122 protein-coding genes and 1 tRNA gene (2 of these 123 cut by a window edge) are annotated in these 109264 nt (G+C 71.1%); 58 read left to right on the top strand and 65 right to left on the bottom strand.

The window, feature by feature from the left end:
• The 4 genes from AB4Z02_RS01485 to AB4Z02_RS01500 all read left to right on the top strand — a co-directional run.
• Positions 1-769: the 3' portion of a M56 family metallopeptidase gene (locus AB4Z02_RS01485; RefSeq protein ID WP_441968736.1), read on the top strand. 50 nt of this gene lie to the left of the window's left edge; 769 of the gene's 819 nt are visible here — the last part of the coding sequence; its start codon lies off the left edge, out of view; its stop codon occupies positions 767-769.
• Between the two features lie 8 nt (positions 770-777).
• Positions 778-1299 carry a low molecular weight protein-tyrosine-phosphatase gene (locus AB4Z02_RS01490; RefSeq protein WP_441968738.1) on the top strand — a complete coding sequence of 174 codons (522 nt, stop codon included), beginning with the start codon at positions 778-780 and terminating at the stop codon, positions 1297-1299.
• 186 nt (positions 1300-1485) lie between these two features.
• Positions 1486-1872 (top strand): tetratricopeptide repeat protein, encoded by a 387-nt coding sequence (locus AB4Z02_RS01495; RefSeq protein WP_441968740.1) that lies wholly within the window; start codon positions 1486-1488, stop codon positions 1870-1872.
• Positions 1873-1882: 10 nt separating this feature from the next.
• On the top strand, positions 1883-3430 hold the full coding sequence (locus tag AB4Z02_RS01500; RefSeq protein ID WP_441968742.1) for an LLM class flavin-dependent oxidoreductase: 1548 nt from the start codon (positions 1883-1885) through the stop codon (positions 3428-3430).
• 60 nt (positions 3431-3490) lie between these two features.
• Here the strand turns inward: AB4Z02_RS01500 and AB4Z02_RS01505 are convergent, their stop codons facing one another.
• Positions 3491-4516, bottom strand: coding sequence for an aldo/keto reductase (locus tag AB4Z02_RS01505; protein ID WP_441968744.1), 1026 nt, complete (start codon positions 4514-4516; stop codon positions 3491-3493).
• A 117-nt stretch (positions 4517-4633) separates the two neighbouring features.
• Here AB4Z02_RS01505 and purB point away from each other — a divergent pair, with 117 nt between their 5' ends.
• From purB to AB4Z02_RS01520, 3 genes are read left to right on the top strand one after another with little or no spacing between them, the layout of a single operon-like run.
• Positions 4634-6043, top strand: a complete 1410-nt coding sequence (gene purB / locus AB4Z02_RS01510; RefSeq protein ID WP_441968746.1) for an adenylosuccinate lyase — start codon at positions 4634-4636, stop codon at positions 6041-6043.
• A 28-nt stretch (positions 6044-6071) separates the two neighbouring features.
• Positions 6072-6422 (top strand): DUF2568 domain-containing protein, encoded by a 351-nt coding sequence (locus AB4Z02_RS01515; protein ID WP_441968748.1) that lies wholly within the window; start codon positions 6072-6074, stop codon positions 6420-6422.
• Entirely contained in the window at positions 6419-6820 is a 402-nt protein-coding gene (locus tag AB4Z02_RS01520; protein ID WP_441968750.1) for an MmcQ/YjbR family DNA-binding protein, read from the top strand. Before AB4Z02_RS01515 ends, AB4Z02_RS01520 begins: the two co-directional genes overlap by 4 nt.
• Positions 6821-6856: 36 nt before the next feature.
• Here AB4Z02_RS01520 and AB4Z02_RS01525 read toward each other — a convergent pair whose 3' ends face one another.
• Complete coding sequence (locus tag AB4Z02_RS01525; RefSeq protein ID WP_056882900.1) at positions 6857-7492, bottom strand: VOC family protein; 636 nt, start codon at positions 7490-7492, stop codon at positions 6857-6859.
• A gap of 48 nt (positions 7493-7540) precedes the next feature.
• A complete protein-coding gene (locus AB4Z02_RS01530) occupies positions 7541-8368 on the bottom strand; it encodes a TrmH family RNA methyltransferase (RefSeq protein ID WP_441968753.1) in 828 nt (275 codons plus the stop codon).
• A 66-nt stretch (positions 8369-8434) separates the two neighbouring features.
• Between AB4Z02_RS01530 and AB4Z02_RS01535 the strand changes: the two genes are divergently transcribed.
• Positions 8435-9043: a hypothetical protein gene (locus AB4Z02_RS01535; protein WP_056882899.1), complete on the top strand. Its 609-nt coding sequence runs from the start codon at positions 8435-8437 to the stop codon at positions 9041-9043.
• Positions 9044-9166: 123 nt separating this feature from the next.
• Here AB4Z02_RS01535 and AB4Z02_RS01540 read toward each other — a convergent pair whose 3' ends face one another.
• From AB4Z02_RS01540 to serS, 3 genes are read right to left on the bottom strand one after another with little or no spacing between them, the layout of a single operon-like run.
• Positions 9167-9961 (bottom strand): HAD family hydrolase, encoded by a 795-nt coding sequence (locus AB4Z02_RS01540; RefSeq protein ID WP_441968755.1) that lies wholly within the window; start codon positions 9959-9961, stop codon positions 9167-9169.
• A gap of 10 nt (positions 9962-9971) precedes the next feature.
• Positions 9972-11183: an alpha-hydroxy acid oxidase gene (locus AB4Z02_RS01545; protein ID WP_441968757.1), complete on the bottom strand. Its 1212-nt coding sequence runs from the start codon at positions 11181-11183 to the stop codon at positions 9972-9974.
• Between the two features lie 43 nt (positions 11184-11226).
• Positions 11227-12489: a serine--tRNA ligase gene (serS, locus tag AB4Z02_RS01550; protein WP_056882896.1), complete on the bottom strand. Its 1263-nt coding sequence runs from the start codon at positions 12487-12489 to the stop codon at positions 11227-11229.
• Positions 12490-12564: 75 nt separating this feature from the next.
• Here serS and AB4Z02_RS01555 point away from each other — a divergent pair, with 75 nt between their 5' ends.
• On the top strand, positions 12565-13203 hold the full coding sequence (locus tag AB4Z02_RS01555) for a LysE family translocator (RefSeq protein ID WP_441968760.1): 639 nt from the start codon (positions 12565-12567) through the stop codon (positions 13201-13203).
• Between the two features lie 66 nt (positions 13204-13269).
• Here the strand turns inward: AB4Z02_RS01555 and AB4Z02_RS01560 are convergent, their stop codons facing one another.
• Entirely contained in the window at positions 13270-13827 is a 558-nt protein-coding gene (locus tag AB4Z02_RS01560; RefSeq protein ID WP_441968762.1) for a DinB family protein, read from the bottom strand.
• 48 nt (positions 13828-13875) lie between these two features.
• Here AB4Z02_RS01560 and AB4Z02_RS01565 point away from each other — a divergent pair, with 48 nt between their 5' ends.
• The 4 genes from AB4Z02_RS01565 (at position 13876) to zwf (ending at position 17923) form a co-directional block, all read left to right on the top strand.
• The gene (locus AB4Z02_RS01565; protein ID WP_056882893.1) at positions 13876-14988 is read left to right on the top strand and encodes a diacylglycerol/lipid kinase family protein; all 1113 of its coding nucleotides are present in this window, start codon (positions 13876-13878) and stop codon (positions 14986-14988) included.
• A complete protein-coding gene (locus AB4Z02_RS01570; protein WP_441968764.1) occupies positions 14988-15704 on the top strand; it encodes a phosphatase PAP2 family protein in 717 nt (238 codons plus the stop codon). The genes AB4Z02_RS01565 and AB4Z02_RS01570 overlap by 1 nt, the downstream gene beginning before the upstream one ends.
• On the top strand, positions 15641-16333 hold the full coding sequence (locus AB4Z02_RS01575; protein ID WP_441968766.1) for a phosphatase PAP2 family protein: 693 nt from the start codon (positions 15641-15643) through the stop codon (positions 16331-16333). The genes AB4Z02_RS01570 and AB4Z02_RS01575 overlap by 64 nt, the downstream gene beginning before the upstream one ends.
• A gap of 84 nt (positions 16334-16417) precedes the next feature.
• Complete coding sequence (zwf, locus tag AB4Z02_RS01580; protein WP_441968768.1) at positions 16418-17923, top strand: glucose-6-phosphate dehydrogenase; 1506 nt, start codon at positions 16418-16420, stop codon at positions 17921-17923.
• Positions 17924-18133: 210 nt separating this feature from the next.
• Here zwf and pheA read toward each other — a convergent pair whose 3' ends face one another.
• Complete coding sequence (gene pheA / locus AB4Z02_RS01585) at positions 18134-19096, bottom strand: prephenate dehydratase (RefSeq protein WP_441968770.1); 963 nt, start codon at positions 19094-19096, stop codon at positions 18134-18136.
• Between the two features lie 5 nt (positions 19097-19101).
• Entirely contained in the window at positions 19102-19515 is a 414-nt protein-coding gene (locus AB4Z02_RS01590; protein WP_441968772.1) for a DUF4446 family protein, read from the bottom strand.
• Between the two features lie 42 nt (positions 19516-19557).
• On the opposite strand from AB4Z02_RS01590, the gene AB4Z02_RS01595 reads away from it, so the two are divergent.
• Positions 19558-20178 (top strand): TMEM165/GDT1 family protein, encoded by a 621-nt coding sequence (locus AB4Z02_RS01595; RefSeq protein ID WP_441968774.1) that lies wholly within the window; start codon positions 19558-19560, stop codon positions 20176-20178.
• A 23-nt stretch (positions 20179-20201) separates the two neighbouring features.
• On the opposite strand, the gene AB4Z02_RS01600 is transcribed toward AB4Z02_RS01595, so the two are convergent.
• Entirely contained in the window at positions 20202-21152 is a 951-nt protein-coding gene (locus tag AB4Z02_RS01600; protein WP_441968776.1) for a D-2-hydroxyacid dehydrogenase family protein, read from the bottom strand.
• Positions 21149-22513, bottom strand: a complete 1365-nt coding sequence (locus AB4Z02_RS01605) for a glycosyltransferase 87 family protein (protein ID WP_441968778.1) — start codon at positions 22511-22513, stop codon at positions 21149-21151. Before AB4Z02_RS01605 ends, AB4Z02_RS01600 begins: the two co-directional genes overlap by 4 nt.
• Positions 22514-22554: 41 nt before the next feature.
• Here AB4Z02_RS01605 and AB4Z02_RS01610 point away from each other — a divergent pair, with 41 nt between their 5' ends.
• On the top strand, positions 22555-24873 hold the full coding sequence (locus AB4Z02_RS01610) for a hypothetical protein (RefSeq protein ID WP_441968780.1): 2319 nt from the start codon (positions 22555-22557) through the stop codon (positions 24871-24873).
• On the opposite strand, the gene AB4Z02_RS01615 is transcribed toward AB4Z02_RS01610, so the two are convergent.
• The 5 genes from AB4Z02_RS01615 to AB4Z02_RS01635 are packed head-to-tail and all read right to left on the bottom strand — an operon-like array spanning position 24812 to position 29387.
• Complete coding sequence (locus tag AB4Z02_RS01615) at positions 24812-26317, bottom strand: hypothetical protein (RefSeq protein WP_441968782.1); 1506 nt, start codon at positions 26315-26317, stop codon at positions 24812-24814. The genes AB4Z02_RS01610 and AB4Z02_RS01615 overlap by 62 nt on opposite strands.
• A 14-nt stretch (positions 26318-26331) precedes the next feature.
• Positions 26332-27078: a glycosyltransferase gene (locus tag AB4Z02_RS01620; protein ID WP_441968784.1), complete on the bottom strand. Its 747-nt coding sequence runs from the start codon at positions 27076-27078 to the stop codon at positions 26332-26334.
• Positions 27079-27099: 21 nt separating this feature from the next.
• Positions 27100-28002, bottom strand: coding sequence for a DUF5926 family protein (locus tag AB4Z02_RS01625; protein ID WP_441968786.1), 903 nt, complete (start codon positions 28000-28002; stop codon positions 27100-27102).
• 34 nt (positions 28003-28036) lie between these two features.
• Positions 28037-28507, bottom strand: a complete 471-nt coding sequence (locus AB4Z02_RS01630; RefSeq protein WP_441968788.1) for an ATP-binding protein — start codon at positions 28505-28507, stop codon at positions 28037-28039.
• A 43-nt stretch (positions 28508-28550) separates the two neighbouring features.
• Complete coding sequence (locus AB4Z02_RS01635) at positions 28551-29387, bottom strand: glycerophosphodiester phosphodiesterase (protein WP_441968790.1); 837 nt, start codon at positions 29385-29387, stop codon at positions 28551-28553.
• Between the two features lie 87 nt (positions 29388-29474).
• Between AB4Z02_RS01635 and AB4Z02_RS01640 the strand changes: the two genes are divergently transcribed.
• Both AB4Z02_RS01640 and AB4Z02_RS01645 read left to right on the top strand, forming a co-directional pair.
• Positions 29475-29963, top strand: coding sequence for an RNA polymerase sigma factor (locus tag AB4Z02_RS01640; protein WP_441968792.1), 489 nt, complete (start codon positions 29475-29477; stop codon positions 29961-29963).
• A complete protein-coding gene (locus tag AB4Z02_RS01645) occupies positions 29960-30583 on the top strand; it encodes a methylated-DNA--[protein]-cysteine S-methyltransferase (protein WP_441968794.1) in 624 nt (207 codons plus the stop codon). The genes AB4Z02_RS01640 and AB4Z02_RS01645 overlap by 4 nt, the downstream gene beginning before the upstream one ends.
• Before the next feature lie 66 nt (positions 30584-30649).
• Here AB4Z02_RS01645 and AB4Z02_RS01650 read toward each other — a convergent pair whose 3' ends face one another.
• Both AB4Z02_RS01650 and AB4Z02_RS01655 read right to left on the bottom strand, forming a co-directional pair.
• On the bottom strand, positions 30650-31180 hold the full coding sequence (locus tag AB4Z02_RS01650; RefSeq protein WP_441968796.1) for a GNAT family N-acetyltransferase: 531 nt from the start codon (positions 31178-31180) through the stop codon (positions 30650-30652).
• A 23-nt stretch (positions 31181-31203) separates the two neighbouring features.
• A complete protein-coding gene (locus tag AB4Z02_RS01655; protein WP_441968798.1) occupies positions 31204-32415 on the bottom strand; it encodes an ATP-binding protein in 1212 nt (403 codons plus the stop codon).
• Between the two features lie 266 nt (positions 32416-32681).
• Between AB4Z02_RS01655 and AB4Z02_RS01660 the strand changes: the two genes are divergently transcribed.
• Entirely contained in the window at positions 32682-34310 is a 1629-nt protein-coding gene (locus tag AB4Z02_RS01660; protein ID WP_441968800.1) for a M20/M25/M40 family metallo-hydrolase, read from the top strand.
• A 57-nt stretch (positions 34311-34367) separates the two neighbouring features.
• Here the strand turns inward: AB4Z02_RS01660 and AB4Z02_RS01665 are convergent, their stop codons facing one another.
• Positions 34368-34883 carry a DUF3806 domain-containing protein gene (locus AB4Z02_RS01665; protein WP_441968802.1) on the bottom strand — a complete coding sequence of 172 codons (516 nt, stop codon included), beginning with the start codon at positions 34881-34883 and terminating at the stop codon, positions 34368-34370.
• Positions 34884-34889: 6 nt separating this feature from the next.
• A complete protein-coding gene (locus tag AB4Z02_RS01670) occupies positions 34890-35216 on the bottom strand; it encodes a rhodanese-like domain-containing protein (protein WP_441968804.1) in 327 nt (108 codons plus the stop codon).
• Between the two features lie 71 nt (positions 35217-35287).
• Between AB4Z02_RS01670 and AB4Z02_RS01675 the strand changes: the two genes are divergently transcribed.
• The 8 genes from AB4Z02_RS01675 to AB4Z02_RS01710 all read left to right on the top strand — a co-directional run bounded on the left by AB4Z02_RS01675 (position 35288) and on the right by AB4Z02_RS01710 (position 43645).
• Positions 35288-35677 (top strand): hypothetical protein, encoded by a 390-nt coding sequence (locus tag AB4Z02_RS01675; RefSeq protein ID WP_441968806.1) that lies wholly within the window; start codon positions 35288-35290, stop codon positions 35675-35677.
• A 59-nt stretch (positions 35678-35736) separates the two neighbouring features.
• Positions 35737-36564 (top strand): MBL fold metallo-hydrolase, encoded by an 828-nt coding sequence (locus AB4Z02_RS01680; protein ID WP_441968808.1) that lies wholly within the window; start codon positions 35737-35739, stop codon positions 36562-36564.
• Positions 36565-36817: 253 nt separating this feature from the next.
• A complete protein-coding gene (locus AB4Z02_RS01685; RefSeq protein ID WP_441968810.1) occupies positions 36818-38305 on the top strand; it encodes an RNA-directed DNA polymerase in 1488 nt (495 codons plus the stop codon).
• An 80-nt stretch (positions 38306-38385) separates the two neighbouring features.
• Positions 38386-38895: a hypothetical protein gene (locus tag AB4Z02_RS01690; RefSeq protein ID WP_441968812.1), complete on the top strand. Its 510-nt coding sequence runs from the start codon at positions 38386-38388 to the stop codon at positions 38893-38895.
• Positions 38896-39130: 235 nt separating this feature from the next.
• Positions 39131-39787: a hypothetical protein gene (locus AB4Z02_RS01695; RefSeq protein WP_441968814.1), complete on the top strand. Its 657-nt coding sequence runs from the start codon at positions 39131-39133 to the stop codon at positions 39785-39787.
• Between the two features lie 423 nt (positions 39788-40210).
• Positions 40211-41731 carry a hypothetical protein gene (locus tag AB4Z02_RS01700; RefSeq protein WP_441968816.1) on the top strand — a complete coding sequence of 507 codons (1521 nt, stop codon included), beginning with the start codon at positions 40211-40213 and terminating at the stop codon, positions 41729-41731.
• Between the two features lie 50 nt (positions 41732-41781).
• Positions 41782-42984, top strand: coding sequence for a hypothetical protein (locus tag AB4Z02_RS01705; RefSeq protein WP_441968818.1), 1203 nt, complete (start codon positions 41782-41784; stop codon positions 42982-42984).
• Between the two features lie 136 nt (positions 42985-43120).
• The gene (locus AB4Z02_RS01710; RefSeq protein ID WP_441968820.1) at positions 43121-43645 is read left to right on the top strand and encodes an orotate phosphoribosyltransferase; all 525 of its coding nucleotides are present in this window, start codon (positions 43121-43123) and stop codon (positions 43643-43645) included.
• A 50-nt stretch (positions 43646-43695) separates the two neighbouring features.
• On the opposite strand, the gene AB4Z02_RS01715 is transcribed toward AB4Z02_RS01710, so the two are convergent.
• Positions 43696-44367 (bottom strand): TetR/AcrR family transcriptional regulator, encoded by a 672-nt coding sequence (locus AB4Z02_RS01715; protein WP_441968822.1) that lies wholly within the window; start codon positions 44365-44367, stop codon positions 43696-43698.
• Positions 44368-44517: 150 nt separating this feature from the next.
• Here AB4Z02_RS01715 and AB4Z02_RS01720 point away from each other — a divergent pair, with 150 nt between their 5' ends.
• Positions 44518-45180: a DUF4386 domain-containing protein gene (locus AB4Z02_RS01720; protein WP_441968824.1), complete on the top strand. Its 663-nt coding sequence runs from the start codon at positions 44518-44520 to the stop codon at positions 45178-45180.
• A gap of 255 nt (positions 45181-45435) precedes the next feature.
• Positions 45436-45723: a hypothetical protein gene (locus AB4Z02_RS01725; RefSeq protein ID WP_441968826.1), complete on the top strand. Its 288-nt coding sequence runs from the start codon at positions 45436-45438 to the stop codon at positions 45721-45723.
• A gap of 76 nt (positions 45724-45799) precedes the next feature.
• Here AB4Z02_RS01725 and AB4Z02_RS01730 read toward each other — a convergent pair whose 3' ends face one another.
• Both AB4Z02_RS01730 and AB4Z02_RS01735 read right to left on the bottom strand, forming a co-directional pair.
• Positions 45800-46549 carry a DUF4386 domain-containing protein gene (locus AB4Z02_RS01730; RefSeq protein WP_441968828.1) on the bottom strand — a complete coding sequence of 250 codons (750 nt, stop codon included), beginning with the start codon at positions 46547-46549 and terminating at the stop codon, positions 45800-45802.
• A gap of 38 nt (positions 46550-46587) precedes the next feature.
• A complete protein-coding gene (locus tag AB4Z02_RS01735; RefSeq protein WP_056882853.1) occupies positions 46588-46929 on the bottom strand; it encodes a hypothetical protein in 342 nt (113 codons plus the stop codon).
• 224 nt (positions 46930-47153) lie between these two features.
• Between AB4Z02_RS01735 and AB4Z02_RS01740 the strand changes: the two genes are divergently transcribed.
• Positions 47154-47624, top strand: a complete 471-nt coding sequence (locus AB4Z02_RS01740; RefSeq protein WP_441968830.1) for a nitroreductase family protein — start codon at positions 47154-47156, stop codon at positions 47622-47624.
• Positions 47625-47730: 106 nt separating this feature from the next.
• On the opposite strand, the gene AB4Z02_RS01745 is transcribed toward AB4Z02_RS01740, so the two are convergent.
• The 3 genes from AB4Z02_RS01745 to AB4Z02_RS01755 form a co-directional block, all read right to left on the bottom strand.
• Positions 47731-49848: a bifunctional lysylphosphatidylglycerol flippase/synthetase MprF gene (locus AB4Z02_RS01745; RefSeq protein WP_441968832.1), complete on the bottom strand. Its 2118-nt coding sequence runs from the start codon at positions 49846-49848 to the stop codon at positions 47731-47733.
• A 401-nt stretch (positions 49849-50249) separates the two neighbouring features.
• Entirely contained in the window at positions 50250-50948 is a 699-nt protein-coding gene (locus AB4Z02_RS01750; protein WP_441968834.1) for a DUF4386 domain-containing protein, read from the bottom strand.
• Positions 50945-51430 (bottom strand): hypothetical protein, encoded by a 486-nt coding sequence (locus AB4Z02_RS01755; protein WP_441968836.1) that lies wholly within the window; start codon positions 51428-51430, stop codon positions 50945-50947. The genes AB4Z02_RS01750 and AB4Z02_RS01755 overlap by 4 nt, the downstream gene beginning before the upstream one ends.
• 289 nt (positions 51431-51719) lie before the next feature.
• Between AB4Z02_RS01755 and AB4Z02_RS01760 the strand changes: the two genes are divergently transcribed.
• Complete coding sequence (locus AB4Z02_RS01760) at positions 51720-52124, top strand: hypothetical protein (protein ID WP_441968838.1); 405 nt, start codon at positions 51720-51722, stop codon at positions 52122-52124.
• A gap of 41 nt (positions 52125-52165) precedes the next feature.
• On the opposite strand, the gene AB4Z02_RS01765 is transcribed toward AB4Z02_RS01760, so the two are convergent.
• From AB4Z02_RS01765 to AB4Z02_RS01775, 3 genes are all read right to left on the bottom strand, one after another.
• Positions 52166-52564, bottom strand: a complete 399-nt coding sequence (locus AB4Z02_RS01765; RefSeq protein WP_441968840.1) for a hypothetical protein — start codon at positions 52562-52564, stop codon at positions 52166-52168.
• A gap of 70 nt (positions 52565-52634) precedes the next feature.
• The gene (locus AB4Z02_RS01770) at positions 52635-54257 is read right to left on the bottom strand and encodes a chloride channel protein (RefSeq protein ID WP_441968842.1); all 1623 of its coding nucleotides are present in this window, start codon (positions 54255-54257) and stop codon (positions 52635-52637) included.
• On the bottom strand, positions 54254-54721 hold the full coding sequence (locus AB4Z02_RS01775) for a MarR family winged helix-turn-helix transcriptional regulator (protein WP_441968844.1): 468 nt from the start codon (positions 54719-54721) through the stop codon (positions 54254-54256). Before AB4Z02_RS01775 ends, AB4Z02_RS01770 begins: the two co-directional genes overlap by 4 nt.
• A gap of 101 nt (positions 54722-54822) precedes the next feature.
• On the opposite strand from AB4Z02_RS01775, the gene AB4Z02_RS01780 reads away from it, so the two are divergent.
• Positions 54823-55338 (top strand): nitroreductase family protein, encoded by a 516-nt coding sequence (locus AB4Z02_RS01780; protein WP_441968846.1) that lies wholly within the window; start codon positions 54823-54825, stop codon positions 55336-55338.
• A 6-nt stretch (positions 55339-55344) separates the two neighbouring features.
• Here AB4Z02_RS01780 and AB4Z02_RS01785 read toward each other — a convergent pair whose 3' ends face one another.
• The 5 genes from AB4Z02_RS01785 to AB4Z02_RS01805 form a co-directional block, all read right to left on the bottom strand.
• Entirely contained in the window at positions 55345-55503 is a 159-nt protein-coding gene (locus AB4Z02_RS01785; RefSeq protein WP_441968848.1) for a VOC family protein, read from the bottom strand.
• 3 nt (positions 55504-55506) lie between these two features.
• Entirely contained in the window at positions 55507-55674 is a 168-nt protein-coding gene (locus tag AB4Z02_RS01790; protein ID WP_441968850.1) for a VOC family protein, read from the bottom strand.
• Positions 55675-55804: 130 nt separating this feature from the next.
• Positions 55805-55936: a hypothetical protein gene (locus tag AB4Z02_RS01795; protein WP_441968852.1), complete on the bottom strand. Its 132-nt coding sequence runs from the start codon at positions 55934-55936 to the stop codon at positions 55805-55807.
• Between the two features lie 76 nt (positions 55937-56012).
• On the bottom strand, positions 56013-56213 hold the full coding sequence (locus AB4Z02_RS01800) for a hypothetical protein (RefSeq protein ID WP_441968854.1): 201 nt from the start codon (positions 56211-56213) through the stop codon (positions 56013-56015).
• Between the two features lie 134 nt (positions 56214-56347).
• Positions 56348-57010: an HAD family hydrolase gene (locus AB4Z02_RS01805; RefSeq protein ID WP_441968856.1), complete on the bottom strand. Its 663-nt coding sequence runs from the start codon at positions 57008-57010 to the stop codon at positions 56348-56350.
• A gap of 219 nt (positions 57011-57229) precedes the next feature.
• On the opposite strand from AB4Z02_RS01805, the gene AB4Z02_RS01810 reads away from it, so the two are divergent.
• Positions 57230-57532, top strand: a complete 303-nt coding sequence (locus AB4Z02_RS01810) for a hypothetical protein (RefSeq protein ID WP_056882843.1) — start codon at positions 57230-57232, stop codon at positions 57530-57532.
• 209 nt (positions 57533-57741) lie between these two features.
• Here the strand turns inward: AB4Z02_RS01810 and AB4Z02_RS01815 are convergent, their stop codons facing one another.
• From AB4Z02_RS01815 to AB4Z02_RS01840, 6 genes are all read right to left on the bottom strand, one after another.
• Positions 57742-58626 (bottom strand): carbohydrate ABC transporter permease, encoded by an 885-nt coding sequence (locus AB4Z02_RS01815; RefSeq protein ID WP_441968858.1) that lies wholly within the window; start codon positions 58624-58626, stop codon positions 57742-57744.
• A gap of 29 nt (positions 58627-58655) precedes the next feature.
• On the bottom strand, positions 58656-59543 hold the full coding sequence (locus AB4Z02_RS01820; RefSeq protein WP_056882842.1) for a carbohydrate ABC transporter permease: 888 nt from the start codon (positions 59541-59543) through the stop codon (positions 58656-58658).
• A 127-nt stretch (positions 59544-59670) separates the two neighbouring features.
• On the bottom strand, positions 59671-61023 hold the full coding sequence (locus AB4Z02_RS01825; protein ID WP_056882841.1) for an ABC transporter substrate-binding protein: 1353 nt from the start codon (positions 61021-61023) through the stop codon (positions 59671-59673).
• Positions 61020-61874, bottom strand: a complete 855-nt coding sequence (locus AB4Z02_RS01830) for a PfkB family carbohydrate kinase (protein WP_441968860.1) — start codon at positions 61872-61874, stop codon at positions 61020-61022. The genes AB4Z02_RS01825 and AB4Z02_RS01830 overlap by 4 nt, the downstream gene beginning before the upstream one ends.
• An 11-nt stretch (positions 61875-61885) precedes the next feature.
• Positions 61886-62911, bottom strand: a complete 1026-nt coding sequence (locus tag AB4Z02_RS01835; RefSeq protein WP_441968862.1) for an SIS domain-containing protein — start codon at positions 62909-62911, stop codon at positions 61886-61888.
• A gap of 2 nt (positions 62912-62913) precedes the next feature.
• Positions 62914-63912, bottom strand: coding sequence for an SIS domain-containing protein (locus tag AB4Z02_RS01840; protein WP_441968864.1), 999 nt, complete (start codon positions 63910-63912; stop codon positions 62914-62916).
• A gap of 287 nt (positions 63913-64199) precedes the next feature.
• Between AB4Z02_RS01840 and AB4Z02_RS01845 the strand changes: the two genes are divergently transcribed.
• The 3 genes from AB4Z02_RS01845 to AB4Z02_RS01855 are packed head-to-tail and all read left to right on the top strand — an operon-like array spanning position 64200 to position 66687.
• Positions 64200-65294: a LacI family DNA-binding transcriptional regulator gene (locus tag AB4Z02_RS01845; RefSeq protein ID WP_441968866.1), complete on the top strand. Its 1095-nt coding sequence runs from the start codon at positions 64200-64202 to the stop codon at positions 65292-65294.
• A 45-nt stretch (positions 65295-65339) separates the two neighbouring features.
• On the top strand, positions 65340-65738 hold the full coding sequence (locus tag AB4Z02_RS01850) for a nitroreductase family deazaflavin-dependent oxidoreductase (protein ID WP_441968868.1): 399 nt from the start codon (positions 65340-65342) through the stop codon (positions 65736-65738).
• Positions 65739-65751: 13 nt separating this feature from the next.
• Complete coding sequence (locus AB4Z02_RS01855; RefSeq protein ID WP_441968870.1) at positions 65752-66687, top strand: acyl-ACP desaturase; 936 nt, start codon at positions 65752-65754, stop codon at positions 66685-66687.
• Positions 66688-66703: 16 nt separating this feature from the next.
• Here the strand turns inward: AB4Z02_RS01855 and AB4Z02_RS01860 are convergent, their stop codons facing one another.
• From AB4Z02_RS01860 to AB4Z02_RS01870, 3 genes are all read right to left on the bottom strand, one after another.
• Complete coding sequence (locus AB4Z02_RS01860; protein ID WP_441968872.1) at positions 66704-67534, bottom strand: alpha/beta fold hydrolase; 831 nt, start codon at positions 67532-67534, stop codon at positions 66704-66706.
• Between the two features lie 42 nt (positions 67535-67576).
• Positions 67577-67954, bottom strand: a complete 378-nt coding sequence (locus AB4Z02_RS01865) for a DUF6596 domain-containing protein (protein WP_441968874.1) — start codon at positions 67952-67954, stop codon at positions 67577-67579.
• A 451-nt stretch (positions 67955-68405) separates the two neighbouring features.
• A complete protein-coding gene (locus tag AB4Z02_RS01870; protein WP_441968876.1) occupies positions 68406-68756 on the bottom strand; it encodes a YciI family protein in 351 nt (116 codons plus the stop codon).
• Between the two features lie 290 nt (positions 68757-69046).
• Between AB4Z02_RS01870 and AB4Z02_RS01875 the strand changes: the two genes are divergently transcribed.
• Positions 69047-69439, top strand: a complete 393-nt coding sequence (locus AB4Z02_RS01875) for a methyltransferase family protein (RefSeq protein WP_441968878.1) — start codon at positions 69047-69049, stop codon at positions 69437-69439.
• Positions 69440-69480: 41 nt separating this feature from the next.
• Here the strand turns inward: AB4Z02_RS01875 and AB4Z02_RS01880 are convergent, their stop codons facing one another.
• Entirely contained in the window at positions 69481-69717 is a 237-nt protein-coding gene (locus AB4Z02_RS01880; protein ID WP_441968880.1) for a hypothetical protein, read from the bottom strand.
• 2 nt (positions 69718-69719) lie between these two features.
• Here AB4Z02_RS01880 and AB4Z02_RS01885 point away from each other — a divergent pair, with 2 nt between their 5' ends.
• Complete coding sequence (locus AB4Z02_RS01885) at positions 69720-70157, top strand: VOC family protein (RefSeq protein WP_441968882.1); 438 nt, start codon at positions 69720-69722, stop codon at positions 70155-70157.
• A gap of 162 nt (positions 70158-70319) precedes the next feature.
• Here the strand turns inward: AB4Z02_RS01885 and AB4Z02_RS01890 are convergent, their stop codons facing one another.
• Positions 70320-71180, bottom strand: a complete 861-nt coding sequence (locus AB4Z02_RS01890; protein WP_441968884.1) for an Fpg/Nei family DNA glycosylase — start codon at positions 71178-71180, stop codon at positions 70320-70322.
• 37 nt (positions 71181-71217) lie between these two features.
• Between AB4Z02_RS01890 and AB4Z02_RS01895 the strand changes: the two genes are divergently transcribed.
• Positions 71218-72663 carry an MFS transporter gene (locus AB4Z02_RS01895; RefSeq protein WP_441968886.1) on the top strand — a complete coding sequence of 482 codons (1446 nt, stop codon included), beginning with the start codon at positions 71218-71220 and terminating at the stop codon, positions 72661-72663.
• Here AB4Z02_RS01895 and AB4Z02_RS01900 read toward each other — a convergent pair.
• From AB4Z02_RS01900 to AB4Z02_RS01915, 4 genes are all read right to left on the bottom strand, one after another.
• Positions 72660-73739 (bottom strand): App1 family protein, encoded by a 1080-nt coding sequence (locus AB4Z02_RS01900; protein WP_056882836.1) that lies wholly within the window; start codon positions 73737-73739, stop codon positions 72660-72662. The two genes, AB4Z02_RS01895 and AB4Z02_RS01900, sit on opposite strands and share 4 nt — an antisense overlap.
• 67 nt (positions 73740-73806) lie before the next feature.
• Positions 73807-74598, bottom strand: a complete 792-nt coding sequence (locus AB4Z02_RS01905) for a DsbA family protein (protein ID WP_441968889.1) — start codon at positions 74596-74598, stop codon at positions 73807-73809.
• Between the two features lie 81 nt (positions 74599-74679).
• Positions 74680-75477, bottom strand: a complete 798-nt coding sequence (locus AB4Z02_RS01910) for a GAF and ANTAR domain-containing protein (protein ID WP_441968891.1) — start codon at positions 75475-75477, stop codon at positions 74680-74682.
• A 62-nt stretch (positions 75478-75539) separates the two neighbouring features.
• Entirely contained in the window at positions 75540-76766 is a 1227-nt protein-coding gene (locus AB4Z02_RS01915) for an endonuclease (RefSeq protein ID WP_441968893.1), read from the bottom strand.
• A gap of 125 nt (positions 76767-76891) precedes the next feature.
• Between AB4Z02_RS01915 and AB4Z02_RS01920 the strand changes: the two genes are divergently transcribed.
• Positions 76892-77668, top strand: coding sequence for a fructosamine kinase family protein (locus tag AB4Z02_RS01920; RefSeq protein WP_441968895.1), 777 nt, complete (start codon positions 76892-76894; stop codon positions 77666-77668).
• Positions 77669-77702: 34 nt separating this feature from the next.
• Here AB4Z02_RS01920 and AB4Z02_RS01925 read toward each other — a convergent pair whose 3' ends face one another.
• Positions 77703-78206: a mycothiol transferase gene (locus tag AB4Z02_RS01925; RefSeq protein WP_441968897.1), complete on the bottom strand. Its 504-nt coding sequence runs from the start codon at positions 78204-78206 to the stop codon at positions 77703-77705.
• Positions 78207-78227: 21 nt separating this feature from the next.
• Entirely contained in the window at positions 78228-79757 is a 1530-nt protein-coding gene (locus tag AB4Z02_RS01930) for an MDR family MFS transporter (protein ID WP_441968899.1), read from the bottom strand.
• Between the two features lie 141 nt (positions 79758-79898).
• Here AB4Z02_RS01930 and soxR point away from each other — a divergent pair, with 141 nt between their 5' ends.
• Positions 79899-80366 carry a redox-sensitive transcriptional activator SoxR gene (gene soxR, locus AB4Z02_RS01935; protein WP_441968901.1) on the top strand — a complete coding sequence of 156 codons (468 nt, stop codon included), beginning with the start codon at positions 79899-79901 and terminating at the stop codon, positions 80364-80366.
• Here the strand turns inward: soxR and AB4Z02_RS01940 are convergent.
• A complete protein-coding gene (locus tag AB4Z02_RS01940; RefSeq protein ID WP_441968903.1) occupies positions 80330-81067 on the bottom strand; it encodes a hypothetical protein in 738 nt (245 codons plus the stop codon). The two genes, soxR and AB4Z02_RS01940, sit on opposite strands and share 37 nt — an antisense overlap.
• Positions 81068-81456: 389 nt before the next feature.
• On the opposite strand from AB4Z02_RS01940, the gene AB4Z02_RS01945 reads away from it, so the two are divergent.
• Positions 81457-81972 (top strand): hypothetical protein, encoded by a 516-nt coding sequence (locus tag AB4Z02_RS01945; RefSeq protein ID WP_056882829.1) that lies wholly within the window; start codon positions 81457-81459, stop codon positions 81970-81972.
• Between the two features lie 28 nt (positions 81973-82000).
• Here the strand turns inward: AB4Z02_RS01945 and AB4Z02_RS01950 are convergent, their stop codons facing one another.
• Together AB4Z02_RS01950 and AB4Z02_RS01955 are read right to left on the bottom strand one after the other, a co-directional pair.
• Positions 82001-82564 carry an NYN domain-containing protein gene (locus tag AB4Z02_RS01950; protein ID WP_441968905.1) on the bottom strand — a complete coding sequence of 188 codons (564 nt, stop codon included), beginning with the start codon at positions 82562-82564 and terminating at the stop codon, positions 82001-82003.
• A 46-nt stretch (positions 82565-82610) separates the two neighbouring features.
• Positions 82611-82865 (bottom strand): DUF3072 domain-containing protein, encoded by a 255-nt coding sequence (locus tag AB4Z02_RS01955; RefSeq protein WP_056882827.1) that lies wholly within the window; start codon positions 82863-82865, stop codon positions 82611-82613.
• Positions 82866-83032: 167 nt separating this feature from the next.
• On the opposite strand from AB4Z02_RS01955, the gene AB4Z02_RS01960 reads away from it, so the two are divergent.
• On the top strand, positions 83033-83893 hold the full coding sequence (locus AB4Z02_RS01960) for an aldo/keto reductase (protein ID WP_441968907.1): 861 nt from the start codon (positions 83033-83035) through the stop codon (positions 83891-83893).
• 29 nt (positions 83894-83922) lie between these two features.
• Here AB4Z02_RS01960 and AB4Z02_RS01965 read toward each other — a convergent pair whose 3' ends face one another.
• A complete protein-coding gene (locus AB4Z02_RS01965) occupies positions 83923-86016 on the bottom strand; it encodes an NAD(+) synthase (RefSeq protein WP_441968909.1) in 2094 nt (697 codons plus the stop codon).
• 63 nt (positions 86017-86079) lie between these two features.
• Here AB4Z02_RS01965 and AB4Z02_RS01970 point away from each other — a divergent pair, with 63 nt between their 5' ends.
• Positions 86080-86514: a DUF1810 domain-containing protein gene (locus AB4Z02_RS01970; protein ID WP_441968911.1), complete on the top strand. Its 435-nt coding sequence runs from the start codon at positions 86080-86082 to the stop codon at positions 86512-86514.
• 31 nt (positions 86515-86545) lie between these two features.
• On the opposite strand, the gene AB4Z02_RS01975 is transcribed toward AB4Z02_RS01970, so the two are convergent.
• Both AB4Z02_RS01975 and AB4Z02_RS01980 read right to left on the bottom strand, forming a co-directional pair.
• Positions 86546-88222 (bottom strand): long-chain-fatty-acid--CoA ligase, encoded by a 1677-nt coding sequence (locus AB4Z02_RS01975; protein ID WP_441968913.1) that lies wholly within the window; start codon positions 88220-88222, stop codon positions 86546-86548.
• Between the two features lie 183 nt (positions 88223-88405).
• Positions 88406-88488, bottom strand: a tRNA-Leu gene (locus AB4Z02_RS01980).
• Between the two features lie 170 nt (positions 88489-88658).
• Between AB4Z02_RS01980 and AB4Z02_RS01985 the strand changes: the two genes are divergently transcribed.
• From AB4Z02_RS01985 to pknB, 7 genes are read left to right on the top strand one after another with little or no spacing between them, the layout of a single operon-like run.
• Positions 88659-89498 (top strand): FhaA domain-containing protein, encoded by an 840-nt coding sequence (locus tag AB4Z02_RS01985; protein ID WP_441968915.1) that lies wholly within the window; start codon positions 88659-88661, stop codon positions 89496-89498.
• 10 nt (positions 89499-89508) lie between these two features.
• Complete coding sequence (locus AB4Z02_RS01990) at positions 89509-90036, top strand: FHA domain-containing protein FhaB/FipA (protein WP_441968917.1); 528 nt, start codon at positions 89509-89511, stop codon at positions 90034-90036.
• An 11-nt stretch (positions 90037-90047) separates the two neighbouring features.
• Entirely contained in the window at positions 90048-91415 is a 1368-nt protein-coding gene (locus tag AB4Z02_RS01995) for a PP2C family protein-serine/threonine phosphatase (RefSeq protein WP_441968919.1), read from the top strand.
• Positions 91412-92788 carry an FtsW/RodA/SpoVE family cell cycle protein gene (locus AB4Z02_RS02000; protein ID WP_056883223.1) on the top strand — a complete coding sequence of 459 codons (1377 nt, stop codon included), beginning with the start codon at positions 91412-91414 and terminating at the stop codon, positions 92786-92788. Before AB4Z02_RS01995 ends, AB4Z02_RS02000 begins: the two co-directional genes overlap by 4 nt.
• Positions 92785-94242, top strand: a complete 1458-nt coding sequence (locus tag AB4Z02_RS02005) for a peptidoglycan D,D-transpeptidase FtsI family protein (RefSeq protein WP_441968921.1) — start codon at positions 92785-92787, stop codon at positions 94240-94242. The genes AB4Z02_RS02000 and AB4Z02_RS02005 overlap by 4 nt, the downstream gene beginning before the upstream one ends.
• Entirely contained in the window at positions 94239-95555 is a 1317-nt protein-coding gene (locus tag AB4Z02_RS02010; RefSeq protein ID WP_441968923.1) for a serine/threonine-protein kinase, read from the top strand. The genes AB4Z02_RS02005 and AB4Z02_RS02010 overlap by 4 nt, the downstream gene beginning before the upstream one ends.
• The gene (gene pknB, locus AB4Z02_RS02015; RefSeq protein WP_441968925.1) at positions 95552-97420 is read left to right on the top strand and encodes a Stk1 family PASTA domain-containing Ser/Thr kinase; all 1869 of its coding nucleotides are present in this window, start codon (positions 95552-95554) and stop codon (positions 97418-97420) included. The genes AB4Z02_RS02010 and pknB overlap by 4 nt, the downstream gene beginning before the upstream one ends.
• Positions 97421-97466: 46 nt before the next feature.
• Here pknB and AB4Z02_RS02020 read toward each other — a convergent pair whose 3' ends face one another.
• From AB4Z02_RS02020 to AB4Z02_RS02035, 4 genes are read right to left on the bottom strand one after another with little or no spacing between them, the layout of a single operon-like run.
• The gene (locus AB4Z02_RS02020; RefSeq protein WP_441968927.1) at positions 97467-98123 is read right to left on the bottom strand and encodes an aminodeoxychorismate/anthranilate synthase component II; all 657 of its coding nucleotides are present in this window, start codon (positions 98121-98123) and stop codon (positions 97467-97469) included.
• Positions 98120-98323 (bottom strand): hypothetical protein, encoded by a 204-nt coding sequence (locus AB4Z02_RS02025; protein WP_369818873.1) that lies wholly within the window; start codon positions 98321-98323, stop codon positions 98120-98122. The genes AB4Z02_RS02020 and AB4Z02_RS02025 overlap by 4 nt, the downstream gene beginning before the upstream one ends.
• A 3-nt stretch (positions 98324-98326) precedes the next feature.
• Positions 98327-99022: a class E sortase gene (locus AB4Z02_RS02030; RefSeq protein WP_441968929.1), complete on the bottom strand. Its 696-nt coding sequence runs from the start codon at positions 99020-99022 to the stop codon at positions 98327-98329.
• A complete protein-coding gene (locus AB4Z02_RS02035) occupies positions 99019-99768 on the bottom strand; it encodes a DUF881 domain-containing protein (protein ID WP_441968931.1) in 750 nt (249 codons plus the stop codon). Before AB4Z02_RS02035 ends, AB4Z02_RS02030 begins: the two co-directional genes overlap by 4 nt.
• 62 nt (positions 99769-99830) lie before the next feature.
• Here AB4Z02_RS02035 and AB4Z02_RS02040 point away from each other — a divergent pair, with 62 nt between their 5' ends.
• Positions 99831-100079, top strand: a complete 249-nt coding sequence (locus tag AB4Z02_RS02040) for a cell division protein CrgA (RefSeq protein ID WP_056882817.1) — start codon at positions 99831-99833, stop codon at positions 100077-100079.
• A 145-nt stretch (positions 100080-100224) separates the two neighbouring features.
• Here the strand turns inward: AB4Z02_RS02040 and AB4Z02_RS02045 are convergent, their stop codons facing one another.
• The 3 genes from AB4Z02_RS02045 to AB4Z02_RS02055 form a co-directional block, all read right to left on the bottom strand.
• Positions 100225-100392: a Flp family type IVb pilin gene (locus AB4Z02_RS02045; protein WP_056883220.1), complete on the bottom strand. Its 168-nt coding sequence runs from the start codon at positions 100390-100392 to the stop codon at positions 100225-100227.
• A 272-nt stretch (positions 100393-100664) separates the two neighbouring features.
• Positions 100665-101549, bottom strand: a complete 885-nt coding sequence (locus tag AB4Z02_RS02050; protein WP_441968934.1) for a rhomboid family intramembrane serine protease — start codon at positions 101547-101549, stop codon at positions 100665-100667.
• Positions 101550-101637: 88 nt separating this feature from the next.
• Positions 101638-102156 carry a peptidylprolyl isomerase gene (locus tag AB4Z02_RS02055; RefSeq protein WP_441968936.1) on the bottom strand — a complete coding sequence of 173 codons (519 nt, stop codon included), beginning with the start codon at positions 102154-102156 and terminating at the stop codon, positions 101638-101640.
• A 144-nt stretch (positions 102157-102300) separates the two neighbouring features.
• Here AB4Z02_RS02055 and AB4Z02_RS02060 point away from each other — a divergent pair, with 144 nt between their 5' ends.
• The 6 genes from AB4Z02_RS02060 (at position 102301) to AB4Z02_RS02085 (ending at position 107586) form a co-directional block, all read left to right on the top strand.
• The gene (locus AB4Z02_RS02060) at positions 102301-103149 is read left to right on the top strand and encodes a hypothetical protein (RefSeq protein ID WP_056882814.1); all 849 of its coding nucleotides are present in this window, start codon (positions 102301-102303) and stop codon (positions 103147-103149) included.
• A gap of 178 nt (positions 103150-103327) precedes the next feature.
• On the top strand, positions 103328-103885 hold the full coding sequence (locus AB4Z02_RS02065; protein ID WP_441968938.1) for a MauE/DoxX family redox-associated membrane protein: 558 nt from the start codon (positions 103328-103330) through the stop codon (positions 103883-103885).
• Between the two features lie 3 nt (positions 103886-103888).
• Positions 103889-104806, top strand: a complete 918-nt coding sequence (locus AB4Z02_RS02070; RefSeq protein ID WP_441968940.1) for a hypothetical protein — start codon at positions 103889-103891, stop codon at positions 104804-104806.
• A 98-nt stretch (positions 104807-104904) separates the two neighbouring features.
• On the top strand, positions 104905-105504 hold the full coding sequence (locus tag AB4Z02_RS02075; protein ID WP_441968942.1) for a hypothetical protein: 600 nt from the start codon (positions 104905-104907) through the stop codon (positions 105502-105504).
• A 4-nt stretch (positions 105505-105508) separates the two neighbouring features.
• On the top strand, positions 105509-106027 hold the full coding sequence (locus AB4Z02_RS02080) for a hypothetical protein (protein WP_441968944.1): 519 nt from the start codon (positions 105509-105511) through the stop codon (positions 106025-106027).
• Positions 106024-107586: an LGFP repeat-containing protein gene (locus tag AB4Z02_RS02085; RefSeq protein ID WP_441968946.1), complete on the top strand. Its 1563-nt coding sequence runs from the start codon at positions 106024-106026 to the stop codon at positions 107584-107586. Before AB4Z02_RS02080 ends, AB4Z02_RS02085 begins: the two co-directional genes overlap by 4 nt.
• A 41-nt stretch (positions 107587-107627) precedes the next feature.
• Here the strand turns inward: AB4Z02_RS02085 and selA are convergent, their stop codons facing one another.
• Positions 107628-108947 (bottom strand): L-seryl-tRNA(Sec) selenium transferase, encoded by a 1320-nt coding sequence (gene selA, locus AB4Z02_RS02090; protein WP_441968948.1) that lies wholly within the window; start codon positions 108945-108947, stop codon positions 107628-107630.
• Between the two features lie 107 nt (positions 108948-109054).
• Here selA and AB4Z02_RS02095 point away from each other — a divergent pair, with 107 nt between their 5' ends.
• Positions 109055-109264 carry the 5' portion of a hypothetical protein gene (locus AB4Z02_RS02095; RefSeq protein ID WP_441968950.1) on the top strand. 96 nt of this gene lie beyond the right edge of the window, so the window shows 210 of its 306 coding nt (coding positions 1-210); its start codon is at positions 109055-109057; its stop codon lies beyond the right edge, outside the window.

The following is a 109264-nucleotide window of genomic DNA, read 5'->3' on the forward strand; positions in this document are numbered from 1 at the left end:
GTGGCAGTGCGTGGCGCTCGCCGGGGTCGTCGCCGCCCTGGCCGTCGCCCCTGCCGCCGTCGCGAGCGCGGGCCTGCCGGGCTGGGCGACCGCGGTCGCCCTGGCCCTGAGCGCGGCGATGCTGGCCCGCCTGCTCTGGTCCGGCCACCGGGTCGGCACCCGGCTGCGCAGCGAGCGACGCCGGCACGGCGAGCTCGTCGACGCCCTCGGCACCCACGACGACAGTGCGGCGACGCGGGCAGCAGGCAGCGAGGTGCGCGTGCTCGCCCACCCCACGCCCACGGCGTACTGCCTGCCCGGCCGGCGCCAGCGCGTCGTCCTGACCGAGGGCACCCTGCTGGCCCTGCCCGCTGACGAGCTCTCGGCGGTGCTCGCCCACGAACGTGCCCACCTGCGGGCGCGCCACGACCTCGTCCTCGAGTTCTTCACCGTGCTCCACGAGGCGGTCCCGCCCCGGCTGCGGGCGGTCGAGGCACTGCGGGAGGTGCGGTTGCTCGTCGAGGTGCTCGCCGACCGGGCCGCGCGCCGGGTGGCCGGCCCCGTACCCCTCGCCCGCGCGCTCGTCAGCCTGGCCGGCGGGGCCCACCCCGAGACTGCCCTGGGGGCGACGGACGGACCCGGCGCCCACGCAGGCACCTCGGCGACCCGCGACCGGATGCTGCTGCTGACCGAACCCGACGCGCCACTGGTGCTGCGGGTCGGGATGCTCGCCTTCGCCGTCGCCGTGCTCGCCACCCCCGTGCTGCTGCTGGTCGTCGCGGTGGGTTGAATGGCGTCATGAGTGCGCACCGCCCCTATCGCGTCACCGTGGTCTGCACCGGCAACATCTGCCGGTCCCCCATGGGCGAGCTGCTGCTGCGCGAGCGGTTCGCCGAGGCGGGGCTGGCCGAGGAGGTCGTCGTCGACTCGGCCGGCACCCACTCGTGGGAGGTCGGCAACCCGGCCGACCCGCGCACCCTCGCCGTCCTGGCCCGCAACGGCCACGAGGACCACGGCGGCGCCGACCACGTGGCCCGGCGGTTCGAGCGCGCCTGGCTCGACGAGGTCGACCTGGTGCTCGCCGCCGACGCGGGTCACCTGCGCGAGCTCACCAGGCTGGCCCGGAGCGAGGAGCAGCGCGCCAAGATCCGGATGTTCCGCTCCTTCGACCCGATGGCTGCCGAGCAGGGCGACCTCGACATGGACGACCCCTGGTACGGCGACGACACCGCGTTCGACCAGACGTATGCCGAGGTCACCGCCGCGGCCGCCGGCGTGGTGGAGCACGTACGCCGCGAGCTGGCCTCCCGCCGCGACTGACCCCGCGCAGTCCGTCCACGCGGCGACCGCAGCCGCCGAGACCTGGCTGCTGGACGCTATGCAGTGCCCCGGGACGTGGGGCAGTGCATGGCGTCGGAGCACGAGCGTCACCCGCACCCGCACCACGGGCGCGTCCTTGGGTGACGCCCTACGGAATAGTTGAAATCGAAACGACGTTGCCCTGTCATGACCATGACCTCGACGCCCTTCAGCCTCCGCCTGGCCCTCGCCGAAGGGCTGGCCGACCGCGGTGACCACGCGGCGGCCGCCAAGGCCTACGCCGAGCTCGTCGAGGACGCGGCGCGCGAGGACGTCGGCCACGGCACCACGGCGCTGCGCACGGCCCTGGCGCGCGCCTACTTCGGGTCGGCGCAGCTGGGCCGGGCCGAGGTGGTCCTGCGCGAGCTGGTCGACGAGTCGCCCGACGACGGCTACCTGCACCTGCTGCTCGGCAGGACCCTGCAGCGCCAGCGCCGCCACGACGAGGCGCGTCGCCACCTGTCCCTGGCCAGCATCCTCGGTGACCACGAACGCCCCACCGCCTACGGTGAGGCGAGCCGGGTGGACGCATGAGAGGACGCCGATGACCGACTACGGGCACGAGCTGCAGTTCGGGATCTTCCCGAGCCCCGACGCCGACCGGGCCGAGGACGTGCTCGCCATGAGCGAGGCCGCGGACGTCGGCGGGCTCGACCTCGTGACCATCCAGGACCACCCTTACCAGGCCAAGCACCTCGACGCCCTGACCCTGCTGTCCGTCATCGGCGCCCGCACCACCTCGGTGCGGGTCGCCCTCAACGTCGCCAACCTCCCCCTGCGGCCGCCGGTCGTGCTCGCCCGAAGCATCGCCACCCTCGACCGGTTGACCGGTGGCCGGGTCGAGCTGGGGCTCGGTACGGGTGCCTTCTGGGACGCGATCGTCGCCGCCGGCGGTCCCCGGCGGAGCCCCGGCGAGGCCGTGACGGCGCTGGAGGAGGCGATCGAGGTGGTCCGCGGCGTGTGGTCGGGGCACGGCTCGGTACGCGTCGACGGCGAGCACTACCGCGTGCAAGGTCTTCACGCCGGTCCCGCGCCGGCGCACGACGTCGAGATCTGGCTCGGCGCCTACAAGCCGCGCATGCTGCGCGTCACCGGCCGCCTCGCCGACGGCTGGCTGCCCAGCCTGGGGTATGCCGCGCCGGAGACCCTCTCGGCCATGAACGCCACCATCGACGAAGCCGCAGAGAGGGCCGGGCGCTCGCCGGCGGCCATCCGGCGCCTCTACAACATCCACGGCCGGTTCGGGTCGGGCGCCGGGCTCCTGGCAGGTGGACCGCGCGACTGGGCCGAGCAGCTCGCCGAGATCACCCTCGACCAGGGCATGAGCACCTACATCCTGGCCGTCAACCGCGTCGAGGACGTCGAGCGGTTCGCGGCCGAGGTCGCCCCGCTGACCCGCGAGCTCGTCGACGCCGAGCGCCAGCGAGCGTCTGCCCGGCCCGCCGCCGACGCCGAGCTCACCGCGGACGCCGGGCCCGGTGCAGCGGGCAGTGAGGACCAGAGGCCCCTCGAGGTGCGGTCGGCGCCCTCCGGCACGCTGGTGCCGGCGGAGGTCTGGGACGAGTCCACGCGCCCGAGCGCACCCTTCGACCCGGACGAGCGCTTCACCGCGAGCCAGCAGGCGACCGGGCAGCACCTGGTCGACGTCCACGACCACCTGCGCGGCGAGCTCGAGCGCCTGCGCGACGTCGTGGAGCAGGTGGCCCAGGGCGAGGTCGACGCCGGCCGGGCCCGCAACATCATCAACGAGCTCACCATGCGGCAGAACAACTGGACCCTCGGGGCGTACTGCGCGTCCTACTGCCGGGTCGTCACCGGCCACCACACGCTCGAGGACCGGTCGATGTTCCCGCACCTGCGGCACAGCGACCCGCAGCTGGCCCCGGTCATCGACCGCCTCGAGCAGGAGCACCACGTCATCCACGACGTGCTCGAGCAGGTGGACCGCGCCCTGGTGCAGATGGTCTCCGGCGAGCAGGGCACCGCCGTGGTGCGCGAGGCGGTCGACCTTCTCAGCGCGACGCTGCTGTCCCACCTCTCCTACGAGGAGCGCGAGCTCGTCCCGGCGCTGTCGCGCCACGGCTTCGCCTGACCGACCCCGCGTCGTACCCACCCCGCGCCGTACCCCGTCGGGGCACGGCGCGGGCCGGGGTCAGACGGTGATGGAACGGTGGCGCTGGGCGACGCCGGCGGTGCCGTAGGGGTAGTCGTCGAGCTGCGGCGCGCTCACCTCGGAGAGCCGGTCGAGCTGCTCCTCGGTGAGGTCGAGGTCGGCGGCGGCGAGGTTGTCGGTGAGCTGCTCGACGTTGCGGGCGCCGAGGATCACCGACGTGACCGCCGGCTGGGCGGCGAGCCAGGCGAGGGCCACCTGGGCGGACGAGACGCCCTGCTCCTTCGCCACCGCGCCGACCGCGTCGATGACGTCCCAGGTGCGCTCCTGCTTGTTGCGCGGGCCGTAGGCCTCCATGCCGCGCTCCGGGTCCTCGCCCAGGCGCGACTCACCCGTGGGCGTGGTGTCGCGCTGGTACTTGCCGGTGAGCCAGCCGCCGGCCAGCGGTGACCAGGGCAGCAGCCCGAGACCGCCGTCGAGGCAGGCCGGGACGACCTCGTGCTCGATGTCGCGGACGAGCAGGTTGTACTGCGGCTGCAGCGTGACCGGCGGCGTCCAGCCGTGCTCTCGGGCGGTGTGCACGGCCTTGGTGACCTGCCAGCCGAGGTAGTTGGAGAAGCCGTAGTAGCCGATCTTGCCCGCGGCGACCGCGTCGTCGAGGAAGCGCAGGGTCTCCTCGATCGGGGTCACGGCGTCCCAGGCGTGCATCTGGTAGAGGTCGATGTGGTCGACACCAAGCCGGGTGAGGGACGCGTCGAGGGCCTGGCGCAGGTGGCGCCGGGAGAGGCCGAGGTCGTTGTGCCCCTTGCCCATCGCGAAGCGGCCCTTGGTGGCGATGACGAGGTTCTTCGCGTCGTCGGGGTGGGCCTTGAGCCAGCGCCCGATGATCTCTTCGGAAACTCCGGTGGAGTAGACGTCGGCGGTGTCGAGGAACGTGCCACCGGCCTCCACGAAGGCCTCGATGATGGTGCCCGAGGTGGCTTCGTCGGCCTCCGCCCCGAAGGTCATCGTGCCGAGGCACTGGGTGGAGACGACGGTGCCGCTGGATCCGAGGGTGGTGTAGCGCATGGTTTCCACCGTAGGCGGCCTGGCCGACACCCGCGCGGCTGGAGGGTGTGGGTGGCCTTGGGCTGCTCCGCTGGACGGGTGTCAGGAGGGCCCCTCCACTCTGGGAGGATGAGGGCCATGGCTTCGCTTGCTGACGCGACCCCGTCCATCGCCCTGGGCTCGCTCGACGGTCGCTACCGCGGCGTCGTCGCGCCGCTGGTCGACCACCTCTCCGAGCCGGCGCTCAACCGGGCCCGCATCCGGGTCGAGGTCGAGTGGCTCATCTGGCTCACGACCCACGAGGTGGTCCCGGGGGTCCGCGCCCTCACCGACGCCGAGCGGGCCGCGCTGCGCCAGGTCGTCGACGACTTCGGCCCTGCCGAGATCGAGGAGCTCGCGACCATCGAGCGCGAGACCCTGCACGACGTCAAGGCCGTCGAGTACTTCCTCAAGCGCCGCCTCACGGCCATCGCGCCTTCCCCCGAGGACGCGGGTCTCGCCGAGCTCATCCACTTCTGCTGCACCAGCGAGGACATCAACAACCTGTCCTACGCGCTCATGGTGCAGGGCGCCGTCCAGCAGGTCTGGCTGCCACGCGCCACCCGCCTCGTCGAGGCGGTCTCGACGATGGCCTCCGACCTGCGCGCCGTACCCCTGCTCGCGCACACCCACGGCCAGCCGGCGACGCCGACCACCATGGGCAAGGAGCTCGCGGTCCTCGCCCACCGCCTCGGCCGCCAGCTGCGGCGCATCGAGGGCGCCGACTACCTCGGCAAGCTCAACGGCGCGACCGGCACGTACGGCGCGCACCTCGCCGCGGTGCCGGAGGCGGACTGGCCGGCGCTGAGCCGCGGGTTCGTCGAGTCCCTCGGCCTGGAGTGGAACCCGCTCACCACCCAGATCGAGAGCCACGACTGGCAGGCCGAGCTCTACGCAGACGTCGCGCGCTTCAACCGCATCCTGCACAACCTCTGCACCGACGTGTGGACCTACATCTCCATGGGCTACTTCGCCCAGGTCCGCGGCCAGGGCACGGTCGGCTCGTCGACGATGCCGCACAAGGTCAACCCGATCCGCTTCGAGAACGCCGAGGCCAACCTCGAGGTCAGCAACGCCCTTCTCGACGTCCTCGGCTCGACCCTGGTCAACAGCCGGCTGCAGCGAGACCTCACCGACTCCTCGATGCAGCGCAACATCGGGTCGGCATTCGGCCACTCGCTGCTGGCCATCGACAACGCCGAGCGCGGGCTCGCCGGCCTCGACGCCGTCCCGGCCGCCATGGCTGCCGACCTCGACGCCAACTGGGAGGTGCTCGGCGAGGCGGTGCAGTCGGCGATGCGCGCCCTGGGTGCGCAGGGTGTCGCCGGCATGGAGAACCCGTACGAGCGGCTCAAGGAGCTCACCCGCGGCCGCCGGATCACCGGTGACGACCTACGCGAGTTCGTCGGCGGCCTCGGCCTGCCCGAGGACGTCGCGGCCCGGTTGTCGGCGATGACCCCGGCCACCTACATCGGCGCCGCCCCGGAGCTCGTCGACTTCCTCGACTGATCCCCTGACGCCCCGGCAGACTGGTCCCGTGGCCGGTCTGGGGTGGTTGGTGCTCGCGCTGGTGTTCCTCGACGAGGTGCTCGCCGCCGTGGCGGCCGGGGTATGGGGCGCCCACGCCGGCGGTGTGGTGCTCGCGGTGCTCGCGCCGGTCGCCGTCGTCGCGGTGTGGTGGGCGTTCGCGTCGCCGAAGGCCCGGTGGAGCGGCCCCGTGGTACGGCCCGTCGTCAAGGTGCTCGTGTTCGGCTTCGCGTCAGCCGGCCTCTGGGTCTCCGGTCACCACACGGCTGCGGTCTCGCTGCTGGTGTTCTCGGTCGTCGTGAACGCCCTGGCCCAGCTGCCCTCCGTCCGGGCCCTGGTCGCGGAGCCGGTGGCCCCGTGACCGCACCCAGGGCGAGGCTCGAGGACCTGGCGGAGATCGCGCTGGCGCTGCCGGAGGTGGAGGAGGGCACGTCCTGGGGGCGCCTCGCATACGTGGTGCGCAAGAGGTCCTTCGTGCACTTCCGGGAGCCGCGGCCGGACGCGGTGGACCCCGACACGGGTGAGCGCATGGACGACGTCATCCTCTTCGCCGTCGGCGACCAGAACGACAAGGACGCCCTCGTCGGCTCGGACAGCCCGTGGTTCACGACACCGCACTTCGACGGCTACAACGCGGTGCTGCTGCGCGAGCGCGACCTCGGCCGGTTGACGCGGCGGGAGCTGGAGGAGGTCGTCACCGACGCCTGGGCCGCCAAGGCACCGAAACGCCTCGTCGAGGCGTACTTCGACGAGGCGTGAACGGTGCGGCCGGGTCGGCCCGGACGACGAGGGAGGTCAGACGGTGACCTTGCCGTTGGGGGTGTCGAAGGTGACGGCCAGCAGCCCGGGGGTGCCGTGCGGCGCGACGAACGTGAAGTCGATGACCGAGGACGTCTCGTCGGGCTTCATGTCGAGCCAGTCGCGGACGCGGGCCGGGTCGCCGGCGATCTGCAGGCCGTCGATGGTGACCTGGGTGTGCGCGGCGGTGGAGGGGTGCAGGCTCGGGTCGTCCCACTTGATGAAGAAGGGCAGCTGCGGGTCGGAGATCAGGCCCTTGACGCCGAGCTGGCGCCAGCGCAGCTCCACCCCGTCGGGGCGGTGGCGGTTGCCGACCACGGCCTCGCGGCCGATGCGCTGCTCGAAGGGGGCGAGGTCGTCGACCGCGACGACCCAGCCGAGCCATCCCCCACCGGCCTCGGACCGGGCGCGGACGGCCTGGCCGAACGGCGCCTTGTCGGAGGCCGGGTGGTCGAGCACCTCGACGACCTCGACATAGCGGTCATGGGCCAGCGGGAGGATCACGTTGCGAGTGCCGAAGCGGGGGTGGATGCCCCCGTCGACTGCGTCCACCCCGATGACCTTCGACAGGCGAGCGGCAGTGGCCTGCAAACCGTCGCGCTCAGCCGCATACGAAACATGGTCAACTCGCATACCCGACATCGTGACACACCCCGGGGAGTGCTCCTGACACGGGTGTGGTCAGTGTGACGCCCGGGCGCGGGCCGCGCCGCGCTGGCGCACCGCCTCGTAGATGACGATGGCCGCGGATGTGGCGACGTTGAGCGAGTTGGCCTTGCCCACCATGGGGATTCGCACCCGGTGCGCGGCGTGCTCGAGGACCTCGTCGGTGAGTCCGTACTTCTCGGCGCCCACCGCGATGGCGACGGGGCCGGTGTAGTCGACGTCCGTGTAGTCGAGGTCGGTGTCCGGGGTCGTCGCGACCAGCGCGATCCCACAGGAGTCGAGCCACTCGAGCGTCGCCGCGGTCGAGTCGCTGGCCACCGGCACCGAGAACACCGTGCCCTTGGAGGCGCGCACCAGGTTGGGGTTGCCCCAGTCGGTGACGGGGTCGGCGGCGATGACCGCCTCGGCGCCCGCCGCGTCGGCGGTGCGCAGCATCGCCCCGAGGTTGCCCGGCTTCTCCACGCCCTGGCACAGGACGGTGAGCGCGTCCGCCCCGACGGCGAGGTCGGCGCAGCGGCGCGCGACGGCCGGGACCACGGCGATGAACCCGTCAGGCCCCTCGCGGTAGGCCGTCTTCTCGAACGGACCGCGCGAGACCTGCACGGTGTCGACGCCCGCCCGGCGCACCTGCTCGACGACGCGCAGCTGGCTCTCGGGCTCGAGCATGAGCTCGGGGCAGTAGTACAGGGCCTCGGGCAGCACCCCGGCGTCGAGGGCGAGGGCCAGCTCCTCGTAGCCCTCGATGAGCGTGCGCCCCGTCTCCTCCCGGGTGCGGCGCCGTCGCAGGGACGCGAGCGCCTTGAGCCTCGGGTTGGACGGCGAGGTGATGTTCAGGTCAGCCATGGCGCGCCCCAGCATGTCAGGTCGGACCTCCCGGGTCGTGCGGACGGGTCGTGCAGACTGTCCGCCATGAGCCAGACCGCCGTGACCGAGCGCTACGCGCTGCGCCAGAAGATCACCATGATGGTGAACCGCTACGAGATCCGCACCGTCGACGCCTCCGGTGCCGAGGGCCCGGTCGTCGCCGTCGCCCAGCAGAAGCGGATGGCCTTCAAGGAGCAGGTGACCTTCTACGCCGACGAGGCACGCAAGCAGCCGGTCTTCTCCTTCAAGGCCCGCCAGCGCATCGACCTCGGTGCGACGTATGACGTGTTCGACGCGGCGGGCGCACCCATCGGCTGGTTCCGCAAGGACTTCGGCAAGTCGCTGCTGCGCTCCTCGTGGCACCTCGGCTCGGCCGACGGCCTCGAGGCGTTCGGCACCGAGCGCAACAAGAACGTCGCGATCGTGCGCCGCATCTGGGACTTCGTGCCCTACGTCGGCGAGATCCCGCTGCCGTTCCTGTTCCACTTCGACTTCACCGCCCCCGACGGCACGCTGGTGCTGAGCTCGGAGCGCAAGCGGTCCCTGCGCGACCGCTACGACATCCACGTGCCGCAGGCGAGCAACGGCTGGCAGCTCGACTGGCGCGTCGGTCTCGCGATGGCCGTCGCCCTGGACGCCCTCCAGTCCCGCTGACCCGGACCGCGGCCCGCCGCACCCACCACGACAGACCCGCTGCCAGTAGTGGTGGCGCCGAGGCCGCACGTGCCACCACTACTGGCGTGAAGGCAGAAGTGGGGCTGTCGGCGCCGGTCGGGCTCAGAGCAGGGAGAGGAGCACGGGGACGAGGCCGTCCTCGTCGACGTCGAGGGTGACCTCGTCGGCGACGGCCTTGACCTCGTCGGGGGCGTTGCCCATCGCCACGCCCCGGGCGGCCCACTGGAGCATCTCAAGGTCGTTGCGCTGGTCGCCGACGGCGACGGTGTGGCGCGGGTCGACCTCGAGCCGCCGGCGCAGGATCTCCAGCGCCGAGCCCTTGGAGACGCCCTCGGGGTTGAGGTCGAGCCAGGCGCTGAACCCCACCGCGTAGTTCACGCCGTGCAGGCCGATGCGCTCGGTCAGCTCGAGGAAGTCCTCCGCGGTACCCGAGGGTGAACGGAACGTCACACGGGTCACGGGTTCGGCGACCAGCTCCTCCCACGGCACGACCCGCAGCTCGCCCTGCAGCTCCCCGTCGGGGAACGGCGCGCTCAGCTTGAACCCGACGCCCAGGTCCTCGACCGCGATGACGGCGTCGGGCCACTCGTCGCGCAGCAGCGTCAGGGCCGGCGCCGGGTCGAAGGTGACGGCCTCGACGACGCGAAACCCTTTGTCCTCCGCGGGATCCAGCTCGAGGGTGACCGCCCCGTTGGAGCACACGGCATACCCGGTGGTGATGCCCAGCTCGTCGAGGATGAACGTGGTCGCGGGGATCGACCGCCCGGTCGCGATGATGACGTGGTGGCCGGCCTCGACCACGGCCCTCACCGCGGCCCGGACCTCCAGGGACAGCTCACCGGCGTGGTTGATGGTCGTGCCGTCGACGTCGAGCGCGACGAGGTGGGGGCGGGCCATGGGCCCGAGCCTACGGAAGGCGCACGTGCTGCGGACCGAGGTCCGCGATCCGGCGCGCGCCGAGCAGCGCCATCGTGCGTCGAGCCTCGGTGGCGAGGATGTCGGCGGCGCGCTGCACCCCGGCCTCGCCTCCGGCCATGAGCCCGTAGAGGTAGGCGCGGCCGACCATGACGCTGCTCGCTCCGAGTGCGACCGCGGCGACGACGTCGGCGCCGGACATCACGCCCGTGTCGAGCATGATCTCCGCGTCGTCACCGAGCGCCTCGCGGACGACGGGCAGCAGCCGCAGCGGCACGGGCGCGCGGTCGAGCTGCCGGCCACCGTGGTTGGACAGCACGATCGCGTCGACCCCGGCGTCCATGACGAGCCTGGCGTCGTGGACCGTCTGGATGCCCTTGATGATGAGCGGACCGTCCCAGTAGGACCGCACCCACTCCAGGTCGGCCACGGTCATGGTCGGGTCGAAGAGCGTGTTGAGCAGCTCGGCGACGGTGCCGTCCCACGACGCGAGCGAGGCGAAGGTCAGCGGCTCGGTGGTGAGCAGGTTGAGCCACCAGCTCGGGTGCAGGGCCGCGTCGGCGACGGTCCGCACCGTCAGGGCCGGCGGGATGGCGAACCCGTTGCGGGTGTCCCGCAGCCGGGCCCCCGCGACCGGGACGTCGACGGTGAGGACCAGCGCCTCGTACCCGGCCTCCTTGGCCCGCGTCATGAGCTCCTCGCCCGCACTGCGGTCCTTCCAGACGTAGAGCTGGAACCACTTGCGGGCGTCCGGTGCGGCTGCGGCGACGTCCTCGATCGAGGTCGTGCCCATCGTCGAGAGCGAGTAGGGGATGCCGATGCGGTCGGCGACGCGCACGACCGCTCGCTCCCCCTCGTGCTGCATCATCCGCGTGAAACCCGTGGGGGCGAACGAGAACGGCAGTGCGGAGGGCTTGCCGAGGAAGTCGGTCGTGAGGTCGATCGCGGAGACGTCCTGCAGGATCGCCGGGTGGAACTCGAGCCCGGCGAAGGTCTGGCGGGCGCGACGGAGGCTGATCTCGCCCTCGGCGGCGCCGTCGGTGTAGTCAAAGACCGACGTGGGGGTACGCCGCTTGGCCACCGCGCGCAGGTCGGCGATGGTGAGCGCGGCGTCCAGGCGCCGCTTCCTGGCGTCGAGCTCGATCGGCTTGGGCCGCAGCAGCGGCTTGAGCTCGGACCACTTGGGCAGCTGTCGCTCGGTCATCGGTCCAACCTAACCGCGACGGTCCGGAAGCACCCCCGGTGGACTAGACCGGCTTCAGGACCTCGAGGCCGAGGAAGGGCTGCAGCGCCTTGGGGACGACGACCGAGCCGTCGGCCTGCTGGTGGTTCTCGAGGATCGCGACCATCCAGCGGGTCGTGGCGAGCGTGCCGTTGAGCGTGGCGACGGCGCGGGTGCCCTGGCCGTTCGGGTCGCGCTCACGCGTGTTGAGCCGCCGCGCCTGGTACGTCGTGCAGTTGGAGGTCGAGGTGAGCTCGCGGTAGCGGCCCTGCGTCGGGACCCACGCCTCGCAGTCGAACTTGCGGGCCGCAGGGCCACCGAGGTCGCCGGCCGCGGTGTCGATCACGCGGTAGGGGACCTCGATCTTGGCCAGCATCTCCTTCTCCCAGCCGAGCAGCCGCTGGTGCTCGGCGGCGGCGTCCTCGACGCGGCAGTAGGTGAACATCTCGACCTTGTGGAACTGGTGCACGCGGATGATGCCGCGGGTGTCCTTGCCGTGCGACCCGGCCTCGCGGCGGTAGCAGGCCGACCAGCCGGCATACCGCTTCGGGCCGCCGGACAGGTCGAGGATCTCGTCGGCGTGGTAGCCGGCGAGGGCGACCTCGGAGGTGCCGGTGAGCCAGAGGTCGTCGTCGGCGAGCCGGTAGACCTCCTCGCCGTGCTTGTCGATGAACCCGGCACCGGCCATCACGTCGGTCTTGACGAGCGTGGGCGTGATCATCGGGGTGAACCCGTGCTCGACGGCCTGGGCGATGCCCATGTTGAGCAGCGCCAGCTCGAGCCGCGCACCGACGCCGGTGAGGAAGTAGAACCGCGAGCCGCCGACCTTGGCGCCGCGCTCCATGTCGATGGCCGCGAGCGACTCCCCGAGCGCGAGGTGGTCCTTCGCCTCGAAGTCGAACTCGGGGATCTCCCCGACCGTCTCCAGCACGGTGTAGTCGTCCTCGCCGCCGACCGGCACGCCGTCCTCGACGACGTTGCCGACCTGGCGGATCAGGGTGGCGAGCGAGGCTTGCGCGGCGTCCGCGTCGGCCTGCAGCTGCTTGACCCGCGCCGCGAGGTCCTTGGTCTGCGCCAGCAGCGCCTGCTTCTCGTCGCCCTGGGCCTGCGCGACCTGCTTGCCCATCGACTTCTGCTGGGCGCGCAGCTGCTCGAACTCCGTCAGGGAGGAGCGGTGGGTCTGCTCGGCAGCGAGGATCGCGTCGACGATCCCCTCGTCCTCACCACGGGCGCGCTGCGAGGCGCGGACGCGGTCCGGGTCCTCGCGCAGGAGCTTGATGTCGATCACGCGGGCCAGCCTAGCGAGCGTCCACCAGTCGATTTCCCGTTGCCTCCCGCGGCGGCCGGGCCCGATCCTTGCCGTATGCCGTCCGCTGCCACCCTGGGTGCCTTCGCCCTTGCCGCCACCGCGCTCATCCTGCTGCCGGGGCCGGCGATGCTCTTCCTCATCTCGCGGGGCATCGGGCACGGCAGCCGCCGGCTCGCGATCGCGTCGATGGCCGGCATCGAGACCGCGACCGCGCTGATGGTGGTGGCGACGGCGTTCGGGCTGTCCGCGGTCATCAGCTCGTCGGTGCTGGCCTTCTCGGTCGTGAAGTACGCCGGCGCGGCCTACCTGCTGTGGCTGGCGGTCCGCGAGTTCCGCAGCAAGGGGCACTTCGCCCTCGACCGGGTGCCGGTCACCAACCCGCGCCGGGCGTTCGGCGACGCGTTCCTCGTCGGCATCTCCAACCCCAAGACGGCCGTCTTCTTCGTGGCGTTCTTCCCGCAGTTCCTGCACCGCGAGTCCGGGCCGATCTGGTCGCAGGTGCTCGTGCTCGGCGCTGTGTTCGTCGTCATCGGGGCGGCGTTCGACAGCCTCTACGCCCTGAGCGCCGGCACCATCGGGCAGTGGCTCGGGCGGCACCCGCGGGCCGTCGAGCGGCAGAAGTACGTGTCCGGCTCGATCTTCCTCGTCATGGGCGGGGCGGCCGCGCTCACCGGCCACCCGCAGAAGGCCTGACGCGCTCCCTGCCCCGCGGTGGTCAGCGACCGTCTGCGGTCAGCGACCGACTGTGGTCAGCGCGGGTCAGCGACCTGCGGCGGTGGGGACGACGCCGACGTCGACGAGGTGGTGCGCGAGGTCGTGCAGCATGTACTGGCCGAGGGTCAGCACGGTGAACTCGGAGCCGTTGCTGCGCAGGCCGCGCCGCTGCCAGGCGTCGCCGTCCACCGCCTCGAACGTGCGGCAGGTCGCGACCGCGGCCACCACGAGCTCGTCGGCGACGACGGCCGGGTCCTGCTCGCCGTACCGCCCCGACACCGCAGCCTCGTCCTGGTCCCAGTTGGCGAACCGCGCCCCGTCCTCGGCGAGCATCTGGCGCACCCGGCCCTCGAAGACCCGGCACACGTCGCGCACGTGGCAGGCGTACTCCAGGGGCGACCACACGTCCGGCCGCGGGCGGCGCGCGGTGTCCGGGCGCTCGAGGACGCCACGCCACGGGGCGGTCAGCGACAGCACCTGCTCGGCGACCTGGGGGGCGATGACGGCGCCGGCCTCGAACCCGCACTCGGGGCAGGGCCGCTCGAGCGTCCAGGTCCAGTCCTTGGTGTCCGGCACCACCGCGTCGGCTGCTCCGTCCCTCATGTCGACGACAGTACGGCAGCCCGCCCACCAGCCCTGTAGCGTCGCCCCGTGCTCCACGAACACTCCGGTTGGGTCGCCCTCGTGGTGGCCGTCCTCGTCGTCCTCCTGCTTCTCGGTGTCGCCGGGTGGGCGGGGATGCGCGGAAGCAGGTCGGGTGGTGCCCATCGGGGACGCCGGTGGGGGCGCCGCCCGCACCGCAACGACTTCCGCCCGGAGGGCACCGTGCCAGAGACCCCCACGCGTCGCGCCGCGATCATCATCAACCCGACGAAGTTCGACGACCTGGCCGCGGTCAAGCGGCAGATCACCGAGGAGTCGGCGGCGCTCGGCTGGGCCACCCCCCTGTTCCTTGAGACCACGCAGAAGGACGTCGGCCAGGGCCAGACCCGTCAGGCGCTCGAGCAGGACGTCGACCTCGTCTGCCCGCTCGGCGGCGACGGCACGGTCCGGGCGGTCGCCGAGGCGCTCGTCGGCAGCGACACCCCCATGGGGCTGCTGCCCGGCGGCACCGGCAACCTGCTGGCGCGCAACCTCGACCTGCCCGTCGACGACCTCGGTGACGCGCTCCGGGTCGCCCTCATGGGCCAGAACAAGCGGGTCGACGTCGGCCGCCTGACCATCGACCAGTCCGGCGAGCACGAGCGACCCGCGCAGCACATCTTCCTCGTCATGGCCGGGCTCGGCTTCGACGCCGCGATCATGGCCGACGCCCCCGAGGGCCTCAAGGCCAAGGTGGGTCCCGCCGCCTACGTCGTGTCGGGCGCGAAGAACCTGCGCGGCGCGCAGTTCAAGGTGCGCGTGAAGTTCGACGACCAGGAGGAGCTGAGCCGCCGCGCCCGCACGGTCGTCATCGGCAACTGCGGCAAGCTGCTCGGCGGCCTCGTCCTCATGCCCGAGGCGGAGGTCGACGACGGCCTGCTCGACACCGTCGTGCTCTCCCCGAAGGGTGTCGTCGGCTGGGCCGCGGTCGCTGCGCGCATCGCGTCCAAGAAGCGGGCCGGCCACGAGCGGGTGGACCACCACACCTCCGAGACGGTCCGCGTGCGCGCCGACCGGCCGCAAGAGGTCCAGATCGACGGCGACACCCTCGGCAAGGCCCGGGCCATCGCCGCGGAGGTCGTGCCCGGCGCCCTGGTCGTCCGCGTCGGGTCGCCGGCCTGATGGGCGCGACGACGGCCAGCCGGGACGGGCGCGTGGGGCCCGGCCCCAGCCGCGCTTTTAGGCTGGCCCGCGGCGTCGTCGCCATGGTCCTGTTCACCCTGCCCGTGCTGCTCCTGGGGTATGCGGTGCGCCAGAAGTTCGACCCGCTGGTCCGGTTCGACGAGGACGTGATCCGCGCGACCACGACCGCGACCCGCGACCACGGGCTGTCGGGGCTGTTCCTGTTCATCCAGGCGGTCAGCCAGCCCTGGGTCGTCTACATCCTGGCCACCCTGGTCGCGCTGTGGACGTGGCTGCGCAAGGGGCTGCGCAACCGGGCGCTGTGGGCGTTCGTCACGATGATGGTGTCCTGGAACGTCGGCCTGCAGGCCAAGTCGCTGGTCGGCCGCGCTCGGCCGGTCGTGCAGGACCCGATCTCGCACGCGCCGGGCTACTCGTTCCCCTCCGGCCACGCGTTCAACATCGCGGTGGTTGCCACGGTCATGGTGTTCCTGCTCTGGCCGCTGCTGACGACGACCGGCCGCCGGGTCGGGGTCGCGGTCGCCGTGGTGGTCGTCCTGGTGGTCGGGCTGGACCGGCTCATGGTCGGCGCGCACTTCCCTTCCGACGTCCTTGCAGGATATGTGCTGGGTGTGGGCATTACGTTCTCCTCATGGCTCGGATTCATTGGCAAGAAGGCCGCGACCTCGTCACCCGGACCGTCCTCCCCGGCATAGGGGTCTGGGCGGTCGTGGTCGGGCTCGGACTGCTCATCACCGGGCCGCTGTCCGTGATCGACCACCACGAGGACCGCATCTCCGCTGACTTCAACCGCGCGCGGACCGACACCCTCGACCCCGTCAGCACAGTGTTCTCGCACGTCGGCAACACCGAGTACGTCATCGGGGTCTGCCTGCTCGTGGTGGCGATCCTGTGGTGGCGCACCCGTGACCTGCGCTGGTCGGTCGTGCCGCTGGTCTCGATCTCGTTGCAGGCCACCATCTTCCTGTTCGCGACCATGGCCGTGGGGCGCCAGCGCCCGCCGGCGATCCCCATGGACGCGTCGCCGCCCACCTCGAGCTACCCGAGCGGCCACACCGGCGCCTCGACCGCGCTCTACTTCTCGCTCCTGCTCATGGCCGCCACCCGTATCGAGCGCGACGGCCTGCGCCGTCTCGTGATGACCGTCTGTGGTGTCCTGCCCGTGCTGGTCGGGCTCGCCCGTCTCTACCGCGGCGCCCACCACATCTCCGACGTCGTCGCCGGCATGCTCAACGGCGTCGTCTGCGCCCTGCTCGCCTACCACTGGTGGAAGGCGACCCGCCGCGAGAAGGCCGCCCAGCGCGTGGCCGCTGCCGTCGCCTGAGTCCGACGACCCGGGCGGCGGCCGCGCCCGCCTGGCTCCGACGACCCGGGTGCACGGCCCCGGTCCCGGTGGGATAGTCGGCTCGTGCCCGAGCCGACTGCGCACCGCGCCCAGACGATCTCCTACCCGGCAGCCGCGGACGCGCGGGCCTCACGGGCAGCGCTCGAACGCGCCGAGCCCCATGTCGTCGTCATCTTCGGGGCGACCGGCGACCTCGCCCGGCGCAAGCTGCTGCCCGCACTGGCCCACCTCGCCGCCTCCGAGCTCGCCCCCGCGATACGCGTCGTCGGGACCTCTCTGGAGGAGCTGACCGACGCGGAGTTCCGCGACTTCGCGCGCAAGGCAGTCGAGGACTACGGCACCCACCGGCTGACCCCGGAGCAGTGGGACCGGTTCGACGACCACCTCGTCTACGTCCCCCAGTCGGCCGGCCCCGGTCCCCTGGCGGAGGCGGTGCACCGCGCGGAGGAGGAGCTCGGGCCGGACGTCCTGCGGCTGCACTACCTCTCGGTGCCACCTCGCGCGGCGGTCGCCGTCATCCAGGTCCTGCGGGACGCGCAGCTCGTCGAGCGGTCGCGGGTGGTCATGGAGAAGCCGTTCGGCGAGGACCTCGAGACCGCGATCGCTCTCAACGGCCAGGTGCACGAGACGTTCGACGAGAGCCAGATCTTCCGGATCGACCACTTCCTCGGCAAGGAGGCGGCCCAGAACATCCTCGCGTTCCGGTTCGCCAACGGGCTGTTCGAGCCGATCTGGAACCGCAACTTCATCGACCACGTGCAGATCGACATCCCCGAGACCCTCGGCCTCGACGAGCGCGCCAGCTTCTACGAGGCGACCGGCGCCTACAAGGACATGGTGGTCACGCACCTGTTCCAGGTCATGGCGTTCGTGGCGATGGAGCCGCCGACCGCGCTGGAGCCGCGGGCGATCTCGGAGGAGAAGAACAAGGTCTTCCGGTCACTGCTGCCCGTCGAGCCGCAGGACGTCGTGCGCGGGCAGTTCACCGGCTACACCAGCCTCGAGGGGGTGCCGGGCGACTCCGACACCGAGACGTTCATCGCGCTCAAGGTCGGCCTCGACAACTGGCGGTGGGCCGGCGTGCCGTTCTACCTGCGCACCGGCAAGCGGATGGCCGAGGGCGCACGCATCATCTCGATCGCGTTCAAGGAGGCGCCCCGGTCGATGTTCCCGGCGCACTCGGGGGTCGGCAACGCGGGCCCGGACCACCTGACCTTCGACCTCGCCGACGAGTCCAAGGTGTCGCTCTCGTTCTACGGCAAGCGCCCCGGCCCCGGCATGCGCCTGGAGAAGCTGTCGATGCAGTTCTCCACGCAGGAGACCGAGCGCGCCGGCGACGTCCTCGAGGCGTACGAGCGGCTGATCCTCGACGCCATGCGCGGCGACCACACGCTGTTCACGACGGCCGAGGGCATCGAGTCGCTGTGGGAGCGGTCGGCGCCGCTGCTGGCCAACCCGCCCGAGGTCAAGTCCTACCCGCCGGGCACCTGGGGCCCGAACGCCATCCACCAGCTCGTCGCACCGCACGCCTGGCGCCTGCCGTTCGAACGCGCCTGGCGCGAGAAGTAGCCGGCCCCACGCCATACCCCTCGCCGCCGCACCGCCGCGCCGCCGCACCCCTCGCCCCTCGCCCCGGCAAAGCGGGTGTCGTTCGGCAATCCGGGACCTATTTGTGCAGGTGTCCCGGAAGGACACCCGCTTTGCGGGGATGGGGCGGGGTGGAGGTCGGCGGGCGAGTCGGGTCGCCAGGAGCGTCAGGCGCGGGTCGTCCGGCGCCGGTCAGGTGCGGAGGGAGCGGAGCCAGGCGCGGGCCTCGGCGAAGGCGTCGTCGGTGGTGTGGGGGGTGACCCGGACCGCGGTGCCGTGGGCCGCCGGGTAGCTGCCGAGGAACCGCACCTCGGCGCAGACCCGCTTGAGCCCGAGCAGAGCCTCGCCGACCCGCTCGTCGAGCACGTGTCCCTCGATGTCGACGGAGAAGCAGTAGCTGCCCATCGAGGCCTTGGTGGGGCGTGACTCCAGCCGGGACATGTTGATGCCGCGCACCGCGAGCTGCTCCAGCAGCTCGAGCAGCCCACCGGCGTGGTCGTCGCGCTGGAACAGCACCAGCGTCGTCTTGTCCGCCCCCGTGCGGTCGGGCAGCCGCCCTGGCCGCGCCACGAGCACGAACCGCGTGACCGCCGCGGCGTTGTCGCCGATGTCCTCGGCGAGCACCTCCAGCCCGTGGTTAGTGGCGGCGACCGGGGCGCAGACCGCCGCCTGGTATGCCGCCTGCTCACCCGCCGTACCCGGGCCGTCCCCCGCCAGCCCCGCCGCCGCAGCAGCGGTCGACAGGGTGGGGACGTAGGTCGCGCCGCCGAGGTGCGCGTCCATCCAGCCGCGGACCTGCGCCCACGCGTGGCTGTGGGTGCCGACCGCGCGGACCTGCTCCAGCGGCGTACCCGGTCGGGCCGCGAGCACGAACGTGATGGGGACGAGCACCTCGGCGACCACGACGAGGGGGTCGCCGCTGGCGAGGGCGTCGAGCGTGGCGCTCACGCCGCCCTCGACGGAGTTCTCGATCGGCACCATGGCGCCGTCGACCTCACCGGCACGCAGCAGGGCCAGGGCGGCGTCGACCGAGCCGCAGGGCCGTTGCTCGGCCCCGGCCGACGGCTCCCAGGCGTCGAGGGCCATCTGGGTGAAGGTGCCGGCCGGTCCGAGGTAGGCGTACCGGGCGGGGGCGGGGGAGGTCGGGGTGCTCACGGGTGTCACGCCTTCTGGTGTCCGGTGCGGGCGGCGGCGAGGGCCTGCTGCTCCTCGGGGGTCAGGGTCGCGTCGGAGCCGCCGCCGACGACACCCTTGGCGTAGGTGCGGGACTCGCCACGTGCGTGGATGGAGGAGAACACCAGGCCGTCACCGCGGTCGTCGACCACCGCCGCGCTGAACGACAGCCGCCCACCCATGTCGCCGAACGCGTCGTAGCGCACCACGGCCACGTGCCGCAGCGCTTGGGCGATGTCGGACCGCAGGGCCGCGAGGTCACCTGCACCCACCGGTCGCTGCGACTCGACGTGCCGCAGGCGGCCGCGCACCTGCGCCGCCTGCGCGACGGCCCACGCGGCGACCGCCAGCGCGAGCGCCGCGACGACGAGGGCGGTCAGGGCCACGGCGGTGTCGGACACCCCGGAAGCGTATTGGGGGCACGCCGATACAGTCGACGCCCTATGGAACTCAGCCTGCTCACCGTCGCCATCGTCTTCGGCGCGATCTTCCTCGTGGAGCTCCCGGACAAGACCTTCATCGCCACCCTCGTGCTCGCCACGCGGTTCCGGCCGCTGTTCGTGTGGATCGGGGTGTCGCTGGCGTTCCTCGTGCAGACGCTCGTGGCGGTCTCGGTGGGTGGACTCCTCGCCCAGCTGCCGAAGCGCCCGGTCGAGATCTTCGCGGCGGTGATGTTCCTCGTCGGCGGCGTGCTGCTGCTGCGCGGGGCGTCCAAGGCCGACGATGAGGAGGCCGAGGCGGAGGAGGAGTTCTCCCACAAGGGCGCTGCCACGGCCGTAGGGCTCAAGGCCATCGGGGTGTCGTTCGGGGTGCTGTTCCTCGCCGAGTGGGGCGACCTGTCGCAGATCCTCACCGCGACCCTGGTGCTGCGCTACCACGAGCCGCTGTCGGTGTTCCTCGGCGCGTTCCTCGCGCTGGTCGTGATCTCCGGGCTCGCGACCATCCTCGGCCGGGTCCTGCTCTCACGCGTGAAGCTCGCGACCATCCGTCGCGTCGGCGGCACGGTCTGCCTGCTGCTCGCGCTGGTGACGGCGCTCGAGATCATCGGCGTCTTCCACCGCTGAAGCGGGTCGTCCGTGCGTACCGGTCACCCGACGACGTTGACGGGGTCGCCGGCGGCGAACGCGAGCACCTGGTCGACCGCGGTGCCGTAGAGGCTCTCGAGTACGTCCCACGTGACGTAGCCGAGGTGTGGCGTCGCGGTGACACCGGGCAGGGCCAGCAGCGGGTCGGCGGCGTCGAGCACCGGCTCGGTGTCGAAGACGTCGACGGCGGCGCGACCGGGTCGGCCCGCGGCGACGGCGGCGGCCAGTGCACCGGGCTCCACCAGTCCCGCGCGCGAGGTGTTGACGAAGAGCGCCCCCGGCTTCATCAGGGACAGGTCCGCGGCCGTGACGATGCCCCGGGTCCCGGCGTTGAGCGGCAGGTGCACGCACAGCACGTCGGCCCCGGCGAAGAACGCCTCCCGGCTGCTCGCGACCTCGTACCCGGCCTCGCGCGCCCGGTCCTGCGAACCCGATCGGCCCCAGCAGACCACCCGCATGTCGAAGGCCCGGCCGATCGCAGCCACCCTGCTGCCGATGCGGCCGTACCCGTAGACGCCCAGCACCCGGCCGGCCACCGACGTCCCGACCGAGCCCTGCCACTGCCCGTCGCGCAGCCGGGCCACCTCGGCGGGCAGGTGGCGCAGCGCGGAGAGGACGAGCCCCCAGGTGAGCTCTGCCGTCGCGGCGGGTGACCCTGCGCCACCGGCGCAGACCGTGATGCGGCGGGCCGCGAGCGCGGCGAGGTCGAGGTGTCCGGTGTTGCGACCCGTCTGGCTGACGAGCCGGACCGTCCGCAGCCGTGCGACGACCTCAGCGGGCAGCGCGGTGCGCTGCTGGAGCAGGACGACCGCGTCGAAGCCGTCGAGCCGCTCCACCAGGGCGTCCCCGGTGACCGGGTCGCCGAACGTGACCACCTCGTGGCCGTGGAGGCGTCGAGCCGCGTCGAGCTGACCGAACGCCGACTGGTGGTCGTCGAGGACGGCGACCCTCACCGCTCGGCCGCCCCGACCTCGGTGGGCTCGACGCCCGGCGCCTCCGCGCGCCGTACCGCCTCGGGCAGGTGCAGCGCCCACCAGAGCAGCCCGAGCGCGAGCAGCGACCCGAAGGTGTCGGCGTTCTGCAGGATCCGTCCCGGCCACTGGGGCCAGTGCGGGTGGCTGAGCCACGAGATGCCCCACCAGGGCATGCGGCACAGGAAGAAGCCGGTGACGACGGCCGCTGCGACGAGCCGGCGACGGTCGCGCCACGGGTCGGCGCCGAGGACCGCCAGGACGACGACAACCATCCAGTGCAGGTGGTGGATCCACGCCACCGGCGAGAGCAGGACCGCCATGAGGCCGACGGCGGCGACCTCGCTGATCGAGTCACCCGCCCGGTGGGCCCGGCGCGCGAGGGCGTAGCCGACGACCCCGACGACGGCGACCAGGACCAGCCAGAGCACGTTGCCGGCGAACCCGTCAGGCCCTACGCGCAGGAGGAACCCGCGGATGCTCTGGTTGGAGGTGCCGGCGTTGGGCCCGAGCCGGGTGGGGTCCTGCAGCGCCCCGCCCCAGAACGCGAACGACGCCTCGGGCAGCAGCAGCCACGCCCCGACGGTGACGGCGACGGCGGTGCCGACCGCGGTCGCGGCCTCCTTCCACCGCTTGTTCAGGAGGTAGTGGACGACGAAGACGCCGGGGGTGAGCTTGATCGACATGGCGAGCCCGACCAGGACGCCCGGAGGGATGCGGCGCAGCACGCCGGGGCGCGGACGGCGCAGGTCCATGAGGCAGGCCAGGACCATGAAGGCGTTGACCTGGCCGAACCGCAGGCCGTCGGAGACCGGGTGCAGCCAGAGCATCGGCACGGTCAGCAGGGCCAGGGTGACCGGCGCCAGCGGGCCGGTGCGGTGGATGAGCCGCCACCCGGCGTACCAGACGATGGCCGTGGTGGCCGCGACCTGGGCGGCGGTCCAGAGCCACCCGACCGCCCCGAACGGCAGCAGCGCCAGCGGCACCGCGATCACCGCGGCGAACGGCGGGTAGGTGAAGGGCAGCAGCTGGGGGGCCTCGGTCATCGCCGAGTAGATGGGCCGTCCGGTGAGGATCGAGACACCGGCCTCGCGGTAGACCTCGACGTCGACCTGCCACTGGTCCAGCGGCCAGAAGACGAGGTAGCGCAGCACCGGGATCGAGGCCCCGGCCAGGACGATGAAGACCGCGAGCGCCCACCGCGAGCGGCTCGACCACCCACTGACCTGCGCGGCCGTCCACCGGGTGGCCCGCGCGACGGCGGCAGAGATGCGGGAGGTGGCGGCGCCGACGCGTCGCGGCGGGCGTCCTGGGGGCGCCGTGGCCGGGGTCGTCGTCGTCACGCGCCCATTCTTGCGCGTCGGCCGACCCGTAGCCTGTACCGGTGACCCGCCGCGCCCTGCTCCGTCTCGCCGGCCTGCTCGCCATCCTGTCGGCTGTCGTCCTCCCCGCCACCGTCCGCACCGCAGCCGCCACGTCCTCGACCGCCCCGGGCACGAGCGCCTCCGCGTCGACCGCCTCCACGTCGGCCTCGGCCTCGGCACGGACCCCATCCACCGCCACGTCGGTCGTCGAGGGCGCTCCCCTGGCCGCCCCGGCCACCGACGGCCCCAACCCGGTGATCCTCGTCGGCACCGGCGGCCTCACCTGGAGCGACGTCGACGCCAAGGCCACGCCGGCCCTGTGGTCGCTGCTGCGCGACGGCTCCACCGCGGCGCTGTCGGTGCGCTCGGTGTTCACCAACACCTGCCCCATCGACGGGTGGCTCAGCCTGTCGGCAGGCGACCGGGCCGCCGCGGCCGGCACCGGCAAGGGCGGCAACCGCACGACGACCGACCCGTGCCCGCCCGTGCCCACCGTGGACAGCGGCGTCGTCCCCGGGTGGGACCACTACGTCAAGGCCGCCGACGCCAAGCGGTTCGGCTCCCACCTCGGCACGCTCGGCGAGACCCTCGCGTCCAACGGGCAGTGCGTCCAGGCCGTGGGCCCCGGAGCCGGGGTCGGCGCGGCCTACAGCTCGGGAGCGGTGCCGCGGTATGCCGCGTACGACGCCTCCCAGCTCACCGGCGAGCTCTCCCGCTGCCGCGTCACGCTCGTCGACGTGGGCTCTTTGCGCGACCCCGCGGACCTCCCGCCGGGCGAGCCCCAGGTTGCCGGCGCCGGCTCGGGTTCCAGCGCGGGCAGCCGCGCCGACCAGGCGGCCGTCATCGACAAGCGCATCAGCGAGGTGCTGAAGGCGGCCCCGAGCGGTTCCGACGTCGTCGTCGCCAGCCTCTCCGACGCCGGGTCGAGCGAGCGGCTGCGGTTGGTCGCGGCGAAGGGCCCGCACTTCGGCTCGGGCACCCTCGACTCCAAGTCGACCAAGCAGCCGGGGCTCGTCCAGGCGGCCGACCTCACCGTGACGCTGCTGCACGCCGCGGCTGTCCCGGTCCCCTCGGGCCTCGGCGGCTCGCCGCTCTACCGCGGCGAGGCCGACGACAACTCCGAGTCGGCGGCGCGCGACCGGCTGCGGGGACTCATCGACTTCGACGAGGCCAGCCACGAGGTCCACGCGCTCGTGCCGCCGTTCTTCAACGGCGTCGTCTACACCCAGATCGCGATCTACCTGTTCGCGGCGATCGTGTGGCGCCGCGACTTCGGCTCCACCGACCTGCGGCTGCGCCTGCTGCGCATCGTGCGCCGCGTGGCTGTCGTCGCCGCGACGGTGCCGGCCGCGACGTTCCTGGCCAACCTCGTCCCGTGGTGGCGGGCCCCCGTGCCGATGCTGGCGATCGTCGGCTCGGTCGGGCTGTTCGTGGCGGTCCTGTCGGCCATCGCGTTCCTGGGCCCGTGGGGCGGCCGCCTCACCGGGCCGCTGGCCGCCGTCTCGCTGGCGACCCTGCTCGTCCTCGGCATCGACATCATCCTGGGCGGGCGCCTGCAGATCTCCTCACTCATGGGGCTGCAGCCCGTGGTGGGCGGCCGGTTCTACGGCATGGGCAACGTCACCTTCGCGCTCTTCGCCACCTCCGCGATCCTGCTGTGCATCGCGGCGTCGGGCTACTACGTCAAGCGCGGCCAGCCGCGCCGGGCGGCCCTGGCGGTGCTGGTCATCGGCCTCGCTGCGGTCGTCGTCGACGGGTCCCCGGTCTGGGGCGCCGACGGCGGTGGTCCGCCCGCGCTGTTGCCGGCGCTGGCCTACCTCGTGCTCGCGATCCTCGGCATCCGCGTGACCTGGCGTCGCGGCGCGATCATCGCCGGGGTGACCGTGGGGCTGTTCCTGCTCGTGGGGTTCCTCGACTCGCTGCGTCCCACCGACGACCAGTCCCACCTCGGGCGGTTCTTCGAGTCGCTGTTCACCGGCGGCGCGTGGGACATCGTCGTCCGCAAGCTCGAGCAGAACATCACGATCCTGTTCGGCAACTACCGCCTCGCGCTGCTCGTCCCCATCGCGCTGGTCTTCGTCATCTACATCCTCGCCCGGCCCACCTCGTGGGGCTCCCGGGCGCTGGAGCGGTCGTACGAGGCGTGCCCGACGCTGCGACCCGGGCTCATCGCGCTGCTCGTGATGCTCACCATCGGCTTCGCCATCAACGACTCCGGCGTGGCGATCCCTGCCAACGGCGCCATCATCGCGGTGCCGCTGATCATCGCCGTCAGCGTCAGGGTGCTGGAGGACGAGGCTCGCGCCGGCGCGACCACCCGCGCGAAGCGGCGAGGCTGAGCCACCCCCAGACCCCGAGGACGAGCCACGGGGCGACCCGGCGGCGTACGCCGAGGGTGAGCCGCTCGACCGAGGGTGTCATGCCGACCACCCGGCCCGGCACGTAGGCGACGCCCATCGTCGCGAGCCGCACCAGCAGCGCGACGTCGAGGACGCCGGGTGCCAGCAGGGGCAGCGCCACCCAGGTGAGCAGGTCGTACCAGGGCAGCGAGTACGGCGCCGCCAGCGTGTACGCGGCGCTGAGGACCACCAGCCACCGCGCCGCCGCCACCGTGGTCACGAGGTGTGCCTGCCCGGGCGCCGTCACGGCGAGGGCCGCGGAGTCGCGGGTCAGGCGGGTGAGGACGACGACCAGGCCGACGGCCAGGACCACGGACAGTGCGGTGATGACCGTGCGGGCGGTCGACGCGGCCAGGGGTCCGCCCGCGAGCCACTCGAACAGCAGCCGCCACGGCGTGGCCAGCGAGATCGAGCGTCGGGCCCGGTCGAGCTGGTCGAAGACGTGAGGCCCCGCCCAGACGTGCAGCGGCACCGCGACGAGCAGGGCGGCGACGACGACCTGGACCGTTCGTCGCACGAAGGAACCCCGCTCGTGCACCCACCACGCGAGCAGCAGCGCGACGCCGGCCACGCCGCAGGTGACCTTGGTCGAGACCGCCAGCCCACCGACCAGCCCGGCGACCACAGGGCTGCGTGAGGCGACGACGAGCGCGGCGAGCACCAGGGCCCCGGCGACCAGGTCGACGTGCGCGCCGAGGACGCCGATGCCGAACACCAGCGGGTTGAGGGTCCACAGGGTGTCGACCCGCTGCCGGTCGGCCCCGGCCCGTCGCAGGAGTAGCCGCACCGCGAGCCAGGCCACCACGACGAGCACCTGCCAGGCCCAGACGGTCTGGCGCAGGTTGTCGCCACCGACGAGCGACGTCAGCGCCTGCAGGGCCGTGGCGAACGGTCCGTAGATGCTCACCGTGTGCGTCCACGGAGGCTCCACCCGGCTCGTCACCGGGTCGCCGGCCGCCCACTGGTCCGGCGGCGTGAGGTACGGGTCGCCCCCACCCGCGGCGATGCGACCGTACGCCGCGTAGTTGGTGTGGTCGGCCGACCCGAACGGCGCGGTGAGCAGCGCCGCCACCCCCAGCAGGAGCGGCACCCGCCACTCCCGCAGGAAGGCTGCCGCCCGGCCCACAGCGACGGCCGTACCCGGTCCGCGACCGGCCTCGCGCAAGCGGCCGAGCACCCCGAACGCACCCACGACGTATGCCGCCCACAGCAGGCCCGTGACCACCGCGGAGGTCAGGTGCCAGCCGAGGTCGCCCGGGGCCCAGCCCCGCGGGCCGAGACCCGGGCGGGCGGCGTTGGTGCCGGCGACGCCGACGAGGAGCAGCAGGACGAACGACGCGGCGGTGCCGGCCGTCCCCAGCCGTGTCCGCACCGAGGCCCCCATGGGGTGCAGTCTGGTCAGCGCAGGCCGCGCCGCGCGCGCCGACGCGCCAGGGCGAGGGCCACGTCGCGGTACTGGCGGGCCCGGTGCAGCTGCCCGCGCCAGTCGCTCCCGCTGACCCGGTGGTGCAGGTCGCAGGGCACCTCCTCGACGCGCATCCCGGCGAGCAGCACGTCGACGGTGAGCCCGACCTCGACGCCCCAACCGCGGGCCAGCGGGGTCGCCGCGTCGAACGCCTCGCGCGTGATGCAGCGCATCCCCGACAGCGGCTGCACGGCCTCGAAGCCGGTGAGGTCGGCGATCCCCTTGCGCGCCAGCCGGACCACGAACCCACGTCCGCCGCCGGCCGTCTTCTGCGGCGGCAAGGTGGCGATGGTCATGTCGGCGCGGCCCTCGAGGACGGGCGGCACGAGGCCGGCGACGTTGGCGGCGGAGGCCTCGAGGTCGCCGTCGACGAACAGCAGCGGGCGCGCCGGAAGCGTGGCGTCGGCCCCGCGCTCGACCGCCTCGTGCCGGGCGACGTGCGCCGCACCGGTCGTCATGGCGGCGGCCTTGCCGCGGTTGCGGGCGTGCCGGGCGACCTCGGCGCCGGCCTCCCGCGCCAGCTCGGCGGTGTCGTCGGAGCTGCCGTCGTCCACGACCACGACCAGGTCCACGCCGGGTATGGCGCGCACGGCGGTCACCGTCGCGGCGATCCGCTCCGCCTCGTCCTTGGCCGGGAGCACCGCGGCGACGCCCACGCGGCGCCCGTCCGCGGACGTCATACGAGCTCCGTGGAGGTCATGTCAGCGGAGGGTGACCTGGCGGCTGAGCAGGCCCGACTTCGCGCGCCGCTCGTCGGCGGTGAGCGGCTCGGTCGACTCGACCGCCACGGCGTACCGCGTCATGAAGGAGGCGAGCTCGGACTCGTAGTCGGCCGCGGTCAGCTCCGGGTCGAGGTCCCAGACGGGGACGAGGAGCCCACAGGCGCGGAAGGCGCCGAGGAGGCGCGTCTCGCCGCCGAGGCCGCTCTCGCCGCCGGCGTGCAGCCGCGACAGGGCGTCGGTGGCGACGTCCTCGTCCTCGGGCAGCACGAGGCGGATGTGCGTGCGCTCGCCGATGCGGCACCAGTACGCGGAAGGCGCGGCGTCCATCTTGGTCGTGGGGATGACCGACTCGTTGGCCCGCTCCAGCGACGCCTTGGCGTCGTCGTCGAGCTCGCTGTCGCCGACCCAGAAGTCGAAGCCCTCGTGCACGGTGACCTCGAAGGGCCTCGTCGTGTCGAGCAGGTCCTGCAGCCGCGGCGTCTCGACGGTCGAGGCAGGCGTCGAGGCGATCGGGGTGCCCTGCTCCGCAGAGGCGGCCGCGAGCAGGCTGGTGGCGAGGTCACGCGAGGCGTCGCCCGACACCGAGCCGGACTGGGTGCCGAGGAAGACGGTGCCGTCGGCGCGGTGCAGGCCCGGCCAGGCCATCGGCAGCACGGTCGCCACGGTGACCTCGGTCGGCGAGGACTCGGGAGCCTTGCCGTCGGCGAAGGCGATGGTGGCCGTGGCGGCGGGGAGGATCTCGCGCATCGCGACCCAGTCCGTCTCGTTGGGCAGGCCCTGGAACGGGCGCGCGACGAAGGGAGCCGGCTCGACCCTCGTGCGCCTGGTGTCGGTGGAGCCCTGGTCTGCGCCGGTCCTGCGGCGCCGCGATGCCTTACCCATGGCGCAAACCCTAGTGGGCCCCCGCGGGCGGCAGTCAGTGGCTGCGGCGGCGCGAGGGGCCGCCGAGCGACGCCCACACGGTCGTGCCGTTGCGGTCCTCGGTGACGCCCCACTCGTGGGCGAGCGAGCGGACGATCCGCAGGCCCCGGCCCGAGGGCGCCCAGATGGTGCGGGGGGCGGGCCGGGGGCTGCTCTCGCTGCCGCCGTCGGTGACCTCCACCTCCACCACGCCGGCCTTGACCTTCCAGTGGACCCGCAGGTTGCCGTCGGACAGCGCGCGGGCGTGACGGATCGCGTTGGACACCAGCTCGGACACCACGATCTCGGCCTCGTCGACGACCACCGTCGGCACGTCACGGGACTCGAGGTCCTCGACCAGCGTGCGGCGCACCTTGGAGACGCTGGTGGCGCGCCACGGCACCCGGATGGTGCGGGCGGAGTCACTGCTCCTGCGGGGAGACGACGGCACGGACCGCATGGCGCGGTCGGGTTGTGGTGCTCTCATGCCGTTGCCAGATCCCATCGTCGCGGGAGAATTGGGACGGAGACTACCGAGTCGTGCGCAGGGCGTCGAGGACTGCGCTCGGGTGGTTGCTGATGATGGCGTCGACGCCGAGCTCGAGGCAGAGCTGCACGTCGGCGGGTTCGTCGACCGTCCAGACGTAGACCTCGTGGCCCCGGCGGTGCTGTCGCGCCACGGTCTCCGGCCATCGGCGCACGATCTGGACGTCGAGCCCGACGGTGTGGATGCCGCGCGGCAGCGACCCGTCGCGGAACCGCAGCGGCACCGACTCCTCGATGAGGTAGACGGCCGGAACGTCGGGGCAGAGCTGGCGCATCCGCTGGACGGCGAGCTGGGAGAACGACATCACCCGCACCCAGTGGTGGCCGGGTCGCTGCGGCCCGTCGAGGTCGAAGTCGGCCAGCACCCGGGCGAGCTGCCGCTCGACGAGGCCGGCGTACCGCGTGGGGTGCTTGGTCTCGATGGCGAGCCCGATGGGCCGCTCCGAGGCGGTCACCGTGGTGAGCAGGCTGCGCAGGGTGAGGAGCCGGTTGCGGTCGCGGTCCGGGAGCTCCAGGTCCTCGCCGTGCGCCTGCTTCCACGAGCCCCAGTCCATGCCCTCGAGCTCGGCCAGCTCCAGCGTCGAGACGCTGCCCCGGCCGTTGGAGGTGCGGTTGACGCGGCGGTCGTGGACGCACACGAGGTGGGAGTCGGCGGTGAGCCGGACGTCGCACTCGAGGGCGTCGGCCCCCTCCTCGATGGCCCGGCGGTAGGCCTTGAGGGTGTGCTCGGGCTCCGCGAGGCTGGAGCCGCGGTGGGCGATCACCAGCGGGCCGCGTCGTGGCACGGCACCGGGCCGCACGGAGACGGCTTCGTCAGGCACGGCACCATGGTTCCATATCGGACACCGCCGGCCGCCCGGGGCACCGCGCGGCGCGCCGACTCACACGCAGAGGGGGTGCCGCGTTCGATGGGTGTGCAGCTCCCCGCCTTCCAGCTCCTCGTCGACGCCCACTGGCGCGACGTGGCCCGCCTCGCCCACGCGCTCGCCGGACCGGTCGACGGCGACGACGTCGCGCAACAGGCGTGGACCCAGGCGCTCGCGGCATACCCGTCGCTGCGCTCGACCGCCAACCTGCGCGGCTGGCTGCTCACCATCACCCACCGTTGCGCCATGGACGCCCATCGCGGGCGCGCCCGGCGTGCCGTGCCGCACGACGACCCGGCGGCGCTGGCCACCCGTGAGCCGGCGGTCTCGGGTGCCGATGCCGACCTGCCCGACGCGCCCCTGTGGTCGGCGGTCCACGCCCTGCCCCCGCGACAGCGCGAGGCCGTCGTCCTCAAGTACGTCGTCGACCTCGACCACCCGACCATCGCCGCCGCCCTCGGCTGCTCGCCGACCATGAGCCGGCGCCTGGTGAGCGACGCGCTCGCCACCCTGCGGAAGGACCTGCCATGAGCCGTATGACGCCTGCTCCCGAGGAGCTCGAGACCGCTGCGACGCTCGCGCCGCTGGGCCGGTTCGATCCGCGCGGGATCCAGCCACCCACCCTCGAGCCCTCGGACGTCAGCTACGTCATCGAAGACACCGCGGTGGGCCGGATGCTGTTGGCCCGCAATGCCGCTGGTGCACTGGTTGCCTCGACGTTCGTCCCCTCCCCCGACGTCGAGGCGACCGTCCTGACGCGCCTCAGCCTCAAGGTCTCACCGCGGATCCTGCGCCAGCCACGCGAGCTCGACGAGGCGCGGCGCCAGCTCGAGGAGTTCCTCGCCGGGCGCCTGCACGCCTTCACGCTGCCCACCGACCTCGCCCTCGCCTCCGACTTCCAGCGGGTCGTGCTGCCACGCCTCGCCTCCGCGGTCACGTACGGCCACCGGGCGACGTACGGCGAGCTGGCGCGGCTCGTGGAGCGCCCCTCGGCTGCCCGCGCGGTGGGCGCGGCGCTGGGCGCGAACCCGCTCTGCGTCGTGCTGCCGTGCCACCGGGTCGTCGCCTCGAACGGCGCGCTGACCGGGTACGCCGGCGGGCTGGAGGCCAAGCGCTTCCTGCTCGACCTCGAGGCCCGCGAGGTCGGCTAGGCCTGAGGGCGGGGCGGCTCGTGCTGCGTGGGGCGATGACCGTGGCCCACGCGGCGATGCCCCAGGTCAGAGCCGCCGGGTCGTGAACAGCGTCGTGCCGTGGACCGGGTCCACTTCGATCCGACCGGACTCGACGAAGCCGAGCTTGGCCAGCACCCGGCGCGACGCGATGTTCCAGTCCCAGACCGTTGCCCACAGCCGCTGGTGCCCGGACGACCTGGCCCAGTCGATCACCGCCTCGGACGCCTCGGTGGCATAGCCCTGCCCCCAGGCGCGGCGGAGCAGCTCGAACGCCAGCTCGGGCTCGCCGTCGGCGCCGCGTCCGCTGTCGACGAGTCCGCAGCAGCCGATGACGTCGCCCTCGACCCTGCGCTCGACGGCCAGCAGGCCGGTCGACGACGGCGGCGGCGCGGTGCGGATCGACTCCTCGAGCTCCTGAACCGTTGGGTGGCCCGCGCGGTCGATGCGGCGGTGCGGGGGCACGCGGTCGTCGCGCTCGCTCCACAGCTGGTGCTGGACGACCCCCTCACCCGGCCGCCAAGACCGCAGCACGAGGCGCTCGGACTCGAGGACGAGCCCGTCCCCCGGACCCGTCACGCGCGCCATACGGTTGGTGGGCCTCAGCCGGTGGCGCGCAGGTAGCGGCCGAAGTGCGGCACGGTGAACGCGATCCGGCCGCGCTCGCCCGAGTAGATGAGGCCCTTCTTGAGCAGGGCGTCGCGGGCGGGTGACAGCGACTGCGGCTTGCGGTCGAGCAGCGTGGCGACGGCCGAGGTCGGCACCGACTCGGTCTCGTCGACCTCCTCGCCCGACTCGACCATGGCGACCGCGGCGTCCGCCATGGCGCGCAGGTACTCGCGCTCGGCCGGCGTCGCCCGCTCGAACCTGGAGCCGAAGAACCCGACGGCAAGCTCCGCCTCCGCCTCCGGGGCGGCGACCTTGACGTCGTCCTCGGTGATGGGCGTGCGCGGGGCCACGTCCCAGGCGACCTTGCCGTACGCCTGGACGAAGTACGGGTACCCGGCCGTGGCTGCATACATCGCCGCGAGCGCCTCGGGCGTGAACTCCGCGCCCTCGTCCTGCGCCGGAGCGACCAGGGCCAGGTCGGCGGCGGTGCGGTCGAGGCGGTCGATGCGCTGGTAGCGGAAGAGCCGCTCGGAGTATGACTTCGACGCCGAGAGCACTGCTGGCAGGTGCGGCAGGCCGGCGCCGACGACGATGACGGGCAGGCCGGACTGCGAGATCTCGTGGCAGGCGGCGCAGACCGCGGAGACGTCCTCGGGCGAGAGGTCCTGCATCTCGTCGACGAAGACGGCGACGCCCTTGCCGACGTCGGCGGCCAGCCCACCCACGTCGGTGAGCAGCTCGACGAGGTCGATCTCGATGTCGCCGGAGTCGGCGCGACCGGTGACCGCGGGGGCGTCGATGCCGGGGTTCCACTTCTCGCGCAGCTTGGCGCCGGGGGCGGCGTCGCGCTGGGCGAACGCCTTGATGACGCCGAGCACGTGGTCGACGTCGTCGCCCTGCGGGTGGCCGAGCTCGCGGACCGCGACGTGCAGCGCCGCGGAGAGCGGGCGGCGCAGGCCTTGGTCGGGGCGGGCCTCGAGCTTGCCGGTCCCCCAGTGGGCGCGGACCGCCGCAGATCGCAGGGCGTTGAGCAGCACCGTCTTCCCCACGCCGCGCAGCCCCGTCAGGACGATGGACCGCTCGGGGCGGCCGCGAGCGATGCGCTCCAGCACGATGTCGAACGCCTGGAGCTGCTCGTCGCGCCCCGCGAGCTCGGGCGGTCGCTGGCCGGCGCCGGGGGCGTAGGGGTTACGGATCGGGTCCACGATCGCAGGGTATGGGTCCGTCTAGCGATATCCCGAGAGGTGCGGATACGCGTACATCGTGTCGCCCTCGATGCACTCGTATGGCGCTTTCTACGGCCTACGCCATACATCAGTAGAGGACGGCATCGACGTCGAGTCCGTGCCGCTCGTCCCCGCGCTTCCACCGCTGGGCGACGGCGAGGAGGTCCGGCAGGACATTCACGACATACCGGACGAAGGTGGGGAGGGTCCACGCATCACACCGTCGTGAATCGAGGAACCCCCCCATGACCCCACCGACCCCTGCGTCCACCCCTTCGCCTGACCCCTCGCCCACCGCCGACCCCTCGTCCACCCCCGTGCCCACCGGGCTCGACCGCCGCGCCTTCGTCACACGGGTGGGTGGCGTCGCCGCCCTCACCGCCGCCGGCGTCGGCAGCGCCAGCTTCCTGCGCGGCAGCACGCCGGCGAGCGCCGCTCCCGGGTCAGCGCCGGCGGGGGCGCCCGCATCTGCCCGAGCCGCCGCTGCCGCCGGCGGCGACCCGTTGGGGATGCTGCAGAAGATGATCTCCTTCGACACGCAGAACTTCGGCAAGGGCGGCAAGACCCGTGCCCACGCCGAGTGGCTCAAGGGCGTCTGGGACGCCGCCGGCGTGCCGGCCGAGATCATCCCGACCCCGCAGCCCTACAACGTCCACCTGATCGCCCGCATCAAGGGCACGTCGTCGACCGCCAAGCCGCTGCTGCTGCTCGGGCACTCCGACGTCGTCCCGGTGGAGCAGGAGAACTGGAGCGTCGACCCGTTCGCCGGGACGGTGAAGCAGGGCGAGGTCTACGGTCGCGGCGCCCTGGACATGAAGGGCGCCAACGCGGCGTCGATCAGCGCGCTGCTGCGCCACGTCGGCGAGGGCGCGACGTTCGACCGCGACATCATCGTGCTCACCGACTGCGACGAGGAGGCCGGCGAGTACGGCTCGGGCTGGCTCGCGAAGAACCACTGGGACAAGCTCGACGCCGGCATGGTGCTGACCGAGGGCGGCTGGTTCATCGCCCAGTCCGACAAGACCACGCCGATGCTGATCAGCGTCACCCGCCAGGACAAGGTGTACTTCAACCTCGACCTCTACGCCGACGGCACCGCGACGCACTCCTCCAAGCCGATCCCCGACTCCGCGATCGTCAGCCTGTCGCGAGCCGTCGCCGACATCGGCGACCACCTCGCCCCCGTGCACCTCACCCCGGTGACGCGCGAGTACTTCGCCGCCCTCGCGGAGGCGACGGACGACCGCAGGTTCGCCCGCGCCATACGGCTCATGCTCAAGGCACCGAGCCAGGCGTCGCGCGAACGGGCGGCGGCGCTCGTCGTGAAGCTGTCGGACTACCCGTACCTGCACAGCGCGCTGCTGCGGACGACGTCGGCGTACGTCATCGAGGACGCGGGCTACAAGGAGAACGTCATCCCGTCGGAGGCGCACGTGCGCGTCAACTGCCGCGGGATCCCCGGCGGGCAGAAGCCGCGCGATTTCATCGCCGACCTCCGGCGCCGGCTCAGGGGCCGCGACATCGAGGTGAAGGTCGCTGCGCCGGAAGGGGTCTCGGAGGCCGACTACCTCGACACCCTCGACAAGACCTGGGCCGGCAAGCCCGCCGACCTCGACACCCCGCTCTACAAGGCGATCCAGCAGTCGTCGGTGCAGACCTACCCGGGCGCGCGGTTCACGCCTGCACTGTTCGAGGCGGGGACCAGCCTGGGGCCGTGGCGAGCGAAGGGGATCCCGGGCTACGGCGTCTACCCGTACGTCATCAGCAACGAGCAGCTGATCGGCATGCACGGCAACGACGAGCGCATCTTCGTCGAGGCGCTGGAGAAGGGGACGGAGTTCATGTACCGCGTGTTCTCGCGGTTCCGGTCCTGACGCGCGCTCCGTGTGGCGCCGCGCCCGTCGCCGTCAGCGGCGGGTGCGGCGTCGCTGTCAGCGGCGGGTGCGGCGGCGCTCGATGTGGCCGATCACCGGGGTGACCCAGCCGGTCTCGCCGCGCATCCAGCGGCCTGCCACGAGGTTGTGCGGCACCACGACGAACGAGCCCTTGAAACCCTCGGTGAGCGACAGGTCGGTCCCGAAGACGTCGGTCACCACCTGCCAGTCGAGGTCGGTGTGCCGGTCGAGGTAGGTGCCGACGCCGATGGCGTAACGCTCGACGATGGCCGCATGGTCGGGGCGCGTCTCCTCGTCACCCTCGGCCCAGGCGGCGTAGGCGGCGTCGAGTCCCTTGCCGAGCGAGTCGAGGTCGTCGACATCCACGCCCTCGGACTGCAGCGCCTCGAGCGCGGCGTCGATCCGGGCCCGCTCGTCGTCACCGAGGGGCTTGACAACCGGCCGGAGCGACTCGCCTTCACCCAGCAGCTGGTCACCCGCCGTGGAGAGCTCGAGCTCCTCGACGGACTCCGGCTCCGCGGACTCGTCCTTGCGGCGACCGAACCAGGCCATCGCCGGCTACTTCACCGACGGGTTGGCCGAGTCGGCGGCCAGCGGCTTGCCGGCGGCGTGCCAGGCCTTCATGCCGCCGTCGAGGTTGGCGACGTCGAAGCCCTGCTGCGACAGCCAGGCGACCGCGCGGGACGACCTGCCACCGCCACGGCACGTGATGGCCAGCGTCGCGGCGTCGGTGTCGGGCAGCTCGTGGAGGCGCGAGGGGAGGTCGCCGAGCGGGATGTGCACGGCACCCGGCGCGTGGCCGGCGTCCCACTCGTCCTGCTCACGGACGTCGAGGAGGACGGCGTGGTCGGCGACGTCGGACACGGACACCTGGGGGATGTTCATGCCGGCCATCCTGCCACCGGGCCGAGGCGCTCGCCGAGGCACGGTGCGCGGCTCGCGGTTAGGGTCGATCCATGACTGAACAGGTGCCCGTCGGCCACACGCCCGAGCGTGGACTCACCATCACCCTGAATACGCCGTTCGTGGAGTCGCTCAGTCCCGAGCAGCTCGACCACTACGTGCGGACCGTCGTGGAGCTGCACGGCGGCGTCGGCGACGCGCGCCTCGACGACCTGGCCTCGACGCTGCGTCGACGGCTCGAGGACGGTGACGTGCGGCTGCCCGACACCTCGTACGACCGGCTGGCCCAGCAGCTCGCAGAGACCAACGGCGCCCCGCTGTCGATCATCACCGACCGCGACGAGCTCCTGTATGGCGACCCGGCCGCGAAGGCGGCCAACCACATGCCGCAGTCCCCCGGGACCGCAGACCCCGAGCACCCGGACCGCCCCACCTACTCGTAGACGTCGCCGGCTCGGAGATGCTGTCCTTCGCCGCTTGGGTTGCCGGCCAGTCGGAACCGTTGGGCGTCAGCTGGATCCACGGCTCGAAGTCGTCAAAGCACAACACCGACCCCGACATCCAGGTGCGCTGGCACGGCGAGCACACGGTGATCCTGCGGCAGAACAAGGCGGTCAACTACGAGGCGCCGTTCATGTTCCTGCTGTTCGGCGGCAGCCGCACGCTCCTGGTGGACACCGGAGCCACCGCTGCGCCCGAGCTCCTCCCATTGCGCCGGACCGTCGACGAACTGGTGGCCGAGTGGCTAGGACGCCACCCGCGGGACGACTACGAGCTGGTCGTCCTGCACAGCCATTCGCACCACGACCACGTCGCCGCTGACGGGCAGTTCGCGGACCGGCCCAGGACCACGGTCGTCGATGCCACGGTGGAGGGGGTCTACTCCTTCCTGGGTCTGAGGACGGACGACTTGGACCGACCGGCCGCGCTGGATCTCGGCGGCCGGGTGGTGGACTGCATCGCGAGCCCCGGCCACGACGCGGCGGCGGTCTCGTTCTACGACGCACACACCGGGTTCCTGCTGACCGGCGACACGGTCTACCCGGGGCGGCTCTATGTCGAGGACTGGCCAGCGTTCCGCGCGACGATCGACCGGCTCGTGGCGTTTGCGGAGGCGCACCCGGTGAGCCACGTGCTTGGCTGCCACATCGAGATGACCACGACGCCTGGCGTCGACTACCCGATCCGCACGACGTTCCAGCCTGACGAGCCGCCGCTCGAGATGAGCGTTGAGCAGCTGCGTGACGTCCAGCGAGCGGTCGGGGAGATCGGCGACCACCCCGGCCGCCACGTCTACCCCGACTTCGTCATCCACCACGACGGCAACTGACCCGCCCCATCCCGCCCACTATGGGCGTCCGCCTCCGCCCACTATGGCGCCAGTTGGAGCCGGTGTGCCGCCGCGGAGACGCAACTCGTCTAACCCAGAACCGGGAACTAATCCCAAGTCGATGGGAGAGCGTTCACCGGCGTGCATACCTAGTCCGACGGGAACTCGCAGGGACCCGGCGTTGCCTACTTCCCTGATCTGACCCGGCGGCTCAATCCACCCATGCGGGCGCGCTGGCGTGCGATAGTGCGGTGTGCGCGAGGTCAACACAACTCTGCTTAAGAAGCTCGACTTGGCTGGGGCAGCAAGTGCCGAAGCCACCACGTGGCGCAACCTGCTGCCGCCTGAGCCGTGGGTCGAGACCCTGACACTGTCGCCGGGCCATTTTGCTCAATGGGTGTCTGCGCGTCTTGAAGCGGGGCATCGCAACGCCCCGGGGTGGCCCGTAGATGTCAGAAAGGCGCATCAGGCGTTCCGTCCAGTGCCCGTGGTTGGCGTAGCCGAGCGAATTGCATTCCGTGCCCTTACGGATTGGGTTCTGCAAGATGTCGAACTCTCGGAGCGCAGCCAGGATGACTACAAGGCGTTCATCGCTGCGCCTATCCGACACGGGCTTGCTGGAACCGGCATTCGACGGCTCTCGCAGGCCACGGTTGAGTACGTCGTACAAGCCGACATCAGCTCGTTCTACCAGTATGTCGATCATGGAGTGCTGCTGACGGAATTGGAGAATCGAACGGGAAAGGTGGAGGCTTCAAGGCTGCTTGTTGAGCTGCTGGGTGAGCTGCAGGGAGCAACTTTTGGCCTGCCGCAACTTCTTGATGCATCAGATAAGCTCTCGGAGCTCTACATCGAAGCGTTGCAGCGCAATGCCACCCGACGCATAGGCGACGTCTGGCGATTCAACGACGACTTCCGACTTGCAGTAAATGGGTATGGAAACGCGCAGCAAGCACTTGAGGAACTGAGCGCCGCGGCACGTCCCCTAGGCTTGGTTCTGAACGACAGAAAGTCCAGCATCGTCAAGTTCAGCACCTATTTCTTCCGCCATATCACCGGGGCTACCGATGATCCTGATGTGGAAGTAAACCCGGCCGAGATTGAACTCGTAGAGGATGAGGCGTACCCCGACACAGAGGGAACAGGGCTGGAGGAGGCCAAGGAAACGTTAGCGCGGATCAGTGCCGGGCCGCCAAGCGGCATCGATCTCAGCAGCGCGGCGCCTGAGGATGTTAAGGATCTCCGCAAATGCTTCAATACGCTCGCGCGGGAAGCTTCACCACTGGGGCTCGAGCACGTAACGCGGGTGTTCCGCTACGTGCCTCAGTTAACTCCCAGATTGGGTGACTATCTCGTGGCCCTGTCAGAGGCCGGACACAACGTGCGAGACGTGTGGACGGAAGTTTCCCAACACACCGACGCTATGAACGCATGGCAACGAGCGTGGGTGACAAACGTAGCTCGGAGACTCAACTTCCTGGATGAGTCCGCGCTCGGGTGGATTCGTCAGCAATTCGACTGGGCGCCTGTGGGACTCCTCAACGCCGAGTGTGCCTTGGCCCTTGCGATGGGCGGGGAGATCGCTTTCGCGCCACTGGATGAGGCCCTACGGACACAACCCGAGGCTTTGGCGCCGTGGTATGCCGTCGCCATGAATTACGTAGACATGACTACGGAGCAGCGGAAGGCCGTCCGGGGCAGTTCACGCCTTTTTGAACTACTCGTCTCATCGGGTCAATGAGCCCCCGTTTAGCCCTTACGGAGGCAGCGATCGCCCTCGTTCGCCATGCATTGACTGACATTCCTGTTGCTGGGGCACACATGAAGCCTGTGGGTCGAATCCTGACCAATGCCATGGGAGCGTCAACGGATCCCACGGTGTGGCTTCGTGAGACGGCGGTGCTCCGTCTCGTCGCCGTCGTCGAGGCATATGTGGATGCCGTATCAATGCATCGGATGACGAAAGTGCTGGACGCGCGCCCAACCCTGGTTGCTTTGATGCTGAGGGACTTCGAACTGACGTCAAGTGGCACTTGGCAAGCCCGGCACGATGCCTACGATGACTATCACCACTTTTCGCTCCGGAGCCGCAACGGTTGGGGAACCGTCACCGCGGGCATCGATGTCCGCAACTGTCTCGCGCACGGCTTGGGCACATTGACAGCCAAGCAGAGGGGGCAGACGAAGCTTCCAAGCATCGTCAAGGTGCTTGACGTTTCGATTGGCGGCAATCGAATGCATCTCAGCGCGACGACGGTGCCGAGGCTAGCCGCGGGGTGCGAGCAGTTCGTCAGGCATGTGGACCAATCCCTAGATCTGGCAGCTCCCTAAGGGTCTGTTCCCAGCGCGCGCAGGACCGCGGCCGAAGACTGACAAATCGGCTGAAGTCCGATGAGCGTCATGATGCTGCGCCTGCGGCACACCGCCGCGATCAGGTCGCAGTCGGTTCGCGTCGGCAGCGAAGAAATAAGAGACGCGAGGGACATCCATCCGCTAATTGCACCCCAGATCCCAGCCGGAGGTAGCGTGCCGGGAGCAGTATCAAGAATATGAAGGGGGCAGGTGGGTGGTCGGAACGGCTGAGGAGTCCAGCTGGCCGCCGGAGCTCGACGACCTCTTCGCGCGGGAGCGCCTCGAGCGTGCCGTCAAGGAAGCCACACTGTTCCTACGGCAAGCCAGCCGGTCGGCGGCTGTGCCTTCCGGGCCCGCGATGCGTGACTACGCCGAACACGTCGGTTACGTGATCATGCAGGCCGCAGACGCAGACCTTCGGTTCGCTGCGCTGGCCGCGCTGCTTCACCACAACGAAGATGGCTACCCCGCGAAGATGCTTGCGCTGTCGGGTCGCCGACTTGCCGACGCCTTGATGACGAGTCGCGTGCCACTCCCCGATGACTTCGACAGTCTTGTGACTCGTTATGAGGCGGCGTACCGTCGCCGCAACCAAATCGTCCACGCAATTCGGCCCCATGGAGATCGCGACGCCGATGCCGAGCGATTCGAGATGACTGTGCGGCCGACACCAACACAGCCCCAGGAACGGGTTCGCACGATGAGCGTTGCCAGTTCGATTGAGACGATCACGGTTGAGGAGCTCATCGAGTTTGAGTTCGAGCTCCAACTGCTCAGCAATGCCGCCTCACAGTGGTTCCAGGCCCTCACCGAAGCAGGTCTTGGGGAGTCTTCCGATCCGGGCCTCGGAACCCGCGGCGACGCACACTAGGGCACCGCAACCGCGATAACCGACGAGCCACCTCGGCTGCCCCACCTAGACGACGTACCAAACGAGCAAGAAGGCGGGCGGGATGCCGCCGTGAAGCCTCGAGCGACCATCGCCAGGCCGAACGCACGAATGAAGATGCATCCCGCGAGGACGGTCTGGGGCCTATCGAATAGCCAGCGCGGTTTCACGGCGGTGATGCTCGCACATCGGTGGTGGTGAGGGCCCGCTCTGGACGGTGTGAACGCGGGTGCGTCTGACCCCCGTCTGACGACCACGTTGGCGGCAGCGTAGCGCCGCCACGTTTGCCGAGAAGCGGCTTAAAACGACGTGTCGCTCTCCTGGATTTCGGGACAAACTGGCACGTCAGAGAGTTCCGGACGGTAGCGTGCGGGGCAATCACAAGCAGGGACTGAAGGGGTAGGGGTGGCAGAACAGGCATGGCATGAGGCGCGCCTCATTCCGACCTCGGGCATCAACGGCGCGGAAGAGCAGGAGCGACGAGCGACATCAGCGCTGTTGGCAGTCCTGGGCGCAGTGCGAGAGTACGGATCAGACCTGCTCAAGCCCTTGGGTGCACCTTCCGGTCGCATCGAGTGCTTCATCGAGGTGCCCTTCGTGCTCGGTGAAAGGAAGCTGTTCCCGGATGGTCTGATTCGGGTCTCCCGTGGAGCTCGGTCGTGGGTGGCTCTGGTCGAGGTGAAGACGGGCAGCAACGAACTCGCCGCTGAGCAGCTTGAGAACTACCTCGACGTCGCGCGCGAGCAGGGCTTTGAGGCTGTCATCACGATCAGCAACGAAATCCCGGCCGTTGCTGGTCAGCACCCCACCAAGATCGACAAGCGCAAGCTGAAGAAAGTGGCCCTGCACCACCTGTCGTGGTCGCAGGTACTCGCGGAGGCCGTGATGCAGAAGGAGTTTCGCGGCGTCGCGGACCCGGACCAGGCATGGATCCTAGGTGAGCTGATCAGGTACCTCGAGCACGAGCGCTCCGGGGCCATGGACATGGGCGACATGGGAGAAGCGTGGACCTCGGTCCGGGATTCGGTTGCTTCCGGCACCCTGCGCCCCACCGATAAGGGAATCGCCAGTGTGGTGGCACGTTTCGACGCTCTGCTGCGGTTCACCAGCCTCTCGCTGGGTAAACGTCTGGGCGCCGAGGTGGTGCCAGTTCTGTCGCGTAAAGAACAGGCTGACCCGACGTTGCGGGCGACGGCGCTGACGCAGCAGCTCTGCTCAGCGGGACAGTTGTCTGGTGCCATCCGGATCCCTGACACCGTGGGCCACCTGGTGGTGACAGCCGACCTGCGTGCCGGCCACGTGACATGCCATGTCGACATCGACGCACCACGAGAGGGGCGGCCGACCACCCGGGTGAACTGGCTCGTCCGGCAGCTGAAGAACGCGCCCGAGTCCGCTCGAGTGGAGTGCTTCACCGCACACTCGCGCGGCTCGAGTGCAGCAGAGCTACTGCGTACGGTCCGCGAGAACCCGGCCTCCCTGCTGACAGACCCGACCAAGGAGGTACGCACGTTCAGGGTCGCCACGTCCATGACACTTGGCTCGAAGCGGGGGCGCGGCCGCGGGGCGTTCATCGACTCCGTCCTGGCAGCTGTGAACGGCTTCTATGCGGAGGTCCTGGGTGACCTGAAGGCTTGGTCGGCCGCACCGCCGAAGCTGCGCGAGCCCGCGCCGGTAGAGACTGGAGGCGGCGAACCAACCAGGCCGGCGAGCCTCGTATCGACGGACTACTCCTCCCAAGACGGGCCGACCGACGAGGGCCCAGGGTCGGCCACGCCGGAGGGGACTGGACCGGATGCTGTCAGCGACGTCGTGGCGCGGTCGACGGCGCATTCGTCGAGCACGGACGATTCGCAGTACTCCTCTGCCTCTCCGACCGCGGACACCTCAGAGTCAGAGGCCCGGGTCGAAAGGCTCGACGCATGAATATAAACAGCCCGTCCCCCACGCCGCCAGCGCATTCAGACTTCGAGGGCGTGGCCATCGAAGTCGAGTTGGCCAGCGAGCAAGCTGCGCGCGAGATCGACAAGGCCGTCACAGGCCGCCGGAGCATTGCCCGCAGGTACGTCCGCTGGGTCCGTCGCCGCGATCCTGAGGCGACCCCCGCCGAGGTCATCGCCATGCTCGAGCGCCACTACGTCACGGCGATCAGTGTCGCCGGCGCAGCTATCACTGCTGGGATTGTCGCGGCCGAGGTCGGCGTCTCCCTCATGCCCGGGGCAGCCGGCGCCAAGGCGGGGGCGAAGAGCGGCGGCAAGGTGGCGGCGAAGGCCGCAGCGAAGTTGACCGTAAAGGCGGCGGGGCAAAAGGCGGCAGCGGGCGCGGTGAAGGTCGGCGCCCAAAAGGCTGTTGAGTTGCTGCCGGCCGGAGACGAGCAGCTTCAGTTCGAGATCACCGCACTGTTTGCCCTGGCCCTAGCCGACATTCATGGACTCGAACTGGACCACCAGCAGGCCCGAGCCCTGGTGTTCGGGTTGTCGAACGCGCAGATCGAGCAGGGGCAGATCGCCACTATGGCAACACAACTCGCCGAGACGTCCGAGGCGTCAAAGGCCGGCGGAGGACCGTTGAAACCTCATGGACACAAGGATTGGTCCAACTGGGCGAACACGCTGGCAGACTCACTGCCGGGCGGAGCAGCGCAAAGCCTCGTGCGCGGCGTCCAGACTGGGGTACTCGAGGACGTACGCGCCGGACTGGATGAGAAACAGCAGGCAGCGGTTGACTACGGCGCCAGCGCCCTGGTCAACGGAGCAACGAAGTTCGTGTTCGGACGGCGGGTCGTCGAGGCATCGAAAACAGCCTTCGCAGAGGCGCCGGAGTCGTTCCCGCAGTACTTGGATGTTCCCCCGAAGGCTGAGAAGATCGACGATGACCAGCCCAACCGCGCTTTAGAGGCCTTGGAGGATGCTGCCAATGCCGTCGGCACACGCGTAAGCGCGGGCGCCACGGCAGTGGGAAACGGTGTCACCACCGCCGCCGGCGCCGTCTCGCGTCCATTCCGTCGTGTCGACCGGGACGGCGACGGCGTGCCCGATGAAGCTCAGGCGCTAACTGCTGCTAAGGGCGTGGGAATCAAGTTGTCTGCGTCGTTCAGGTCGAAGCGCAATGGAAATGGTGGAACTGAAACTGCAGAGCAGCCGGTAGACACCGGTCCGGCCGACCCGAACGCGGACTAACAGCTCCGATCCGAAGCCGTCGTCCATGCCCACTTACGGCTTCAGCTGGGCCACATGACGCGCTCGGGGGTGCGTCATTTCGCCGCCTATCGCAGACCCGCCAGGCTGAGATGCTGGCTTCATGGATCATTCTGAATTGGCGTTGTTGATCGACCGGACGTGTCGACTGACTGGGGCGTTCACGTTGCGGTCGGGACAGATTGCTGGAGAGTACTTCGACAAGTACCTGTTCGAGTCTCAGCCACAGATCCTTCGCGCCGTGGCACAGGAGATGGTGCCGCTGGTGCCCCCAAGTACCCAAGTACTTGGCGGGCTCGAACTTGGGGGCATTCCCCTAGCGACGATGGTCAGCTCGATCACTGGGCTCCCGGTGGTGTTCGTTCGGAAGAAGGCCAAGGAGTACGGCACACGTCGGCTCGCTGAGGGTCTTGATGTGGTCGGTACCTCCGTGACACTCATTGAGGACGTGCTTACTACCGGGGGCGCCGTCAGGGAGGCCACTGGAGCGTTACGTGCTCTTGGGGCGACTGTGGCAATGGCGATATGCGCGATCGATAGGAGTGGCCTGCCAGGTGGGCCCCTCAAAGATGTCGAGGTTGAGACGCGCTCGGTGCTCGCCAAGGCCGACCTCGACCACGCCCGAGGCGGTGCCGGCGGGTAGCCACTGAGGCGCGTCTACCGCCGCAAGTTGGGCGGCTCGGGCGAGTCCGCCTAACTCTCAGCGACCAGCGCGGCGACACCGTCAAGGACGACCTTCAGCCCAGAGTCGAACTCGTTGCCGTATTCGTAGCCTGGCTTGAGGACGTGTTCGACCGTCATCTCGAAGAGATAGGGAAACTCGGAGACGGGAAACGTCTCCATGATGGCCCCCGTCATGGCTGCCAGCTCCGACTCGTCTCGAAAGGGCAGATTGACCTCCTGCAGGACGAAGCCATGGACGTAGCTGTCGACCACCGAGATCGCGTGCGCCGCCTGCAGGACCGAGAACCCGCCCTCGCGGAAGCACCGGATCCCCGTCTCCAGGAGCCCTAGGGTGGCTGGCCCCGGGCTCGTCCTTGAGGCCATCAAGCTCACAGCCCAGGGGTGGCGGCGTAGGCACGCGCGGGTGTGGTGGGCCCGCTCGCTGATCGCCGCCCGCCAGTCCGTGGTCGGCCCGGGGCGCTCGATCTCGGCTGCGACGATGTCGACCAACCCGTCCAGAATCTGGTTCTTACCGCTGACGTGGTGGTAGAGCGAAGCAGCCTCGACGCCCAGCTCGCGCGCGAGCCGGCGCATCGTGACCGCTTCCAGGCCATCGTCGTCCGCGACGACGAGCGCGACCTGCAGTGCCCGTTCCAGGTTCAACGGCGCCCTGTTGGCGACCTCGGTCGGCCTGCGTCCCATGGGTCCTGCCCCTCCTCGTGGTTCTTCATCCAACTACCGGCGCGCGACCCTCGACAATCTAACGGCGTTAGAGTAGCGTCCGAACTCCAATCTAACACCGTTAGAAACGAGTTCTGAAACCCGCTCCTGACGCAATCGGAAGGACACGCCATGAGCTTCACGAGAATCCCGAGGTCCAACGCGAGGGATCCACTGTCCAGGAGGGGCGCTGCGAGGGCCGTCGGGATCCTGTTCGTCGTCCAGATGGTCACCGCCATGTTCGGCACGTCCTTGATCCAGGCGTTCGTCGACGGCAACCCGGACCGAGGGCCGATGACCGTCGGAGTCGCACTGATGGCTGTATCCGGCTTCGCCGTCGTCGCGATCGGCCTGGTGATGTACCCGACCCTGAAGCAGGTCAACCCCAACCTTGCCATCTGGTACCCGATCCTCAGGATCGTCGAGTGCCTCGTCTCTGCAGCCTGCGGTGTCTATCTTCTGTCTGCGTCACAGGTCGTCCCGAATCACCTCCTGTGGGTCTACATCCCGACCGGCATCGGCGGCCTCGTCCTCTGCTACCTGCTGTACGTCGCACGGCTGGCCCCACGACCGATCGCCCTGCTCGGTCTCGTGGGCTACGCCGCTCTCACGATCGGAGTGCCTCTCGACCTCCTCGGCGCCCTCGACATGGGCACCGGCGCCGGGATGCTCCTCGTCGCCCCCGGCGGACTGTTCGAGCTGGTGTTCCTTCCGACCTGGTTGATCGCCAGAGGATTCCGGCCACTGCGGTCCACCACCGACCTCAGCGCACCGGCCTTGGCCACGGCCCACTGACCGACCTCGAAAAGCCGCCGGAACCCTCGTATGTCACTCATTGAGCAGCGGAGGACCATCTGGCCCGGAGCCGCGGAGACTCCTCCTGCGGGTGCGCCGGGTCCGAGGTCCTTCGCTGTTCGGCGGAAGGTGAGTCACTCCGCCGCGAGGCGACCAGCTGGCCCGACCAGTCCAGTCCTGCGGGTGCAGGCGACCCAAACCATTCAGTGCCCTCACCTCAACCGCTCGGCCCGGGCTGAGGCTTAGGCTCGGGCGGTGAAGGAGAGTCACACCAAGCGGCTCGCCGACCTGTCCACGTACGGCGACTCGCAGCTCTACCTGTTCGCCTTCCTGATCTTGGGCACCGTAGCGGGTGGACTCATTGGCTGGCCCACGGGCTACCCGGGGGAAGCTGCGGGTGCTGGCGCGGGTATCGGGCTAATCACTTGGGTCGTACTGGTTGTTCGCGCCCACCTTGACCTTGTCGACTACCGCGGTACTCATCGTGAGGAAGATAACGGAGACGATGAGGTGGAGCCGGGAGACGAATTGCGTCCAAGGTAGGGCCACCACCCAGGTTCGGTCACAACTATCACGACCGTGCTGTGCTTCTCTTCGGGCGCGTGCGGGACACGGCGGCCTAGGCCGCTGCCCTGCCGCCGTCATGATCCGGCCGAGCGTGCTCGCGGAGTCCGAAGATGATTAGGTATCCGACGATCCAGAGTTCACCAATCGTCGCGGGAACGGTCAGCAATCCGGCCATGAGATCGGCATTCGCGAAGACGTAGCTGACGAACGTGCTGAGGATGTAGCCCACACCGCCGACCATCAGCAGCTGGCCCAGCAAGCGCGGCGTCCACCGCGACCGCACGACGAGCCAGCCCATCGGGATCAGCCACAGGCCGAAGAACAAGCCCCCGACTGTCCAGAGATGACCGCTGATGACATACAGGAGTTGGACAGTAGCGGCCGTGCCGCCGGGCACGGCTAATGACTTGTCATTTGAGACATCGAGGGCCGTGCCGAGCATCGCGGCGCTGCCCAGGATCACGGTTGCGTTGACCATCCCGAACACCGCGATCAACCCTGCGGCGAACGTGTCGACGCTGCGGAACAGGCGGTAGAACCACACGGCTGCCAGTGCCTGGGTCAGCACGATGCCCAGCTCGAGCACGATGCCAAGGCGCGCCACCGGGGTGTGGTCGACCAGGTTGGACAGAGTGGCGCCGGGGTCGCCTGCGACGTAGAGCTGGCCGCGGACGAACTGGAAACCAATGGCTCCAGTGACGGCCAGTCCGAGATACAGCAGCCCGGTCGTGCGAGCCGTGCCGGTGAGGCCGGCACCGATCGCGTCGGGGGTCGACCCGGCCCGGGTTTTCGTGGTGGTCATCGCCAACTCCTCTCAACGGAGACGCTGCTGATGCAGGGTCAGAACTTGCCCAGTGCGATCTCTGAGATCAGCAGGGCAAGGGGAAGTAGGCCAAGCGCGGTGGCAAGCATGACCATCCAGGACCGCTCGTGGTGACGGACGACTGCGACCAGGCCTGTGATGACAGCGCCGATCCCGCACGCCCAGATGCCGAGACCCCACACGAGCTGTGCCCAACTGTCGGTGTAGCTGGCGGCTGGTTCCACGATGTTCAGGGCGAAGGCAAGTACGAGCAGGAGGACGCCAGCAACGCTCAACCCTGCGAGCGCGATCGCCTGCCGGCCGAGGTGGGATTTCGGCCACCCTCGCAGGGGGCGACGACTACTCAAATGCGTGGTCACACCTTGAGTCTCGTCGTCGCGTGGCTGGCACCCAGAGTCCAAAGTCCTTCCGGGTCATACATCCGAGCAGTGTGGAACGGCTGCACGACGACGATTCCAAGCCGGCGACGCGCCTGCGTCATACCGCCGCAAGCTCCGCTCGCACGCACTCTCTGCAGAGCGCTCTATTCAGGTACGCGAGGGGATGGTGGCCACACCGGCGCTCTGGGGCGCAGGATGAGGGCGTGGAGACTTGGGACGCCTTGCGGGCGCGACGAAATGTTCGGCAGCTCACTGAGCAGCCAGTGCCCGACGAGGCGCTCGGCCGAATTCTCGAGGCTGGGCGACGGGCCGCGTCGGCGGGCAACTGGCAGCCGTGGGACTTCGTGGTGGTCACGGACCGGGCACAACTGGTCGAGCTCGCCAAGGTCTGGCAGGGCGCCAAGCATGTCGCCGGAGCGACCGCCGCGATCGCCATCGTCGCGCCAGACCCTCAGGACGATCGGCAGTCGGCTCTGCTGCAGTACGACCTTGGCCAGGCCACGTACGCGATGACCATCGCTGCGGCGGACCTGGGGTCGGCACGGGCCACGCGGCGGCCTCCGACCAGAATCAAGCCAGGGCCGTTCTCGGCTTTCCCGAAGGACGGTTCCTTGCCTACCTGCTCTCCGTCGGTTATCCGTCGGACAAGCCGTTGGACGTCATCGAGCGGCTGAACCGACGCCCCTTCCACGAGGTCGTGCACCGCGGAGGGTGGTGACCAGTCGACGCCGCCAACGAGACCGCAGTCCACTAGGTCACGTCCGACGTTGCGCCCTGCGGTCAGTGGCTCGAGCGGGCCAGCGCGACGAAGTCCCGGATCCCCGCTTCAGGCAGGTACGCGCGGCTCAGCGCCAGTCCGATGCGACGCAGCGCCGTGTCGTCGGGAAACACCAGGTAGAGCGGATAGAGGTGTGGCTGGAACTTGGCCTTGAAGGTGTGCAGCGACCGAAAGCCGTAGTAGGGCTCGAGCGCGGCTCCCAAGCGGTCGAGAAACGCGTCGAGGGTGCCGCGGTCCAGGGCCGAACCATCAACGGCACTGCTCCTCGCCAGTGGGGCGCCGGACAGGGAGGCGACTCGACAGCCCTCCTCCTTGAAGGCCAGGCACGACGAGGAGATCAGGAACTCCATCGAGTAGCGGAAGCCGCCCGGCAGGCGACGCATGACATCAAGGGTCCAGCCAGCAGGGTCCCCGCCACCCACCTCGTGGATCGGCATCCATGAGGTGACACCGTGCACGGTCGACTCCGCGTCGATCGCCAGGCCCACCCGGACGTGCGGGTCCAGTGCCTCGTCAACCCCGCCCAGAGTGAAACCCATCTCCGGAAGACCCTTGTCCTCGACCCACTCGGACGAGATCGCCTTCACCTGCATCTGGATGCCGCGAGGCATGCCACCCAGCTGTCCCAGGCGCAGCGTGATCCCGAGCTTCGCGGCCTGGTTCATCGCTGTGCGCACGTCCTGCCACGGCTTGCCTGTGAAGGCCAGGGTGGACAGGTCGATCACCGCTTCCTCGGCGACCTGCAGGCAGTGCCAGCCGGAGCTGGTGGCGTGGCGAGCAGCCTCCGCTGTGACTGTGAAGAGGCATGGAACCAGGCCCGCAGCGTGCACGGAGTTGGAGAAGGCACCAAGCAGCCCCGACCGGTCCGACTCGCGGGCCGCCACCGGGTCACACAACCCGATCGCGACCCCGGCGTGGACGCGGTAGGCGATGTAGCCGGCATACTGCCCACTCTCGAACCACCGGTTTTCCGGCCATGTGGTCATCCAAGCCAACCGGTTCACAGTGCCTTCCTCCTCCAGCAGGGCGGTGGCCACGGAGCGTTGGTCGTCCGCCGAAGGAGCAAGGAGGTTGCCCGCGGTGCGCCGGGCCTTGCGGGGCGAGGGGTTGCGGAAGGCGTGCCTGCCCGTGACGAGGACGGTGAGTCCCAAGGCGTTGCCGCACAGCTCATAGAGGACGACCGGAAGGCCCGGCTCCCTCGCCACCAGCATCATGATCAGGCCGACCAGCTGGATTCCGACGACCGCGACAAGCAGTCCGGTCGCCCAGCGCCACGCGCGACGGCGTCCCTTGTAGAGGCTGCGCGCCAGCCAGAACCACAGAGCCGCCTGCACGACAGACCCCCAGAACTCGGTGTCCCTCAGCTCCTGCGACCGTGCCTGCTGTGACAGCGTGCTGGCGAGCGGGCCGTCGGCGGTAGTGAACGGCTGGATCAAACCCTCGAGGGCGGCGAGGACGAAGAAGGCGCAGGCCAGCAGCCTGAAGTCCCGGCGTGTCAACGGACGGCGGCTCAACCGTGGAGCGCGCCCGACGAGGAGCGGACCGAGAAACAGCCCACCGCCCACGCCGAGGAGGTGCTCGAGGTCAGCGAGGCTCCCCAGGTGGATCAGGAACAGCAGCGCGTATGTCGCAAGTCCAGCGCGCAGACGCCCACGCCATGGCGGGGTGAGCGTGGCGGAGGCGGCTGCCGCTGCGCCGAGGAATCCCGCGGAGGGACCCGCATCCCACTGCAGGGACAACGCCGTCGCCCAGCCGTAGCCGTGGTTGCGGCTGACCCAGAGAAGGACCGACGCGGCGAGCACCCCCCACAGGTGGGTGACCGCGATGGCGATGGCGGCACGAGACACCCCCAGGCGCCACTCGGCAAAACCGGCAAAGAGCACCAGCCCGGGCAAGATCACGAGGTAGTGCGCTGGCTGCAGTGCGACCAGCGCTCCCGTCACCGGCGTCCACCACGACCCGGATTCAAGCGAGGGAAGTCCGTACGCGATCTCGTTAACCGTGGGTCGGCCGGCCAACGGCTCCCACAGGGTCCGCAAGATGATCGACGCTCCCACCACCACTGCCGCCAGTGAGATCGTGAGCGGGACACGCCGCAGTACCGTCTGGAGACGATGCATCCCCCATGGTGGACCTGAAGGCCATTCCGCCACCTCCGTCAATGGTGCGACTGCGCGGCGAGCCGGGCCTGCGGCACTTGGGCGGCCCTTACCTATGTGTGAGCGGCTCCGGCCACTCGCTTCGTGCATCACGCGGCAACCTGTCCGGCCGGGTGCACCCTCCGCGGTGTTCCTCCGCCCCGCCGCGTCACACCGCCGCGAGAGTTCCTCTGGTACGGGGGAATCGCGTGAGGGCGTGGCTGGAGGCCTCACCCATCGCTGTTAACCGGTCGTTCTGGGTCAGGGCAGCAATGGCTGAAATACGGTGTTCCACCGGCTCGAGCGGATCGCGCCCAGGGACGGCGCCGACGGAGATGCTCGGGGTCCGGTGCCCCGGCTCGACGTGGGCTCCGCTCGCCCAGCTACCAAGCGCCCAGATCAGGCTCCTCCGGTCGTACGCCCCTGATCACCAACCACATCGCCAGGCCGACCTCGGCGATGAACCCGACCGCCCAGGACGGGTAGCTGAGCTCGGGGTGTGAAGGAGCCAGAAACACCTGGAGGAACCAGACGAGGACTGCGACACCGTCGAGCAGCAGGAGCCAGCCGAGGAAGCGGGGCAGGAAACGCGACCGCAGGACCAGCCAGCCCAGGGGGAACAGCCACGCCGAGAAGAACAGCTGTGCCATGACGAACCCGTTCAGATAAGTGCTGACCGACAGCCCCGCCAAGTGGTCGAGCTGCGGGCTGGTGAGGCCGCGCAGGTCCGCGCTCCCGCCTCCCTGCGCCAGGACGGTGATGAGGGGCAGGTAGCTCGCGCACTGCACGGCCACCCCCACCGCGTTGAGGACGAAGAAGAGCAGGGCCACGGACTCGTCGACCGGGCGCAGCAAGAGGTAGAGAGCCCATGCCGTCAGGACGAAGAGCAGGCCCGAGCATAGGGCTGCGACCAGGCCCACACGGAACATTGCCTCGTGCCCGGTGATCGTCGCCCGCAGGGCCTGTGCGTCGCTGAGCCCGATGTCGCCGACCAAGCTGGCGAACACGTTCGCCAGGACGTAGGCGAGGTAGAGGCCACCGGCCCATCGGGCAAGCCTCGACCGATCCATCGTGACGATCATGATGGTGTCCTGTGCGTCGACCTCTGCAGAGCGCGGTTGGGTCGGATCATTCGTGAACGGATGAAATACCCGACGGCCACCCCCAGCGCGCCGATGCGAATCGCGTTGATCACCAGACCCACCAGGAACCAGTGGCCGCGCTGGGCCATCCCCGACCCCAGGACCGAGGGGATGCCCACGATCACCGTGAGCAGCGCCAAGGCGCCTGCTGACAGGACCAGAGCCTTGGCCAGCTCGCCGCGACCCGGTACGTGATCCCCGAACCGCATCAGCAGGAAAGCCACTGCGCTCGAGATGACGACCCCGCCGACAGCCGCCTCCACGAGCATCGGGACGTAGTCGATGGACAGGACAGACCGGTAGTCAGCGGCGACCGGGGTCAACGAGATCGCCAGATTGGCCAACCAGAACGCGGCCGCACCAGCGACGACCGGAAGCCACAACGTCTGGCCGTGGATGCCGCCCGACTCACCGTCGTGCACAGCGGACCCGTGTCTGCCGGCCCTCGACGTACCCGCCGTTTGGCCTCGGGGGTCGAGCCCATTCGGTGATGCCGGACCAGTCCTCACAGTCCCACGATCAGTCGCAGGCCTTCGCGCGACCAGTGCCCAAGGTCCCCGCCCAACACCCCTCTGGCGCCGCCGGTGCTCAGACGTCCGGCTCTGTCCCGTCGAACCGCGCGACGGTACCTTCGTTGTCGAATACGTCCAGCGCTCTTCTCAGCTGAGGGTGGGGCTCAGCCGCTCGCAGTGGCCAAGGAGGTTCCTGCTGATGGCTTCCGGGCAACGACTCCTCGTGGCGATGCTGGTCCTGTTCGTGTGCGACTTCGTCGGCGGCCTCCTCGCAGTGACCTCGGGCGTCGCGACGTGGGGCGTCGCGTGGGGCTTCGACACCAACTTCACCGTGCCGCTGCCGGTCGCGGCGGTGCAGCTGCTGCTGGCCTGGTTGGCCGCACGCAACGTGCGGCCGCCGGTCGGCTTCGTCGCGGCCGTCGTCCTCGGTGTGTTCTGCCTGGCCAGCCTGCTGTCCGGGTTGTTCGACGGTGACCTCACCGACAAGGTCGCGTCGTCCGGATACCCAGGGGGTATGACGTTCGGGTTCCTCCTGCTGGCGCTCACCGCCGTGGTCGGCGTGCTGGCCGTGGCCCGTGCGAGGGAGCTCCGCCGGCGCCGCTGACGGCCGAGCGGCCGCCGCGCGGCCTCCGACCCGCCTGTGAGTCACCCGGCGAGCATGATCCCGACGAACAAGGTGGCCAGCGCGGTGAGACCGGTGAGAGCGCCGAAGACCGCCATCGCCGTGCGCGACGCCGCTCGCGCGTGCAGGTACGCGGTCAGGCCCGAGGCGATCACGAGGGTGTACTTCAGCATCAGGGTGTGCTCGTAGGCCGGCCCCTTGTCGCCCTCGGCGACCACGTTCCACACCCCGGTCAGAAGCAGGACCCCGAACGCAGGCCACGCGATCCGGTTGAAGGCGTTGGCTGCCGCCTTCGGCACGTCGGTGCCGGCCGCGCGGAGCGCCGGGACCAGGGCGGCGAGGGTGATCTGCCCACCCACCCAGACGGTAGCGGCCAGGACGTGCAGGAAGAGGCGCAACGTGTCCAAGTCGACAGGACTCATGCTCAGAGAGCCTGCCACGTTGGCGTTGAGCCCTCGACAACGGCGCCGCTCGACAGCCCGAATGCCACGGTCAGCTCCGCCCCATACCGAGCGGCCTGGTGAACACCTGCTGCCGTTCGGTCGCCTCGGTGAGGTCGTGCCGGCGCGCCACGAGGAGCGACTGCACGTCGATGTACCCGGTGACGTCACCGTCCGCATCAACGACGGCGGCGCCGGCGTGCCCGTGCTCGGCGAACACGTAGGCGACGTGACGCAGGGTGTCGCCCTCGACGACGACGTAGTGGGCGCCGTCGGTCGCGAGCTCGCGGGCCATGTCCATCGCCTTCGGCGAGGTGTGCATGACGTCCGAGGCGAAGAACGTCTCGAGCGGGTCGGTCGAGTAGTCGCGGGTGAGGTGCAGCCCGCGACGGGCGATCTTCTCGGTCAGCACGGAGCGCTGCAGGACCAGCACCGACACTGCGAACGCCGTCGACGACGCGATGAGCAGCGGCAGCATCGCGTCCCAGGCGTGGGTGAGCTCGAGGGTGAAGACGACCCCGGTGAGCGGCGAGCGCATCACGCCGCCGACGACCGCCGCCAGGCCGAGCATGGCCCAGAACCCGGGGAAGACGCCCGGGAACACGAGCCCCAGTGCCGCCCCGAGCGCGCCGCCGATCATGAAGACCGGCGCGAGGACGCCTCCCGAGGTCCCTGAGCCCAGCGACAGCGACCAGATCAGCGTCTTGACGACGAGGATCCCGACGATCAGCCCCGTCGTGGCGCGACCGGTGAGCAGCTGGTCGATCACGTCGTAGCCGACGCCGAGTGCGCGGGGCTCGACCAGGCCACCGAGGCCGATGACCAAGCCGCCGATCGCCGGCCACCACATCCAGTGGAACGGCAGCCGGCGGAACAGGTCCTCGGCGAAGTAGACGAGCCACGTCGCGCCGAGGGCCACGAGCGCACCGCTGAGGCCGACGACGGCGCTGAGGGTCTGCGCGGTCCAGGCGATGTGCACGTCGCTGTGCGGCACCGGGAAGATCGGGCCGGTGCCGATGAGCGGTCCCCGCACGACGGTGGCGACGGCGACCGCGGCGACCACCGGCACGAAGCTGCGCGGACGCCATTCGAAGAGGAGCAGCTCCACCGCGAGGAGCACTGCGGCGAGCGGGGAGTTGAAGGTGGCGGCCATGCCGGCCGCGGCGCCGGCGACGAGCAGGGTCTTGCGCTCGTCGGCGGTGAGCCGCAGGTGCTGGGCGAGGATCGAGCCGATGGCACCGCCGGTCATGATGATCGGGCCCTCGGCGCCGAACGGACCGCCCGATCCAATGCTGATCGCGGCCGAGATCGGTTTGAGGACAGCGACCTTCGGCTCGATGCGGCTGCCGCCGATGAGGATCGACTCGATCGCCTCCGGCATGCCGTGCCCGCGGATCTTCTCCGACCCGTACCGGGCCATGAGGCCGATGACGAGGCCACCGACAACCGGCGCGAGCAGCACGAGCAGCCACGGGTGGTGCGTCGCGCCGGGCGCGACCAGTGAGGTCTCGAACCGTTGGTAGAACACGACATTCGTCGTCAGTCCGATGAGCTTGAGCAGCGCGTATGCGGCGACCGCCCCGAATGCCCCCACCGGCAGCGCCCAGGCGGCGATGAGCAGCATCCTCGGGTGGACGGTGAAGTCACCGAGCTCCGCCCGCTTGGTGGCGGTCACAGCGGCACCGGCCCGGTGAGGTCGCGGTGCTGGACGCGGAGGGCGTCGTGCAGCACGCTGAGGCTGTCGGTGAGGGCGTCGAGGGCCTCGCCGTCCAGGCTGCGCAGCGCGCGGGTCAGCTCGCGTGAGCGCCAGGCGAGCACCGCCGCGATGACCTCCGTGCCGTGCTCGGTCAGGGCGAGGAGCACGCGACTGCGGCTCTGCGGGTCCGTGGACCTGCTGACGTGCCCGGAGGCGACGAGCCGGTCGGCCAGGCGGGTGACCGACGAACCGCTCACCCCGAGCACGTGCGCGAGGTCGGTGCAGGAGGACTGGCCCTCGTCACGCAGCGCGAACAGCAGGCGCATCTGCGGCAGCGACACCTCCCCGACCTCGTCGACACTGCGTACGGCCAGCCCGAGCAGGTCACGGGTGACCTGCTGCAGGGCCTCGACCGCGGTGGGGAAGACGCGCTTTCCTTGCATGCGACAAGTCTTGCACCCGACAAGCGATCCGGGGAAATCCGTCCATCGCCAACGCGGCCGGAGGCTGGCCACCGCGGGTGCGTCAGGCGCACGATGGTGACGTGGAGACCTGGGATGCGCTGAGGGCGCGACGCAACGTTCGGCAGTTCACCGACCGGCCGGTCCCCGACGAGGCGCTCGACCGGATCCTCGAGGCCGGCCGACGGGCGCCGTCGGCGGGCAACTGGCAGCCGTGGGACTTCGTGCTCGTCACGGACAGGGGGCAGCTCGTCGAGCTCGCCAAGGTCTGGCAGGGCGCAGGACACGTGGCCCGGGCCGCGGCCGCCATCGCGATGGTCGCACCGCAGCCGCAGGACGACCGGCAGTCGGCGCTGCTCCAGTACGACCTCGGCCAGGCCACCTATGCGATGACGGTCGCCGCGGCGGACCTGGGCGTCGGCACCGGGCACGCTGCGGCCGCCGACCAGGACCAGGCGAAGGCGGTCCTGGGCTTCCCCGAAGGTCGCTTCCTCGCCTATCTGCTCTCCGTGGGATACCCCTCGGACAAGCCGTTGGCGGTCCTGCACCGGCTGGACCGGCGCCCGTTCGACGAGGTCGTGCACCGCGGGCGGTGGTGAGGCCGCCTACTTCCCGCGGAGCCCGATCGGGTTGCCGTCGGCGTCCGCGAGCACGCACACGCGGGCATCGGGGGCGACCTGGCGCGGCGCGTCCCGCTCGGTGGCGCCGGCCGCGAGGAGCGTCTCCCGCATCGCGTCGAGGTCGTCGACGTCGGCGTAAGCCACCGGTCAGCCATCACCCCCAGACGGGTTGAGGGCGACCTCGAAGCCGTCGACGTTGTAGCCCACGTAGTACGGCTGGTCGGTGTGCGGTGCGCCGAGCAACGCGGCGTACACGGCCTTGCAGGCCTCCAGGTCGGACACCGGGATCACCAGGCTGCGGATCGTCGGGCTCATCGTCGTCACCTCCGGGTCAGGACGGCCGCCCCGCGGTCGTCTCGTGGTCGATGACGACCACGCTAGGAGCCGGCGGGCAGCGGCGCTTCTCCGATCCTGACCGATCCACGATCCTGCGATGGACGTCCGGTCACCCGTTGTCGGACGCGCTGGCTGCCACGTCGCGGGCAGCCAGCCACGTCTCGAAGCGACCACGCGACGAGGCGAGGAAGTGGTGCAGCTGGGGCTCGAACTCCGCGACGCGGTCGCGCAGCTGGAACATCCGGTCGTCCACCCTGCGGCTGGGACGGCAGCGAGGAGCGGTTCCTGCGACAGCGGTTCGGCACCCGGTACGACGACTACTCTCGGCGCGCCCGCCGCTCTGAGGGCAGCAACAGCGGCACGTTCGTGACGTGCAGGGCGGCGTCGATCTCCGCCTGGCAGAGCGGGTGGTCGGCGTCCGCGACCTTCTCGATGAGCTCACCCAGGAGCTCGATCTCCTGGTGGAGGGCCGTGTCGTCCAGCTCCCCACCACGCCCTACCTGACTGCTGCTCCCCATGCCTGGCCCTTCCTGTCGCTCCCGCGCTGTCAACGAAGGTGGACCCGTCGCGTTCTGGCCGGTGTCCCGGATTCACCCGAACAGCCGAGGCCACAAGCGGCATACGGTCACAAAGGGGACGCGCGCCCGATGCCTCAGCGGCTGGGACGAGCCAGGGGAGTGCCGTCCAGGGCGTTGCGGAAGGCCACCAGGGAGTCGAAGACCTGCATGACGCCGGCCTCCTGCAGCTCCCCGACCGAGAAGCCGCCGGTGCGCACGCCGAGGGTGGGGATGCCCAGCTTGGCTGCCGCCTGGGCGTCGTAGACCGAGTCACCCACCATGATGCCGCTGGCACCCTTCACCTTCGCGAGCGCCGCCGACACGATGTCGGGCTCGGGCTTGCTCTGCTCGACGTCATCGGAGGTGGTCCAGGCGTCGGCCAACGACTTGCCGTCGACGAGGTCGAGGAACCTCTCGACGTGCTCCGTCTTGCCCGAGCTGGCGAGGACAAGACGGAAGCCACGTTCCTTCACCTCGGCCAGCAGCTCGTGCGCTCCCTCGAACGGCTGGATCTCGTCGATGAGCTGGTCGAACTCCTCCTCCCAGGCCTGGCGCAGGTCGTCCCCGTGCGCCTCCTCGACCTCCCGACCGGCGACCGCCGCGACGAAGAGGTCTCCGCCCATCCCGATGCCGCGGTGGATGCGCCACATCGGCTTGGTGATGTCGTAGCGGCGCAGTGCCCGGAACCACGCGAGCGCGTGCTGGTAGTTGGTGTCGACGAGGGTCCCGTCGACGTCGAAGATCGCCGTGTCAGCCATGCCCCCTTCCTACCCCGGCGACCAGACCTCACGCATTCGTGGGCGCGCGACCGTGCACCCGCCGTGCACTGACGCTGGGCGTTCGCCGCCCACCAGCCATGGTCCTGTTTGTCCATCGACAGGGTCGGGGCCCGCGCGTAGCGTCGAAGACGCCCCGCCGAGACCGTCCCGGGCCGCCCCAGTCAGGGCCGGGGACAACCGGAGAAGCGAGGCAGAACAATGAGCTATGGCGTCGTCCACCAGTTCAAGGGTGGGACCAAGGACCAGTACGAGGCCTCGATCGGGGCGGTTCACCCCGCCGACGGGAGCCTGCCCGCCGGGCAGGTCTTCCACGCTGCCGGCCCGTCCGAGGACGGCTGGACCATAGTCGCCGTGCACGAGTCCAAGGAGAGCTGGGAAAGCTTCCGCGACTCGATCCTGATGCCACACATGCAGGAAGGCATCGCGGGAGGGTTCGCCGAGCCGCCCGTGGAGACCGTGTTCGAGGTCGTCAACGAGGTCCGGTCACCGGCCCACGCCTGACGCCCAGCCAAGCGCGGCCGCTGCCGAGCAGGTACTCGACTGCGGCCGCGCGGACACTGGGCTGAGCGGAGCAGCCGGCTCATCAGTCAGCCGCTGGCATGAGCCAGGGGGGTGCCGTCCAGCGCGCTGCGGAAGGCCACCAGCGAGTCGAAGACCTGCATCACACGGCCGGGCGCGGCGGCCCACTTCGTGGGCGGCGGACCGGCCGCCTACTTGCCGATGCCGTCAGTGAGCCCCCTGAGGAAGTGGCGCTGGCCGATGAGGAACAGCACGATCATGGGGAGCGCAGCCATCGTGAGCCCGGCGAATTGGACCGGCCAGTCAGTGAGCAGCCGGCTCTGCATGTCCATCAGTCCAACCGGCAACGTCTTCAGGTCGCCGGAGCTGATGAAGACCAGCGCGAACACGAACTCGTTCCAGGCGAAGAGGGCTTGGAGCAGGGCCGCCGAGACCAGGATCGGCCGACACATCGGCAGGATCACCTGCCAGAACGCTTGGGTCGTCGAGCAGCCGTCCAGTTTGGCCGCCTCGTCGACCTCCGACGGTATGTCGATCATGTAGGCCCGGATCAGGAAGGTGGTGAAGGGGATCCGGAAGGCGGTGTAGAGCACGATGAGCGCCCAGTAGCTGTCGTAGATGTGCAGCTGCTGGAGCAGACCGAAGAGCGGTATCAGGGCCACGGTCGGCGCCAGCATCAGCCCACCGAGCAAGAGACCGAGGAAGGCTCCCTCGAACGGGACGCGCAGCCGCACGAGTCCGTAGGCCGCCCAGGCGCTGACAAGGACGGTGCTGAGGATGGAGGCCGACGTCACGATCACGCTGTTGACGAAGTACCGCACGACCCCGGCGTTGCCCGCGAGTGCGAAGTTGTGCCACCGAAGCTCCCCGGGCAGCCCCCACGGGCTGGCGAAGACCTCCTGGTTGTCCTTGAAACTGCTGAAGACCATCCACAGCAACGGGTAGAGGACGGCGAGGACGAGTGCCCCGAGGCCGACCCAGATCAGCAGGCGTCGAGCGACACGACCGGCGTGACGACCGGCACGGGCCTGCCAGCTGGCCGTGCGACGGTCCGTAGTGGCCGTCGTGGGGCTCACGGGTGTGCGCGTTGCGCTGGAGACGGACATCACCACTCGATCCTGCGACGGCGGCTGACGACGATCTGAAGCGCACCGACCGCGAGCGTGATCACGAAGATCACGGTGGCGATGGCCGACGCATAGCCCATGTCGTCGTTCAGGAAGGCGTTGCGGTAGAGCCACGTGCCGAGCACCTGGCTGGAGTTGGATGGTCCCCCGGCGGTCATGACCATCACCTCGTTGAACACCAGGAAGGCGCCCGAGATGGTGAGGATTGTGATGAGCGTCGTCATCTCGCGGACCATCGGCACGGTCACCGCGAAGAACCGGCGCACCGCTCCGGCGCCGTCCACCTTCGCTGCCTCGTGCATCTCGCTGGGGATCCGCTGGATGGCGACGACGAACAGGATCGCGGTGTAACCGATGGACTGCCACTGGCTCATCGCGATGATGCTGCCCATGGCGGTGCCTGGCTCGCCGAGCCACGAGTGCTGCCAGCTCTCGAGCCCCACGGCGCCGAGCAGCCGGTTCACCAGGCCGATCTGGGGGTTGTAGAGGAACGAGAAGAGGATGCCGGCGACGGTGATAGAGATGACCGCCGGGATGAAGTAGATCGTGCGCAGGATGCCGCGGAGGCGCTGGTGCACGAACTCCTCGAGCACCGCCGCGAGGACCAGCGCGAAGCCGACCTGGCAGATGAGCGACACGATCGCGAAGACGGTGTTGTTGCGCAGGGCCCGCCAGAAGATCGGGTCCCCGAAGGCCGTGCGGTAGTTGTCGAGGCCGACGAACGTCGGGCGCACCGAGAACGCGTTCCAGGAGAACAGGCTCAGCCGGAGGTTCTCGACGATGGGGTAGTAGACGAAGACCAGCAGCAGCACCATTGCTGGCAGGACCCAGGCCAGGGACCGCCATCGCATCGACGTGGTGTTCATGAGTTGCCCTCCTCGGGTGGGCGGTGGGCGGTCGACGTTGACCGACCGTCTCGACGTCGGGCCGGGCGGCCCTCGGTCAGCGGGGCGGGCGAAGGTCCAGATCCGCCCGCCCCACCGGGATGTCAGGTCAGCCGACCTGCTTCTTGGCCTTGGCGGCGGCCTGCTGGACGCCGGTGATGACGTCCTTGCTCGACTTCGAGCCGTCGATGACGCCCTCGATGCCGGACAGGTAGGCGTTTGCCACCTCGGCGTTGGTCACCGTGTCGAGCCAGATCGCGAACTGGCTCGCCTTGCTGATGTCGGTGAGCGCGGCCTGGAGCTGCGGGAACGAGTTGGACGCGGTCGCCGACCCCTTGACGGGGCTGAGCCAGCCGATGTCAGCGGTGAGCTTTGCTGCGTTCTGCTGATCGGTCATGAACTTGAGGAAGTCGACGGCCAGCGCCGCGTTCTTGCTCTGGGCGTTGACCATGAACCCGTCCGGGGCGCCGGTCAGGGCCCCCGTGTCACCGGCAGCGCCTTGTGGCGCGGGCAGCCGCATGAAGTCCCAGTTGTCCGCGAGCGCCTTGGGTGCGCCGCCCTTGGCGGTCAGCACCTGGAACTCCACGGACTCGAGGTAGTGCATGGCGGCCTTGCCGTTGATGAAGTTCGCCTGCCCGGCCTCGTGTGAGACACCGTTGTCGTCCTTGCTCGAGCAGCGCGTGATGATGTCCTTGAACTGGTCGACAGCCTTGGTGTACCCCGGGTCGGTGAACTCACCCGTCGCCGGGTTGTAGTCCTTGGCCAGGGTTGCCGGCGGGACGTTGTAGGCGTTGAGCTGGGTCATGTAGTGGATCGCCGGCCACCCGTACTGGTTGCCAAGAGCGATCGGGGTGTAGCCCGCGGCCTTGAGCTTGTCGCAAGCCCCGAGCAGGTCCTCGAGCGTCGACGGGACGCCGTTGACCCCCGCCTTGGCGAAGGCGGTCTTGTTGTAGGCGAGGTACTTCGCGTCGAGGTCGATCGGCACGCCGAAGTTCTTGCCGTTGGTCTCGAAGGCCTTGAGCGCGGCCGGCGAGAAGGTCTTGCCCCACTCCGTGTCGGGTCCGATGACGGAGGTCAGGTCCGCTGCGAGCCCCGCGCGCACGAACTTGTTGGCGAAGTCGCCCGCCCACGAGAAGTAGATGTCAGGGAGCTGCTTGGACGCCGAGAGCACCCGGATCTTGTCCTTGTAGGGCTGGTCGCCGACCTGCTCGAGCTTGATGGTGACCTTCGGGTTCGCCTGCTCGTAGGCCTTGGCCACGCCCTGGAAGTACGGCGCGTACTTGGGGTCGGCGAACTTGGTGACCATGGTGAGGGTCCCGGACTTCTGGGCCGGTGAGGAGAGGCTCTGGCTGTTCTGCTTCGAGCCGGCACCGGCTGTCCCAGGCGCCCCGCAGGCGGCCAGGGCGACCGCGGTGACCGCGCCGAGTACGACGAGGGGTGCGCTGCGCGTGGTGTGCTTCATGACAGGTCCACTCCTTTGTGGATGGGATTGAGCGGTGCAGTGGATTGCTCGAGCGAGGTCTCGTGTCCGAAGGCGCCGAAGCTGGCGCAGGAGCTGGAGGCGTAGGCGGTGGCGGCGCCGAGGAGGGTGTCCAGTGGCGCGTCGTCGATGAGACCGGTGAGGAGGCGGCCGATGAAGGCGTCACCGGCACCCAGGGTGTCGACGACGGCCGTGGCCGGTGCCGGTGCGTGCACCACCTGCTCGCCCCGGAGGCCGACTGCGCCCCCGGCGCCCATGGTGACCGCGACGAGCTCGGGCCCGAGGGCGTGGATGCGGCGCGCCTCGCGCTCCGCCTCCTCGACCGTCGCGGACGGCAGTGAGCGGATGGCGATGTCCACCAGTGGCGCGTAGGTGTCGATGTAGTCGTCCGGCCGCTCCGAGAAGTCGAAGGAGAGCCGTGGCGCCGCCGCGGAGAGGTCTGCCAGCTGGTCCTCGACCATGGAGCACTCACCGGTGTGCACGATCGTCGCGGCGGCAACGGCAGCGAAGTCCGCCGGCGTGAGCCGGAACCTCGATACCCCCGGGTCGCCGTGCTCGAAGACGCGGTTGCCGTCCACGATCCTGACGTCCGCGTAGGCGTTGGGCCCCTCGACCACCCTGAGCAGCGAGGTGTCCACCCCCTCCGCCACGAGCGCGTCGAGGACGGCTCGACCCGCGACATCGGTGCCCACCGCGCCGATGTACGCCGCGCCAGCGCCAGAGCGACGGCCGTGCACGGCCACGTTGACCGCATTGCCTCCCGGGTACAGCACCCCCAGTTCGAGGTACCGGTCGACGACGTTGTCGCCGACGGTGAGCAGGGTGACGTTCATGAGCGCGTCCTTCAGTACGCCATGCGGCGGTAGTAGCGGCGGGTCGTGAGCGGGTGGTCGCGCAGCACCTCGAGGTGGGCGCTGACCCGCTCGAGCAGGGCGGCGAGCACCGCCGGCGACAGGAGGGCCCGCGTGGTCTGCGAGATGCCGGGCAGCTCCACCTCCGCCGCGTCGAGGACGAGCACCTTGTCCGTGAGCCCCGCCACGAAGCGCTCCACACGGTCGACGAGGGGCCGGCTGGCGTCCTCGCCCTTGAGGAGCAGCACGCTGACGCCCGGCTCGACAAGCTCGAGCGTGCCGTGGAAGAAGTCCGAGGCGTGCACCGGACGCGTCCGGATCCACTGCATCTCCTCCAGGATGCACATGCCGTAGTAGAAGGCCTCGGGCCACGTGTTGCCCGACCCCGTGACGATGTGCCAGGAGTCGGCCGCGATCGCCCCGGCGAGCTCGTGGGCTCGCTCCTCGAAGGCGACCTTGGCGTCGAGGAGGAGCTCGGGCAGGCGCTCCAGCTCGGCGACGACCGCCGCGTGCTCCTCCAACGCACCGGTGCGCGCCATGATCGACAGGGCCAGCAGCAGCGACTGGACGTAGAACGACTCGCAGGACGTGTCGTCCTCGGCGAAGTTCACCAGGCTGACGTCGGCCTTCGTGCCCAGCGGGGTGTCCTCGTGCCCGGTGAGGACGAGCACCCGTGCGCCGGCGGCCTTGACGTGGTCGAGGGCCGCGATGCTCTCGGCCGTCGTGCCGGACAGTGAGGGGATCACCACGAGGGTGTCACGACCCAGCCAAGCGGGGTCGGTCACCACGAGCTCCGCCGGCAGCACGACCTCGGTGCGGAGGGTCGAACGGTCACGGAGCAGGTCGGCCGCAGGTTGCATCAGGATGCCGGCGCCACCGGCCCCGGCGAAGACCACCTTGGTCACGCCGGAGCCGAGGGCGTCAGCCACCACGGCGTCGATCTGCTCGGCCAGGCCGACCGCTCCCGACTGGATGCGCAGGTAGCGCGCCGGGTCGAAGTTGAGCAGGTCCCCGGTCATGCTCAGTACTCGACCTTGAACATGTAACGGCGCGTCTCGAGGTCGTGGCCACGGACCGACTCGTAGTGCTGGGCGAGGCGGTTCGCCAGCGCACCCACGACGATGGGGGACACGTCGCCCCGGACCGACTCAGGGATGCCGGGCAGCTCGAGGTCACGCACGTCGACGTACTGGGCCTTCTTGCAGTACTGGTCGAGGAAGCTCCTGGCCCGCTCGCCCATGGGGCGCGAGGCGTCGTCGCCGACCCACAGAAGGACGGCGGTGTCGTCGTCGACCATCTCGAAGGCACCCTGGAAGAACTCGCCGGAGTTGAACGCCGCGGCGTGCTTCCACTGCATCTCCTGCAGGAAGCACATGGCCAGGCCGTAGGCCCAGCCGTAGCTGGGGCCGGAGCCCAGGACGTAGGTGATCGGCTCGTCCTTGAAGGCCTCGGCGATGTCTGCGAGCTGGGGCTCCGCCTGCTCGACAGCGTGCCGCACGGCGAGGGGGAGCGCGGAGAGGGCCTCGTCCACCGCGGCGGTGTCGAGCTCGGCGCCGGTCGCGGCCAGGAGCTCGTAGGCCACGACGAGCTCGAAGAGGTCGCTCTTGCCCGTGAAGGCGACATCGGCCGCCTGCGCCAAAGGGCTGCCCTCCTTGGCTGCCGCGATGACCGTCGCGCCCGTGCCCTTGGCGGTCTTGGCTGCCGCCACCGTCTCCTTGGTCGTGCCCGTGTAGGACGCCAGCACGACCAGCGAGCCGGGGCCCATGAGGGCGGGGACGGCGGTGTTCAGCTCGTCGCTCTGCAGCTGGAAGGCCGGGAACGACGCCTTCCGCTGGAGCAGGTAGTGGGCGGGGTAGCTGCAGATGATCGAGCCGCCGGCGCCGACGAAGTACACGTTGCGCAGCCCGCGCTCCACGACGTCGCGGACGACGGGGGCGATGGCGCTGCGCTCGGCGATGGTGGCGGCCAGCTTGTCGACGATGTCGGCGTCGATCGGCTTGAGGGGGAGGGTCTCGGTCATCGGTGCTCCTGGTTCCTGTCCGCGAGTAACTCGCATTGATAACGTTCTCAACTAGCGTGTGAGAACGTTCTCAACCATTCTGTCGATCCGTCAAGGGGTGTCTCGGATATTTCTCTCGGCCGGTCGGGCCCCCCGAACAGGCACCGGCTAGGGTCGGGCCATGTCCCGTTGGACGTGAGCCATACCCGTGCCCACGGACATCCCTCGCCGCGTGGCCCTGTGCCCGCGTCCGGAACATCCCTGCACACCCGGATCTCGTTGCCACGAGACGGGATCGAAGGAGCGACGTGAGCAAGAGCTTCGAACCGCGCAGCATCGCGACGGTCGATGACGTCGCCCGGGAGGCGGGGGTGTCGACGGCCACCGCTGCGAGGGCGCTTGGTGGGTACGGCTCGGTCCGCGAGTCCACGCGCGAGCGGGTGGTGGCGACTGCGGAGCGCCTCGGCTACCGTCCGAACAGCCTCGCACGAAGCATGATCACCGGCTCGACACGGACCTTGGGCGTGGTCATGTCCGACATCGAGAACCCCTTCTTCCGCCGGTCACTGCGGGGCATCGCCGACACGGCCCGTTCACAGGGGTTCGAGGTCCTGCTGGCCAACACCGACGAGGAGCTGGACAAGGAGGAGACGGCTGTCAGGGTGATGACCGAGCGACGGGTCGACGGTCTGGTGGTGTGCCCGGCGGACGGCGGGGACAGAGCCCACCTCAAGGGCGTCATCGCAGCCGGGATCCCGGTGGTCCTGCTGGACCGGAACGTGGCGGGTCTCCAGGCCGACACGGTGGGCATCGACAACCGCAAGGCTGCCCGACTCGCCACCCAGCACCTGCTGGACCACGGGCACCGGGACATCGCCATCGTCACCGGTGGAACTCCCGCGATGCTCGAACGCATGCTGCGTCCTGACATGCGTGGCGTCGAGCGGGTCTCGGCGACGACCGTCGGCGCTCGCGCGGCCGGGTTCCGCGACGCCATGGCCGCAGCAGGCGTTGCGATCCGCCCGGAGCTGATCTCCTCGGGCGGCTACCGACGTGAGGACGGGGAGGCGGAGACCGCCCGGCTCTTGGCGTTGGACAAGCCGCCGACGGCCATCCTCGCCTTCGACGCCATGCAGTCACTGGGCGCGTTCCACGCCATCTCACGGGCGGGAGCTCGCTGCCCCGAGGACGTGTCGCTGCTGGGGTTCGACGACGCCGAGTGGGCGGACGTGGTGAGTCCGGCGTTGACCGTGGTCGCCCAGCCGACGTACGAGATCGGGGTGGCCGCGTGCCGGCTGTTGCTGTCACGGATCGCGGGATCAGGTGGGGCGGTGGCCCATCGGCGACTGCCGACCAAGCTCATCGAGCGTGCCTCCGTCGGTCCGAGGCGGTCTCCCGGCTAGCTCGGTGGTCTGGTGCACAGCCTCGCAGCAGAGGATGCTCGGACCATGGCCGGAGTCCCCGCTGCCACGAAGCAGTTCAACAAGGTCGCGGTGCACCTCGCCGGGCACCGGATCATGCCGCTGTGGGCGGTGCTGCGGCACCGCGGTCGCAAGAGCGGCAAGACGTACGCCACCCCGGTCACCGTGATCCCCACCGAGACGACCTTCGTCATCGGGCTGCCCTGGGGCCGGGGGACGGACTGGGTGCGCAACGTCCGGGCCGCCGGCGGCTGCACCATCAGCTGGAAGGGCGTCGACTACACGTGCACCGCGCCCACGTTCGTCGGCAAGGACGTCGCCCTCAAGGCCGCGCGCGGCCTGACCCGGCGGATGTTGCAACGCGGCTCCTTCCCCCCCGGGTTCATCCAGCTCGACCGCCACCCCGCGCGCCCCGAGCGTTCCTGAGCAAGGAGGACCCATGGCCGCACTCGACAGTGCCCAGCTGCTCGCCGCCCTCGAGCCGACGGTCGCGGAGAACCTCAACCGCCACCTCGAGACCGCGCAGGAGTGGATGCCGCACGAGTACGTCCCGTGGTCGCTGGGCCGCGACTTCGCCGACCTGGGCGGCGAGCCGTGGTCGCGGGACCAGTCGCAGCTCTCAACCATCGCTCGGACGGCCCTGGAGGTCAACCTCCTCACCGAGGACAACCTGCCGAGCTACCACCGGGTGATCGACGCGGCCTTCGGACGCGACAGCGCGTGGGGGACCTGGGTCAACAGGTGGACGGCCGAGGAGGGCCGGCACGCGTTCTGCATCCGGGACTACCTGCTCGTCACCCGCGGCGTCGACCCCGCCGAGCTCGAGCGCGCGCGGATGGACACGATGGAGAGCGGTTACGACCCCGGCGAGAAGCCGCTCCTCAACCTCTGCGCCTACGCCTCCTTCCAGGAGCTGGCCACCCGGGTGTCGCACCGGAACACCGGCCGCTACACCCAGGAGCCGATCGCCGAAAAGCTGCTCACGCGGGTCGCCAAGGACGAGAACCTCCACATGATCTTCTACCGGAACCTCGTCCACGCCGCGCTGGAGGTGAGCCCGAGCCAGACCATGCGGGCCATCACCCAGGAGGTCGCCACGTTCCAGATGCCCGGGGCGATCATCCCCGGGTTCGGTCGCAAGGCCGCGCAGATGGCGATGGCCGGGATCTACGACCTGCGCATCCACCACGACGACATCGTGGAGCCGTTGCTGCGCCAGTGGGGCGTCTGGGACCTCGAGGGCCTTGACGCCGACGGTGAGCAGGCACGCGAGGAGCTCGCCGCCAGCCTCGCCTCCCTGGACGAGGAGGCCGCCCGTTTCGTCGCCCGCCGCGAGGAGCGCGAGGCGAAGCTGGCAGCCCGCCAGGGGACCTAGCCCGCGTGTGCAGGACTCAGCGGACCCCTGACCAGAACTCCCGGAGCACGGGGACCGTGGCCTTGCCCTTGACCATGTGCGTCTGCCCGGGCAGCTCCCGCAGCGTTGCGTTGGGGAGTGCGGCAGCGACAGCCGCCTGCGAGTTCCTCATGTACTGCGGGCTCTTGCCGCCCACGATCACCAGCGCCGGGACGGTGATACCGGCCAGCCAGCCAGTCGGGAGCGGCTGGCCCTGCTGGTGCTCCAGCACGAGCGCGTAGTCGTGGGGCAGCGTGGGCGCGACCGCGCAGAGCTTCTTCCAGACCGGCATCACGCGCATCATCATCACGCCGAACGCGGGCAGGCCGACCGTGCGCATGAACAGCTGCACCGCATCGCCCGGCCGGCCCTCGTCGACCAGCGCTTGCGTCCGTGCGCCGAGGTCGGCGTCGTTGGGGGCGTGGGTGTCGTCGACGATGAACGGAGCCTCGTACAGCGCGACCTTCCCCATCGAGACGCCTGACCTCAGGGCCTGGAGCACCAGCACCGCCCCGGACGAGGCTCCGACGACGAAGGCGTCCGGGCCGGCGGCCCCGAGGACGGCGGCCAGGTCCTCGACCTCACGCTGCACGGTGGAGGGCGACGACCCCGGACCGCTCTCGCCGCGGCCGCGGCGGTCGTAGGCGAAGACGGCGTGGTGCTCGGACAGCAGCGGGATCAGGGACTTGGCGGTGCCCATCGAGCGCTGGCACAGGGCACCCTCGACCACGACGACGGCCGGTCCCGTGCCGGTCACGTCGTAGGCGATCGCCGTGCCGTCGGCGGAGGCGACGAAGCGGGTGCTGGTGGTGGCGGTCACGGTGGTCATGATCTCTCCTCGAACGATGTCTTTGACCAGTCGTCGAACGGGTCAGCGAGATTTCGACACGTGCGGCAGGTTCTCCTCGGCTCGGCGCTGCAGCACGGCGCGCTCCGCCTCGTTCCGGGAACGCGTCGCCGCCTCGGCGAAGGCGTCAGCGGCGTCGGCGTGAAGGCCGGTCCGCTCGAGCAGGTCACCGCGCGCGCGGGCGTGCTGCGCGGCGATCGACGCCTGGAGGAAGTACTTCCCGACCGGCTTCCCGCGCGCGGCGAGCACCCGGGCACCGGCCAGCGCCGGCAGCCCTCGGCGGATCAGCTCCTGGTCCCACCGGGTCCGGTCCTGGGCCTCCAGCAGCACCGGCGTGCCGGTCTCGTCCAACCGCGCGCCGGCGGCGGCTGCATACCCCTCGTTGAAGATCAGGTAGATCACGGCCATCACGTCGGGCGGATTCGGTGGCCAGGAAGCCCCTGGCGATCTCGCCGGTGGTGAGGCCCCCGACAAGTCGAAGGGTCAGGGCGGCCCTCGACTCCGGGGTCAGGGAGGGGTGGCAGGACAGGAAGATGAGGCGCAGCACGTCGTCCTCGATGTGGTCGACCTGGGCGTCGAGATCGGGCACCTGCTCCTCCTCCCCGTGCGCGTGGCCGAGCTCCTCGGTCTTGCGGCGCAGGTTCTCGGCGCGGCGGAAGTGGTCGACGCCCCGGCGCTTGGCCGTGGTGCGTCATGCGCGTCAGCGCGCCGACGAGCCGCGCGGACTCCGCCCGCCACGCGGTGGTGATGGCCTCGGTGGTCGACGTCTCGACTGGCACGTCCCCGAGACTACGAGACCGGACGCCGCACGGGTCGCGGCATCCGGTCTCGTCAAGCCCGTGGCGCGGCCGGATCAGGCGTCGGCTGCCTCGGGCGGAGCATCGGAGATCTGGCGCAGGGTGGCGACCATGCTGCAGTCGGGCCAGTACTTCGCGTGCAGCTCGGCGAACTCCTGCTGGCCGGCGACCGCCTCCTCGACGGTGTCGTACTGCATGATCGCCCACCCGCCGACGACCTCCTTGGACTCGGCGTAGGGGCCGTCGACGCGGGAGGTCTCGCCCTTGCGGACGAGGAAGTTCACCGCGTCCTCGGTGCCGTAGAGGCCGCCACCGTCGAGGAAGACGCCCTTGGCGGCCTGCTCACCGATGTAGCCGTCCATCGCATCCATCAGCGCCTGCGGCGGCGCGCCGATGCCTTCTTCCATCCTGACAAATCCCATGAAGCGCGGCATGTCACGTGGTCCTTCCGATAGCGGGGGTAGTGCTCTCTTGCCCGTACGTCGAACAGCGAACCAGTTCTTCGACATCGACTTCACGAAAAGTTCTGGACCGGAGGCAGCGCATTTCGTCCCGGGGCCATCGACAGCACCCCACCGGCAGGCGCAGGGTGGACACCATGCCCCACATCCCTCCCCCAGTAGCGGCCGTGGGAGCAGCCTTGGCCCAGCGCGCCCTGTCGGGCGGGGGGCGGCCGCCGGGCGGGGGTCGCGCCGCGGTGGCAGCAACCGTCACGCTCGCGTCCGCGTCGTTGGCCGCGAGCGCAGCGAGCCGCTTCCGCCGAAGCGGCACCACGCTCGACCCGCTCCAACCCGATCAGGCGGCGGTGCTGGTGACCAGCGGTGCCAACGCCATCACCCGCAACCCCATATATGTCGGCTTGACCGGACTGTTGCTGGCGCACGCCGCGTGGCGGGGATCGTGGGCCGCGCTGCTGCCGGTGGTCGGCTTCGTCGCGTTCATCGACCGCACCCAGATCCGCGTGGAAGAGGCGGCGCTGTTCGAGAAGTTCGGGGCCGCATACGAGGCGTACCAGGCGGACTCCCCCCGATGGGTCGACCAGAGGTCCCTTGCCTCGTTGCCCCGACTGCTTGGCCAGCAGCGGTCCTAGTCTGCGTTGCCCTCGAACGGACGCACCTCGACCCTGCCCCGTCACGCCTTGGAGCCCTCGGCGGCGAGCTCGAGCGCCACGTCGGGGTCGGGGGCGTCGACGACCAGAACCCGCCGATGTACTCCTTCGCTTCGAGGTACGGGCCGTCCGTAGCCGTCGGCCTTGAGCTGGGCGTTGAAGGCGCCGGTCGCGGCGAAGGCCTTCTCCATCCCTTCCTTGGAGCCGTACCCGCCGAACTCGTGCCGGACCAACCCGGCGAAACCTCGGTAGCGTGCCACCCATGCCCATCAAGCTCGAGAACGTCGGGATCGCCGTCCGCGACCTCGAGGCGGCGATCGCGTTCTTCACCGACCTCGGCCTGGCCGTCATCGGCCGAGACACGGTCAGTGGCGACTGGACCGACACCGCCGTCGGGCTGGACGGCAACCACGCGAAGATCGCCATGCTCCAGACCCCTGACGGCCACGGTCGCCTTGAGCTCTTCGAGTACATCCACCCCGACGCCATCGAGACGGAGCCCACCCGCCCCCACGAGATCGGCATGCACCGCGTCGCGTTCTCGGTCGACGACATCGACGCGGCGCTCGAGGTCGCCGCGCGGCACGGCTGCCACCCGCTGCGCGGCGTCGCGACCTACGAGGACGTCTACAAGCTCACCTACCTCCGCGGCCCGAGCGGCATCCTCGTGATGCTCGCCGAGGCGCTGAAGAGGGGTTGACCCGAGCCGTGTGACGCTCGCCGGTGGGTCAGCAGTAGGTCCCAGCGGTGGCACGAGCCTGACGGCACCATCCATCAGGGCGGTCACGAGCCGGACCCGCAATTCGGCACAGACCAACCGCAAGGAGTACCCGGCCGTAGCCAGTCCGGAGGGAGGCGCCGCCTACTTCAGCAGGCGGGACATCCGGCGGTCGGCCAGCGGCTTGCCGCCCGTCTGGCAGGTCGCGCAGTACTGCAGCGACGAGTCGGCGAACGACACCTCGCGCACGACGTCACCGCACACCGGGCACGTCTCCCCGGTCCTACCGTGCACCCGCATCCCCGCACGCTTGGCGTCCTTGAGCTCCTTGGCCGGCTTGCCCGACGCGGCGGCGACCGCCGCCGAGAGCGTGTCCTGCATCGCCGCGTACAGCCGGTCGACGTCCTCGGGGGACAGGCTGGAGGCGAGCGCGAACGGCGACATCTTCGCGACGTGGAGGATCTCGTCGGAGTAGGCGTTGCCGATGCCCGCGATGAAGCCCTGGTCGCGGATCAGCCCCTTGATCTGCGACCGCCGCCCGTGGAGCAGCTCGCCGAACGCCTCGCGGGTGAAGTCGGGCGACAGGGGGTCCGGCCCGAGCGACGCGATGCCCGGCACGGCGTCGGGGTCGCGCACCAGGTAGGCAGCGAGCCGCTTCTTCGTGCCCGCCTCGGTGAGGTCGAACCCGGAACCGTCGGAGAACCGCGCGCGCAGGGCGATCGGCGACTTGCCCGGCCGCAGCACGGTATCGGGCAGGGCGTCCGACCACCGCAGCCATCCCGCCCGGGCGAGGTGGAAGATCAGGTGCACCCCGTCGCAGTCGAGGTCGACGAACTTGCCGTGCCGCGACACCGCGTCGACCGGCACCCCGGTCAGCGACTGCGGCGGCGGGTCGAACGTCTTGAGCACCGAGAACGACCCCAGCTCGACCCCGGTCACCGCCAGCCCGACGACCCGCTCGGCGAGGAAGTCGACGAGCGCCTGGACCTCGGGCAGCTCCGGCACCGGCCCATTGTGACCCACACGGTGCGACGATGTCCCGGTGATCGCGAGCACCGAGCCGCTGCGGATGGGCACCCACCGCGCGCGCCTCGTCCTCACCACCACCATCCTCGGCAGCGGCATCGCCCTGCTCGACGGCACCGTCGTCAACGTCGCCCTGCCGACCATCGGCCGTGAGCTGGGCGCGGAGCTCTCCGGCCTGCAGTGGGTGGTCAACGCCTACGCCCTGACCCTCGCGGCGCTCATCCTGCTCGGCGGCTCGCTCGGCGACCGGTTCGGCCGGCGGCGCGTGTATGCCGTCGGCGTCGCCGCCTTCGGCCTCGCCTCGATCGCATGCGCCCTCTCGCCCTCGATCGAGCTGCTGGTCGCGGCCCGTGCCGTGCAGGGCGTGGGAGCTGCACTCCTGGTGCCCGGCAGCCTCGCCATCCTGCAGGCGTCGTTCCACCCCGACGACCGGATGGCGGCCATCGGCGCGTGGACTGGGCTGCTCGGCGTCGCCTCGGCCTCAGGGCCCGTCGTCGGCGGGTGGCTCGTCGACCTGGACTGGCGCTGGGCCTTCTGGCTCAACGTCCCGCTGTGCGCTGCCGTCATCGTGCTGGCCACGAGGGCGGTGCCGGAGTCGCGCAACGCCGGTGCCGACCACTCCTTCGACGCCCTCGGGGTGGTCCTTGCCGCTGCCGGTCTCGGCGGCCTCACCTACGCCCTGACCGTCGCCCCCGAGCACCCCGGGATCGTCTCGATCGGCGCCGGCGTCGTGGGGCTCGCGGCGATCGCCGCCTTCGTCCGACGCGAGCGCCATACGGCCCACCCCCTCGTGCCTCCGCGGCTCTTCGCCAACCGCGTGTTCACTGCCGTCAACATCGTCACCCTCCTGGTCTACGCGGGGCTGTCCGCGGCGCTGCTGTTCGTCGTCCTCTTCCTCCAGGTCTCGGGTGGCTGGTCGGCACTGGCTGCCGGCGCCGCGACCCTGCCGCTGAGCGCGGTGATGCTGCTCCTGGCCAGCCGGTTCGGCGGCCTCGCCACCCGGCACGGGCCGCGCCGCTACATGGTCGGCGGCACCCTCGTGGCGGCCACGGGGTTCGCCCTGCTCGCGTTCGCACCGCGCCACCCGTCCTACGCGATGCACGTCCTGCCCGGCATGACGCTCGTCGGCCTGGGGCTGTCGATGACCGTGGCGCCGCTGACCGGGACCGTCCTCGCCGCGGCCCCGGACGAGCTCGCCGGCACCGCGAGCGGCGTCAACAACGCCGTGTCCCGCACGGCCGGCCTCGTCGCGATCGCGGCGCTCCCGCCGCTGGTGGGCCTCGGGGGAGCGGCGTACGCCGACCCGGCCCTGCTCGCCCCCGCGTACCGTGCCGCGATGCTGGTCTCGGCCGCCCTGGTCGCGCTGGGCGCGGTCGTCACCGCGGTGGGCCTGGCCGTGGGCCGTGAGCGCCGCGAACCCGCCTGCGCCGCACAGCCGCACCTCGACCTGACGGCGCGCTAGCCCTGGGAGGGCGACTCGCCCAGGACCCCCAGGACGTGCTCCACCTGCGGCAGCAGCCCGTAACCGTCACCGGCCCGCAGCACCGGGACCTCGTGGCGCTCACGCATCGGCTCGAACTCCTCCAGCGAGACCGGGATGCCGTGCGAGAGCACCTGCTCGCTGGGGGTTAGCTCGCGGATCGCGACGGCGGCCACCCGGTCGGGGCGCTGCTCGGCGAACTCGCCGTAGATCCGGGGGTCGTGCTGCCCGTCGTCGCCGATGAGCACCCACCGGATCGACGGGAACTCGTTGGCCAGCCGGTGCAGGCACGACCGCTTGTGGTCCTGCCCCGAGCGGAACCACCCGGTGTTGGTCGGTCCCCAGTCGGTCAGCAGCAACGGGCCCGCGGGGTAGCCGTGCCGGCGCAGGAACCGGGTCAGCGTCGGCGCGGTGTTCCAGGCCCCGGTCGAGAGGTAGACCATCGGGGCGCCGGGGTGCTCCTCGAGCAGCGCGCGGTACATCGTCGCCATGCCGGGGACGACGTGGCGGGCGTTCTCGTTCTTCACGAACGTGTTCCACGCGGCGATCATCGGCCGGGGCAGGGAGGTCGAGATGACGGTGTCGTCGATGTCGGAGATGAGGCCGACCGTCTGTGTCGAGGAGACCACGACCACCGCCGCGGTGACCTCCTCGGCGCCGAGCGCGGACAGCCGCGCCTCGTGCCAGCCGGGCTCGAGGCCGTGTCCCTTGACCCGCACGTCGATGTAGCCGCTGCGGTCGCTGCGGGTGTGGATGGTCTTGCCGCCGATGCTCACCGTGACCGGCACGTCCATGGCCGGGGCGGTGATGAACGCACGCCACCCGCGGCGCTCGTCCTCGGCGCACCGCAGCTGCACGGTGGGCGCCCCGGCGTCGGCGGACGCCTCCACGTCTGGGCGGCGCGTGAGCAGCACGCGCCCCATGACGCGGGCGAACTCCTCCGACCCGTACCCCGTGTGGGCCACGACCCGGGTGCCCCAGCCACGGCCGCGGAGCACGGCGTCGAGCCGGCGGTGCCAGGCGTCCTCGACGATTGCAGCGGCGTGGGGGCGGGCCATGCGACGACCCTACGGCCTCACCGGGTTCGGCACCCTGCCCGAGCCGCGTGACACCGACCTCACGACGTCAGGGGCGGGCGAGCACCGTCCGGAACTGGTCGACGAGCCGCTGGCTCGAGGCGCCGAGGCCGTCGAACTCGAACAGCCGGTCACCCCGGCTGGCCAGCAGCAACGGGCGGCCACCGATGTTGAGGTCTCGGGCGACGGCGAAGTCCTCGACCGCCAGCTCGTGCGCGCGGGCCGAGGCGGCGAACAGCTCGATGGCCTGGGCGTCGAGCCCGAGGTTGGTCGCGACCCGGCCCAGGACGCCGGGCGCCTCGAGCGGCTGGCCGCAGACGAAGAACTCGTGCTGCACCGCGCCGAGGACGGTCGACACCGGCATCTGCTCGGCCGCGAGCAGGGCGATGACCCCGGCGGCAGCAGCTTCGGCGTCGACCACGAGCGAACCGGACCGCACCGCGGACAGGAAGTCTGTGCCGAAGCGGGCGTCCGTGGACCCGCGGACGGCGTCGACATCGGCCGCGAACGAGCCGAGGCCGTCCGCCGCCAGGTGACCCGCGTGGACGATCTCGACGTCGACGAGGCTGCATGCGGCGCTGAGCACGGCGCTCACCGACGGCAGGTAGGCGTAGGACCAGGGGTCGTAGACGTCCATGATGTAGACGAGCAGGGTGCTGGCGTCGACGCCGCCGGCACCGGGGACGGCGGGGAAGCCGTCACGGGCCCGCTCCTGCGGGCGGCTGAGCCCGAGCTCGACGCGGCGAGAGCGGCTGTGGATGTCGCACCAGGGCGACGGTGAGGTGTGCGGGACGTGGTGGCGTTCTGCTCCGTACTTGCAGGAGCGGTGTGGACCTCTCATCTGCACCCTCCAGGGCACTAAAAAAGCAACCGGATGGCCGATCGGCCAAACCCGGTTGCTTCAGGTGCCCCACAGACTAGCTCACATCGCCTCAGATCGGGTAGAGCGGACCTCGGAGACCAGCTGGCTGGCGAGCACGCGCAGCTTGAGGTTCTGCTCCTGCGACTGCCGGCGGAGGAGCTCGAACGCCACCATCTCGTCGATCGAGTGGCGCGCCATGAGGATGCCCTTGGCCTGCTCGATGACGGCACGGCTGGCCATCGCCTGCTCCATCTGCCCGGCCACGGCGCGGGCGCCGGCGAGGGTGACGGCCGCCGCGAGCGCGTCCGCGGCGCGTGAGGCCGCCATCCGCGCGAGCCGCCGCTCGGTGTGGTCGAAGGCGTGCCGGGCGTTGCCGTAGAGGTTGAGCGCGCCGTACCGGCGGTCGGCCGAGATCAGCGGCAGGGCGAGCAGCGTCTGGACCTCACCGGGGTCGCAGCCCTGGATGAACGCCGGCCAGCGCTCCTCGCCACCGGTGAAGTCCACGAGGTTCTCCCGGCCGTTGCGGAACGCGTCGAGGCACGGCCCGTCGCCCACGGCGTACTGCACCGCGTCGATCTCGAGCGTCGCGGCGGTGGTGTACGCCGCGGTCCGCGGCCGGTCCTCCATGACCACGGTGACGCCGACGGAGTCGCAGCCGTCGATGTTGGCGTTGACGGCCTGCACGAGCCGCTCGAGGTAGGGCGTGAGGTCCTCGACGCCGTCGAGGTTGCCCGACAGCTGGTCCATGAGCCGCGCGGCCGCGTCGAGGCTGCGCGACCCCGCGGTCTCGTGCAGCTCCGCAGCGGCTGCGACGTCGTCGTCGTCGGGCACGACGGTGTTGGTGGCCTGGTCGACCATGGGTACTCCTCCGCGGGAATCGAGCTGCTCGACCCTCACCGTACCCGCAGGTAGACCCCCGTTCAGGGCCAGATCGACCCAACCCACTCGGGGTGGTCGACGAACGGGTTGCGGTTGTGCTGCCAGGTGTCGTAGATGACCTGGTTCCTCCGCTTCTCGAACGCGTCCGGCGGGTCCCCGGCGCTCCACGCCTTGAGCACCGACAGCTTGCCGATGTAGGGGGCGGTGCCGTTGGCGACGCTGTTGTTGGGCTCGAGGTTGGGCCAGCCGTCGTCGCCCTCGTAGCGGACCGCCATGTAGAAGATCATCCGGGCGACGTCGCCCTTGACCGCGTCACGCGGCTCGAACGAGTCGCTGTCGCTGAAGCAGTCGCCGCACTGGCTGACCGCTGAGCCGCCGTTGTCGAAGTCGAGGTTGCCGCGGGTGCTGTTGACCGTGACGTCCTCGGGCCGCAGGTGGTGCACGTCCGTGCCGGGGCCGTTCGCCGTCCCGAAGTCGCCGTGGCTCTTGGCCCACACGTGCTCGCGGTTCCACTGGTCGACAACACCGCCGTTGTCGGACTTGGCGATCGAGCGACCTGAGTAGATCTCGATGACGTTGTTGGCGTTGTTCGGGTCCTGGTCGGTGTCCTTGAGCGCCGTCCACACCTGGTCGTACGTCAGCACCGTCTGGCTCCTGATGATCGAGTGCAACGACGTCCGCAGTGCGCTGCCGCTCTTGCCGATGGCGTTGGCGTAGTAGGTGCTGTCGTACGGCCCCGTGGTCCCGGTGGGGCTTGGCGACGTCGTCGGGAACGTGGTCGGCGAGGTCGTCGTCGACGTGGGGCTGGTCGTGGTCGTCGTCGGGGGCGGCGTCGCGCCGACTGCGGCGATCGCGGTCGGCGACTTGAGCCCCGCGTGCGCGAAGTAGGCGGTCAGCGTGCCGGTGACGTCGACCTGCTTGCCCATGTTGGCGGGGTGGGTCCGCAGGCCCCACGTCGAGCGCCACGACGACGTCAGCTGGACGTAGACCATCTTCGACGTGCTCGTCTCGCCCGCGCTGTCCGCGAGCGCGATCGCCAGGTCGTCGGTGAAGCCGCTGCGGTTCACGGTGGTCGTCGCCACCGGCTCCCCGACGATGTAGCCGCGCACCGTCTGCACGCTGTTGTTCTGCGTGGCGATGGCCTGGGAGACCGTCAGCGGGGTCGCCGCGGTGGCGGTGCGGGCCGTGGCTCCGACGAAGGCGAGGAGCAGGAGGACGGCGACGAGGGCGAGCCGTGGCCGCACGCGGAGGGTGAGCTGCTGTGGCATGGACGAAACATGGCAGCACCACGGCATACGCCGGGCGAACGCTGCGTATGGGCACGGACCGGGGTTGGCAAAGATCCCGTATCGCGCGCGCCCCCATCCGCGCGCCCGTCGGCGAGGATGGGCGCGTGGCCGGCGACGAGGTGTTCCGCAAGGGCAGCACCTCCGCGCCCGACGGCTACTTCCGCTGGGAGGCCAGCGGGCTCGGGTGGCTGGCGTCCGCGCCGGGCGGAGCACCGGTCGTCGAGGTGGTGGACGTCGCGGAGGACCACCTCGACCTGCGGCGTCTGTCGTTCGTCAACCCCGACCCGCAGATGGCCGAGGCGTTCGGCGCGGGGCTGGCGCGGACCCACGACGCCGGCGCGGCGGCGTACGGGAGCGCGCCGGACGGGTGGGAGGGCGACGGCTACCTCGGGCCGGCGACGTCACTGCTGCCGCTGCAGCTGCGACCGACGCAGTCGTGGGGCGAGTTCTTCGCCGAGCAGCGGGTCCTCGCCATGCTGGCGCTCGCCCACGACCAGGGGCTGTGGCACCGGCACGACGTCGCGGTGTTCGAGGCGGTGGCCCGGCGGCTGACGAGGGGCGAGTTCGACGACGGGGCGCCTGCGGCCCGCATCCACGGCGACCTGTGGTCGGGCAACATCGCGTGGACGGCCAAGGGAGGCGTCCTCATCGACCCGGCCGCGCACGGCGGCCACCGGGAGACCGACCTGGCGATGCTGGCGCTGTTCGGGTGCCCCCACTGGGACTTCGTCATCGGCGGCTACCTGTCGCAGCACCGGCTCGACGCCGAGTGGCCGCGCCGGGTGGCCCTGCACCAGCTGCACCCGCTCATGGTGCACGCGGTGCTGTTCGGCGGCGACTACGCCCACCGCGCCGTCGAGCTGGCCCGCCGCTACCGCTGACACGCCCCGTCGGCCGAGGGGGTCAGTTCCGGGGTCAGCCCAGCAGGCCCCGCGCGTACGCCGCCTGTCCGAGGTGCTGGGTGTCGTCGTTGACGACACTGACCAGCCGGACGCCGAGGGTCACCGGCGGGTCCCAGTGGCGGTCGACGACGCGGTCGAGGTCCTCGGGGGACAGCCTCTCGACGTAGGCGAGCGTCTGCTGGTGGACCGCGTCGAGGTAGCCCAGGAGCTGGTCGGCGTCGACGCCACGGACCTGGGCGACCTGCTCGGCGGAGTGGCCGTACCCCGTCTCGGCGGCCTCGAACGGCAGGCCGAGGCGCTCGTGCCAGCCTCCGGAGGTCCACACCTGCTCCAGCCCGGCGGCGTCGGCGACGTGGTCGTCCTGCACGCGCGACAGGTGCCACACGAGCCAGCCGACCGTGTTGGCGTCGTCGGCCGGCCGCTGGGCGAGCTGGTCGGCGTCAAGGCCGTCGACGACGCGCTCGACCCCCTCGCGGATGCGGGTGAAGGCGTCGGCCAGGAGCTCGGCAGGAGTCATGCCTTCGATGGTAGGTCGGCGTCAGTCGAAGCGCAGGGGCTCCGTGCGCCGCGGCATCACGAGCACCGCCAGCACCATCGCGACCGCGAGGACGACCACGCCGAGGAAGACCTGGTGCGTGGCGCCGGTCAGCGCCTCGCGGACGAAGTCACGCACGGTGGCGCTCACGCCGGTGCCGCCACCGAGCACGACAGCGGCGTCGTCCGCGGTCTTGGGCAGGGGCCCGGTCGCGCCTGCCGGGGGCCTGGCGAAGTCGCGCGACAGGGTCGCGTTGGCGATCGCCCCGAAGACCGCGACGCCGATGGCGCTGCCGACCGACCGGGCGAAGAGGTTGGTCGCCGTCACCACGCCACGGCGGTCCCAGTCGACGGAGGACTGGACGGCCACGAGCGTCGGCACCGACGCATACCCCAGGCCCACCCCGACGAGGAACGTGAAGGCGGCGATGGTCCACAGGCTGGTGCGGGCGTCGACGAGCAGCAGCAGGGCGCTGCCGAGGACGACGAACGCGACCCCGAGGAACGAGGTGTTGCGGAACCCGAAGCGCATGTAGATCCGCCCGGCCGACGCGGCGGCCAGGGGCCAGCCGATGGTCATGGCGCCGAGGGCCAGGCCGGACAGCAGCGCACCGAAGCCGAGGACCCCCTGGGCGAAGGTGGGGACGTAGGAGGTGAGGCCGATCAGCACGGCGCCGATGACCAGGGACGCGGCGTTGGCGCCGACGAGCACCCGCCGGGTGAACACCCACAGCGGCAGGATCGGCTCGGGCGCCCGCCTCTCCACGAACAGGAAGGCCACGAGCAGCACCACGCTGGCCACGACGATGCCGATGCCGGTGGGGGACAGCCACTCCCACGACCGGCCCCCCTCGAGCAGCGCGAGGATGAGCAGCGATACACCGCCGGCGAGCAGGGCCGCCCCCGCGTAGTCGATGCGGTGGCGCTTGCGCTCGATGCTCTCGTGGAACCCGCGCAACAGCATCACGGTCGCGATCGCGCCGATGGGGAGGTTGACGAAGAAGATCCAGCGCCACGACACGTACTCCGAGAAGACGCCACCCAGCGTCGGCCCGACGATCGAGGCGATGCCCCACACGCTGGCGATGAAGCCCTGGACCCGGGCGCGCTCCTCGACGGAGTAGATGTCGCCGATGATCGTGATCGACATGGGCATCACCGCGCCGGCGCCCAGGCCCTGGACGACCCGGGAGGCGATGAGCAGCGGCATGGTCCACGCCGCGCCGCAGAGGATGGAGCCGAGCAGGAACAGCGCGATGCCCACGAGCATCACCGGCTTGCGGCCGAGGCTGTCGGCGAGCTTGCCGTAGATCGGCACCGACACCGCCTGGGCCAGCAGGTAGATCGAGAACAGCCACGGGAACTGCGAGAAGCCGCCGAGGTCGCTGACGACCGCCGGCACGGCGGCCGCGAGGATCGTCGCGTCGATCGCCACGAGGGCGGTGCAGAGCATCACCGCGAGCAGCACGGGTCCGCGTTCGCTGCGCAGGCCGACCGCGCTCCTGCTGGTGGTCGTGGCGGTGTCGTGGGTCACGTCAAGCGCCAACTCCCTGACAGCGCCCGCGTATTCCGCGACCCTGCCTCCCCGAGGTCGGCCTTGCTCCCGAGGCGGGGGCAGCGCACACTCAGACCTCGAGCGAACTTGAGGTTCTAGCCGACGGAAGGGGCGACCACCGTGGAGCCGGACGACGTGCTGACGGTCTCGGAGGTGGCGCACCGCAGCGGCTTCGCGCCGTCGGCGCTGCGCTACTACGAGGCCCAGGGACTCATCGAGGCGACGCGCACCGCCGGGGGCCAGCGCCGGTATGCGCGCAGCGTCCTGCGCCGGCTCGCCTTCATCCGCGCCGCGAGCAACGTCGGCCTCGCGTTGGAGGAGGTCCGCGCCGAGCTCGCACGACTGCCCTCGGGGCGCACGCCGACCAAGTCGGACTGGCACCGGATCTCGGTGGACTGGCGGGCCCGGCTCGACGAGCAGGTGGCCGCGCTCGAGGCCCTGCGCGACAAGCTCGACTCCTGCATCGGCTGTGGCTGCCTGTCCCTCAAGCAGTGCGCCATCTCCAACCCCGCGGACAAGGCAGCGGACTCCGAGGACGCGCCGGGCGCGGCCTACCTCCCGAGGCTGCTGCGCCGCCCGACGAGCTGACGGGGCGGCACCACCGACGGCCTCGCGGCAGCCTGCTCGACGACCTGGTCGGCGGCACCGGCCAGGCGGTCCACGCGGGCCCGGGTGTCGCGGATCGTCGTGGCGAGCAGGGCCACGAGCCGGTCCACCGCGTCGGGGACGCACGCGACCGCAACACCCTCCACGGCGTAGGCGACCACGTGGGGAGCCGTCTGGCGACGGAACACCCGCTCGCTGACGCGGGTGTCGCGGGCGTAGCGCAGCGCCCACGCGTGGGCCTCGGGCGCCTGCGCGAACGCCTCGTCGCAGATCCGCAGCAGGTCGTCGCGCGGACCCGGCAGGTCGGCAGCCAGGTGGCGGCAGGTGAGCAGGCCGACGGCCATGACGTTCTGGCGGGCCACGGGGGCGACGGGGAGCGCGGCCGCGGCGGCGTGCACGGCGATGGCGACGTCGAGCTCGAGGTCGTCGCCGGTGAGCCCGACGACGTCGGGGATCAACCCGACGATGCGAGGCCGGTCGAGGTCGGTGAGCGAGTCGTTGACCAGCCGGGCCATGGTGGCCAGCAGCGGGTGCGTGCAGGCCGGGTGGTCGCTCCACCGCTCACCGGCCAGGAACGACGCCATCTCCATGAAGCAGGCGCCCTTGCGCGGGTTTCGGTGCTTTCCGGCGGACAGCACCGGGACGACATCGGGAAGTGGGACCACCTGCTGACCGAACCTCATGGCGCCTCCATCGGCGACGTACCCCGCGGGCCCACCCCGCCGGTCCGTCCACTATGCGCCTCGCCTCCCCCGACGCGCCAGAGGTGCGCGACGTCGACTCGGTGAGGGCCTGTCGACCGCGACGAGGGGCCTGTTCAGCGGCCGTCTCGCGACCCCAACCGGGACCAAACGGAGGCGTCCGCGCCGCACCGCTCCACCGCGTGGTGGAGAACGCCTGCCCTCCGGTGCCCGATGTGCCGGCGGCCGCTGCTCCCGACCATTGGAGGTGTCGGGGAGCCCCCGCCAGACGCCGCGTAGGACACGCCGGCAGGGGCCTCCCGACACCAGTACCGAGCAGCAGCCGGCCCCGTAGGTGGGGGCCGCACCCGAGGGTGGAGAGAGGTCAGCACATGACCGTCATCGAACGCATCTACGACAACGCCTGGTACGTCGCGCACGCGGCCCCGGGGATGCGCGAGCAGCTCGCCGCCGACGTGACCCGGACCTGGATGGCCTGCGAGGCCGCCCGCGAGGACGCCGGCCGGGCACGCACCGTCTCGGGACTGTCGGCCGCCCGCTCGGCGCTGGCGCTGTCGTTCGGCAACGTGACCCAGGCGCAGTACGACCGCGCACGGGCACGGGCCACCGAGGCGGCACGGTGCACCGACATCATCGACGGCCACGCGTTCGGCATCCGCCGCGACCTCGGCGCGGGCGGCGCCATGACGGTCGAGATCACCTCGTGCACCCTCCTGCGCCGCGCCACCCTGACCGTGGGCGCCAAGGGCGGGGAGTGGACGGCCGACCTCTACGACCCGCAGTCGCGCGTCGAGCGGTTCACCACGACGCTGGGCAGCGACCCGTGGGACGCCGTCCACCGGGCCTGCAGCTGGATCACGACCGGGGTGTTCCCCACCCGCTCCTGAAGCCTGCGGGCTGCCCGCCGGGCGAGGCCTACAGGAAGTCGAAGGGGTCGAACTCGTCGATCGGGATGATGCGCACCCGCGGCAGCCGCGCGGTGAACGCGTCGACGTCGTACTCGAGGTCGAAGAACTCCAGGCCGCGGCTCTCGAGCTCGACGAACGCCTTGCTGCGGAACTCCAGGAACCCGATGAGGCCGATCCGGCGGCCGTCGCACACGTCGCCGAGCTGGGGGACGAAGTCGCTGTCGTGGCTGACCAGCATGACGTCGGCGTCGCGGGCCTTGAGCGCCTCGATGGTGCGCTGGATCGCGATGTCGACGACCTTCTCGTGCGGTCGGCCCGACAGCGGGACCGGCCGGTACTCCATCGCCAGCAGCGCCTGGATGAACCCCATCGGCAGGTCGCCGTTGGCCGCGAGGAAGAACAGGCCCTTGGCCGGCTGGTCCCACTCCTCGGCGGCGAAGTTGAGCAGCCGGTCCCAGCGCGGCCGCTCGTCGGGCTGTGGGCGCCGCGACAGGATCGAGGTGCCCAGCGTCGCGTCGATGTTCTCGCCGTCGACGAGCACGTACGTCGTCCGCTGAGCGTGGTCGGCCATGGGCTCGACTGTATGCGGTCGCGGCGCCCCCGCGTGGGCGCTCGCCCTACGCGCCATCCCCGCCGCCGCGGAGGCGGTCGATGTGCTGCGACGCCTCCGCCTTGGTCAGGTCTGCCGGCAGCTCCTCACCGGCCTGCTTGGCGAGCGTGTCGAGGTAGCTCTTCTGGCTCTCGGTCATCGGGTCGTCGCCGCTGACCCAGTCGGACGGGTCCTTCTCCAGCGCAGGGTCGCCCACCGGCTCGGTCGCACCGATGGTGTCCTGCTGGGGCTCGTCGTCACGGAGTGCGTTGTCGTTGCTCATGGTTCGAACATACGTGCGGTCCGCCTGCTGCGCACGTGGAGGAGGCGGGGGGTCGCACGCTCCGCCGGTGGGCGGGCGCGCCGGCGACGGGCGGGCGGCGTTCGAGTGGGCACCGCGCGGCATACCGACCTAGCGTTGACGAGCCCCCCTCCCACGAAAGGAAGCCCATGCAGCAACGCACGCTCGGCGACATCCAGGTCAGCGCCATCGGTCTGGGTGGCATGCCCATGTCGATAGAGGGCCGGCCCGACGAGGAGCGTTCGGTCCGCACCATCCACGCGGCGCTCGAGGCCGGGGTCACCCTCGTCGACACGGCCGACGCCTACCACCGCGACGCCGGCGAGGTCGGCCACAACGAGTCGCTCATCGCCAAGGCGCTGAAGTCCTGGGGTGGCGACACCTCGGCCGTCGTCGTCGCGACCAAGGGCGGCCACCTGCGCCCCGGCGACGGGTCGTGGACCCTCAACGGCCGCCCCGAGTACCTCAAGCAGGCGGCCAAGGAGTCGGCCCGCCGTCTCGGGGTCGAGGCGATCGGGCTCTACCAGTTCCACCGCCCGGACCCCGACGTCCCCTACGAGGAGTCGGTCGGCGCGATCCGCGACCTGCTCGACGAGGGCGTGATCGTCCGCGCCGGCATCTCCAACGCGAACGTGGAGCAGATCGACCTCAGCCAGAAGATCCTCGGCGGTCGCCTGGTGTCGGTGCAGAACCAGTTCTCGCCGAAGTTCCTGTCCAGCCGCGGTGAGCTCGAGCACTGCGCCGAGCTCGGGATCGCGTTCCTGCCGTGGAGCCCGCTCGGTGGCATCTCCAACGCCTCGGAGCTGGGGAGCAACCACTCCGCGTTCGCCGAGGTCGCCAGGGCCCACGACGTGAGCCCGCAGCAGGTGGCGCTGGCGTGGGAGCTGTCGCTCGCCGACGTCGTCATCCCGATCCCCGGGGCGTCGCGGCCGACCTCGATCGAGGACTCGGTCAAGGCAGCCGACCTCAAGCTGTCCGACGACGAGCTGGCAGCCCTCGACGGCAGCTGACTCAGGTCGCAGGGGTGCCCCGGACCGGTTCAGGTCCGGGGCACCCCTGCGTCGAGCTCGTCCAGCCACGCGCGCGCGGAGGCGTCCGACGGCATGCGCCAGTCACCGCGCGGCGACAGCGAGCCACCGGCCACCACCTTCGGCCCGTTGGGCAGCGCCGACCGCTTGAACTGGTTGCCGAAGAACCGCTCGAGGAAGACCTCCATCCAGTGCCGGATGGTGGGCAGGTCGTACGCCGTGCGGCGGCTCTCGGGGTACCCCGCCGGCCAGTCGCCCGCCACGACGTCAGCCCACGCGTGCATCGCGAGGAAGGCGATCTTGCTGGGCCGGAACCCCCACCGCAGCACGTGGTAGAGCGTGAAGTCCTGCAGGGCGTACGGCCCGACCATGTCCTCGGTGGACTGCATCTTCTCGCCCTCGGCGGCCGGGACCAGCTCGGGGCTGATCTCCTGGTCGACGATCTCGAGCAGGGTGTCGTTGACCTCGCCCTCGAACTGGCCGCTCGACACGACCCAGCGGATCAGGTGCTGGATCAAGGTCTTCGGGATGCCGGCATTGACGCCGTAGTGCGACATCTGGTCGCCCACGCCGTAGGTGCACCAGCCCAGCGCCAGCTCGGACAGGTCGCCGGTGCCGAGGACGATCCCACCGCGCTGGTTGGCCGCCCGGAAGAGGTAGTCGGTACGCAGACCGGCCTGGACGTTCTCGAAGGTCACGTCGTAGACCGGCTCGCCGTCGCCCGCCGGGTGGCCGAGCCCCTTGAGCATCTGCGTCGCCGCCGGGCGGATGTCGAGCTCCTCCCAGGTGATGCCGAGGGACTCCATGAGGTGGACGGCGTTGGCCTTCGTACCGTCGCTGGTGGCGAACCCCGGCATGGTGAAGCCGATGATGTCCGTCCGCGGCCGCTCGAGGCGGTCCATCGCCTTGGCCGCCACGATGAGCGCGTGGGTCGAGTCGAGCCCACCGCTGACGCCGATGACGATCTTGGGCTGCCAGGTGTCGGTGCTCATCGCCCGCAGCCGCTGCTCGAGGCCGGAGACCTGGATGTTGTAGGCCTCGTAGCAGTCGAGCGCGAGCCTCGCCTCGTCGTCGGGGACGAAGGGGAAGCGGTCGACCTTACGTCGCAGGCCGATGTCACCGCTGGGGGGCTTGAGCGCGAAGGCCAGCGTGCGGAAGTCCACGCCGTCCGCGGCGTCGACCCGCTCGGTACGCCGGTTGTCGTCGAAGGAGCCCGTGCGCTGCCGCTCCTGGCGCAGCCGGTCGACGTCGACGTCGACCACGGTCGCCTGCGCGGTGGCGGGGAAGCGCTCGGTCTGGCCGAGCAGGTCGCCGAGCTCGTAGACCATGGTCATGCCGTCCCACGAGAGGTCGGTGCTCGACTCGCCCAGGCTCGCGGCGGCGTACAGGTAGGCGGCGAGGCAGCGCGAGCTGGCCGAGCGGGCCATGAGGTGCCGGTCCTCGGCGCGGCCCACGGTGATCGGCGACGCGGACAGGTTGAGCAGCACCGTCGCCCCGGCGAGCGCGGCCTTGGCGCTGGGCGGCACGGGGACCCACATGTCCTCGCAGATCTCGACGTGGACGGTCAGGCCCGGCACGTCCTCGGCCTCGAACAACAGGTCCGGGCCGAAGGGCAGGTCGCCGTCCTCGTCGGCTCCCGGCCAGTGCGGCGCGTGGAACCAGTCGCTGCGGGTGTCGTCGCCGGGCGCGAAGTGGCGCTTCTCGTAGAACTCGCGGTAGTTGGGGAGGTTGGACTTGGGCACGACGCCGAGGACCTCGCCGCGGTGGATCACCACGGCGCAGTTGAAGAGCCGGTTGCCGTGGCGCAGCGGCGCACCGACGACGACCACCGGCAGGAGTGACCTGGTCGCCGCGGCCACGGTCAGCACGGCACGGTCGACGGCGTCGAGCAGCACGTCCTGCAGGAGCAGGTCGTCGATGGCGTAGCCCGACAGCGTCAGCTCGGGGAACAGGGCCACCGCCACCCCGCCGTCGTGCAGCAGCCGCACCTGCTCCACGACGGCCTCGGCGTTGGCCGCCGGGTCGGCCGCGGAGACGGGCAGCGTGCAGGCGGCGACGCGGGCGAACCCGTGCCGGTAGGCGGAGCGGAAGTCCCCGTGGTCCATGGCCCGAGTCTGTCAGAGCGCCGACGCGTGGGTACGGCGCGCGGGGTGCGGCAGCATGGGGCGATGACGTACGACCTCCAGCGGTTCACGACGGCGCAGGACTCCGACGACACGTATGCGCGCGCGCTCGCCGAGCTGCGCGCGGGCTCCAAGCGGAGCCACTGGATGTGGTTCGTCTTCCCACAGGTCGCCGGCCTCGGCAGGAGCGAGACCGCGCAGTTCTACGCCGTCGACGGCCTCGGGGAGGCCCGCGCCTACCTCGCCGACCCGGTGCTGGGGCCGCGGCTGCTCGAGTGCGCGATGGCGCTGACGTCGCTCGAGGATGCTGATCCCGTCGCGGTGCTCGGCGGCACCGACGCCCAGAAGCTGCGGTCGTCGATGACGCTGTTCGCGCAGGCCGCCGAGCACGACGAGGACCGGTCCGTCTTCCAGGCGGTGCTCGACCAGTACTTCGCCGGCTCGCCCGACCCGCAGACCCTGGTCCGCCTCACACCCTGACGGACAGCGAGACCCCTGAGGGTCCCCTCAGTCAGCGGTCGACGAGGGAGTCACGCACCTGCCTGCGCAGGACCTTGCCGATGAGGGAGCGCGGGAGCTCCTCGACCGCGACGACCCGTCGCGGCACCTTGTAGGCGGCCAGGTGTGCACGACAGTGCTCCCGGATCCCGTCAGCGTCGAGGGTGGTCCCGGGCGTGAGCTGCACGGCCGCGACCACGTCCTCGCTCCCGTCGCCCCGGGGTAGGCCGACGACAGCGGCGTCGACGACGTCCGGGTGGTGGCGCAGGACCGCCTCGACCTCCGAGGGCATGACGTTGAACCCGCCGGTGATGATGATCTCCTTGATGCGGTCCACGATCGAGACGAAGCCATCGGCGTCGACCTCGACGATGTCGCCGGTTCGGAACCAGCCGTCCCCGATGAGCGCCTCTCGCGTCTCGTCCGGCTTCTCCCAGTAGCCGCCGAACACCTGCGGACCGCGGATGAGGAGCTCGCCACGCTCACCGGGCGCCCGGTCGGCCGCTGGGTCGTCGGGGTCCACCACGCGGATCTCGGTGTTGGGGAAGGGAACGCCGATCGCGCCTGCTCGTCGGTCCCGGCCCAGCGGGTTGCCGATGGCCACGGGGGACGTCTCGGTGAGGCCGTAGCCCTCGATGAGCAGGCCACCGGTGACGCGCTCCCAGAGCTCGAGGGTGCCGGCCGGGAGGGACATGGCGCCCGAGATGGCGAAGCGCACGGAGCTGAGGTCGACGCCCCGTTCCTGGGCCGCCTGGGCCAGGCGCTCGTAGATGGGCGGCACGGCCGGGAGGAACGTCGGCGGGTGCTTCCTCGCTGCGGCGAGCACGAGGTCGACGTCGAACCGGGGGAAGAGCACGAGCCGGGCGCCGATGCTGAGCGCGAAGGTGAGGCAGAGCGTGAGGCCGTAGGCGTGGAACATCGGCAGCACCGCGTAGATCACCTCTCGACCATCGACGAGCCCGGGCACCCACGCCCGGCCCTGCGCCGCGTTGGTGCGCAGGTTGCGGTGCGTGAGCATGGCGCCCTTGGGCACGCCGGTCGTGCCACTCGTGTACTGGATGACCGCGAGGTCGGTCGCTCCCGGCCGGGGGTGGCCGTCGGCGAGCTCGCCGTGCGAGAGCAGGGCCTGCCACGGGACCGTGCCCGGGGCGGGAGCGGTCAACGCAGCGCGTGACGCACGCGCTTTCGGCACCGGCAACCTGAGGGCCAGCCGCGTAACTCGCGGCATGGCCCGGGTGAGGTCCACCGAGATGATCGTGTCGACGCTTCCCGAGCCCCTGACGAGGTGTACCGCCTTGTCCCACACGACGGCGACGGTCGCCCGGTGGTCGCCGAGCTGGTGCGCCATCTCCGACGCGGTGTACAGGGGGTTGTGCTCGACCACGACGGCGCCGAGTCGCAGGACGGCGTGGAAGGCCACGATGTGCTGGGGACAGTTGGGCAGGACGAGCGCCACGCGGTCCCCGGCGACGACGCCGAGCTGGCGCAGTCCCTCGGCTGCGGCCCGCACCTGGGCGGCCAAGGTCGCGAACGTCGTCTCGGCGCCGAAGAACTCGAGGGCGACCTTGCCGTCGAAGCGTGCGACCGACATCTCGAACAGGTCCACGAGAGAGGCGTCTGCCACGTCGATGTCGGCAGGCACTCCGTCTGCATAGTGCTTGACCCAGGTGCGCTCGATGCCGTCGGTCATGTGCGCCTGCCTTCGTGGCGTCCCGCCGCGGACTGCGGCTGGCGCCAGTATGACGGCCGAGGACACGGGCGCGACGGGAACTCCAGCGTCTCCGCTTCGCTGCGGCGCCTTCCAGCTCCACGGGACCGGCCGCCACATGACGAAGGACCCCCGGCCTGCATGGGGGTCCTTCGTTCCTTCGCGTGCGCGAGGGGGGATTTGAACCCCCACGCCCTTTCGGACACTGGCACCTGAAGCCAGCGCGTCTGCCGTTCCGCCACTCGCGCGCGGTGATCAGTGTGCTATATCGGCACCCCGAACTCCAAACCGACCCCCCGGGCAACGCCGGACCCGCCGCCACGACGCCGCGCGTGCGCACACCGCGCCCAGTCGCGCCCGTTACGATCGGGGCCACCACCAGTGCGCCAGCCGCGTCGTCCACCGTAAGGAGCGGGCCTTGGGACTGTTCGACCGTGTCGAGCAACGCCTCGAACGTGCCGTCAACGGTGCCTTCGCGCGCGCCTTCAAGTCCGAGGTGCAGCCCGTCGAGATCGCCAGCGCCATCCGCCGCGCCATGGACGACCGTGCCGCGATCCTCGGGCCCGGCCGCACGATCGTGCCCAACCTCTACACCGTGGAGCTCTCCGACACCGACTACGACCGGCTCGGCGGGTATGACGAGGAGCTCGAGAACGAGCTCATCGCGGCGGCGCAGGAGCACGCGGAGTCGCAGCGCTACCAGCCCGGCGGACCCCTGCAGGTGTCGTTCGCGAGCGCCAACGACCTCGAGACCGGGGTCTTCCGGCTCCGCACCTCCACGGCCCGCCGCCCCGGCGACGCGTCCGGCGGAGCAGCTGCCGCCGCGAGCGCCCCGCCCGTCGCACCGCCCCTCGCTTCTCCCCCAGTACCGGGCGCCCGCCACGTCGACGACGACGGCCTCGAGGCCACCCAGGCCCAGGCACCGGTCGCACCCCCGGCCCCGCCGCGGCGCGTCAACCCGGCCGACCGTCCCTGGCTCGACGTCGACGGCGAGCGCTACCCGCTCATGGGCGCGATCACCGTCCTCGGGCGTGACGACGCGGCCGACATCGTCCTCGACGACCCCGGCATCTCCCGTCGCCACAGCGAGATCCGCGTGACCAACGACGGCCCGCACCTCGTGGCCAGCATCCGCGACCTCGGCTCGACCAACGGCACGTTCGTCAACAGCGAGCGCATCAGCAGCCAGCGCCTCTCCGACGGCGACCGCGTCACGGTGGGTCGCACCTCCGTCACCTACCGCGCCGGGAAGCGGTGACGGCGCTGCAATGAGTGAGCTCACCCTGACGATCATCCGCCTCGGACTGCTCGTCCTCCTGTGGATCTTCGTGTTCAGCGTCGTCGGCGTCCTGCGCGGCGACATCTACGGCACGCGTGTCGTCAGCCGTACCCCGCGCAAGCCCACCCCGCCCAAGCGCCAGCCGGCCCGCGCCGCCACTGCGCCGTCCGCGACTCCGGCACCGGCGGCCGCCCCCAGGGGCCGGTCGCGCGGCCGCCAGCCGTCGGCACCCCGCACGCTCGTGGTCACCCAGGGCGCGCTCACCGGCACCAGCCTGCCGCTGCGGGAGGCCGGGACGGTCATCGGCCGCAACCCCGAGTGCGTCCTGGTGCTCGACGACGACTTCGCCAGCGGACGCCACGCCCGCATCTTCAGCCGCGACGGCGCCTGGTTCGTGGAGGACCTCGGCTCCACCAACGGCACCTACCTCGGTGGCGAGCGCCTGACCGGGCCCGTCCGTGTGGAGTCCGGCACCACCCTGCGGATCGGCAAGACCGTCATCGAGCTGCGGAAGTAGGCAGCCGCCCCATGCCCTTCGCGTTCAACTACGCCGCCCGCTCCGACGTCGGGATGGTGCGTTCGGAGAACCAGGACTCCGGCTACGCCGGGCCCCGGCTCCTCGCGATGGCCGACGGCATGGGCGGCCACGCCGGAGGCGACATCGCGTCCTCCGTGGTGATCGGCGCGCTGGCCGACCTCGACGGCGAGGCGCTGGGCAGCGCGGAGGCGAGCCGCGCACTGCTGCAACGGATCACGTCGGCCAACGACGAGCTCGCCGACATGGTCAAGGCCGATCCGAGCCTGCACGGCATGGGCACGACGCTCATCGCGATCCTTCGCTCGCACAACAAGCTCGTCCTCGCCCACATCGGTGACTCGCGCGCCTTCCTGGCCCGCGACGGGCAGCTCACGCAGATCACCAAGGACCACTCGTTCGTCCAGACCCTCGTCGACGAGGGTCGCATCACCGCCGACGAGGCGGTCGGGCACCCGCAGCGCTCGCTGGTCACCCGCGTGCTCACCGGCCAGTCCGACGACGAGCCCGACATCACCGTGCGCGAGGCCCGCATGGGCGACCGCTACATGATCGCCTCCGACGGCCTCACCGACTACGTCGCGCCCGACACCATCGCCGACGTCGTCACGGCCGGCGACCCGCCCGGGCCCACGGCGCAGCGCCTGGTCGACCTCGCCCTGAAGGCCGGGGCTCCCGACAACGTCACCATCGTCATCGGCGACGTCGTCGACCTCACCAAGGTCGAGGCCCCGCCGACCCAGCCGCAGGTGGTCGGCGCGGCCTCGACGCGCACCAAGAGCACCCGCGCCATACCGGTCACCCCTGCGGCCAAGGCCGCGGCCCTGGCCCGCGAGGCCGCCGGCGACGACGACGACGTCGTGCTCGCCGAGGAGGGGCCCTCCGGCCCAGGCCGCTGGTGGCGCCGCGTGGTCGTGCTGGCGCTGGTGCTCGTCGTCCTCGGGGGAGGCGCGTACGCCGCGTACGCCTGGACCCAGGGTCAGTACTTCGTCGGCGCCGACGGCGGGAAGGTCGCCATCTACCAGGGCGTCTCGCAGGACCTCGGCCCCGTGACGCTCTCGCACGTCGAGGAGCCGTCCGACATCGCGGTCACCGACCTGCCCGACTTCTACCGCGCCCAGGTCGAGTCCACCATCGCCAAGGGCACGCTGCGCGACGCCCAGGCCCTCGTCGCCGAGCTGCGGATAGAGGCGTCCCGCTGCGCCGTCAGCCGGGCCACGGGCGGGACGTGCTCCTCCGACGGCAGCGCCGGCACGCCGACGCCGTCGACCACGACGTCCACCACGACGTCCACCACCGCCACGAGCGGCCCGTCCGCGTCGGCCACCACCTCGCCCGCCAGCCCGACCAGCACGCCATGACGACCATCTCGAGCCTCGCCCCCCGCACCCGCCGCAACGTCGAGCTGGTGCTCCTGCTGCTGGCCGTCGGCATCGTCGTGCTCGCCTACGTCAACGTGTCGCTGGCGATGAGCGGCAGCTTCCCGCCCGGCCTGACCACCCAGGTCGCCGGCCTCCTCGTGCTCGCGGGCGGCTTCCACCTCCTGCTGCGCTGGAAGGCCTCCTACGCCGACCCGCTGCTGCTGCCCATCGTCACGCTGCTCAACGGCCTCGGCCTGGTCATGATCCACCGCCTCGACCTCGCGCACGGCAAGACGCTCGGCGAGGGCCTGGCCCTCAAGCAGCTGACGTGGAGCGCGCTGTCGGTCGCCATCGCCGCCGGGGTGATGTGGTTCCTGCGCGACCACCGGGTCCTGCGCCGCTACACCTTCACCGCCGCCGTCGCCGCGTTCGTCCTGCTCATCCTCCCCCTCGTGCCCGGCATCGGCCGCTCCGTCTACGGCTCACGCATCTGGATCGGCCTGGGGCCGTTCACGTTCCAGCCCGGCGAGGTCGCCAAGATCCTGCTCGCGGTCTTCTTCGCCGGCTACCTCGTGCAGACCCGCGACGCCCTGTCGCTGGCCGGGCGCAAGGTGCTGGGCCTCACCCTCCCGCGCGGGCGCGACCTCGGCCCCATCCTGCTGGCGTGGGTGCTGTCGCTCGGCGTGCTGGTGTTCGAGACCGACCTCGGCTCGTCCCTGCTGCTGTTCGGGCTGTTCGTGGCCATGCTCTACGTCGCCACGGAGCGGATCTCGTGGATCGCGATCGGCATGACGCTCTTCTGCGCCGGCGCCTACGTCGCCTACCTCATCTTCGGCCACGTCCAGGAGCGCGTGCACCTGTGGCTCGACCCGTTCGCGCCCGGCCAGTCCGACCAGGTCGCCAAGGGCCTGATGGGTATGGCGTCCGGTGGCCTCCTCGGCACCGGCCTGGGTCGCGGTCGCCCCGACCTCACCTACTTCGCGGAGTCGGACTTCATCATCCCCAGCTTCGGCGAGGAGATCGGCCTCATCGGGCTGTTCGCCCTGCTCATGCTCTACGTGCTGCTCGTCGAGCGCGGCCTGCGCACCGCGCTCGGGGTGCGCGACGGCTTCGGCAAGCTGCTCGCCGGCGGCCTGGCGTTCTCGGTGGCGCTGCAGTGCTTCGTGGTCGTCGGCGGCGTCACCCGCGTCATCCCCCTCACCGGCCTCACCATGCCGTTCCTGTCCTACGGAGGCTCCTCCCTGCTGGCCAACTGGACGCTCGTCGCCCTGCTGCTGCGCATCAGCGACCAGGCCCGCCGGCCGATCGCCGAGGTGCCGGTGACGGGGTCCTCCGCCGGTGAGGCCAGGACCGAAGTGGTGGCGGTGCGATGAACGCCCCCCTACGCCGCCTGTCGATGGTCGTCGCGCTGCTCTTCAGCGCGCTGCTCATCTCCTCGACGATGATCCAGTTCGTCGACGCCCAGGCCCTGCAGAACCGGCCGGACAACCGCCGGACCCTGCTCGCGACGTACGCCCGCGAGCGCGGCCAGGTCCTCGTGGGGGGCACCCCCGTCGCCAAGTCGGTCGCCTCCAAGGACGAGCTGAAGTGGCTGCGCACCTACCCCCAGGGCAAGCTCTACGCGCACGTCACCGGCTTCTACTCCTTCACGTACGGCGCGGGCGGCGGCGTCGAGGGCGCGGAGAACAGCCTGCTGTCCGGGTCCTCCGACAAGCTCTTCTACCGCCGCGTCACCGACATCCTCACCGGCCGTGACCAGACCGGCGCCAGCCTCGAGCTGACCATCAACGCCAAGGCGCAGGCCGCGGCCGAGAAGGCGCTCGGCGGCCAGCGGGGCGCGGTCGTGGCCCTCGACCCCAGCACCGGTGCGGTGCTCGCCCTCGTGAGCCACCCCTCGTACGACCCCTCGGTGCTGAGCAGCCACGACACCAACGCCGTCGTCAAGGCGTGGAAGGACCTCAACGCCGACCCGACGCGGCCGATGGTCGACCGTGCCATCGCCGGCAACCTCTACCCGCCGGGGTCGACGTTCAAGATCGTCACCTCCGCCGCGGCGCTGGAGTCCGGGAAGTTCACCGAGGAGAGCCTGCTGCCCGGCCCCGCGGTGCTCGACCTGCCGCTCACCTCGACCCCCCTGCCCAACGACGACCGACAGCCCTGCGGCCCCAACGACAAGGTGACCCTCAAGCGTGCCCTCGAGATCTCGTGCAACACCGCGTTCGGCTGGCTGGGCATGGACCTCGGCGCCGACGCCTTCCGGGCCCAGGCGGCGAAGTTCGGCCTCGGCGACCGCCTGAGCATCCCCATGAACGTCACCCCCAGCTCGGTCCCCGCCGAGCTCAACGCCCCCCAGCTCGCCCAGTCGGCCATCGGCCAGTACGACGTGCGCGTCACCCCCCTGCAGGTCGCCATGATCGCCGCAGCCGTGGCCAACCGTGGCGTCGTCATGCGCCCCTACCTCGTCAAGAAGGTCACCTCCTCCGACCTCGAGACCATCGACGAGACCCAGCCCGAGCAGCTGTCGCAGGCGGTCTCGGCGCAGACGGCCGCCGCCCTGACGCGGATGATGCAGGGCGTCGTCCAGAGCGGCACCGGCACCGCCGCCCAGATCAGCGGGGTCGACGTGGCCGGCAAGACCGGTACGGCGCAGCACGAGAAGGGCAAGCCCCCGCACGCCTGGTTCACCTCCTTCGCGCCCGCGTCCGACGCGAAGGTCGCGGTCGCGGTCGTCGTCGAGGACGGCGGCACCGCGGGCAACGAGGCGGCCGGTGGCCGGGTCGCGGCGCCCATCGCCAAGTCGGTCATGGAGGCGGTGATCGGCAAGTGAGTCCCGCCCAGGGCGACGTCCTCGCCGGCCGGTACCTGCTCACCGAGTCCATCGCCACCGGCGGCATGGGCGAGGTGTGGAAGGCCCACGACCAGACCCTCGACCGCGACGTGGCCGTCAAGGTGCTGCGCCCCGACAGCGCCGAGGACGAAGCCTTCGCCGAGCGCTTCCGCGCCGAGGCCAGGCACTCCGGCGGCCTCAGCCACCCCAACATCGGCACCGTCCACGACTACGGCGAGGACGACGGCACGGCCTTCCTGGTCATGGAGCTGCTGTCCGGCGAGCCCCTGTCGGCCCTCATCCGCTCGCGCGCTCCCATGCCGCAGGACGAGGTCACCGAGATCCTCTACCAGGCGGCGATCGCCCTGCAGGCGGCCCACGACGCCGGCGTCGTGCACCGCGACGTCAAGCCGGCCAACATCGTGGTCGACGACGACGGCTACGCCAAGCTCACCGACTTCGGTATCGCGCGCGCGCTCAGCGAGGCGCCGATGACCCAGACCGGCGAGGTGCTGGGCACGCCCCACTACCTCGCGCCCGAGCAGGCCCAGGGCCGGCCGGCCGGCCCGCTCAGCGACGTCTACGCCCTGGCCGTCGTGGGGTACGAGATGCTCACCGGCCAGCGACCCTTCAACGGCGAGTCGATGGTGACCACGGCGCTGGCCCACATCAGCCAGCCCGCGCCGCAGTTGTCCGACGAGGTCGGGGAGCCGCTGCGCACCACCGTCATGGCGGCCCTCGCCAAGGACCCGTCCCAGCGACCGAGCAGCGCCGGTGCGTTCGCCGAGGCACTGCGACTGCCCGCCGGCGAGGTGCCCCAGCACCTCGTGGCCGGCGCGCGGTCCGCCGTGACCCCGGTCATCGCGGGGGTCCCCGCGGGGCTCGCGGCCGACCAGACCCTGCCGACCTCGGTCTTCCTCACGCCCCAGCCCGACGGGTCGACCCACGACGCGCCCTCCCTGGGCGAGACGACCGTGCAGCACGACACCCGGCGCCCCGCCTGGATGCTGCCGGTCCTGGGCGCCGTGGTCCTGCTCGCCCTCGTCGTGGTGCTGGTCTTCTCCACCCGCGGGTCGGCCGCCGGCTCCCCGGCACCCACGTCCTCACCGACGAACCCGGTCGCCACGACGACCTCGCGCGCGACAACGGCCACGACCACACGTACCTCCGCCTCCCGCACCACCACCACCGCCCGCTCGACTGCGACCAAGGCCGCGGCGAGTGCCCCGGCCGCCAAGCCGGCTCCCAAGCCTGCGCCGGCACACCACCCGCACCACACGAAGGGCAAGGGCAGGAAGGGCGGCAAGCCATGACCACGCCACGGCTGCTCGGCGGTCGCTACGAGGTCGGCAAGCTCCTCGGCAGGGGCGGCATGGCCGAGGTGCACCTGGGCCACGACACCCGGCTCTCCCGTCCGGTGGCGATCAAGCTGCTGCGCTCGGACCTCGCCCGCGACCCCTCCTTCCTCGCCCGCTTCCGCCGTGAGGCCCAGTCGGCGGCCGGGCTCAACCACGCCAGCATCGTCGCCGTCTACGACTCCGGCGAGGACCGCGTCACCGAGTCCGGCGGCGCCTCGGTGCCGGTGCCCTTCATCGTCATGGAGTACGTCGAGGGCCAGACCCTGCGCGAGCTGCTCAACACCCGCTCGCCGCTCGACCCCGGCGAGGCCGCCCGCATCACCGAGGGCATCCTCGACGCCCTCGCCTACAGCCATCGCATGGGCATCGTGCACCGCGACATCAAGCCGGCCAACGTGATGATCGGCGCCCGCGGCGAGATCAAGGTGATGGACTTCGGCATCGCCCGGGCCGTCGCCGACGCCAACGCCACGATGACCCAGACGCAGGCCGTCATCGGCACCGCGCAGTACCTCTCGCCCGAACAGGCGCAGGGTCACCACGTCGACGCCCGCTCCGACCTCTACTCGACCGGCTGCCTGCTGTTCGAGCTGGTGACCGGGCGCCCACCGTTCCAGGCCGACTCCCCGGTGGCCATCGCCTACCAGCACGTCGGTCAGGCGGCGCCTCGTCCCTCGAGCTTCAACCCCGAGGTCAGCCCGGCGCTCGACGCCGTCATCCTCCACGCGCTGGTCAAGGACCGCGAGGGGCGCTACCAGGACGCCACCGCCTTCCGCGCCGACCTGCAGGCCGCCCGCCTGGGTCGGCCCATCAGCGACGCCGCCCGCGGGACCGCGGGCCGAGGTGGCGAGGCCACGGTGGCACTGGGCGCGGTCGGGGGCGCCGCGGCCGCCACCACCGTGCTTCCCACCGGTGTCGCCGCCGCCGACCCGCCAAACGGTGCCAACACCGCCACCCTCCCGGCGATCGGCCACGACCCCGACGAGGAGCCGCGCCGACGTCGCGGACTCGCCTACGTCCTGCTCGTGCTCGCGGTGGTCGGGGCGCTCGTGCTCCTCGGGCTGGCCGGCAGGTCGCTGCTCAACCGGCCGCCTCAGGGCACCACCAACGTCGCCGTGCCGTCGGTGGTCGACAAGCCGGTCGAGACCGCGGAGGCCGAGATCAGGGCCGTCGGGCTCGTGCCCGAGTCGACCGACGTGGCCAGCACCAAGGAGGTCGGCCACGTCGTCGAGCAGAGCCCGGGGGCCGAGGAGATGGTGCCCAGGGGCAGCCGCGTCGCCCTGAGCATCTCCGCCGGGCCCGACACCGTCGAGCTGCCCGACCTCACCGACTACAGCGAGGGCGAGGCCCGCACCGCGCTGGCCAACCTCAACCTCAAGGTCGGGGCGACCAAGCTCGTCGACGACTCGGGTCTCGACCAGGGCAAGGTCGTCTCGACCAACCCCGAGAAGGGCACCTCGGTCGCCGTGGGCTCGGCCGTGTCGCTCGAGCTGTCGTCCGGCAAGATCACCGCCGTCGACGTCGTGGGCAAGTCGCGCAGCGACGCCGCGCAGCTCCTCGGCGACCGCGGGTTCCGCATCAAGACGGTCTACGTCGAGAGCTCGGAGACCGAGGACTCGGTCATCAAGCAGAGCATCAAGTCGGGCACCAAGGTCGACGACGGCACCGAGATCACCCTCACCGTGGCCCAGCCGCCGAAGCCGACGCCCACCACGGCGACAACCACGACCCCGCCGACGACCACGACCACGACGCCCCCGACGTCCACGACGACTCCGCCGCCGAGCACCACCGTCCTGCCCCCGATCACGACCCCGTAGGGAGCGTCCGCCGAGTCCGTGGGTACGCCGGGGTCAGGCTGACCCCCTACGGTGCGGCGACCGCCCGGGCGACGCCCTCGGCGTCGCGGACCAGCGGGCTGAGGCCGGCCGACCGCTCGACGGCGTCGGCGAGGCCGCACAGGAGCAGCCAGTTCGCGAGGATCCGGTGACCGCCCTCGGTCAGCACGCTCTCGGGGTGAAACTGCACCCCGTGCAGCGGCAGGTCGCGGTGGCGGACGGCCATGACGATGCCCGACTCGGTGTGCCCGTTGGCGACCAGCGTCTCGGGCAGGGTCGGCGGGTCGATCGTCAGCGAGTGGTAACGGGTCGCGGTGAACGGGCTGGCCAGTCCCTCGAGCACCCCGCTGTCGTCGTGGAGCACCCGCGAGGTCTTCCCGTGCAGCAGCTCGGGGGCCCGGCCCACGGTGGCGCCGCAGACGACGCCGAGGGCCTGGTGGCCCAAGCACACCCCGAGCATGGGCTGGACGCGCCCGGCGCAGGCCTCGATCATGGCCATCGACACCCCGGCGCCCTCCGGCGTCCCCGGTCCGGGGGAGACCAGGACACCGTCGAACTCGGCGCCGTCGGCCGGCGACACCGCGTCGTTGCGCGCGACGACGGTGTCGGCACCGAGCTGCTGGAGGTAGCCGACGATGGTGAAGACGAAGCTGTCGTAGTTGTCGACGACGAGGATGCGCGTCATCGCCGGACCCCCGGCGCCACCAGGGCGGAGGCGCCCGTCGACGGGTCGACCGTGTTGTCGTTGAAGGGCATCAGCGGTGCGACGTGCGGGAACAGCCACAGGAAGCAGAAGGCGACCACGGCCAGGACCAGCACGAGCGCGAGCAGCACCCGCACCGCGAGGGGACCGGGCAGGGCGCGCCAGATGGCGGCGTAGATCATGCGCTACCTGCCTTTCGGTGACGCCAGGGTGCCGGCCGGCAGCCCCTTCGCGCGGGGGTAGGACCTGTCGAGCTCGGCGAACACGACGTACCGCTGCGCCGCGCTGTACTTCGGGTGGCACGCGGTCATCGTCAGCCAGCGCTGCGTGGGCTGCTTGCCCGGCTGCTCGGGCACGGGGGCGATCACGTCGACGTCGGTCGGGTCGACGATGACGTGCCGCTTCACGACGTACACGTGGAACGCCGTCTTGGTCTCGACCACGACCTTGTCACCCGGGCGGAGGGTGTCGATGTCGTGGAAGGGACGGCCGTACGTCGTGCGGTGGCCGGCGACGGCGAAGTTGCCGACCGCGCCCGGCGTCGCCGTGCCCGTGTAGTGGCCCACGCCGTCCATGAGGATGTCGCGCGAGGTGCCCTCGAGGATCGGGCGCGCGTAGTCGGCGCCGAACCGCGGGATGCGCACGATCGCGAACGCCCTCCCGAACGGCACCTTCGACGGTGTCTCCGTGGCCGCGGGCCCGGAGCCGCCCTTCGGGCCGGCGGCGAAGTCACGGGTCAGCGTGGAGACGGTGTTGTCCTGGACGCGGTTGGCGGTGACGTCGGTCCACCACAGCTGCCAGCCGACGAAGAGCAGGAGCAGCAGCCCTGCCGTGACGAACAGGTCCCCGCCGATGCCGAGGACCCAACGCACTGCCTTCACTTCGCCGCCCTCGCGTCCTGCAGGTTGATGGAACCGGCATACGCCGGGAACGTCTCACGTCCGGTGGTCACGTCGTAGCCGAGGCCGACCGCGTCCACCCACTGCTTGTAGATGCCGACCGTCGGGCTCGCGTCGAGCGCCGCCTGCAGGTCGTCGGGGTTACCGATCGCGGTGATGACGTAGGGCGGGGAGTAGACCCGTCCCTGGAGGATCAGGGTGTTGCCGACGCAGCGGACGGCGCTGGTGGAGATGATCCGCTGGTCCATGAGCATCATCGCCTCGGCGCCTCCCCGCCACAGCGCGTTGACCACTGCCTGCACGTCCTGCTGGTGCACGACGTAGTCGTCGACGGTGAACCCGTCGGGCAGGGTGTCCGGCACGGTCTTGGCGTCGGTCATCGAGACCCGCACCGTCGGGCCGGAGACACCCTGCGTGCCGGCGGACAGCTTGAGCGCGTCGGCGTCGGCGGTGAGCTGGGTGACCCTCCGGTCGCCGGGGGCCTGCAGCGCCGAGAGCCGGTCGACGTCGGCGCGCAGGCTCGCCACGCGCTGGGCGGCGATGGCGTTCTGGCGGGTCTGCTCGCGGATGAGCCCGGGGACGTCGCTGGTCGAGGACCTCAGGTCGGTGCCCTTGGCGGTCGCCGCGCTCGTGGCGAACAGCAGCCCGGCGCCGAGGGCGACCAGCGGAACAGCGGCCGACCACCCGGTGGGCCGGCGCGTCAACCACGTCAGCCGCTGGTCTGCCATGGCACTACGCTATGCCAAACGTCCCGGCGGCTCGATGCCGTCCGCATGCAAGGAGTGTTTCCGTGCCGGAGTCCAAGGGCCGCGCCAAGCGCGCCTACACCCCGCCCACCAAGCCTGCGAAGCCGAAGATCGGCAACCCCCCGTGGTTCGTGCCGGTCATGCTGACCCTGATGGTGGTCGGCCTGCTATGGATCGTCGTCTTCTACATCACCAGCCAGCGGTTCCCCATCGAGGCCATCGGGCGCTGGAACCTCGGCATCGGCTTCGGCCTGATGCTGTCCGGCTTCGCGATGACGACGCGCTGGCGCTGACCGGGCACCGGTGGTGACGTCCACCTGACGCCGACGAACCGAGGCGCCCCCGACGAGCCTGGCTCGAGAGGGGCGCCTCGTCGCGTCCGGGAGGTCACGCCGTCAGGGGGGAACGGCGTACGGCTGTCGCCAGGGGACGACCTCGTCAGACGCTGCTTGCGGTCTTGGAGAAGAGGCCGGACAGGCTGTCGCCCAGCAGGGCCACCGCCGCGAGGATGATCAGCGCGATCAGCGCGATCATGAGGCCGTACTCCACGGCCGTGGCCCCCCGCTCGGCAACCCGGGCCTGGAACTTCGCACACAGTCTGCTCATCGGTGAGCTCTCTCCGATCTGACACGGGCCGGGACCACGCTGCCCGACCCGTGAAGCGTGGCAGGTGCAGGCGGCGACCTCATCGTGCCGCTGCGGGTCCTCGTCCTCATGCGTCGGCGGGAGAGAGGTTGTCCACAGCCTGTCCACATCGGGTTGTCCACAGGTTTGTGCACAGCTGGGGACAGAATGACAGGCGTGTAATACGGAATTCTGCTGAGGCGGGCCTACGTCAGGCGGCGTAGTCCGGTCGGGCTACCGTCCGTCCACAGGCGTCAGCCGACGAGCACGAAGCTCGGCGACACCGCGTACTTCGCGACGGACAGGAGCACGAGCACCACCACGACGGCAGCCACTCCCGGCCACTGCCACCGGCGCCGTTCGCGCGGGGTCGTCCAGGCGATCACGGCCGCGAGCGCCGCGCCCGTGACCAGGCCCCCGAGGTGGGCCTGCCAGGCGACGTTGGGGACGACGAAGCCGATGACGGCGTTGATGCCGATCGTCGCGTACATGCCCGCCGACGACCGGCCGAGGTGGCGGTTGAGCACGAGCAGCGCGCCGAACAGGCCGAAGACGGCGCCCGACGCACCGACCGCGGGCGTGAGCCACATGCTCCGCGTGGCGAAGTCGTTGCTCGGCGGCGAGGACATGAGCAGGTAGGCGACCGAGCCGCCGACCGCGCTCACGAGGTACACCGCGGCGTACCGGGCGGCGCCGAGGAGGCGCTCGAGGTACTGGGCGCCGACCATCCACAGGGCCAGCATGTTGAACAGGATGTGCGTGACCGAGCCGTGGGCGAAGGCCGAGGTCAGGAAGCGCCAGGGCTCGGACTCCCCGAGGACCGGCACGAACCAGATGTCGCGGGTGAGTCCGGGCGTGATGGTCTGCAGCACGTAGACCAGGACGCAGATCCCGATGATCGCGTAGGACACCCGGGGGGTGTCGGTGACCCGACCCCCGAAGACGGTGGTCGCCGAGCGGACCGTCCGCGCCTGCTCGCGGACACAGTCCACGCACTGGACGCCGACGGCCGCCGGGCGCTGGCACTCCGGGCACACCGGCCGGTGGCACCGCTGGCACCGCACGTACGACACCCGGTCGGGGTGGCGCGGGCAGACCGGCGGGGCCTGCTGCTGGGGTGGTGCGCTGGGCTCGCTCACGGGCGGGTCCTGCCTTCGGGTGGTCGGGTCATCGTCGGCCGGCGACGGTCGTCGCCGGCCGGTCGGTCGTGCCGGTCAGTCGGGCCGGTCAGTCGTTGACGACGACCGACTCGATGACAACGTCCTCGACCGGCTTGTCGTTCGCACCGGTGCGCACGACCGCGATCTTGTCGACGACCTCGCGGCTCGGGCCGTCGGCGACCTCACCGAAGATGGTGTGCTTGCCCTGCAGCCAGGTGGTGGGGCCGACGGTGATGAAGAACTGCGACCCGTTGGTGCCCTTGCCCATGCGCTTGCCGGCGTTGGCCATGGCGAGCATGTAGGGCTTGGTGAAGTCCTTGTCGGGGCTGATCTCGTCGTCGAACGTGTAGCCGGGGCCACCGACGCCCTGTCCGAGCGGGCAGCCGCCCTGGATCATGAAGCCGGGGATGATCCGGTGGAAGGTCAGGCCGTCGAAGAACGGCGTGGGGTTGGTGCGACCCGCGTCGTCGCGGTACTCCTGCTCACCGCTGGCGAGGCCGACGAAGTTCTTGACGGTCTTCGGGGCATGGTCGGGGAACAGGGTGACGTTGATGTCGCCGTGGTTGGTCTTGAGGGTGACGTCCATGGCGCTCATCCTTCCACGAAGGGTCTCCAGGGGCCGCTCGCAGGCACCCCGCTGGCTTGCCCACCAGCCGAAACAGGGCAGGATGGGTGACGAGAAGCGTCCGACGTTCCGCATGACCATGTCTGCACAATCAGGGAGGCACGGGTGTTCCGCACCAAGAGCAAGTCCGAACAGGCCGCCGAGGCCGTGAGCTCGACCGCGTCCACGGCAGCGCACACCGCCGCCGACTACGCCGCCACGCTCAAGGAGCGCGTCTCCCCGGCGGCCGAGGTCGCCCGCGAGCGCGCCGGCCACGCGAAGGACTGGAGCAAGCCCCACGTGGAGGCTGCCCGCGACTGGGCCAAGCCGCACGTGGACCACGGCATCGAGGTCGCCGCCCCCAAGCTGCAGGGCGCTGTCGAGGGGCTGGCCCCCAAGGTCGACACCGCGCGCGACACCATCGTCGACACCCTGCTGCCGAAGGTGGCCGAGGCCATCGCGGCCGTGGCTGCCGCGTCGGCGGCCGCCAAGTCCACCGCGAGCGACGTCGCCGGCGAGACCGCCGACCGCTCCGGCGGGGCGTTCGCCGTCCTCAAGGGTGACGCCGTCGCCAAGAAGTCCGGCCGCAAGGGCAAGTTCCTCATCGGTCTCGGCGTCCTGGCCGCCATCGGTGCCGCCGTCGCAGCGTTCCGCAAGTCCGCGCCGCGCGAGGACCCGTGGGCCACCCCGCTCGACGACCCCTACACGGCGCCGTCCTCAGGCCGCGCCTCGACGACGGGCGACAAGGTCTCCCACCTCGCCGACGTCGCCAAGGACAAGGCAGCCGGTGCGGCCGAGGTCGTCAAGGACAAGGCTTCCGACGCCAAGGACAAGGCGACCTCCGTCGCCGCCGACGCCAAGGACAAGGCCACCTCGCAGGGCAAGCACGCCGCCGGCACCGCTGCCGATGCCACCGCGGACGCCGCGAACACCGTGGCCGACCAGGCCGAGGACACCAAGGACAAGCTCGACTGACCTGCTCTGACGGCAGTCCCCGGAAGGGCACCGCTGCGTCCACCCGGACGCGCCGGTGCCCTTCTGTCGTGTCGACAGGGCACGGGTCGTGTCGCGGTGGCACTCGTCGAGTCGACAGGGGACCGGTCGTGTCGCGGTGGCACGGGGTGTGCGTTGACGGCAGGTAGCGTGTGGCGACATGTGGGACGCGCTGGCCGGACCGTACCTCGCCGCGGCGGGGCTGCTCGTGCTGGCCGGGGTCCCGAAGGTCGCTGACCCCGCCCCCCTCGTCCGGGCCCTGCGCAGCGCCGGCCTCAGCGTGCGCCCCGCTCCCGGCGCCCTCCTCGTACGCGCCTTCGCCGTGGCCGAGGTCGTCGTGGGCGCGTGGGCGGTGGTCGCCCCCGGTCGCGTGGTCGCGGTGCTGGTCGCGGCGGCATACCTGGTCTTCACCGCCTTCGTCGTCCTCGTCCTCGCCCGGGGCGGCGTCCTCGGGTCGTGCGGCTGCTTCGGCAAGCCCGACACCCCACCGAGCCGCACCCACGTGGCCCTGACCGCCGTGGCCGCCCTCGTCGCGGCTGCGGTCGCCGGCGCGCCGCCGGCCGACCCCTGGGGCGCGACCGCCGGCACCGGGGCCCTGGTCACCACCGCGGGGCTGGCCGTCCTCATCGGCTTCCTCGCCTGGATGGCCATGGCCGTCCTGCCCACCACCACCGCCGCCGCGGTCCGCAGCGCCACCCGCACCCGTTCGAAGGGCTGAACCATGCTCGCCGCCGTCATCGCCGAAGGGGTCGCCGTCATCCTGCTCGGCGTCCTGGTCCTCGGTCTCCTGCGCAGCCACGCGCTCATCCTCAAGGCCCTGCACGAGCTCGGCGCCGGCCTCGAGCTCGAGGAGGACGCGGGCACCGGCGTCACGACGGCCACCACGGGTGGGTCCCCGGGCCCCGTCCCGGTGGAGCTCGAGAACGGCGTCGTCCCCGCCACCCGCAAGGACTCGACCCGCGCGCACGACATCGTCGGCACCGACCTCGAGCGCGCCGAGCGCTCGGTGACCGTGACCACCCCCGGCTCGCGCACGCTGCTCGCGTTCCTCACCAGCGGCTGCAGCGTCTGCCAGACCTTCTGGGAGGAGTTCCAGCAGGGGGTCGACGTGCCCGGCAACGGTCGCCTGCAGGTCGTGGCCAAGGGCCTGGAGGAGGAGTCCGTCCCCAGCCTGCGCTCCCTGGCCGGCGACGTCCCGGTCGTGCAGTCCTCGGCGGCGTGGGTCGACTACGACATCCCCGGCTCGCCCTACTTCGTCTACGTCGAGGACGGCCGCGTCACCGGCGAGGGGTCGGCGACCACCTGGCCGCAGGTGCGCGACCTCATGGCCCAGGGCGTCTCCGACAGCGAGGACGCCCGCGCCGCTGCTGGGCGCACCGGTCCGGGCCAGCTGGTCGGCGAGGCCCTGGGCCGCGGGGAGCGCGACAGCGTGCCGCGCATGGATGACGAGCTGCTCGCGGCTGGGATCCGCCCGGGCGACCCGAGCCTGTACACCTCGCCCGACCTCGCCGGTCCTGCGACCGACGAGCACGGTCACGACCACGCGCACCACCACGACGAGCAAGCGCACGATGGGCACGCCCACGGTCACGACCATGAGCACGAGCACGCCTCGGCGTCCGACCACCACCAGCACTGACCGGTCCCGTGTCCCTCGCCACCCTCGCGCTCGCGCTCGGCCTGCCCATGGCCACCGTCGCGGCCGTGCGGGCGACCTGGTCCCCTTGAGGCGAGTCGATGCTGTCCAGCATCAGCCCGCTCGGTGAGCGGGCCCGCGCCTCCCGCTGGTGGGTGACCACCGCGGCATACCTCCTCGGCTCGGCCGTCGGGGGACTCGCCCTCGGCGCCCTCGCCTCGCTGCTCGGCGGCCTCGTGCCCGACCCGGTACGCAGCTCGTCGTGGTCGCTGGCCCTCGTCACCGTGCTGCTCCTCGTGGGGCTGGGCCTCGACTCCCAGCGTGGCCGGCTCGACCTGCCGTCGTGGCGGCGGCAGGTCGACGAGCAGTGGCTCATCCGCTACCGCGGCTGGGTGTACGGCGTGGGCTTCGGTGCGCAGCTCGGGTTCGGCCTCGTCACGATCATCACCAGTGCCACGACGTACGCCGTCGTGCTCCTCGCCGCGCTCGGTGGCGACCTGCGCGTGGGGCTGGCGATCGGGGCCACCTTCGGGGTCGTCCGGGCCCTGCCGTCGCTCCTCATGGGTGGTGTGGCCGACCGCGCCGCCCTGCACACCGTCTTCGGCCGCGTCGAGAGATGGGCCAGATCCGCACGAATCGTCGCTAGGGTGACGCTGGGGGTCGCGGCAGCCGCGCTCCTGGCCGTCGCAGTTGGGAGCTGAGCAGATGGCAGACACCTACGGCCTCAAGGCCGACGCGCCGCGGGGGTGGCACGTCGCCGTGACCCGGCGCCCCGGGGCGACTCCTGTGGCGCCGGACGCCCGCGCGAGAGGGGTGGTCGAGGACCAGGACGTCACCCGACCGGTGCTGCACGCCTGCACCCGGCCGCTGCCCGAGCTCCGCGGAGACTTCGGGACCGGGGTCGTCGACCTGCTCGGGCCGGACGACGTGTTCGTGGCGCTGGTCGACTACGGGTCCGAGGTCGCCGACCAGGGGTTGTTCGAGAAGCAGGGACTGCCCCGGCTCGCCCCGTCGCACTTCGCGCCGAACCGGCTCCAGCGGCCGCTGCCCGGCATGAGCGCCAGCCAGCAGTTCTTCAGCCACGGCGGCCGGGCGTTCTGCCTGTTCACCGTGCTCGGCAGCCATGCCCGGCGCATGGCGTCCGTCCCGCGGGCCATGACGCTCGTCAACTCGCTGCGCATCACCGACCGGGCGACGCTGGCCCGACTGGGAGGCCACCCGTGAGCACCCTCGACGACCTCAACGCCGGACCCGGGGGGATGGCCGGCTTCGTGTCCTCATTGTCGCGCCGGCTGCGGCCCGTCTCCCGCCGAGACCTGTTCGTCGGTGCCGCCGTCGCCGGGTCGGCCCTGGCCACCAGCCCCAAGAACTACGTCCTGCGCCCGCAGCCGGCCTACGCCACGATCTGCGGCCCCGGCAACACCGCCAGCAGCGGCTGGACCGTGTTCTGCTGCACGGTCAACAAGGGTGTCAACGCCTGCCCGCCCGGCAGCTTCGCCGCTGGCTGGTGGAAGGCCGCCGACTCCTCGTGGTGCGGTGCGGGCTACCGCTACATCGTCGACTGCAACGCGTCGTGCTCGAAGTGCTCGACCGGCTGCACCGACGGCATCTGCGACAGCAAGTGCTGGAGCTGCTCGTGCGGGACCGGGTCGAGCCGGACCTGCGACCAGCGACGCGTGTGCTGCAACGCGTTCCGCTACGGACAGTGCAACACCCAGGTCAAGTGCAGCGGCGGCGTCCACTGCCGCGTGGTGAGCTGCGTCGCGCCGTACAAGTGGGCCTCCTGCACCACCACCTCGCTGGTGGACGACCGCACCGCCGAGCACAGCGCGCCGTGCCTGCCCGGCTGGGGGGCGATCTCCCAGAAGGAACGCGACATGGGCGCGCAGGGCTCCTACCTCAAGGCCTCCACCACGCCCGGGGTCCTCGTGGGCGACGGCCGTGGCACCTACGTCGTCTACCAGGGCGGCTCGATCTACCACACCAAGACGACGGGGGCGCACGGCGTGCCCAACTCGGTGAAGTCGGTGTGGGCGTCCGTCGACGGCCCCCGTGGCCTGCTCGGGTACCCCACGAGCGACTGGCTGACCGGGCGCGTCAACGGCGGCTGGGTCCAGACCTACGAGCACGGCGCCATCACCGACTCCCCGGACACCACGACGAAGATCGTCTACGGCACGGCGTACACGCAGTGGACCGGCACCGGACGCGAGAGCGGTCTCCTCGGCTACCCGACGACCAACCGGATCTCCGGCATGACGGACGGCGGCTGGCGCCAGGAGTTCCAGCGCGGCGTCGTCGTCGACTCGGCGAGCACGCCGGTCAAGACGATCTACGGCGACGCGTTCACGGCGTGGAAGGGCACCGGACGCGAGACCGGCGTCCTCGGCTACCCGACGACCAACCGCATCTCCGGCATGACGGACGGCGGCTGGCGCCAGGAGTTCCAGCGCGGCATCGTCATCGACTCGGCCAGCACGTCCACCAAGTGCATCTACGGCGACGCCCTCACCTCGTGGGTCGCCGGTGGCCGCGAGACCGGCGAGCTCGGGTACCCCAAGGGCAACCGGGTCTCCGGACAGGTCCGCGGCGGCTGGCACCAGGACTTCCAGCAAGGTGAGCTGTGGGCCCTCGACAAGCCCTTCCGGGTGCTCGGTGCGGTGCTCACCGAGTGGAAGGCGCAGGGCGGGGCCGCCGGCAGCTACGGCTACCCCATCACCGACACCACGACCGTGGACGGCAAGCTCACCTGCACGTTCGAGGGTGGGACGATCACCGTCTGATGCACTGGCCCGGGTGCGCTCCGCCGGGCTCGGCGCCGCGCTCAGGCGAGGCGGCCGAGTACCTCGCGCACGGCCTCGGTGAGTGTCCTGTCGAGGGACTCGGGGACGCAGCGCGGGTCGACGAGGCACCGGCCGCGCTCGACCCGCGCGAGCACCGGCTCGTCCAGCCCGCGCAGCAGCTCGGCACACGCCTCGGGTAGGGCCACGGCCCAGCCGGGCAGGGGTCTCCCGGGGGCACCGCCGCCACCGACGACGCCGTCAGCGGCCACCACCGTTGCCCCCGACCCGGTCGGCAGGGTGGCGACCAGCGCGGCGCACCGCGCGCGAAGCCGGTCCGGGTCGGCCTCGAGGGCGTCCCAGACGGGCGGACGGGGCCCGCGCACGGTGGCCTCGAGCCCGGCCAAGGTGGTCTTGTCTGCGCGCAGCGCCCGGGCGAGGGGGTGCCGGCGCAGCGTCTCCACCGTGGCGGCGTCGCCGAGGACGAGGCCGGCCTGTGGACCGCCGAGCAGCTTGTCGCCGCTGCAGGTCACGATGGCTGCACCCTCCGCGAGCGCCGACGCGGCGTCCGGCTCGTCGGGCAGCAGCGGGTGCGGCCTCAGCAGGCCACTGCCGATGTCGTGCACGACCGGGACGCCGAGCCCGGCGAGGTCGGCGACCGACGCGGACGCCGTGAACCCCTCGACCCGGAAGTTGCTGGGGTGGACCTTGAGGATGCAGCCGGTGTCGGGACCCACGGCGGCGGCGTAGTCGGCCAGCGTGGTCCGGTTCGTCGTGCCGACCTCGCGCAGGCGGGCACCGGTGCTGGCGATGAGGTCGGGGAGCCGGAACCCGTCACCGATCTCGACCATCTCGCCGCGGCTGACGACGACCTCGCGACCAGCCGCCAGGGCGGTCGTCGCGAGCACGAGTGCCGCGGCGCCGTTGTTGACGACGAGGGCACCGCCTGCCTCCGGGACCACCTCGAGGAGCGCCGCGATGGTCCCGCGACCTCGCTTCGATCGCTTGCCGGTGTGCAGGTCCAGCTCGACGTCGACGGTGCCTGCTGCAGCGGTCATCGCCTCGACCGCTGCCGCCGACAGGGGCGCGCGGCCCAGGTTGGTGTGGATGACGACACCAGTCGCGTTGATGACCGGGGTCAGCGTGGTCGCGCGAGCGGGGAGGGCGACGAGGGCCGCCTCGACGACCTCGTCGGGGGCGATCTCTCCTGCCCTCGCCCGTCCCTGGGCCCCGTTCACCGCTGCTCGCACCGTGTCGCGCCCCAGGCGAGCCACCGCCGCCTGCACCTCCGGGTCGGCCAGGACGGCGTCGGTGCGGGGCACCAGGCGACGCACGTCCTGGGCGTCGGGCTGTGGCGATGGCATGCGCTCTCCTGTCGTCGCGGCGGCCGGAGCCAGCGTAGGCGAGGGTGGTCCCGGCTGCGCTGCGCCGGGTCTTGTCACCACCGCCACCACGAGAGCACCCTTGCGGGATGAGGACGTTCGAGGTGACTCAGCGCGACTCGCGCGGGCGGGGCCGGGGCACGTGCCGGGTGGCCGCCGGCGACGCGAGCGAGGCGGTCGCCCGGGTCCGGGCCATGACCCCGGGGCGCGGCGACACGGCCGTGTACGCCGTGTACCGGCACCGTCGTCTCCGCGGTCGCCGCTTCGTCGGCCTGTGGTCCGGGTCCGGGCCGGGGTCC

Origin of the sequence: Pedococcus sp. 2YAF34 (genome assembly GCF_052114585.1) — a bacterium.
GTDB lineage: Bacteria > Actinomycetota > Actinomycetes > Actinomycetales > Dermatophilaceae > Pedococcus.

Coding starts and splice junctions, on each gene's coding strand:
- AB4Z02_RS01800 (WP_441968854.1), bottom strand. CDS start 56,213: ATGGGGAGCAGCAGTCAGGTAGGGCGTGGTGGGGAGCTGGACGACACG.
- AB4Z02_RS01825 (WP_056882841.1), bottom strand. CDS start 61,023: ATGAAGCACACCACGCGCAGCGCACCCCTCGTCGTACTCGGCGCGGTC.
- AB4Z02_RS01990 (WP_441968917.1), top strand. CDS start 89,509: ATGAGTGAGCTCACCCTGACGATCATCCGCCTCGGACTGCTCGTCCTC.
- AB4Z02_RS02080 (WP_441968944.1), top strand. CDS start 105,509: ATGGCAGACACCTACGGCCTCAAGGCCGACGCGCCGCGGGGGTGGCAC.
- AB4Z02_RS01630 (WP_441968788.1), bottom strand. CDS start 28,507: ATGAGAGCACCACAACCCGACCGCGCCATGCGGTCCGTGCCGTCGTCT.
- AB4Z02_RS01790 (WP_441968850.1), bottom strand. CDS start 55,674: ATGAGCCCGACGATCCGCAGCCTGGTGATCCCGGTGTCCGACCTGGAG.
- AB4Z02_RS01885 (WP_441968882.1), top strand. CDS start 69,720: ATGCCCATCAAGCTCGAGAACGTCGGGATCGCCGTCCGCGACCTCGAG.
- AB4Z02_RS01730 (WP_441968828.1), bottom strand. CDS start 46,549: ATGACCACCACGAAAACCCGGGCCGGGTCGACCCCCGACGCGATCGGT.
- AB4Z02_RS01555 (WP_441968760.1), top strand. CDS start 12,565: ATGCCGTCCGCTGCCACCCTGGGTGCCTTCGCCCTTGCCGCCACCGCG.
- AB4Z02_RS01870 (WP_441968876.1), bottom strand. CDS start 68,756: ATGGAAGAAGGCATCGGCGCGCCGCCGCAGGCGCTGATGGATGCGATG.
- AB4Z02_RS01620 (WP_441968784.1), bottom strand. CDS start 27,078: ATGACGTCCGCGGACGGGCGCCGCGTGGGCGTCGCCGCGGTGCTCCCG.
- AB4Z02_RS01540 (WP_441968755.1), bottom strand. CDS start 9,961: ATGGCCCGCCCCCACCTCGTCGCGCTCGACGTCGACGGCACGACCATC.
- AB4Z02_RS02065 (WP_441968938.1), top strand. CDS start 103,328: ATGTGGGACGCGCTGGCCGGACCGTACCTCGCCGCGGCGGGGCTGCTC.
- AB4Z02_RS01660 (WP_441968800.1), top strand. CDS start 32,682: ATGACCCCACCGACCCCTGCGTCCACCCCTTCGCCTGACCCCTCGCCC.
- AB4Z02_RS01765 (WP_441968840.1), bottom strand. CDS start 52,564: ATGAGTCCTGTCGACTTGGACACGTTGCGCCTCTTCCTGCACGTCCTG.
- AB4Z02_RS01715 (WP_441968822.1), bottom strand. CDS start 44,367: ATGGGACGCAGGCCGACCGAGGTCGCCAACAGGGCGCCGTTGAACCTG.
- AB4Z02_RS02025 (WP_369818873.1), bottom strand. CDS start 98,323: ATGATCTACGCCGCCATCTGGCGCGCCCTGCCCGGTCCCCTCGCGGTG.
- AB4Z02_RS01720 (WP_441968824.1), top strand. CDS start 44,518: ATGAGCTTCACGAGAATCCCGAGGTCCAACGCGAGGGATCCACTGTCC.
- AB4Z02_RS01900 (WP_056882836.1), bottom strand. CDS start 73,739: ATGGCCCGCCCCCACGCCGCTGCAATCGTCGAGGACGCCTGGCACCGC.
- pknB (WP_441968925.1), top strand. CDS start 95,552: ATGACCACGCCACGGCTGCTCGGCGGTCGCTACGAGGTCGGCAAGCTC.
- AB4Z02_RS02045 (WP_056883220.1), bottom strand. CDS start 100,392: ATGAGCAGACTGTGTGCGAAGTTCCAGGCCCGGGTTGCCGAGCGGGGG.
- AB4Z02_RS02035 (WP_441968931.1), bottom strand. CDS start 99,768: ATGGCAGACCAGCGGCTGACGTGGTTGACGCGCCGGCCCACCGGGTGG.
- AB4Z02_RS01960 (WP_441968907.1), top strand. CDS start 83,033: ATGCAGCAACGCACGCTCGGCGACATCCAGGTCAGCGCCATCGGTCTG.
- AB4Z02_RS02005 (WP_441968921.1), top strand. CDS start 92,785: ATGAACGCCCCCCTACGCCGCCTGTCGATGGTCGTCGCGCTGCTCTTC.
- AB4Z02_RS01525 (WP_056882900.1), bottom strand. CDS start 7,492: ATGCGAGTTGACCATGTTTCGTATGCGGCTGAGCGCGACGGTTTGCAG.
- AB4Z02_RS01830 (WP_441968860.1), bottom strand. CDS start 61,874: ATGAACGTCACCCTGCTCACCGTCGGCGACAACGTCGTCGACCGGTAC.
- AB4Z02_RS01490 (WP_441968738.1), top strand. CDS start 778: ATGAGTGCGCACCGCCCCTATCGCGTCACCGTGGTCTGCACCGGCAAC.
- AB4Z02_RS01675 (WP_441968806.1), top strand. CDS start 35,288: ATGACTGAACAGGTGCCCGTCGGCCACACGCCCGAGCGTGGACTCACC.
- AB4Z02_RS01560 (WP_441968762.1), bottom strand. CDS start 13,827: ATGAGGGACGGAGCAGCCGACGCGGTGGTGCCGGACACCAAGGACTGG.
- AB4Z02_RS01835 (WP_441968862.1), bottom strand. CDS start 62,911: ATGACCGGGGACCTGCTCAACTTCGACCCGGCGCGCTACCTGCGCATC.
- AB4Z02_RS01575 (WP_441968766.1), top strand. CDS start 15,641: ATGGCTCGGATTCATTGGCAAGAAGGCCGCGACCTCGTCACCCGGACC.
- AB4Z02_RS01645 (WP_441968794.1), top strand. CDS start 29,960: ATGAGCCGTATGACGCCTGCTCCCGAGGAGCTCGAGACCGCTGCGACG.
- AB4Z02_RS01505 (WP_441968744.1), bottom strand. CDS start 4,516: ATGCGCTACACCACCCTCGGATCCAGCGGCACCGTCGTCTCCACCCAG.
- AB4Z02_RS01915 (WP_441968893.1), bottom strand. CDS start 76,766: ATGCCACAGCAGCTCACCCTCCGCGTGCGGCCACGGCTCGCCCTCGTC.
- selA (WP_441968948.1), bottom strand. CDS start 108,947: ATGCCATCGCCACAGCCCGACGCCCAGGACGTGCGTCGCCTGGTGCCC.
- AB4Z02_RS01640 (WP_441968792.1), top strand. CDS start 29,475: ATGGGTGTGCAGCTCCCCGCCTTCCAGCTCCTCGTCGACGCCCACTGG.
- AB4Z02_RS01670 (WP_441968804.1), bottom strand. CDS start 35,216: ATGAACATCCCCCAGGTGTCCGTGTCCGACGTCGCCGACCACGCCGTC.
- AB4Z02_RS02000 (WP_056883223.1), top strand. CDS start 91,412: ATGACGACCATCTCGAGCCTCGCCCCCCGCACCCGCCGCAACGTCGAG.
- AB4Z02_RS01910 (WP_441968891.1), bottom strand. CDS start 75,477: ATGGTCGACCAGGCCACCAACACCGTCGTGCCCGACGACGACGACGTC.
- AB4Z02_RS01775 (WP_441968844.1), bottom strand. CDS start 54,721: ATGCAAGGAAAGCGCGTCTTCCCCACCGCGGTCGAGGCCCTGCAGCAG.
- AB4Z02_RS01530 (WP_441968753.1), bottom strand. CDS start 8,368: ATGGCTGACCTGAACATCACCTCGCCGTCCAACCCGAGGCTCAAGGCG.
- AB4Z02_RS01860 (WP_441968872.1), bottom strand. CDS start 67,534: ATGACCACCGTGACCGCCACCACCAGCACCCGCTTCGTCGCCTCCGCC.
- AB4Z02_RS01615 (WP_441968782.1), bottom strand. CDS start 26,317: ATGGGGGCCTCGGTGCGGACACGGCTGGGGACGGCCGGCACCGCCGCG.
- AB4Z02_RS01955 (WP_056882827.1), bottom strand. CDS start 82,865: ATGAGCAACGACAACGCACTCCGTGACGACGAGCCCCAGCAGGACACC.
- AB4Z02_RS02020 (WP_441968927.1), bottom strand. CDS start 98,123: ATGACGCGCATCCTCGTCGTCGACAACTACGACAGCTTCGTCTTCACC.
- AB4Z02_RS02055 (WP_441968936.1), bottom strand. CDS start 102,156: ATGGACGTCACCCTCAAGACCAACCACGGCGACATCAACGTCACCCTG.
- AB4Z02_RS01750 (WP_441968834.1), bottom strand. CDS start 50,948: ATGATCGTCACGATGGATCGGTCGAGGCTTGCCCGATGGGCCGGTGGC.
- AB4Z02_RS01535 (WP_056882899.1), top strand. CDS start 8,435: ATGAGCCAGACCGCCGTGACCGAGCGCTACGCGCTGCGCCAGAAGATC.
- AB4Z02_RS01570 (WP_441968764.1), top strand. CDS start 14,988: ATGGGCGCGACGACGGCCAGCCGGGACGGGCGCGTGGGGCCCGGCCCC.
- AB4Z02_RS01625 (WP_441968786.1), bottom strand. CDS start 28,002: ATGGGTAAGGCATCGCGGCGCCGCAGGACCGGCGCAGACCAGGGCTCC.
- AB4Z02_RS01940 (WP_441968903.1), bottom strand. CDS start 81,067: ATGAGGTTCGGTCAGCAGGTGGTCCCACTTCCCGATGTCGTCCCGGTG.
- AB4Z02_RS01975 (WP_441968913.1), bottom strand. CDS start 88,222: ATGACCGACGGCATCGAGCGCACCTGGGTCAAGCACTATGCAGACGGA.
- AB4Z02_RS01840 (WP_441968864.1), bottom strand. CDS start 63,912: ATGACCGAGACCCTCCCCCTCAAGCCGATCGACGCCGACATCGTCGAC.
- AB4Z02_RS01500 (WP_441968742.1), top strand. CDS start 1,883: ATGACCGACTACGGGCACGAGCTGCAGTTCGGGATCTTCCCGAGCCCC.
- AB4Z02_RS01760 (WP_441968838.1), top strand. CDS start 51,720: ATGGCTTCCGGGCAACGACTCCTCGTGGCGATGCTGGTCCTGTTCGTG.
- AB4Z02_RS01545 (WP_441968757.1), bottom strand. CDS start 11,183: ATGACCGAGCGACAGCTGCCCAAGTGGTCCGAGCTCAAGCCGCTGCTG.
- AB4Z02_RS01925 (WP_441968897.1), bottom strand. CDS start 78,206: ATGACTCCTGCCGAGCTCCTGGCCGACGCCTTCACCCGCATCCGCGAG.
- AB4Z02_RS01810 (WP_056882843.1), top strand. CDS start 57,230: ATGAGCTATGGCGTCGTCCACCAGTTCAAGGGTGGGACCAAGGACCAG.
- purB (WP_441968746.1), top strand. CDS start 4,634: ATGGCTTCGCTTGCTGACGCGACCCCGTCCATCGCCCTGGGCTCGCTC.
- AB4Z02_RS01820 (WP_056882842.1), bottom strand. CDS start 59,543: ATGAACACCACGTCGATGCGATGGCGGTCCCTGGCCTGGGTCCTGCCA.
- AB4Z02_RS01495 (WP_441968740.1), top strand. CDS start 1,486: ATGACCATGACCTCGACGCCCTTCAGCCTCCGCCTGGCCCTCGCCGAA.
- AB4Z02_RS01855 (WP_441968870.1), top strand. CDS start 65,752: ATGGCCGCACTCGACAGTGCCCAGCTGCTCGCCGCCCTCGAGCCGACG.
- AB4Z02_RS01595 (WP_441968774.1), top strand. CDS start 19,558: ATGGAACTCAGCCTGCTCACCGTCGCCATCGTCTTCGGCGCGATCTTC.
- AB4Z02_RS01805 (WP_441968856.1), bottom strand. CDS start 57,010: ATGGCTGACACGGCGATCTTCGACGTCGACGGGACCCTCGTCGACACC.
- AB4Z02_RS01745 (WP_441968832.1), bottom strand. CDS start 49,848: ATGCATCGTCTCCAGACGGTACTGCGGCGTGTCCCGCTCACGATCTCA.
- AB4Z02_RS01950 (WP_441968905.1), bottom strand. CDS start 82,564: ATGGCCGACCACGCTCAGCGGACGACGTACGTGCTCGTCGACGGCGAG.
- AB4Z02_RS01665 (WP_441968802.1), bottom strand. CDS start 34,883: ATGGCCTGGTTCGGTCGCCGCAAGGACGAGTCCGCGGAGCCGGAGTCC.
- AB4Z02_RS01965 (WP_441968909.1), bottom strand. CDS start 86,016: ATGGACCACGGGGACTTCCGCTCCGCCTACCGGCACGGGTTCGCCCGC.
- AB4Z02_RS01945 (WP_056882829.1), top strand. CDS start 81,457: ATGACCGTCATCGAACGCATCTACGACAACGCCTGGTACGTCGCGCAC.
- AB4Z02_RS02075 (WP_441968942.1), top strand. CDS start 104,905: ATGCTGTCCAGCATCAGCCCGCTCGGTGAGCGGGCCCGCGCCTCCCGC.
- AB4Z02_RS01970 (WP_441968911.1), top strand. CDS start 86,080: ATGACGTACGACCTCCAGCGGTTCACGACGGCGCAGGACTCCGACGAC.
- AB4Z02_RS01690 (WP_441968812.1), top strand. CDS start 38,386: ATGAAGCCTGTGGGTCGAATCCTGACCAATGCCATGGGAGCGTCAACG.
- AB4Z02_RS01795 (WP_441968852.1), bottom strand. CDS start 55,936: ATGTTCCAGCTGCGCGACCGCGTCGCGGAGTTCGAGCCCCAGCTGCAC.
- AB4Z02_RS02070 (WP_441968940.1), top strand. CDS start 103,889: ATGCTCGCCGCCGTCATCGCCGAAGGGGTCGCCGTCATCCTGCTCGGC.
- AB4Z02_RS01850 (WP_441968868.1), top strand. CDS start 65,340: ATGGCCGGAGTCCCCGCTGCCACGAAGCAGTTCAACAAGGTCGCGGTG.
- AB4Z02_RS01995 (WP_441968919.1), top strand. CDS start 90,048: ATGCCCTTCGCGTTCAACTACGCCGCCCGCTCCGACGTCGGGATGGTG.
- AB4Z02_RS01905 (WP_441968889.1), bottom strand. CDS start 74,598: ATGAGAGGTCCACACCGCTCCTGCAAGTACGGAGCAGAACGCCACCAC.